This is a genomic window from Bradyrhizobium sp. USDA 241, assembly GCF_049739505.1.
GTDB lineage: Bacteria > Pseudomonadota > Alphaproteobacteria > Rhizobiales > Xanthobacteraceae > Bradyrhizobium > Bradyrhizobium liaoningense.
Map to the genome: position 1 here is coordinate 2,333,492 of NZ_JBMGPZ010000004.1, position 113,119 is coordinate 2,446,610.

General features: G+C 64.5%; 108 protein-coding genes and 2 pseudogenes (2 of these 110 cut by a window edge). 57 read left to right on the plus strand and 53 right to left on the minus strand.

Going from position 1 to position 113,119, the window contains the following annotated elements:
* From ABIF91_RS20810 to ABIF91_RS20845, 8 genes and pseudogenes are all read right to left on the minus strand, one after another.
* Positions 1-492, minus strand: a pseudogene (locus ABIF91_RS20810) (ABC transporter substrate-binding protein); it reaches 738 nt to the left of the window's first position.
* Positions 493-747: 255 nt separating this feature from the next.
* Positions 748-1,974 (minus strand): ABC transporter substrate-binding protein, encoded by a 1,227-nt coding sequence (locus ABIF91_RS20815; RefSeq protein WP_028179409.1) that lies wholly within the window; start codon positions 1,972-1,974, stop codon positions 748-750.
* Between the two features lie 117 nt (positions 1,975-2,091).
* Positions 2,092-3,327, minus strand: coding sequence for an ABC transporter substrate-binding protein (locus ABIF91_RS20820; RefSeq protein WP_028179410.1), 1,236 nt, complete (start codon positions 3,325-3,327; stop codon positions 2,092-2,094).
* Positions 3,328-3,365: 38 nt separating this feature from the next.
* Positions 3,366-4,385: a branched-chain amino acid ABC transporter permease gene (locus ABIF91_RS20825; RefSeq protein WP_028179411.1), complete on the minus strand. Its 1,020-nt coding sequence runs from the start codon at positions 4,383-4,385 to the stop codon at positions 3,366-3,368.
* Between the two features lie 2 nt (positions 4,386-4,387).
* Entirely contained in the window at positions 4,388-5,266 is an 879-nt protein-coding gene (locus ABIF91_RS20830; protein ID WP_028179412.1) for a branched-chain amino acid ABC transporter permease, read from the minus strand.
* 13 nt (positions 5,267-5,279) lie between these two features.
* A complete protein-coding gene (locus ABIF91_RS20835) occupies positions 5,280-5,993 on the minus strand; it encodes an ABC transporter ATP-binding protein (protein WP_025033919.1) in 714 nt (237 codons plus the stop codon).
* Positions 5,990-6,787 carry an ABC transporter ATP-binding protein gene (locus ABIF91_RS20840; protein WP_028179414.1) on the minus strand — a complete coding sequence of 266 codons (798 nt, stop codon included), beginning with the start codon at positions 6,785-6,787 and terminating at the stop codon, positions 5,990-5,992. Before ABIF91_RS20840 ends, ABIF91_RS20835 begins: the two co-directional genes overlap by 4 nt.
* Positions 6,788-6,853: 66 nt before the next feature.
* Positions 6,854-7,720: an IclR family transcriptional regulator gene (locus ABIF91_RS20845; RefSeq protein WP_028179415.1), complete on the minus strand. Its 867-nt coding sequence runs from the start codon at positions 7,718-7,720 to the stop codon at positions 6,854-6,856.
* Between the two features lie 130 nt (positions 7,721-7,850).
* Here ABIF91_RS20845 and ABIF91_RS20850 point away from each other — a divergent pair, with 130 nt between their 5' ends.
* The 7 genes from ABIF91_RS20850 (at position 7,851) to glpK (ending at position 18,435) form a co-directional block, all read left to right on the plus strand.
* Positions 7,851-9,947, plus strand: a complete 2,097-nt coding sequence (locus ABIF91_RS20850) for a 3-hydroxyacyl-CoA dehydrogenase NAD-binding domain-containing protein (protein ID WP_028179416.1) — start codon at positions 7,851-7,853, stop codon at positions 9,945-9,947.
* A gap of 158 nt (positions 9,948-10,105) precedes the next feature.
* The gene (pimA, locus tag ABIF91_RS20855; protein ID WP_424579340.1) at positions 10,106-11,788 is read left to right on the plus strand and encodes a dicarboxylate--CoA ligase PimA; all 1,683 of its coding nucleotides are present in this window, start codon (positions 10,106-10,108) and stop codon (positions 11,786-11,788) included.
* Positions 11,785-12,972: an acetyl-CoA C-acyltransferase gene (locus tag ABIF91_RS20860; RefSeq protein ID WP_028179418.1), complete on the plus strand. Its 1,188-nt coding sequence runs from the start codon at positions 11,785-11,787 to the stop codon at positions 12,970-12,972. Before pimA ends, ABIF91_RS20860 begins: the two co-directional genes overlap by 4 nt.
* 148 nt (positions 12,973-13,120) lie before the next feature.
* On the plus strand, positions 13,121-14,311 hold the full coding sequence (pimC, locus tag ABIF91_RS20865) for a pimeloyl-CoA dehydrogenase large subunit (protein ID WP_028179419.1): 1,191 nt from the start codon (positions 13,121-13,123) through the stop codon (positions 14,309-14,311).
* A 183-nt stretch (positions 14,312-14,494) separates the two neighbouring features.
* Positions 14,495-15,637: a pimeloyl-CoA dehydrogenase small subunit gene (gene pimD / locus ABIF91_RS20870; RefSeq protein WP_028179420.1), complete on the plus strand. Its 1,143-nt coding sequence runs from the start codon at positions 14,495-14,497 to the stop codon at positions 15,635-15,637.
* A gap of 130 nt (positions 15,638-15,767) precedes the next feature.
* Positions 15,768-16,541 (plus strand): SDR family NAD(P)-dependent oxidoreductase, encoded by a 774-nt coding sequence (locus tag ABIF91_RS20875; RefSeq protein ID WP_028179421.1) that lies wholly within the window; start codon positions 15,768-15,770, stop codon positions 16,539-16,541.
* A 388-nt stretch (positions 16,542-16,929) separates the two neighbouring features.
* On the plus strand, positions 16,930-18,435 hold the full coding sequence (gene glpK / locus ABIF91_RS20880; protein WP_028179422.1) for a glycerol kinase GlpK: 1,506 nt from the start codon (positions 16,930-16,932) through the stop codon (positions 18,433-18,435).
* 45 nt (positions 18,436-18,480) lie between these two features.
* Here glpK and ABIF91_RS20885 read toward each other — a convergent pair.
* Both ABIF91_RS20885 and ABIF91_RS20890 read right to left on the minus strand, forming a co-directional pair.
* Positions 18,481-19,423 (minus strand): IS630 family transposase gene (locus ABIF91_RS20885; protein ID WP_424579341.1). Its coding sequence is split into 2 segments (ribosomal slippage): positions 18,481-19,086 and positions 19,088-19,423, totalling 942 coding nucleotides; the frame shifts between segments, so codons are not numbered across the junction.
* Between the two features lie 100 nt (positions 19,424-19,523).
* Positions 19,524-20,588: an IS630-like element ISRj1 family transposase gene (locus ABIF91_RS20890; protein ID WP_026192128.1), complete on the minus strand. Its 1,065-nt coding sequence runs from the start codon at positions 20,586-20,588 to the stop codon at positions 19,524-19,526.
* A gap of 241 nt (positions 20,589-20,829) precedes the next feature.
* On the opposite strand from ABIF91_RS20890, the gene ABIF91_RS20895 reads away from it, so the two are divergent.
* Complete coding sequence (locus tag ABIF91_RS20895) at positions 20,830-21,423, plus strand: GNAT family N-acetyltransferase (protein ID WP_028177304.1); 594 nt, start codon at positions 20,830-20,832, stop codon at positions 21,421-21,423.
* Between the two features lie 21 nt (positions 21,424-21,444).
* Here ABIF91_RS20895 and ABIF91_RS20900 read toward each other — a convergent pair whose 3' ends face one another.
* Together ABIF91_RS20900 and ABIF91_RS20905 are read right to left on the minus strand one after the other, a co-directional pair.
* A complete protein-coding gene (locus ABIF91_RS20900) occupies positions 21,445-21,750 on the minus strand; it encodes a hypothetical protein (RefSeq protein WP_424579342.1) in 306 nt (101 codons plus the stop codon).
* A gap of 37 nt (positions 21,751-21,787) precedes the next feature.
* On the minus strand, positions 21,788-22,771 hold the full coding sequence (locus ABIF91_RS20905; RefSeq protein WP_080659878.1) for a threonine/serine dehydratase: 984 nt from the start codon (positions 22,769-22,771) through the stop codon (positions 21,788-21,790).
* A gap of 27 nt (positions 22,772-22,798) precedes the next feature.
* Here ABIF91_RS20905 and ABIF91_RS20910 point away from each other — a divergent pair, with 27 nt between their 5' ends.
* The 3 genes from ABIF91_RS20910 (at position 22,799) to ABIF91_RS20920 (ending at position 24,165) form a co-directional block, all read left to right on the plus strand.
* Positions 22,799-23,101 (plus strand): ArsR/SmtB family transcription factor, encoded by a 303-nt coding sequence (locus tag ABIF91_RS20910; protein WP_028177302.1) that lies wholly within the window; start codon positions 22,799-22,801, stop codon positions 23,099-23,101.
* Positions 23,102-23,242: 141 nt separating this feature from the next.
* Complete coding sequence (locus tag ABIF91_RS20915; RefSeq protein WP_424579343.1) at positions 23,243-23,872, plus strand: glutathione S-transferase family protein; 630 nt, start codon at positions 23,243-23,245, stop codon at positions 23,870-23,872.
* Complete coding sequence (locus ABIF91_RS20920) at positions 23,869-24,165, plus strand: hypothetical protein (protein ID WP_162131053.1); 297 nt, start codon at positions 23,869-23,871, stop codon at positions 24,163-24,165. Before ABIF91_RS20915 ends, ABIF91_RS20920 begins: the two co-directional genes overlap by 4 nt.
* On the opposite strand, the gene metH is transcribed toward ABIF91_RS20920, so the two are convergent.
* Both metH and metF read right to left on the minus strand, forming a co-directional pair.
* Positions 24,162-28,016: a methionine synthase gene (gene metH, locus ABIF91_RS20925; RefSeq protein ID WP_284280448.1), complete on the minus strand. Its 3,855-nt coding sequence runs from the start codon at positions 28,014-28,016 to the stop codon at positions 24,162-24,164. The two genes, ABIF91_RS20920 and metH, sit on opposite strands and share 4 nt — an antisense overlap.
* A 6-nt stretch (positions 28,017-28,022) precedes the next feature.
* Positions 28,023-28,934, minus strand: a complete 912-nt coding sequence (gene metF, locus ABIF91_RS20930; RefSeq protein ID WP_035671451.1) for a methylenetetrahydrofolate reductase [NAD(P)H] — start codon at positions 28,932-28,934, stop codon at positions 28,023-28,025.
* Between the two features lie 376 nt (positions 28,935-29,310).
* On the opposite strand from metF, the gene ABIF91_RS20935 reads away from it, so the two are divergent.
* Positions 29,311-30,327 (plus strand): LLM class flavin-dependent oxidoreductase, encoded by a 1,017-nt coding sequence (locus ABIF91_RS20935; protein ID WP_028177298.1) that lies wholly within the window; start codon positions 29,311-29,313, stop codon positions 30,325-30,327.
* 123 nt (positions 30,328-30,450) lie between these two features.
* Here ABIF91_RS20935 and ABIF91_RS20940 read toward each other — a convergent pair whose 3' ends face one another.
* Both ABIF91_RS20940 and ABIF91_RS20945 read right to left on the minus strand, forming a co-directional pair.
* A complete protein-coding gene (locus ABIF91_RS20940; RefSeq protein WP_028177297.1) occupies positions 30,451-31,308 on the minus strand; it encodes a prephenate dehydratase in 858 nt (285 codons plus the stop codon).
* Positions 31,309-31,345: 37 nt separating this feature from the next.
* A complete protein-coding gene (locus ABIF91_RS20945) occupies positions 31,346-32,086 on the minus strand; it encodes a 3-deoxy-manno-octulosonate cytidylyltransferase (protein ID WP_028177296.1) in 741 nt (246 codons plus the stop codon).
* A 219-nt stretch (positions 32,087-32,305) separates the two neighbouring features.
* On the opposite strand from ABIF91_RS20945, the gene ABIF91_RS20950 reads away from it, so the two are divergent.
* The 6 genes from ABIF91_RS20950 to ABIF91_RS20975 all read left to right on the plus strand — a co-directional run bounded on the left by ABIF91_RS20950 (position 32,306) and on the right by ABIF91_RS20975 (position 40,806).
* Complete coding sequence (locus ABIF91_RS20950; RefSeq protein WP_028177295.1) at positions 32,306-32,860, plus strand: c-type cytochrome; 555 nt, start codon at positions 32,306-32,308, stop codon at positions 32,858-32,860.
* A gap of 211 nt (positions 32,861-33,071) precedes the next feature.
* Positions 33,072-34,973, plus strand: a complete 1,902-nt coding sequence (locus tag ABIF91_RS20955; RefSeq protein ID WP_028177294.1) for an extracellular solute-binding protein — start codon at positions 33,072-33,074, stop codon at positions 34,971-34,973.
* A gap of 14 nt (positions 34,974-34,987) precedes the next feature.
* Positions 34,988-36,871, plus strand: a complete 1,884-nt coding sequence (locus tag ABIF91_RS20960; RefSeq protein WP_028177293.1) for an extracellular solute-binding protein — start codon at positions 34,988-34,990, stop codon at positions 36,869-36,871.
* A 2-nt stretch (positions 36,872-36,873) separates the two neighbouring features.
* A complete protein-coding gene (locus tag ABIF91_RS20965) occupies positions 36,874-37,983 on the plus strand; it encodes a microcin C ABC transporter permease YejB (protein ID WP_028177292.1) in 1,110 nt (369 codons plus the stop codon).
* Positions 37,983-39,164: an ABC transporter permease gene (locus tag ABIF91_RS20970; RefSeq protein WP_028177291.1), complete on the plus strand. Its 1,182-nt coding sequence runs from the start codon at positions 37,983-37,985 to the stop codon at positions 39,162-39,164. The genes ABIF91_RS20965 and ABIF91_RS20970 overlap by 1 nt, the downstream gene beginning before the upstream one ends.
* A 4-nt stretch (positions 39,165-39,168) precedes the next feature.
* Positions 39,169-40,806: an ABC transporter ATP-binding protein gene (locus ABIF91_RS20975; RefSeq protein ID WP_028177290.1), complete on the plus strand. Its 1,638-nt coding sequence runs from the start codon at positions 39,169-39,171 to the stop codon at positions 40,804-40,806.
* 125 nt (positions 40,807-40,931) lie between these two features.
* Here ABIF91_RS20975 and ABIF91_RS20980 read toward each other — a convergent pair whose 3' ends face one another.
* The 3 genes from ABIF91_RS20980 to ABIF91_RS20990 form a co-directional block, all read right to left on the minus strand.
* A complete protein-coding gene (locus tag ABIF91_RS20980; RefSeq protein ID WP_035671463.1) occupies positions 40,932-41,258 on the minus strand; it encodes a BA14K family protein in 327 nt (108 codons plus the stop codon).
* Positions 41,259-41,438: 180 nt separating this feature from the next.
* On the minus strand, positions 41,439-42,293 hold the full coding sequence (locus ABIF91_RS20985; protein ID WP_028177289.1) for an NlpC/P60 family protein: 855 nt from the start codon (positions 42,291-42,293) through the stop codon (positions 41,439-41,441).
* Positions 42,286-43,659: a leucyl aminopeptidase family protein gene (locus ABIF91_RS20990; protein ID WP_028177288.1), complete on the minus strand. Its 1,374-nt coding sequence runs from the start codon at positions 43,657-43,659 to the stop codon at positions 42,286-42,288. Before ABIF91_RS20990 ends, ABIF91_RS20985 begins: the two co-directional genes overlap by 8 nt.
* Before the next feature lie 198 nt (positions 43,660-43,857).
* On the opposite strand from ABIF91_RS20990, the gene ABIF91_RS20995 reads away from it, so the two are divergent.
* Together ABIF91_RS20995 and ABIF91_RS21000 are read left to right on the plus strand one after the other, a co-directional pair.
* Positions 43,858-44,061, plus strand: a complete 204-nt coding sequence (locus ABIF91_RS20995; protein WP_028177287.1) for a hypothetical protein — start codon at positions 43,858-43,860, stop codon at positions 44,059-44,061.
* 206 nt (positions 44,062-44,267) lie between these two features.
* Positions 44,268-45,089, plus strand: a complete 822-nt coding sequence (locus ABIF91_RS21000) for a tetratricopeptide repeat protein (RefSeq protein WP_028177286.1) — start codon at positions 44,268-44,270, stop codon at positions 45,087-45,089.
* A gap of 56 nt (positions 45,090-45,145) precedes the next feature.
* Here ABIF91_RS21000 and ABIF91_RS21005 read toward each other — a convergent pair whose 3' ends face one another.
* The 10 genes from ABIF91_RS21005 to ABIF91_RS21050 all read right to left on the minus strand — a co-directional run bounded on the left by ABIF91_RS21005 (position 45,146) and on the right by ABIF91_RS21050 (position 54,061).
* A complete protein-coding gene (locus ABIF91_RS21005) occupies positions 45,146-46,120 on the minus strand; it encodes a type II secretion system F family protein (RefSeq protein ID WP_028177285.1) in 975 nt (324 codons plus the stop codon).
* A gap of 9 nt (positions 46,121-46,129) precedes the next feature.
* On the minus strand, positions 46,130-47,107 hold the full coding sequence (locus ABIF91_RS21010) for a type II secretion system F family protein (RefSeq protein WP_028177284.1): 978 nt from the start codon (positions 47,105-47,107) through the stop codon (positions 46,130-46,132).
* A gap of 16 nt (positions 47,108-47,123) precedes the next feature.
* Positions 47,124-48,593, minus strand: coding sequence for a CpaF family protein (locus ABIF91_RS21015; protein ID WP_028177283.1), 1,470 nt, complete (start codon positions 48,591-48,593; stop codon positions 47,124-47,126).
* A 21-nt stretch (positions 48,594-48,614) separates the two neighbouring features.
* Positions 48,615-49,883 carry an AAA family ATPase gene (locus tag ABIF91_RS21020; RefSeq protein ID WP_028177282.1) on the minus strand — a complete coding sequence of 423 codons (1,269 nt, stop codon included), beginning with the start codon at positions 49,881-49,883 and terminating at the stop codon, positions 48,615-48,617.
* On the minus strand, positions 49,880-50,614 hold the full coding sequence (locus ABIF91_RS21025) for a CpaD family pilus assembly protein (protein WP_028177281.1): 735 nt from the start codon (positions 50,612-50,614) through the stop codon (positions 49,880-49,882). The genes ABIF91_RS21020 and ABIF91_RS21025 overlap by 4 nt, the downstream gene beginning before the upstream one ends.
* Before the next feature lie 20 nt (positions 50,615-50,634).
* Complete coding sequence (locus tag ABIF91_RS21030) at positions 50,635-52,098, minus strand: type II and III secretion system protein family protein (RefSeq protein WP_028177280.1); 1,464 nt, start codon at positions 52,096-52,098, stop codon at positions 50,635-50,637.
* A gap of 11 nt (positions 52,099-52,109) precedes the next feature.
* On the minus strand, positions 52,110-52,907 hold the full coding sequence (gene cpaB, locus ABIF91_RS21035; protein WP_028177279.1) for a Flp pilus assembly protein CpaB: 798 nt from the start codon (positions 52,905-52,907) through the stop codon (positions 52,110-52,112).
* Positions 52,908-53,034: 127 nt separating this feature from the next.
* The gene (locus tag ABIF91_RS21040; RefSeq protein ID WP_028177278.1) at positions 53,035-53,559 is read right to left on the minus strand and encodes an A24 family peptidase; all 525 of its coding nucleotides are present in this window, start codon (positions 53,557-53,559) and stop codon (positions 53,035-53,037) included.
* A 120-nt stretch (positions 53,560-53,679) separates the two neighbouring features.
* A complete protein-coding gene (locus ABIF91_RS21045; protein WP_162131595.1) occupies positions 53,680-53,820 on the minus strand; it encodes a hypothetical protein in 141 nt (46 codons plus the stop codon).
* Positions 53,821-53,896: 76 nt separating this feature from the next.
* Positions 53,897-54,061, minus strand: coding sequence for a Flp family type IVb pilin (locus ABIF91_RS21050; RefSeq protein ID WP_028177277.1), 165 nt, complete (start codon positions 54,059-54,061; stop codon positions 53,897-53,899).
* Between the two features lie 266 nt (positions 54,062-54,327).
* Here ABIF91_RS21050 and ABIF91_RS21055 point away from each other — a divergent pair, with 266 nt between their 5' ends.
* Both ABIF91_RS21055 and ABIF91_RS21060 read left to right on the plus strand, forming a co-directional pair.
* On the plus strand, positions 54,328-55,155 hold the full coding sequence (locus ABIF91_RS21055) for a sterol desaturase family protein (protein ID WP_028177276.1): 828 nt from the start codon (positions 54,328-54,330) through the stop codon (positions 55,153-55,155).
* 110 nt (positions 55,156-55,265) lie between these two features.
* Complete coding sequence (locus ABIF91_RS21060) at positions 55,266-55,751, plus strand: pilus assembly protein N-terminal domain-containing protein (protein WP_028177275.1); 486 nt, start codon at positions 55,266-55,268, stop codon at positions 55,749-55,751.
* An 83-nt stretch (positions 55,752-55,834) separates the two neighbouring features.
* Here the strand turns inward: ABIF91_RS21060 and ABIF91_RS21065 are convergent, their stop codons facing one another.
* The 3 genes from ABIF91_RS21065 to ABIF91_RS21075 all read right to left on the minus strand — a co-directional run bounded on the left by ABIF91_RS21065 (position 55,835) and on the right by ABIF91_RS21075 (position 58,207).
* On the minus strand, positions 55,835-56,047 hold the full coding sequence (locus ABIF91_RS21065) for a cold-shock protein (protein WP_014439634.1): 213 nt from the start codon (positions 56,045-56,047) through the stop codon (positions 55,835-55,837).
* A 265-nt stretch (positions 56,048-56,312) separates the two neighbouring features.
* Complete coding sequence (gene infA / locus ABIF91_RS21070) at positions 56,313-56,600, minus strand: translation initiation factor IF-1 (protein ID WP_024340539.1); 288 nt, start codon at positions 56,598-56,600, stop codon at positions 56,313-56,315.
* A gap of 23 nt (positions 56,601-56,623) precedes the next feature.
* Complete coding sequence (locus tag ABIF91_RS21075; protein ID WP_051393878.1) at positions 56,624-58,207, minus strand: DEAD/DEAH box helicase; 1,584 nt, start codon at positions 58,205-58,207, stop codon at positions 56,624-56,626.
* Between the two features lie 480 nt (positions 58,208-58,687).
* Between ABIF91_RS21075 and urtA the strand changes: the two genes are divergently transcribed.
* From urtA to ABIF91_RS21155, 16 genes are all read left to right on the plus strand, one after another.
* Complete coding sequence (gene urtA / locus ABIF91_RS21080) at positions 58,688-60,016, plus strand: urea ABC transporter substrate-binding protein (RefSeq protein ID WP_028177273.1); 1,329 nt, start codon at positions 58,688-58,690, stop codon at positions 60,014-60,016.
* 83 nt (positions 60,017-60,099) lie between these two features.
* Positions 60,100-61,707, plus strand: a complete 1,608-nt coding sequence (gene urtB, locus ABIF91_RS21085) for an urea ABC transporter permease subunit UrtB (RefSeq protein ID WP_028177272.1) — start codon at positions 60,100-60,102, stop codon at positions 61,705-61,707.
* Complete coding sequence (gene urtC / locus ABIF91_RS21090) at positions 61,704-62,873, plus strand: urea ABC transporter permease subunit UrtC (protein WP_028177271.1); 1,170 nt, start codon at positions 61,704-61,706, stop codon at positions 62,871-62,873. Before urtB ends, urtC begins: the two co-directional genes overlap by 4 nt.
* A 5-nt stretch (positions 62,874-62,878) precedes the next feature.
* Positions 62,879-63,640 carry an urea ABC transporter ATP-binding protein UrtD gene (gene urtD / locus ABIF91_RS21095; RefSeq protein WP_028177270.1) on the plus strand — a complete coding sequence of 254 codons (762 nt, stop codon included), beginning with the start codon at positions 62,879-62,881 and terminating at the stop codon, positions 63,638-63,640.
* Between the two features lie 2 nt (positions 63,641-63,642).
* Positions 63,643-64,338, plus strand: a complete 696-nt coding sequence (gene urtE / locus ABIF91_RS21100) for an urea ABC transporter ATP-binding subunit UrtE (RefSeq protein ID WP_028177269.1) — start codon at positions 63,643-63,645, stop codon at positions 64,336-64,338.
* Between the two features lie 50 nt (positions 64,339-64,388).
* Complete coding sequence (locus ABIF91_RS21105) at positions 64,389-65,219, plus strand: urease accessory protein UreD (RefSeq protein WP_028177268.1); 831 nt, start codon at positions 64,389-64,391, stop codon at positions 65,217-65,219.
* A 37-nt stretch (positions 65,220-65,256) separates the two neighbouring features.
* Positions 65,257-65,559 (plus strand): urease subunit gamma, encoded by a 303-nt coding sequence (locus tag ABIF91_RS21110; protein WP_028177267.1) that lies wholly within the window; start codon positions 65,257-65,259, stop codon positions 65,557-65,559.
* 131 nt (positions 65,560-65,690) lie between these two features.
* Positions 65,691-65,996, plus strand: coding sequence for an urease subunit beta (locus ABIF91_RS21115; protein WP_028177266.1), 306 nt, complete (start codon positions 65,691-65,693; stop codon positions 65,994-65,996).
* A gap of 4 nt (positions 65,997-66,000) precedes the next feature.
* Entirely contained in the window at positions 66,001-66,597 is a 597-nt protein-coding gene (locus tag ABIF91_RS21120; RefSeq protein WP_155251783.1) for a hypothetical protein, read from the plus strand.
* Positions 66,598-66,661: 64 nt separating this feature from the next.
* Positions 66,662-67,201: an HD domain-containing protein gene (locus tag ABIF91_RS21125; RefSeq protein ID WP_028177264.1), complete on the plus strand. Its 540-nt coding sequence runs from the start codon at positions 66,662-66,664 to the stop codon at positions 67,199-67,201.
* Positions 67,202-67,235: 34 nt separating this feature from the next.
* Positions 67,236-68,951 (plus strand): urease subunit alpha, encoded by a 1,716-nt coding sequence (gene ureC / locus ABIF91_RS21130; RefSeq protein WP_028177263.1) that lies wholly within the window; start codon positions 67,236-67,238, stop codon positions 68,949-68,951.
* A gap of 143 nt (positions 68,952-69,094) precedes the next feature.
* Positions 69,095-69,394 carry a putative quinol monooxygenase gene (locus tag ABIF91_RS21135; protein ID WP_028177262.1) on the plus strand — a complete coding sequence of 100 codons (300 nt, stop codon included), beginning with the start codon at positions 69,095-69,097 and terminating at the stop codon, positions 69,392-69,394.
* A gap of 13 nt (positions 69,395-69,407) precedes the next feature.
* Complete coding sequence (locus ABIF91_RS21140; RefSeq protein WP_028177261.1) at positions 69,408-70,025, plus strand: urease accessory protein UreE; 618 nt, start codon at positions 69,408-69,410, stop codon at positions 70,023-70,025.
* A complete protein-coding gene (locus ABIF91_RS21145; RefSeq protein WP_063709755.1) occupies positions 70,006-70,734 on the plus strand; it encodes an urease accessory protein UreF in 729 nt (242 codons plus the stop codon). The genes ABIF91_RS21140 and ABIF91_RS21145 overlap by 20 nt, the downstream gene beginning before the upstream one ends.
* Positions 70,735-70,776: 42 nt before the next feature.
* A complete protein-coding gene (ureG, locus tag ABIF91_RS21150; RefSeq protein WP_028177259.1) occupies positions 70,777-71,400 on the plus strand; it encodes an urease accessory protein UreG in 624 nt (207 codons plus the stop codon).
* Between the two features lie 299 nt (positions 71,401-71,699).
* The gene (locus ABIF91_RS21155; protein WP_028177258.1) at positions 71,700-73,361 is read left to right on the plus strand and encodes a CHASE domain-containing protein; all 1,662 of its coding nucleotides are present in this window, start codon (positions 71,700-71,702) and stop codon (positions 73,359-73,361) included.
* Here the strand turns inward: ABIF91_RS21155 and ABIF91_RS21160 are convergent.
* From ABIF91_RS21160 to ABIF91_RS21180, 5 genes are all read right to left on the minus strand, one after another.
* Complete coding sequence (locus tag ABIF91_RS21160; RefSeq protein ID WP_050995146.1) at positions 73,358-74,002, minus strand: TetR/AcrR family transcriptional regulator; 645 nt, start codon at positions 74,000-74,002, stop codon at positions 73,358-73,360. The genes ABIF91_RS21155 and ABIF91_RS21160 overlap by 4 nt on opposite strands.
* A gap of 146 nt (positions 74,003-74,148) precedes the next feature.
* Positions 74,149-75,291 (minus strand): OpgC domain-containing protein, encoded by a 1,143-nt coding sequence (locus ABIF91_RS21165; protein ID WP_028177256.1) that lies wholly within the window; start codon positions 75,289-75,291, stop codon positions 74,149-74,151.
* Positions 75,292-75,475: 184 nt separating this feature from the next.
* Positions 75,476-75,931, minus strand: coding sequence for a hypothetical protein (locus tag ABIF91_RS21170; protein ID WP_028177255.1), 456 nt, complete (start codon positions 75,929-75,931; stop codon positions 75,476-75,478).
* Between the two features lie 92 nt (positions 75,932-76,023).
* Positions 76,024-76,395 (minus strand): DUF883 family protein, encoded by a 372-nt coding sequence (locus ABIF91_RS21175; RefSeq protein ID WP_028177254.1) that lies wholly within the window; start codon positions 76,393-76,395, stop codon positions 76,024-76,026.
* Between the two features lie 77 nt (positions 76,396-76,472).
* On the minus strand, positions 76,473-77,585 hold the full coding sequence (locus tag ABIF91_RS21180; protein ID WP_035669932.1) for an AI-2E family transporter: 1,113 nt from the start codon (positions 77,583-77,585) through the stop codon (positions 76,473-76,475).
* A 207-nt stretch (positions 77,586-77,792) separates the two neighbouring features.
* Here ABIF91_RS21180 and ABIF91_RS21185 point away from each other — a divergent pair, with 207 nt between their 5' ends.
* Both ABIF91_RS21185 and ABIF91_RS21190 read left to right on the plus strand, forming a co-directional pair.
* Positions 77,793-78,578 carry a L,D-transpeptidase gene (locus tag ABIF91_RS21185; RefSeq protein ID WP_028177252.1) on the plus strand — a complete coding sequence of 262 codons (786 nt, stop codon included), beginning with the start codon at positions 77,793-77,795 and terminating at the stop codon, positions 78,576-78,578.
* A 16-nt stretch (positions 78,579-78,594) separates the two neighbouring features.
* Entirely contained in the window at positions 78,595-79,242 is a 648-nt protein-coding gene (locus tag ABIF91_RS21190) for a DUF2865 domain-containing protein (protein ID WP_028177251.1), read from the plus strand.
* 281 nt (positions 79,243-79,523) lie between these two features.
* Here the strand turns inward: ABIF91_RS21190 and ABIF91_RS21195 are convergent.
* A pseudogene (locus ABIF91_RS21195) lies at positions 79,524-80,465 on the minus strand (IS630 family transposase).
* A 52-nt stretch (positions 80,466-80,517) separates the two neighbouring features.
* On the opposite strand from ABIF91_RS21195, the gene ABIF91_RS21200 reads away from it, so the two are divergent.
* Positions 80,518-80,664 carry a Thivi_2564 family membrane protein gene (locus tag ABIF91_RS21200; RefSeq protein ID WP_424579379.1) on the plus strand — a complete coding sequence of 49 codons (147 nt, stop codon included), beginning with the start codon at positions 80,518-80,520 and terminating at the stop codon, positions 80,662-80,664.
* 63 nt (positions 80,665-80,727) lie between these two features.
* Here the strand turns inward: ABIF91_RS21200 and ABIF91_RS21205 are convergent, their stop codons facing one another.
* The 4 genes from ABIF91_RS21205 to cysD all read right to left on the minus strand — a co-directional run bounded on the left by ABIF91_RS21205 (position 80,728) and on the right by cysD (position 86,314).
* On the minus strand, positions 80,728-80,928 hold the full coding sequence (locus ABIF91_RS21205) for a CsbD family protein (RefSeq protein ID WP_028178419.1): 201 nt from the start codon (positions 80,926-80,928) through the stop codon (positions 80,728-80,730).
* Positions 80,929-81,057: 129 nt separating this feature from the next.
* Complete coding sequence (locus ABIF91_RS21210) at positions 81,058-83,223, minus strand: malate synthase G (RefSeq protein ID WP_028178418.1); 2,166 nt, start codon at positions 83,221-83,223, stop codon at positions 81,058-81,060.
* A 357-nt stretch (positions 83,224-83,580) separates the two neighbouring features.
* Positions 83,581-85,497 (minus strand): adenylyl-sulfate kinase, encoded by a 1,917-nt coding sequence (cysC, locus tag ABIF91_RS21215; RefSeq protein WP_028178417.1) that lies wholly within the window; start codon positions 85,495-85,497, stop codon positions 83,581-83,583.
* Between the two features lie 22 nt (positions 85,498-85,519).
* A complete protein-coding gene (gene cysD / locus ABIF91_RS21220) occupies positions 85,520-86,314 on the minus strand; it encodes a sulfate adenylyltransferase subunit CysD (RefSeq protein WP_028178416.1) in 795 nt (264 codons plus the stop codon).
* Between the two features lie 244 nt (positions 86,315-86,558).
* Here cysD and cysG point away from each other — a divergent pair, with 244 nt between their 5' ends.
* From cysG to ABIF91_RS21280, 12 genes are all read left to right on the plus strand, one after another.
* Complete coding sequence (cysG, locus tag ABIF91_RS21225) at positions 86,559-87,995, plus strand: siroheme synthase CysG (RefSeq protein WP_424579344.1); 1,437 nt, start codon at positions 86,559-86,561, stop codon at positions 87,993-87,995.
* Complete coding sequence (locus ABIF91_RS21230) at positions 87,992-88,309, plus strand: DUF2849 domain-containing protein (RefSeq protein WP_424579345.1); 318 nt, start codon at positions 87,992-87,994, stop codon at positions 88,307-88,309. Before cysG ends, ABIF91_RS21230 begins: the two co-directional genes overlap by 4 nt.
* A gap of 11 nt (positions 88,310-88,320) precedes the next feature.
* Entirely contained in the window at positions 88,321-89,976 is a 1,656-nt protein-coding gene (locus ABIF91_RS21235; RefSeq protein WP_028178413.1) for a nitrite/sulfite reductase, read from the plus strand.
* Positions 89,963-90,478: a DUF934 domain-containing protein gene (locus ABIF91_RS21240; protein ID WP_028178412.1), complete on the plus strand. Its 516-nt coding sequence runs from the start codon at positions 89,963-89,965 to the stop codon at positions 90,476-90,478. Before ABIF91_RS21235 ends, ABIF91_RS21240 begins: the two co-directional genes overlap by 14 nt.
* Complete coding sequence (locus ABIF91_RS21245; RefSeq protein ID WP_028178411.1) at positions 90,475-91,200, plus strand: phosphoadenylyl-sulfate reductase; 726 nt, start codon at positions 90,475-90,477, stop codon at positions 91,198-91,200. The genes ABIF91_RS21240 and ABIF91_RS21245 overlap by 4 nt, the downstream gene beginning before the upstream one ends.
* Before the next feature lie 109 nt (positions 91,201-91,309).
* Positions 91,310-92,311, plus strand: a complete 1,002-nt coding sequence (locus tag ABIF91_RS21250) for a sulfate ABC transporter substrate-binding protein (RefSeq protein WP_085966132.1) — start codon at positions 91,310-91,312, stop codon at positions 92,309-92,311.
* A gap of 37 nt (positions 92,312-92,348) precedes the next feature.
* A complete protein-coding gene (cysT, locus tag ABIF91_RS21255) occupies positions 92,349-93,185 on the plus strand; it encodes a sulfate ABC transporter permease subunit CysT (protein ID WP_080659901.1) in 837 nt (278 codons plus the stop codon).
* Positions 93,186-93,194: 9 nt separating this feature from the next.
* Entirely contained in the window at positions 93,195-94,106 is a 912-nt protein-coding gene (gene cysW, locus ABIF91_RS21260; RefSeq protein ID WP_028178408.1) for a sulfate ABC transporter permease subunit CysW, read from the plus strand.
* Positions 94,096-95,130 (plus strand): sulfate/molybdate ABC transporter ATP-binding protein, encoded by a 1,035-nt coding sequence (locus tag ABIF91_RS21265; protein WP_028178407.1) that lies wholly within the window; start codon positions 94,096-94,098, stop codon positions 95,128-95,130. Before cysW ends, ABIF91_RS21265 begins: the two co-directional genes overlap by 11 nt.
* 185 nt (positions 95,131-95,315) lie before the next feature.
* Entirely contained in the window at positions 95,316-95,819 is a 504-nt protein-coding gene (locus tag ABIF91_RS21270; RefSeq protein WP_028178406.1) for a CAP domain-containing protein, read from the plus strand.
* Positions 95,820-95,896: 77 nt separating this feature from the next.
* A complete protein-coding gene (locus ABIF91_RS21275; protein WP_035669956.1) occupies positions 95,897-97,072 on the plus strand; it encodes a DUF3734 domain-containing protein in 1,176 nt (391 codons plus the stop codon).
* 1 nt (position 97,073) lies between these two features.
* Positions 97,074-97,862, plus strand: coding sequence for a 3-hydroxybutyrate dehydrogenase (locus ABIF91_RS21280; RefSeq protein WP_028178404.1), 789 nt, complete (start codon positions 97,074-97,076; stop codon positions 97,860-97,862).
* 132 nt (positions 97,863-97,994) lie between these two features.
* Here ABIF91_RS21280 and ABIF91_RS21285 read toward each other — a convergent pair whose 3' ends face one another.
* The 6 genes from ABIF91_RS21285 to ABIF91_RS21310 all read right to left on the minus strand — a co-directional run bounded on the left by ABIF91_RS21285 (position 97,995) and on the right by ABIF91_RS21310 (position 104,840).
* On the minus strand, positions 97,995-98,819 hold the full coding sequence (locus ABIF91_RS21285; protein ID WP_028178403.1) for a sulfite exporter TauE/SafE family protein: 825 nt from the start codon (positions 98,817-98,819) through the stop codon (positions 97,995-97,997).
* A 168-nt stretch (positions 98,820-98,987) separates the two neighbouring features.
* On the minus strand, positions 98,988-99,692 hold the full coding sequence (locus ABIF91_RS21290; RefSeq protein ID WP_028178402.1) for an ABC transporter ATP-binding protein: 705 nt from the start codon (positions 99,690-99,692) through the stop codon (positions 98,988-98,990).
* Positions 99,679-101,550 carry an ABC transporter permease subunit gene (locus ABIF91_RS21295; protein WP_028178401.1) on the minus strand — a complete coding sequence of 624 codons (1,872 nt, stop codon included), beginning with the start codon at positions 101,548-101,550 and terminating at the stop codon, positions 99,679-99,681. Before ABIF91_RS21295 ends, ABIF91_RS21290 begins: the two co-directional genes overlap by 14 nt.
* Positions 101,547-102,422: a branched-chain amino acid ABC transporter permease gene (locus ABIF91_RS21300; RefSeq protein ID WP_014439677.1), complete on the minus strand. Its 876-nt coding sequence runs from the start codon at positions 102,420-102,422 to the stop codon at positions 101,547-101,549. Before ABIF91_RS21300 ends, ABIF91_RS21295 begins: the two co-directional genes overlap by 4 nt.
* A 9-nt stretch (positions 102,423-102,431) precedes the next feature.
* Complete coding sequence (locus tag ABIF91_RS21305) at positions 102,432-103,751, minus strand: substrate-binding protein (protein ID WP_424579346.1); 1,320 nt, start codon at positions 103,749-103,751, stop codon at positions 102,432-102,434.
* A 66-nt stretch (positions 103,752-103,817) separates the two neighbouring features.
* Positions 103,818-104,840, minus strand: coding sequence for a carbon-nitrogen hydrolase family protein (locus tag ABIF91_RS21310; protein WP_035669962.1), 1,023 nt, complete (start codon positions 104,838-104,840; stop codon positions 103,818-103,820).
* Positions 104,841-104,976: 136 nt separating this feature from the next.
* Here ABIF91_RS21310 and ABIF91_RS21315 point away from each other — a divergent pair, with 136 nt between their 5' ends.
* Positions 104,977-105,951: a LysR family transcriptional regulator gene (locus tag ABIF91_RS21315; protein ID WP_028178398.1), complete on the plus strand. Its 975-nt coding sequence runs from the start codon at positions 104,977-104,979 to the stop codon at positions 105,949-105,951.
* Between the two features lie 11 nt (positions 105,952-105,962).
* On the opposite strand, the gene ABIF91_RS21320 is transcribed toward ABIF91_RS21315, so the two are convergent.
* Together ABIF91_RS21320 and ABIF91_RS21325 are read right to left on the minus strand one after the other, a co-directional pair.
* Positions 105,963-107,339, minus strand: coding sequence for a flippase (locus tag ABIF91_RS21320; RefSeq protein ID WP_028178397.1), 1,377 nt, complete (start codon positions 107,337-107,339; stop codon positions 105,963-105,965).
* 83 nt (positions 107,340-107,422) lie between these two features.
* Positions 107,423-108,262, minus strand: a complete 840-nt coding sequence (locus ABIF91_RS21325) for a protein-disulfide reductase DsbD domain-containing protein (RefSeq protein ID WP_028178396.1) — start codon at positions 108,260-108,262, stop codon at positions 107,423-107,425.
* 141 nt (positions 108,263-108,403) lie between these two features.
* Here ABIF91_RS21325 and ABIF91_RS21330 point away from each other — a divergent pair, with 141 nt between their 5' ends.
* The gene (locus tag ABIF91_RS21330) at positions 108,404-109,048 is read left to right on the plus strand and encodes a YqgE/AlgH family protein (protein WP_028178395.1); all 645 of its coding nucleotides are present in this window, start codon (positions 108,404-108,406) and stop codon (positions 109,046-109,048) included.
* 167 nt (positions 109,049-109,215) lie between these two features.
* On the opposite strand, the gene ABIF91_RS21335 is transcribed toward ABIF91_RS21330, so the two are convergent.
* Both ABIF91_RS21335 and ABIF91_RS21340 read right to left on the minus strand, forming a co-directional pair.
* The gene (locus ABIF91_RS21335; RefSeq protein WP_028178394.1) at positions 109,216-110,103 is read right to left on the minus strand and encodes a TauD/TfdA dioxygenase family protein; all 888 of its coding nucleotides are present in this window, start codon (positions 110,101-110,103) and stop codon (positions 109,216-109,218) included.
* A gap of 98 nt (positions 110,104-110,201) precedes the next feature.
* Entirely contained in the window at positions 110,202-110,981 is a 780-nt protein-coding gene (locus tag ABIF91_RS21340; protein WP_028178393.1) for an SDR family NAD(P)-dependent oxidoreductase, read from the minus strand.
* Positions 110,982-111,077: 96 nt separating this feature from the next.
* Here ABIF91_RS21340 and ABIF91_RS21345 point away from each other — a divergent pair, with 96 nt between their 5' ends.
* Together ABIF91_RS21345 and ABIF91_RS21350 are read left to right on the plus strand one after the other, a co-directional pair.
* Positions 111,078-111,815 carry an SDR family NAD(P)-dependent oxidoreductase gene (locus ABIF91_RS21345; RefSeq protein ID WP_028178392.1) on the plus strand — a complete coding sequence of 246 codons (738 nt, stop codon included), beginning with the start codon at positions 111,078-111,080 and terminating at the stop codon, positions 111,813-111,815.
* Between the two features lie 60 nt (positions 111,816-111,875).
* Complete coding sequence (locus ABIF91_RS21350) at positions 111,876-112,244, plus strand: CsbD family protein (RefSeq protein ID WP_028178391.1); 369 nt, start codon at positions 111,876-111,878, stop codon at positions 112,242-112,244.
* A gap of 165 nt (positions 112,245-112,409) precedes the next feature.
* Here ABIF91_RS21350 and ABIF91_RS21355 read toward each other — a convergent pair whose 3' ends face one another.
* Positions 112,410-113,119: the 3' end of a DUF459 domain-containing protein gene (locus ABIF91_RS21355; protein ID WP_424579347.1), read on the minus strand. It continues 1,006 nt past the right edge of the window; 710 of the gene's 1,716 nt are visible here — the last part of the coding sequence; the start codon falls outside the window, past its right edge — the gene reads right to left on this strand; its stop codon occupies positions 112,410-112,412.

The window sequence follows — 113,119 nt, forward strand, 5'->3', positions numbered from 1 at the left end:
GATCGACTCGATCTGGTAGTTGGGCTGCCAGCCCATGGTCCAGGGGAAGTTCTGCGGATCGTTCCACTTGGTGGCGCCGGTGGCGACGAACAGCTGCGGCACCTTCTTCGAGTTCATGTATTTCTGGATCGCCGTGTTGGGCGGCGTGCCCAGCGAGTTGAAGATCAACAGCACCTCGTCGCTTTCGACGAGCTTGCGCGCCTGTTCCACCGTTTTGGGCGGCGAGTAGGTGTCGTCATAGGTGACGAAATTGATCTTGCGGCCGTTGATGCCGCCTTCGGCGTTGATCTTGCGGAAGTAGGCCTCCTCGGTCTTGCCGATCACGCCGTAGGCGGAGGCGGGTCCGCTGTAGGGCATGATGTTGCCGATCTTGATTTAGGTGTCGGATGCGCCGGTATCGTATTTCTTCTGCGCGGATGCTGCCGTGGAAAGAGCGGCAGCCAGCACGAGGGCAGCCGAGAAGGCCCCCAATCGCACATGCATTGCAGGCATCTTGATCTCCCTGGGAAGGTTTGAATGTGTCGATTGTTCTTGTTGGGGGCGATGGTTGCTCCTCGCTCCATCGCACATTCAATACCTATCCACGGCCCTCAGCAAGAAGAACGCCCCGCATAAGCGTCGCGGCGTGGGCGATTCTCGTCGAAGACGATGCTGGAATATTCCGGCGCGTGAGATTTCGTGCAGCCAATCCGCCGCTGGGGTTGCTTTCAGAAGAAGGGGCTATCTTGAATTGCGCCGTGACGGCGGTCAGTGGCCGACGTGGCTCGAGATGACGTCGCCGAAAAGCTCCCATTTCCGGCCCTTGAACCGCATCATCTGGAGCTGTTCGATCGGAGCGAAATCGTCCGGCGCGGTATTGATCTTGATGCCGGGCAAGAGCGTATCGGGTTCGAAGTCCTTCATGCTGGCGGCCTGCTTCATGACGTTCTCGCGGGTGAGATCGTCGCCGCACATCTGCAACACCTTCACCATGGTCTGCGCGGCGGCATAGCCGAACACGACGCCGGCATCGAGCTTGTTGGCCTTGGGGTCATACTGGGCGAGGAAATTGTAGAATTTCTTCATGCCGTCATCGGCATTCCACTGCGGATCGGAGCCGTCCTTGGTGTAGCTCGCCGACAGGATGCCTTGCGAGATCTCGAGCCCGGCCGGTTCGAGCACGCCGCCGACCGAGGCCGAGACGTTCGAGATGATGTGGACCGGATGCCAGTTGATCTCCGCCGCCTTCTTGATGCCCTGCGCCGCGAATTTCGGTGTGGTGATGCTGATGAAGACGTCAGCGCCGGAGGCTTTCAGTTTGACCACGTGCTCGTCGATCGCCGGCTCCGAGGTGCTGTAGGGCTCTTCGAGCACGATCATCGACGCCTTGGCGCCGAGGCCCTCTTTCAGCCCGTTCAGATAGTCCTTGCCGAAATCGTCGTTCTGGTAGAGCACACCGACCTTTCCGTCCGGCTTCTCCTTCATGACGTATCTGGCGTAGATGCGGGCCTCGCTCGCGTAGTTCGGCTGCCAGCCCATGGTCCAGGGATATTGCCTGGGATCGTTCCATTTCGACGCGCCACTCGCCACGAACAATTGCGGCACCTTCTTCTCGTTCATGTATTTGCGGATGGCGCTATTGGTGGAGGTGCCGAGCGAGCCGAAAATCAGCAGCACCCCGTCGCTCTCGACCAGCTTGCGCGCCTGCTCCACCGTCCTCGGCGGCGAATAGGCGTCGTCATAGGAGATGAACTTGATCTTGCGGCCATTGATGCCGCCCTCGGCGTTGATCTTGTTGAAGTAGGCTTCCTCGGCCTTGCCGATCACGGCATAGGCGGAGGCCGGCCCGCTATAGGGCATGATGTTACCGATCTTGATCTCGGTATCGGAAGCGCCGTTGTCGTATTTCTTCTGCGCCCGCACTTCGCTGCTCGTTGCAGTGCACAAGGCGAGCGCGACCCAGAGGGACGCAACCTGGAAACGAACGGCGACCATTGTTCTCCTTCCTCGGGGCGGATCGGGCGCATTGAACAAGATTGACGCCGGCCGTCAACAGAAAGCCCCCGCGGTCGCCCGCGGGGGCCGTTTACGTTGGATGATCGCGTCAGCGTGTCACTCGGAGGCGATATCGCCGCTGATGATCTCGCCGAACAGTTCCCACTTCTCGCCCTTGAAGCGCATCATCTGAAGCTGCGCAATCGGGGCGAAGTCGGTGGCGCTGGTGTTGATCTTGACGCCGGGCAGCAGGGTATCCGGTGCGAAGTCCTTCAGGCTCGCGGCCTGCTTCATGAGGTTGGCACGGGTGAGATCGTCACCGCACATTTCCAGCACCTTGGCCAGGGTCGACGCGGCGCCGTAGCCATAGACCATGCTGGTATCGGACTTGTCGGCACCCGGCATGTACTTGTCGACGAACTCGTTCCACCTCTTCATGCCGGGATCGTTGGCCCATTGCGGGTCGGTGGAGTCCTTGGCATAGGCTGCCGACAACACGCCCTGCGCGTTCTCGAAGCCGGCCGGCTTCATCACGCTGCCAACCGAGATCGACACGTTGGTGAGGATCTGGAGCGGCTTCCAGCTGAGCTCGGCGGTCTTCTTGATGGTCTGGGCCGCGAACTTCGGCGTGGTGTAGATCAGGAGCACGTCGGGATTGGCCGCCTTGATCTTGACGATGTGACCGTCGATCGACGGCTCGGAGACCTCGTAGCTCTCTTCCATGATGATCATGGACGAGGCCTTCGCGCCGAGACCGTCCTTGGTGCCCTTGAGGTAGTCTTTGCCGAAATCGTCGTTCTGATAGAGGATCGCGATCTTGGCGTCGGGCTTCTCCTTCATCAGCCATTTGGCGTAGATGTGCGCTTCGCTCTGGTAGGAGGGCTGCCAGCCCATGGTCCAGGGGAAGTTTTTCGGATCGTTCCACTTGGTCGCGCCGGTGGCGACGAACAGCTGCGGGATCTTCTTGGCGTTGAGGTATTTCTGGATCGCGGTGTTCGAGGGCGTGCCGAGCGGGTTGAAGACGGCCAGCACCTCGTCGCTCTCGACCAGCTTGCGGACCTGCTCGACGGCCTTCGGCGGCGAATAGCCGTCGTCATAGGTTACGAAGTTGATCTTGCGACCGTTGATGCCGCCCTTGTCGTTGACCATCCTGAAATAGGCCTCTTCGGTCTTGCCGATGATGCCATAGGCCGAGGCCGGACCGCTGTACGGCATGATATTGCCGATCTTGATCTCGGTATCGGACGCGCCGGTGTCGTATTTCTTTTGGGCGAGTGCAGCGCCGGAGGTGAGGGTGACGGCCGCCGTTGCCGTGACCAGCGCGGCGGCTCGCAGTGTTCTTCCGAAAAGCAATTGGGTCTCCTTGGTTAAACCACATTCCTTGAGAGTTTTCAGTTCTTCCTGAGCTTGCCGACGAGTTGCTGGCCCAGGACCGCGATCTGCCTCGCGCCATGCGGCACGAGGTAGATGACGAGGAACAACAGCACGCCGAACACCGCGCCGGAGAGGCCCTTGGAGATGCTTTCCGCCATGTTCGGCACGAAGATGATGAAGGCCGCACCGACGAACGAGCCGGGCAGCCAGCCGACGCCGCCGACCACCATGCCGAGGAACAGCGAGATCGCGAGCGTGATGGTGTAGCTGTCGGGCGCGACGAATTGCACGGCGATGGCGCCAAGCGAGCCGGCAACGCCGGTGATGCCGGCGGACACCCCGAAAGCCAGCGTCTTGTAGAGCGCGACGTTGACACCCATCGAGGAGGCCGCGATCTCGTTGTCGCGGATCGCCATGAAGGCGCGGCCCGAGCGGGAGCGCAGCAGGTTCACCGAGAAGATGTAGATCGCGATCGTCACGGCGAGCGTGAAGTAGTACAGCCACATGTCCTGCGACATCGGCAGGCCGAACGGCGCGTCCGGCTTGGTGACGACGAGGCCCTGCACGCCGCCGGTCCAGTGCTCGAGGAAGTTCAGCTTCAACAGTTGCGGCATCGCGGTGGCGAGCGCGAAGGTCGCGAGCGCCAGATAGACGCCGGACAGCCGCAGCGCCGGCTTGCCGAACAGGTAGCCGAATCCGAAGCAGATCGCGGCGGAAATCGGAATTGTCAGCGCGTAGTTGACGTTGGCGTGCTCCATCAGCACCGCCGAGGTATAGGCGCCGACGGCGTAGAACGCGCTCTGGCCGAGCGAGAACTGGCCGGAGCCGCCGGTCAGGATGTTCAGCGCCAGCACGGCGAGCCCGTAGATCAGGAGCATCGTCATCTGGAAGATGATGAAGTTCTTGACGAACATCGGCACGACCAACAGCGCCGCCAGCACCACCAGCGAGGTGCCGGTGCCCAGCGTCATGGCCCGCTTCGGAACGGCCTCGACCGCCTGGTGGCCTTCGGCGACGACTTCTTCTGCAGCGCTCATGATCAAACTCGCTTGACGATGTGCCGGCCGAACAGGCCAGCGGGTTTGACGACCAGGACGGAGATGATCAGCGCGAGCGCGATCGGGAGCTTCAGTTCGTTGCCGACGCCGGGGATGTAGGTGCCGGCGAGGTTCTCGAAGACGCCGACCAGGAAGCCGCCGACCACGGCGCCGAACGGGCTGCTCAATCCGCCGAGCACGGCCGCGGCGAAGCCGTAGATCAGGACGCCGCCCATCATGTTGGGCTCGAGGAACACGACCGGGGCGATCAGCATGCCGGCGATCGAACCGATCGCGGTTGCCATGCCCCAGCCGAGCGCGATCATCCAGCTCGTGTTGATGCCGACGAGGCGGGCCGATTCAGGCACCGAGGCGGCGGCGCGCATTGCAAGGCCGATTCGGGTGTACTGGAAGAAGAAGTAGAGGCCGAGCAAGAGCAGCACGGTGACGCCGATCATGCCGGCCTGGTGGGTCGAGATCAGCTGGCTGCCCAGGAACGGCGAGGAGCCGAACGGGGTCGGGTACTGCTTGATGGTGAAGTCCCAGATCAGGCCGGCCGAGGAATTGATGATCGCAAACAGCGCGATGAAGCCGGCGACGTTGGTCAGCACCGGCGCCTTCGCGAGCGGCTTGAACAGGATGCGCTCGATCGCGATGCCGGCGACGAAGGAGAATGCCAGCGTCATCAGGAAGGCCGCCCAATAGGATAGGCCCCACTGCATCAGCTGCCAGGAGATGAAGGTCGAGAACATCGCCATCTCGCCTTGCGCGAAATTGAGATGATCGATGGCCTGGTAGATCATGACCACGGCGAGCGCCATGCAGGCGTAGATCGCACCCGTGGCGATGCCGGCCAGGACCTGGTTGGTGAACAGTTCCATTGTCCCGGCTCCCTCAGTAACCCAGATAGGATTTGCGGATTTCTTCGTTGTTCGCGATGTCCTTGGCTTTGCCCGACATCACGATCCGACCGGTCTCGATCACATAGGCCTGGTCGGCGAGCTCGAGCGCCAGCTGGGCATTCTGTTCGACCACCAGGATCGACACCTTGTCCTCGCGGTTGATCTTGCCGAGGATGCCGAACAGATCGCGCACCACCAGCGGCGCGAGGCCGAAGGACGGCTCGTCGAGCAGCATCAGCCGCGGCCGCAGCATCAGGGCGCGGGCGACCGCGAGCATCTGCTGCTCGCCGCCGGACAGCGTGCCGGCCACCTGGGTGTGCCGCTGCTTCAGCACGGGGAAGTGGGCGTACATGCGCTCGATGTCGGAGACGATGCCGGCGCTGTCCTTGCGGGTGATGGCGCCGAGCTGGAGGTTCTCCTCCACCGTCATGGTGGTGAAGGTGCCGCGGCCCTGCGGCACGTGGGCGATGCCGAACCGCACGATGCTTTCGGTCGAGCGGTTGTTCAGGGGCTTGCCTTCGAACTCGATCGCTCCGGTCGAGCGCACCATGTTGCAGATCGCGCGCAGTGTCGTGGTCTTGCCGGCGCCGTTGGCACCGAGCAGCGTCACCAGGGAACCCTCGTTGAGCGAGAAGGACAGGCCATGGAGTGCCTGGACCTGGCCGTAATAGGCGCGCAGGTCCTTGACGTTGAGCAGTGTCGTCATTGGTCCTTGCTCCCGAGATACGCCTTGATGACGTCGGGGTCGGCCTGCACCTGGGCGGGCGTCCCCTCCGCGAGCTTCTTGCCGAAATTCAGCGCGACGACGTGGTCGGCGATCGACATCACGAGGCCCATGTGGTGCTCGACCAGCAGCACGGTCATGTGGCGCTCGTCGCGAATGCGGCGGATGAGAGCTCCGAGCACGTAGACTTCCTCGTGGTTGAGGCCGCCGGCAGGCTCGTCGAGCAGAAGGATCTTCGGATCGGCCGCGAGCGCGCGCGCCAGCTCGACCCGCTTCTGCGTACCGAAGGGCAGGCCGGAGACGATGGTGTGGGCGACGTCCTCGAGGTCGAGATAGGCGAGGATCTCGTGCACCTTCTTGTTGACGCTGGTCTCGCTGCGCCGGACCCAGGCAAGCCTCAGGGAGTCGCTGATGATGTCGCTCGAGGTCTTCGAATGCGCGCCGACGCGGACGTTGTCCATCACCGACAAGTTCGGGAACAGCGCCACGTTCTGGAAGGTTCGGCCGATGCCGATCTCGGCGATCCGGTGCGGCGGCCGCGACAGGATGCTGACGCCGTCCATCAGGATGTCGCCGGACGACGGCTGATACAGCCGCGAAAGGCAATTGAAGAGCGTGGTCTTGCCGGCGCCGTTGGGGCCGATCAAGCCGAGGATCTGGCCCTTGTGCATGTCGAAGGACACGCCGTTGAGCGCGATGATGCCGCCGAACACGACGCTGACGTCGCGAACCGCGAGCAGGGGCGATGTCCCCCGCGCGAGCTGTGCCTGCGTCATCTCGTCTCGCTCACATCGTTCAGTGAGCGATGGGGCGATGCAAACCGCTCCCGATGATGACAAAGGCTATCTGAACCCCTCGGCCACACGCGCAACTTTCCCTCCTGATTTCAGCTTTTTGCTGTTGTCTTTTTTTGAATGCGGCATCAGACCCCCGAGCGCCGCTTCGATGTTCCTTACCATCGCTAAGAGACGCGGTCCAATGTCGTTGATCAGACGCTCTTCCGTGAAACGGAATGCCGGCGCGCCGCAATTGAATGCGTAAGGTCCGGTTCCGTCGTTGAGCTTGAGCGCGACGCCGGCCGCGCCGATGTCGTCGTGCCAGTCGCCGACCGAGATCGCAAAGCCGTATTTCGCGACCGTTTCGCCGGAACGTTCCAATCCTTCGCGCATCTTCGGCCAGCGGCTGCCGTAATGTTCGCGCAGAATGCGCGACACTTCAGCGCGACTCTCGTCGTCGAGCGCCCAGAAATAGGCGCGGCCCATCGCACTGGTTGCAATCGGCACGCGCGAGCCGACGTCAAGTTGAACGCCGACCGTCTCGCTGCCGCGGCTCTGCCCGAAATAGATCATGCTGTGACGGTCGCGGCCGCCGACGGCGACGGCACCGCCGGTCGCGCGCATCACTTCCTCGCGGAACGGCTCCGACAGATGCCGAACGCCCAGATTGGCCAACGCCGCGTAACCGAGCGACATCGCTGCGGGTGCGAGCTGGTACTTCTCGAAGCGGGGAACCGGTGTCAAATAGCCGAGCCTGGTCAACGTGTAGGTCAGCCGCGACACGGTCGGTTTGGGCAGATTGGTGCGCGCCGCAATCTCCTGATTGCCGAGCAGGCCGTCATTGGGTTGGAACGCGCGCAATACATCCAGTCCGCGGGAAAGCGCGACGACGAAATTCCGATCGGTCGCAGTCTTCTTTCCTGTACGCTTCATCCCTGATCTGCTTCTTGCGCGGAGTCGTTGACAACGTCCGTGCTTCAAAATAACCCTGCCGTCAAGATGCGGAATTAAATTCCGCACCGCGAAATCGAACAAAAGTAAATCCCCACCAAGGAGGGACACCGTGAGCGAAGTGGTCAAGCTTGAGCGTCATGATGAGGTCGGCATCGTCACGGTCAACAGCCCGCCGGTCAATGCGCTGAGTGCCGCGGTCCGCGGCGGCATTCTGGAATGCATCAAGGCCGCGATCGCCGATCCCGCCATCAAGGGCATCGTGCTGACCTGCGCCGGCCGCACCTTCATTGCGGGCGCCGACATCACCGAATTCGGCAAGCCGCCGAAGCCGCCGGCCCTCAACGACGTGCTGTCCGAGATCGAGAATTCGCCGAAGCCCGTCGTTGCCGCGATCCACGGCACCGCCCTCGGCGGCGGCCTCGAGGTCGCGCTCGCCTGTCATTTCCGTGTCGCGGTGAAGGAGGCCAAGCTCGGCCTGCCCGAGGTGAAGCTGGGCCTGTTGCCGGGCGCCGGCGGAACCCAGCGCCTGCCCCGCGCGGTCGGGCCTGAGCTCGCAGTCAAGATGATCGTCGGCGGCGACCCGATCGGCGCCGCGGAAGCACTGAAGAACGGCCTGATCGAGGAGATCGTCGAGGGGCCGGCCTCGGGCGGCGAAGCCTTCGTGCGCAAGCTGCTGGCCGAGAAGCGCCCGCTGCGCCGCCTGCGCGACGACGATTCCAAGATCGCGGCCGCCAAGGCCGACCGCTCGATCTTCACCAATGCCGTCGCCGCCATGACCAAGAAGTCACGCGGCCTGGAAGCGCCGTTCGCGGCGGCCGACGCCGTCGGCTATGCCATCGACCTTCCGTTCGACGAAGGGTTGAAGAAGGAGCGCGAGGGCTTCCTGAAGCTCGTCGCCAGCGACCAGTCCAAGGCGCAGCGCTATGCGTTCTTCGCCGAGCGCGAAGCCGCCAAGATCGCGGGTGTCCCCGAAGGCACCAAGTCGCGCCCCGTGAACCGTGTCGCCATTCTCGGCGCCGGCACCATGGGCGGCGGCATCGCGATGTCGTTCGCCAATGCCGGCATCCCAGTCACGCTGATCGAGACCGCCGAGGAGCAGCTCAAGCGCGGCATGGGCGTCATGCAGAAGAACTGGGAAGCGACGGCGGCGCGCGGCGGCATCCCGGCGGACGCGCCCGCCAAGCGCATGGCGCTGATCGACGGCAAGGTCGGCATCGAGAACGTCGGCGACGCCGACCTCGTCATCGAGGCCGTATTCGAGACCATGGCGGTGAAGAAGGAAGTGTTCGGCAAGCTCGACCAGTACGCCAAGCCGGGCGCGGTACTCGCCTCCAACACCTCGTACCTGAACATCGACGAGATCGCGAAGTCGACCAAGCGTCCGCAGGACGTGCTCGGCATGCACTTCTTCTCGCCGGCCAACGTCATGAAGCTGTGCGAGATCGTGCGTGCCGACAAGACCGCGCCGGACGCGCTCGTGACCGCCGTCACGATCGCGCGCAAGATCGCAAAAGTGCCGGCCGTGGTCGGCGTCTGCGACGGCTTCGTCGGCAACCGCATGCTGGCCCAGCGTGGCAAGCAGTCCGAGAAGCTGCTGTTCGAAGGCGCCCTGCCGCAGCAGGTCGATGCCGTCGTCACCAAGTTCGGCATGCCGATGGGCCCGTTCGCGATGGGCGACCTCGCCGGCCTCGACATCGGCTGGCGCTCGCGCAAGGACCGCGGCATCAAGTCGGAGATCGCGGACGCGCTGTGCGAGGCCGGCCGCTTCGGTCAGAAGACCGGCAAGGGCTACTACAAGTATGAAGCAGGCAGCCGCGCGCCGCTGCCCGATCCTGAGGTCGAGAAGCTGATCGACGAGACGCTGCTGCGCCTCGGCCGCAAGAAGCGTGTCGTCAGCGACGAGGAGATCCTCGAGCGCATGATGTATCCGATGATCAACGAGGGCGCGAAGATCCTGGAAGAGGGCATCGCGGCGCGTCCCTCCGACATCGACGTGGTCTGGCTCTACGGCTATGGCTGGCCGATCTACCGCGGCGGCCCGATGTACTGGGCCGACAGCGTCGGCCTCAAGCACATCGCCGATCGCCTGTCGTTCTACGCCAAGGAGACCAACGACCCGAGCCTCGAGCCCGCACCGCTGCTGAAGAAGCTCGCCGCCGAAGGCAAGACGTTCGCCTCGCTGGCTGCGGCGTCGAAGGCGGCGTGATGGCCGCTTTGTCTCAACCCTCGTCATTCCGGGATGCGCCGCAAGGCGCAGGCCCGGAATCCATAACCCCAGCTGGTGGTTATGGATTCCGGGCTCGCGACTTCGTCGCGCCCCGGAATGACGATCTGTGTTAGTTGCTCGCTCAAGCAATCAAGAAAATGACCCATCCCGGCGAACAGTTTTACCCCGAGGGCGTGCGGTGGGACGACACCATCGTCCAGGGCACGCTACCCGACCTGCTGTCGAAAGCCGCCGCTGAGTACGGCCCGCGCACCGCGTTGGAGTTCCGGGACCGTCCGATCAGCTACACCGAGCTCGCAGCTCAGGCCGAGCGCGCGGCAGCGGGGTTCCTGCGCGCCGGCATCGGCAGGAGCTCTTCCGTCGCGCTGTTCCTCGGCAACACGCCGGACCATCCCGTCAATTTCTTCGGCGCGCTCAAGGCCGGCGCCCGGGTCGCGCACCTCTCGCCGCTCGACGGCGAGATCGCGCTGACGCACAAGGTCTCCGATTCCGGCTCGCGCCTGCTCGTCACCTCGAACCTCCAGGCCTTGCTGCCGACCGCGCTGAAATTCCTGGAGAAGGGGCTGATCGACCGCCTGGTCGTCTGCGAGGACGATCATTGGGGCAAGATCGGCACGCCGCAGGCGGCGATCCCCGATGATCCCCGCATCGTGACCTTCAAGACCTTCGTCGAGGGCGCCATCGCGCCGGCGCAATGGCCGGCAGTGATCGCCGCCGACGTCGCGCTGCTGCAATACACCGGCGGCACCACCGGCCTGCCCAAGGGCGCGATGCTCACGCACGGCAACCTCACCGCGGCGGTGTCGATCTACGACGTCTGGGGCAAGCCGTCGCGTGCGGCGCGTGGCGATGCCATCGAGCGCGTGATCTGCGTGCTGCCGCTGTTCCACGTCTACGCGCTCACCGTCGTGCTCCTGTCCTCGCTCAGCCGCGGCAATCTGATCTCGCTACACCAGCGCTTCGACGTCGAAGCGGTGATGCGCGACATCGAGCTCAAGCGCGCGACTTACTTTCCGGGCGTGCCGACGATGTGGATCGCGATCGCCGCGCTCCCGGACCTCGACAAGCGTGACTTCTCCTCGCTCGCGACCATCGGCTCGGGCGGTGCGCCGCTGCCGGTCGAGATCGCGAATTTCTTCGAGCGCAAGGTCGGCAAGAAGCTGCGCAGCGGCTGGGGGATGACCGAGACCTGCTCGCCCGGCACCGGCCACCCGCCTGACGGTCCCGAGAAGCCGGGCTCGATCGGGCTGATGCTGCCCGGCATCGAGCTCGACGTCGTCGCGCTCGACGATCCCCGGCGCGTGCTGCCGCCGGGCGAAGTCGGCGAGATCCGCATCAAGGGCCCGAACGTCACTGGAGGCTACTGGAACAGGCCGGAAGGATCCACGGATGCCTTCGTCGACGGCCGCTTCCTCACCGGCGACATCGGCTATGTCGACACTGACGGCTATTTCTTCCTGGTCGACCGCAAGAAGGACATGATCATCTCCGGCGGCTTCAACGTCTATCCGCAGATGATCGAGCAGGCGATCTACACCATATCAGGCGTGCACGAGGTGATCGTGCTCGGCATCCCCGACCAGTACCGCGGCGAGGCCGCAAAGGCCTTCATCAAGCTGAAGCCCGGCGCAAAGCCGTTCTCGCTCGACGAGTTGCGCACGCAGCTCACCGGCAAGCTCGGCAAGCACGAGCTGCCGGCCGAAGTCGAGTTCGTCGACGACCTGCCGCGCACGCCGGTCGGAAAATTGTCGCGCCACGAATTGCGCCAGCAGCAGAAACCGTCACAATCCACCAGAACCGCATCAGGAGTCCGTTCTTGACCGACGCCGTCATCGTTTCCACCGCCCGCACCCCGATCGGCAAGGCCTATCGCGGCGCGCTCAACGCCACCGAGGGCGCAACCCTGCTCGGCCACGCCATCGGCGAGGCCGTCGCGCGCGCCAAGGTCGATCCGAAGGAGGTCGAGGACGTGGTGATGGGCGCGGCCCTCCAGCAGGGCGCGACCGGCGGCAACATCGCGCGCAAGGCGCTGCTGCGCGCCGGCCTTCCCGTCACCGTCGCCGGCACCACCATCGACCGGCAATGCGCCTCCGGTCTTCAGGCCATCGCGCTGGCCGCGCGTTCGGTGCTCTTCGACGGCGTCGAGATCGCGGTCGGCGGCGGCGGCGAGTCGATTTCGCTGGTGCAGAACGACAAGATGAACGGCTTCCACGCCCAGGACCCCGCGCTGCTCAAGATCAAGGGCGAGGTCTACATGCCCATGATCGACACCGCGGAAGTCGTCGCCAAGCGCTACGGCATCTCGCGCGAACGCCAGGACGAATATTCGCTTGAGAGCCAGCGCCGCACCGCGGCCGCACAACAGGGCGGCAGGTTCAAGGACGAGATCGCCCCGATCACCACGCAGATGGCGGTCACCGACAAGGCGACCGGCGCGGTCTCGACGAAGGAGGTCACGCTGTCGCAGGACGAAGGGCCGCGCCCCGAGACCACCGCTGAAGGTCTCGCGGGCCTCAAGCCCGTGCGCGGCGACGGCTTCACCATCACCGCCGGCAACGCCAGCCAGCTTTCCGACGGCGCCAGCGCCTGCGTGATCATGAGCGACAAGGAAGCCGCCAGGCGCGGCCTCGCGCCGCTCGGCATCTTCCGCGGCTTCGTCTCCGCCGGCTGCGAGCCGGACGAGATGGGCATCGGCCCGGTCTTCGCCGTGCCGCGCCTGCTCAAGCGCCACGGCCTCAGCGTCGACGACATCGGCCTGTGGGAGCTCAACGAAGCCTTCGCGGTGCAGGTGCTGTATTGCCGCGACAAGCTCGGCATCGACCCCGGCAAGATCAATGTCGACGGCGGCGCGATCTCGGTCGGCCATCCCTACGGCATGTCGGGCGCGCGCCTCACCGGCCACGCCCTGATCGAAGGCCGCCGCCGCAAGGCGAAATACGCGGTCGTCACCATGTGCGTCGGCGGCGGCATGGGCGCGGCGGGGCTGTTCGAGGTGCTGCAGTAGATGTTTCTGTCATTCCGGGGCGCCGCGAAGCGGCGAGCCCGGAATCCATAACCACCAGTCGGGGATATGGATTCCGGGCCTGCGCCTTACGGCGCATCGCGGAATGACGATGGGTTTGGTAAGAACAAATCGCTCACAGGAGGATCCGATGGATCTCGCATTCACTAGGGAAGAGCAGGCGTTTCGCGAGGAAGTGCGGCAGTTCTTCCGCGACAACGTGCCGCCGGATACGCGGCGCAAGCTGGTCGAGGGCCGCCACCTCTCGAAGGACGAGATGGTGACGTGGTGGCGCATCCTCAACAAGAAGGGCTGGGGCGTCAGCCACTGGCCGAAGGAATATGGCGGCACGGGATGGACCGCCGTGCAGCACTACATCTTCAACGAGGAACTTCAGGCTCACCCGGCGCCGCAGCCGCTCGCCTTCGGCGTCAGCATGGTCGGTCCGGTCATCTACACCTTCGGCAACGAGGAGCAGAAGAAGAAGTACCTGCCGCGCATCGCCAATGTCGACGATTGGTGGTGCCAGGGCTTCTCCGAGCCCGGCTCCGGCTCCGACCTCGCCTCGCTCAAGACCAAGGCCGAGCGCAAGGGTGACAAGTGGATCATCAACGGCCAGAAGACCTGGACCACGCTCGCCCAGCACGCCGACATGATCTTCTGCCTCTGCCGCACCGACAACAACGCCAAGAAGCAGATGGGCATCTCCTTCATCGTGTTCTCGATGAAGTCGAAGGGCGTCACCGTGCGCCCGATCCAGACCATCGACGGCGGCCATGAGGTCAACGAGGTGTTCTTCGACGACGTCGAAGTGCCCATCGAGAACCTGATCGGCGAGGAGAACAAGGGCTGGGATTACGCGAAATTCCTGCTCGGCAACGAGCGCACCGGCATCGCCCGCGTCGGCGTTTCCAAGGAGCGCATCCGCCGCATCAAGGAGCTCGCCTCCAAGGTCGAATCCGGCGGCAAGCCGATCATCCAGGACGCGGCGTTCCGCGAGAAGCTCACCGCCTGTGAGATCGAGCTGAAAGCGCTCGAGCTCACCCAGCTCCGCGTCGTCGCCGACGAAGGCAAGCACGGCAAGGGCAAGCCCAACCCGGCGTCCTCGGTGCTGAAGATCAAGGGCTCCGAGATCCAGCAGACCACCACAGAGCTGCTGATGGAAGTGATCGGCCCGTTCGCTGCACCCTACGACGAGCACGGCGACGACGGCTCCAACGAAGCCATGGACTGGACCGCCCAGATCGCGCCGAGCTACTTCAACAACCGCAAGGTCTCGATCTACGGCGGCTCCAACGAGATCCAGCGCAACATCATCGCCAAGGCGGTGCTGGGGCTGTGATCTGCCCCCTCTCCGCGACGGCGGGGAGGGCAATATTCCACCGTCATTCCGGGGCGCGACGAAGTCGCGAACCCGGAATCCATCGGGCCGCATACGCTGAGGCGAAATGGATTCCGGGCCTGGCCCTTCGGGCCATCCCGGAATGACGAAGTCAAATAAGTCCGGGTACGAGGAACCAAAGAAATGGATTTTGATCTGTCCGAGGAGCAGCGGCTTCTCAAGGAAAGCATCGACGGCCTGCTGACCGATTCCTACGATTTCGAGCAGCGCAAGAAGTACATGAAGGAGAAGGGCGGCTGGAGCAAAACGGTCTGGCTCAAGCTCGCCGAGCAGGGCCTGCTTGGCCTGCCCTTCAGCGAGGCCGATGGCGGCTTCGGCGGCGGCGGCGTCGAGACCATGATCGTGATGGAAGCGCTCGGCAAGGCGCTGGTGCTCGAGCCCTATCTCGCAACGGTCGTGATCGGCGGCGGCTTCCTGCGCCATGCCGGCACCGATGCGCAGAAGGCCGCGCACGTGCCTTCGATTATCGACGGCAGCAAGACGCTCGCCTTCGCCCAGCTCGAGAAGAACTCGCGCTACGATCTGTTCGACGTCTCGACGACCGCGAAGAAGAAGGGCGATGCCTGGATCATCGACGGCGAGAAGTTCGTCGTGCTCAACGGCGAGACCGCCGACACGTTGATCGTCACCGCACGCACCAAAGGCGATCGCCGTGACAAAACCGGCATCGGCGTGTTCCTGGTTCCGGCGAATGCCAAGGGCGTTGCCAGGAAGGGCTATCCGACCCAGGACGGCCTGCACGCCGCCGACGTCACCTTCACCGGTGTTGAGGTCGGTGCCGATGCCGTGCTCGGCAACCCCGAGGATTCGCTCGCGCTGATCGAGCGCGTGGTGGACGAAGCCCGCGTTGCGCTCTGCGCCGAGGCGGTCGGCCTGATGGACGAGTCGCTCAAGACCACGGTCGAGTACATCAAGACGCGCAAGCAGTTCGGCGTCGCCATCGGCTCGTTCCAGTCGCTGCAGCACCGTGCCTCCGACATGTTCGTCGCCGCCGAGCAGGCGCGCTCGATGTCGATGTTCGCGACCATGGCGGGTGATTTCGAGAACGCCAGGGAGCGCACGAATGCGATCGCGGCGGCCAAGGTGCAGATCGGCAAGTCGCTGAAATTCGTCGGCCAGCAGTCGATCCAGCTCCACGGCGGCATCGGCATGACCATGGAGGCCAGAATCGGCCACTACTTCAAGCGCCTCACCATGATCGAGAACACGTTCGGTGACACCGACTACCACCAGCGCCGTGTCGCCGATGCGGGCGGGTTGATCTGAGTCACTCCGCCGCTGTCATCCCGGGGCGCGCGTAGCGCGAACCCGGGATCCATCAGGCGGCATCACGCGCGGTGAAATGGATTCCGGGCTCGCGCTTCGCGCGCCCCGGAATGACCAGAAGAGGGACACAATGAAAAACACCCCGTTCGATCTCACCGGCAAGGTCGCCGTGGTCACCGGCTCCAGCCGCGGCATCGGCCGCTCCTCCGCCGAACTTCTGGCCAGGCTCGGCGCCAAGGTCGTGGTTTCCTCGCGCAAGGCGGACGCCTGCAAGGAAGTCGCCGACGGCATCAACGCCGCCGGCGGTGACGCCATCGTGATCCCCTGCAACATCGCGCGCAAGAACGAGGTCGAGGCGCTGATCACGGGGGCCACGAAGCATTACGGCAAGATCGACATCCTCGTCTGCAACGCCGCCGTGAACCCGTATTACGGTCCGCTGCTCGACATCACCGATGAAGCCTTCGACAAGATCATGGGCTCGAACGTCAAGAGCAACATCTGGCTCTCCGCGCTGGCGATTCCGCAGATGGCGGAGCGCGGCAAAGGCTCTGTGATCATCATTTCGTCCATCGGGGGCTTGCGCGGCTCCACCGTGATCGGCGCCTACCGCATCTCGAAAGCCGCCGACTTCGCGCTGTGCCGTTCGCTCGCCGGCGAATGGGGCCCGAAAGGCGTCCGCGTCAACTGCATCGCGCCCGGCCTCGTCAAAACCGATTTCGCCCGCGCGCTGTGGGAAGACGAAGCCAACCTCAAGCGCCGCACAGCCACCACCCCGCTCCGCCGCATTGGCGAGCCCGACGAAATCGCCGGCGCGGTCGCCTACCTCGCCTCCGATGCGTCGAGCTTCATGACCGGCCAGACCATCGTCATCGACGGCGGCGTGACGACGGCGGCGGTGTAGCCCTCTCACGACTTGCAGTTGCACCGACGCTGCGCTTCCCTTGCCCTCCCCTGGGGGGCAGGGCAATCGCCTGTGAGGAAACGCGGCGGGAAATTCGCCTGCGGCCATCCTTCGAGACGCCCGCCTCCGGCGGGCCCTCAGGATGAGGGCGGAGTGTCCAGTAGCAGTTTCAAAGGACACCGCTTTGGCGGAGCCTCATCCTGAGGAGACCGCAAAGCGGTCGTCTCGAAGGACGAGGCGCTTGCTCAGGCCCGTCCGGAAAGTCATATGCGATAGCCCTCCCCCTCCAGGGGAGGGTAGGACGGCCACCTTGACCTCTTGCTGGCAATCCCGTTTCTTTGGCGCGACACAATGATCCTCCGCAGGGAAAACGCCAAGGTAAGCCGCCATGTCTTTCGTCCTCGCCATCGACCAGGGCACCACCTCCTCGCGCGCGATCGTGTTTCGCGGCGATATTTCCATCGCGGCCAAAGCGCAGCAGGAATTCCCGCAGCATTTTCCGGCCTCGGGCTGGGTCGAGCACGAGCCGGAGGACATCTGGACCTCGACCGTGATGGTGTGCCGGGAGGCGATCGAGCACGCCGGCATCTCCGCCAAGAACATCGCCGCGATCGGCATCACCAACCAGCGCGAGACCACCGTGGTATGGGACCGCGCCACCGGCCAGGCCGTGCACCGCGCCATCGTCTGGCAGGACCGCCGCACTGCCGACATCTGCGCGAAACTCAAGGCAGAAGGCCGCGAGGGCGTGATCTCGCAGAAGACCGGCCTGATCATCGACCCCTATTTCTCCGGCACCAAGGTCGCCTGGATCCTCGACCACGTTCCCGGCGCCCGTGCCCGCGCCGCGCGCGGCGAATTGATGTTCGGCACCGTCGACTGCTATCTGCTCTGGCGGCTCACCGGCGGCAAGGTGCATGCCACCGACGCCACCAACGCCTCGCGCACGCTGCTGTTCAACATCCACACCGGCCAGTGGGACGACGAGCTGCTGGAGATCATCGGCGTACCGCGCTCGATGCTGCCCGAGGTGAAGGATTCCTCCGCCCGCTTCGGCGAGAGCACGCCCGACCTGTTCGGCGGCGCCATCGCCATTTCCGGTATCGCCGGCGACCAGCAGGCCGCCACCATCGGCCAGGCCTGCTTCCGCCCGGGCATGATGAAATCCACCTACGGCACCGGCTGCTTCGCGCTGCTCAACACCGGCACCACGCCTGTCGTCTCCAAGAACAAGCTGCTCACCACCGTCGCCTATCAGCTCGATGGCAAGCGCACCTACGCGCTCGAAGGCTCGATCTTCGTCGCAGGCTCCGCCGTGCAATGGCTGCGCGACGGCCTCGGCATCATCAAGCATGCCGCCGAGACGGGCCCGCTCGCCGACCAGTCCGACTCCATGCAGAGCGTCTATCTCGTCCCCGCCTTCGTCGGCATGGGCGCACCCTATTGGAATCCCAGGGTACGCGGCGCGCTGTTCGGCCTCACCCGCAACACCGGGCCTGCCGAGCTCGTCCACGCCGCGCTGGAGAGCGTCTGCTACCAGACTTACGACCTCTGGGCCGCGATGCGCGCGGACTGGCCGAGTTCGGAAACCGCCAGCGTCGTGCTCCGCGTCGACGGCGGCATGACCGCATCCGACTGGACCATGCAACGCCTCGCCGATCTCCTGGATGCCCCGGTCGATCGCCCCGTGATCCAGGAGACCACGGCCCTGGGCGCCGCCTACCTCGCCGGCCTCAACGCCGGCGTCTATCCCGAGCCGACCAAGTTTGCCGACAATTGGCGCCTCGAGCACCGCTTCAAGCCGAACATGAGCCAGGCCACGCGCGAGCGAAAGCTGGCGGGTTGGGCAAGGGCGGTGAAGGGCGTGCTGGCGAGCGACGAGGGGGAGGGGTAGGCACGGCTCTCTCGCCGCGTCGTCCCTGCCTAGAGCATGATGTATTTACACGGAACCATAGCCTGAGTTTTTGAAGTAGTTGGTGCACTCCTCCTGGGAGAAGAGATCGAGGAGTTCACCAACCTTCCGCCAGGTTGCCTCCACGTCACGAGGTTCTGCGGATCGCATGAGGTGTTTGAGTTTGGCGAAGACCTGCTCGATCGGGTTGAGGTCAGGGCTGTAGGGCGGCAAGAAGATAAAGTGGGCTCCTCTGGCGCGGATAGCTTGGCGAGCCGCTTTGCCCTTGTGGCTGCCAAGATTGTCGAGAACGACGATCTCGCCCGGTGCGAGGGTGGGTGCCAACACCTTCTCGACGTACAGCGTGAAGAGTTCACCATTGATGGGACCATCAATCACCCAAGGCGCACTGATCCGATCATGACGCAGCGCCGCGATGAAGGTCATGGTCTTCCAATGGCCGAAAGGTGCAGATGCTTGGAGGCGCTGCCCACAAGGCCCCCAGCCGCGTAGCGGCGCCATATTGGTCTTGATCCACGTCTCGTCGATGAAAACCAACCGCGTGACGTCAATCCTGCCTTGATGCGCTTTCCATCGGGTCCGCTTACGGGCGACGTCTGGGCGATCCTGCTCGGCTGGTAGAAGCGTTTTTTTTGAAGCTGAGCCCCTCGGCGTGAACAAAAGTCCACACCGCCCGCACGTCTGTCTTGATCCCCCGTGCAGCCAGCTCCTGCGTCAGCTTGCGCAAGGTGAATGGCCCCGAGCGAATGCGTTTGCGCAGCCAGTCGGCGTTGGCATCCGACAGAACCCGCTTCTTGTGGCCGCCGATCTGGCCGGGCGCCAGGCCTCCGGTATCACGCCTTAGGTTCTTCCACTTCGTCACGCACGAGGGGCTGATCTGTAGCGCCTCTGCGATCGAACGAACCGTCTCGCCCGCGTCAGCGCGAGCCAAGGCGCGTTCACGGATGTCTTCCGAATAGGGGCGCGTCATCCATGCTGGCCTCCGCACTCCAGCATGGAGCTTGAATCAGAAATCGCCCGCTCTGGGAACCCCGATTCCAGTCAAAAACATCACGCTCTAGTACCCGGAATCAGAGCTGAGTGATACGGCGGCCTTTGAAACGGCGTTGACGGACCTTTTTCTTGGTCCAGACGAAGGGCTCGGCTCTGTCGTTGTATGCGTTGACGTAGGCATCGATGTGTTCCTGAAGCTGCTTGAGGCTCGTGAAGGAGGTGCCGCTGAGCGACTGCCCCTGCAAGATGGAAAACCATACTTCGACCTGATTGAGCCATGACGCACTTGTCGGCGTGAAATGAAATTGCACGTTGGGGTGGGCCTTGAGCCAGTCCTCGTTCTTTTTATGGGTGTTGAGGTTGTCGAGGATGACGTGAAGCTTGCGGTTCGGAAAAGCCGCGGTGACGCTGTTCATGAAATCGAGAAACTCGACGCGGCGCCGGCGTTTTGAATGGGTCGCGATGATCTTTCCGGTGGCGACTTCGAGCGCCGCAAACAATGTTGTGGTGCCATGCCGCTTGTAATCGTGGCTTTGGCCGGTCAAGGCGCGGCCATTGGGCAACTTCAGATAACCCTGCGCTCGCTCCAAAGCCTGGATCGAGGGCTTCTCGTCCACGCACAGCACAATGGCCTTCGCCGGCGGCGCGACATAGAGGCCGACAACATCGGCGGCTTTGGCCGTAAAGTTCGGGTCGTTGCTCTCGCACCAGGACTTGCGAGCCACCAGGTCAATCTTGTGGCTGCGCAGGAACCGCCAGACATATTGGACATCGACATCGCCCAGCGCCTCGGCCAGCAGGGGGCCGGTCCAGCGCGCAAACCCTTGCGGTGGCGGCTTATCCAGCAGCTTCAGAATCCGCTTGTCGGTCGTCTTCGTATAGATCGGCTGCTTGCCAGGCCGCGGCTTGTCTTGCAGCCCTTCAAGGCCATGGTCGGCATAGCGATGCCGCCAAAGGCTGACAATCCGCGGCTGGACCCCAACTTCCTTGGCGATCGACCGGGTGCTGCGCCCATCCGCCGCCAACAGAACTATCCGCGCCCGCTTCAAATCGCGCTGCAACGTCACCGGTGAGCGACAGCACGCCTCAAGCACCTTGCGATCTTTCCTCGAAAGGTGGACTTCTCTTGCTTCGGGTATCATCCCGACCTTGAATCACGACTCACGTTCCAAGAAAAGTGGGTACTAGTGCGCAATTGCGCACGAACGCAGGGACCCATACCGCGAGGTCTGTCGATAACAGGCAGAGCCAATCCCGAACGACCAGTCTTCGCCAAACCACTCCCTGTGGCTATGGTCAACGCTCGCTATGCTCGCTTGTCCGGGACGACAACGGAGCGTGTAGCGACAGTTCTCGCATTTCTCGAGATGAAGTGGAGCAAGCATGATCCTCCCCGACGGCTATTCCGACGTCCCCGCCGGCAAGATCGCCGCCGTCGTCACCCATCTGGAGATGACCGCGCCGCCGGCACGCCGCGACGATCCGCCCGGCGCCTGGACCCTGCGCAAGGTCGATACCCCCGCGCTTCCCTGGTACCGCGACATCTTCCGCCGCGTCGGCGAGGACTGGCTGTGGTTCTCGCGAGCCCGCATGAATGACACCGAGCTCGCCGCGGTCATCCGCGCACCAGGCATCGAGGTCTACGCACTGGTCGCGGATGGCCGCGATGAAGGCCTGCTCGAGCTCGACTTCCGTGAGCCCGGCCAGTGCGAGCTGACCTATTTCGGCGTCACCGCACCCTTGATCGGCACCGGCGCCGCCCGCTTCCTGATGAACCGCGCGCTGGAGCGCGCCTGGTCACGCGATGTCCGCCGCGTCTGGGTCCACACCTGCACCTTCGATCATCCCTCCGCCGTCGCGTTCTACCAGCGCTCCGGCTTCCGCCCCTTCCGCCGCCAGATCGAGATCGCCGACGACCCGCGGCTGGATGGCACGGCGCCGCGCGATGCGGCGAAGCATGTGCCGATTATTGAATAGTGCACGGCTGCCTCCCCACCGTCATTCCGGGGTGCGCCACTTGGCGCGAGCCCGGAATCCATTTGTCAGCAGGAGACGATGCATGATGGATTCCCAGATGTGCAATTGCGCATCATAGCTCGCGCTTCGCGCGCCCCGGTCGCAATTGGCGGGCCGGCCCGGGCGTGCGTCCATGTTCATGATGTCGCAACGGAGCGCGCCCTGACCGTTATCGGTGAAGAACTGGCAGGCGATGTTCTTCGACGGCGTCAGAAAGCCGATCGCGCGGTCGTCGATCGGGCGGTCCTGGGCTTGGGCGGCGCCGATCATCGGCAACAGGATCGCCATCAGGATCAGTCCGCGCGATCCCACATGCCATTCCCAATCAGCTGTCGAAATTCACCGCTGTGGTGTTGGCGCCGCAGACCAGAACCGCGACGCGCTCGGTGGGTGAGGGACGATAGCGGCCGGACAGCAGCGCGGCAAAGGCGGCCGCGCCGCCGGGCTCGGCCACGAGGCGCAAGTGCGACCACAGGGCGGCCTGCGCCTGCCGGATCGCATCGTCGCTGACCAGGACGACGCGCTCGACATGGGCCCGCGCGACTGGAAACATCAATTCGCCGACGCGCCGCGGCGCAAGGCTGTCGGCGGCGATGCCGCCGGCAGGCGCATCGACCGGTGCGCCTGCTTCGAACGCGGCATGCAGGGTCGGCGATTGCTCCGGCTCGACCGCGACGATGCGCGTCCTGCCGGCGTACCACGCCGCAATGCCGCCGATCAGCCCGCCGCCGCCGACCGCCACCAGCAGCGTGTCGATGTCTGGCGCGTCCTGCTCCAGCTCCAGTCCGACGCTGCCCTGGCCGAGCAGGGTTTCGGCCTGATCGTAGGCATGGACGGCAAGCGCCCGGGTCTGCGCGACATGCGCCTCGCTCGCGGCGAGCGCATCGGCGTAGCGGCTGCCCGCGATCACAAGCTTTGCGCCATATCCCCGGATCCTCTCGGCCTTGGCCGGCGAGGTGATGTCAGGCACGAAGATCGTGGCGGGAATGCCGAGCCGCTGCGCCGCATAGGCCACGGCCGCGCCGTGATTGCCGCCGGACGCGGCGACGACACCGGCCTCCGGCACCTGCCGCAGCAGCAGGTTGGCGAAGGCGCCGCGCGCCTTGAACGATCCGGAATGCTGCAGCATCTCGAGCTTGAACCTGAGGGGCGCGGACGGCAGGCCGAAATCGGAAAGATCGGCGTGAAGGAGCGGCGTGCGCCTGACATGCGGACGGATGACCGCCTCGGTCGCCGCAATCCGCTCCCGCGTAATGTCCCTTGTCGCTGTCATGATGCTGTCCTTGATAGCGTATCGGAGAGTTGACATCAATTAGGTAATTAGCAAAATGACTAAATGAAATTTGCCGTCGCCTTGCGCGCGCTCGCCAACGAACGCCGCCTGCAGATCCTGGAATGGCTGCGGGATCCACGGCGGCATTTTCGCGAGCAGGCCGATGGCGACCTCGTCGAGGACGGCGTCTGCGGATTGCTGATCGCCGAAAAGCTCGGCGTCAGCGCCCCGACGGTGAGCGAGCACATGCGGGTGCTGACCGCCGCAAAGCTGGTGCGCGCCAAGCGGATCAAGCAGTGGACGATGTACAAGCGGAACGAGACGGCGATCGCCGCGATCAAGCGCTCGATCCAGGACGGACTTTGAGCGTGGTGCGCGTCATGCTGTCGCGGGTGCCGTTGCAGCCGGCGCAATGCTCCGTTTCCGAGATTTTTGTTGCGCCGCGCCGATCTGGTCGTGGAAACTAAACGGCCCTGCCTTGTCCAACGATCGAGAAGAGCGAGAACCATGTTCCTGATCGGCCAATATGATTCCCCCTTCGTCCGCCGCGTGGCGATTGCGCTCCGGCTTTACGGGCTCGCCTTCGAGCACAAGCCGTGGTCGACCTTCGGCGATGCCGACAAGATCGCGCCGTACAATCCGCTGCGCCGTGTGCCGACCCTGGTGCTCGACGATGGCGAGGCGCTGATCGAGAGCATGATCATTCTCAACTATCTCGACGAACTCGTCGGTGAGGCGAAGGCGATGCTGCCGCGCGGCGGCGCCGAGCGGCGCAGGCATCTGCGCATCTGCGCGCTCGCCTCGGGCCTCGGCGACAAGGCGGTGAGCCTGCTCTACGAGCGCGTGCTGCGGAAGGAGCAGCTCGCGCTGTGGGTCGAGCGCTGCCAGGCGCAGATCGGCGACGTTCTGAAGGTGCTCGAGGCCGAGCGCGCCAAGGTGACGACGCCGTACTGGCTAGGCGACCGCATCGGCCATGCCGACGTCGCGGTCGCCTGCGTCGTCCGCTTCACCCGCGAGGCGCACCCGCAGCTGTTCGACGCGTCACGCTATCCGGCGCTCGCGGCGCATGCCGAACGTTGTGAGGCACTGGCGCCGTTCCAAGAGATCGTGCAGCCGCTGGAGCCGCCGAAGGGGTGATTCATCCCGATGTCATTCCGGGGCGCGCGAAGCGCGAGCCCGGAATCTATCGTGCGGCGGATGATGCGGAGAAATGGATTCCGGGCTCGCGCCAAAAGGCGCGCCCCGGAATGACGGCGGGTACCGAAGCCGAAAGCTTAAGACCGGCGCAGCAGCCGATGATGGAATACTACTGCTGTTTTGCCCGACGCCGCAACTCGTTTTCGGTAAGACCGAAATTGCTCAAGCTTTTCAACCCCATCGCTACTGTGCATGGGGTTGTTTTCGCAGTTTTTGTTTGGAGACGCGGCTAACCCGCCCCCACGCGCTTCTTCTGCCAGACCAGATGCACCGCGCAGGTGCAGCCCGGCGGGTGCGAGGCGAGGTCCTTGGGGGCCTCGTCATTCGCGGGCGTCGCCGCAAAGGTCTTGTCGCTCGCGCTCTGCTGCGAGGGAATGTAGTTCAGCACCGGCGCGAGCCAGCGCTCGGCTTCCGCGATGGTCATGCCCTTGCGTGCCGCGTAGTCCTCGACCTGGTCGCGCTCGATCTTGCCGACGCCGAAATAATAGCTCTCGGGGTTCGCGAAATAGAGCCCCGATACGGAAGAGCCCGGCCACATCGCAAAGCTCTCGGTCAGCTTCACGCCCGCCGTCGCCTCGGCGTCGAGCAGCTCGAACAGCGTCGCCTTCTCGGTGTGATCGGGCTGGGCGGGATAGCCCGGAGCGGGACGAATCCCAGAGTACTTCTCCAGGATCAGCTCCTCGCTGGTGAGCGCCTCGTCCGGTGCATAGGCCCAGAACTCGCGGCGCACACGGGCATGCATGCGTTCGGCGAACGCTTCGGCGAGGCGGTCGGCCAGCGCCTTGCACAGGATCGAGGAATAGTCGTCGTTGGCGCTTCTGAAGCGGTCGGCGACCGCATCCTCGCCGATCCCTGCGGTGACGACGAAGCCGCCGATATAGTCGGGCACGCCGGCGGGCGCGATGAAGTCGGCGAGCGCCGCGTTGAAGCGGCCCTCGCGCTTCTCGAGCTGCTGGCGCAGCGTGTGCAGCGTCGCGACTTTCTTCGTGCGGCTCTCGTCGGCATAGAGCACGATGTCGTCGCCCTGCGCATTCGCCGGCCAGAAGCCGATCGTTGCGCGGGCCCGGAACCACTTCTCCTTCACGATGGTGTCGAGCATCTTGCGCGCGTCGTCATAGAGCGAGCGCGCGACCTCGCCGACCTTGGCGTCGTCGAGGATGGCGGGGAAGCGCCCGGCGAGCTCCCAGGTCTGGAAGAACGGCGTCCAGTCGATGTAGGGCACGAGCTCGGCGAGATCGTATTCGTCGAAGCTGCGGATGCCGAGGAAGGTCGGCTTCACCGGCTTGCTCTTGGCGAAGTCGACCGGCACGCGGTTGGCGCGGGCGGCCTCGAGCTTCAGGCGCTTCTTGTCCGCCTGCGCGCGCAGATGCGCCTCCGAGATCCTGGCGTATTCGGCCCGCACCTCGGCGGCGTAGGCCTCGCGCTTCTCGGGCGAGAGCAGCGAGGACGCGACGCCGACGGCGCGGCTGGCGTCGTTGACGTGCACGACGGGACCGGCGCGATAGCTCGGATCGATCTTCACGGCGGTATGCACGCGGCTCGTGGTGGCGCCGCCGATCAGCAGCGGCAGCTTGAGGCCTTCGCGCTGCAGTTCGCCGGCGAAGAACGCCATCTCGTCGAGCGAGGGCGTGATCAGGCCCGACAGCCCGACGATGTCGGCCTTCTCGGCTTTCACGGTCTCGACGATCTTGGCGGCCGGCACCATCACGCCGAGATCGATGACCTCGAAATTGTTGCACTGGAGCACGATGCCGACGATGTTCTTGCCGATGTCGTGCACGTCGCCCTTGACCGTCGCAAGCACGATCTTGCCGGCGGACGAGGAGCCCTCCGTGCCGATCCCGTTTGCGAGGTTGCGCGCCTTCTCTTCCTCCATGAAGGGCATGAGGTAAGCGACGGCCTGCTTCATGACGCGCGCGGACTTCACGACCTGCGGCAAGAACATCTTGCCGTCGCCGAAGAGGTCGCCGACCACGTTCATGCCGGCCATCAGCGGCCCCTCGATCACGTCGAGCGGACGCGAGGACTTCTTGCGGGCCTCCTCGGTATCCTGCTCGATGAATTCGGTGATGCCATGCACCAGCGAATGCGACAGCCGCTTCTCCACCGGCCATTCGCGCCAGGCGAGATCGGCTTCCTTGCCTTCGGTCTTCTTGCCGCGGAATTTCTCCGCCAGCGCCAGCAGGCGCTCGGAGGCGCCGGGATCGCGGTTGAGGACGACGTCCTCGCAGGTCTGGCGCAGCTCAGGGTCGATGTCGTCATAGACGATCATCTGACCTGCATTGACGATGCCCATGTCCATGCCGGCCTTGATGGCGTGATACAGGAACACCGAGTGCATGGCCTCGCGCACCGGCTCGTTGCCGCGGAACGAGAACGACAGGTTGGAGACGCCGCCGGAGACATGGGCGCCCGGCAGGTTCTGCCGGATCCAGCGCGTCGCCTCGATGAAGTCGACGCCGTAATTGTTGTGCTCCTCGATGCCGGTCGCGATCGCGAAGATGTTCGGATCGAAGATGATGTCCTCCGGCGGAAAGCCGACCCTGTTCACCAGGATGTCGTAGGCGCGCTTGCAGATCTCGGTCTTGCGCGCGAACGTGTCGGCCTGGCCGGCCTCGTCGAACGCCATCACCACGACGGCCGCGCCGTGGCGGCGGGCGATCCGCGCTTCGTGGATGAACTTCTCCTCGCCTTCCTTCATCGAGATCGAGTTGACGACCGGCTTGCCCTGCACGCATTTCAGGCCGGCCTCGATCACCGAGAATTTCGAGGAGTCGACCATGACAGGAACGCGGGCGATATCGGGCTCGGCGGCGACGAGGTTGAGGAAGGTCACCATCGCAGCTTCGGAGTCGAGCAAGCCCTCGTCCATGTTGACGTCGATGATCTGCGCGCCGTTCTCGACCTGGTCGCGCGCGACCTGGAGCGCAGCGGTGTAGTCGCCGGCGGTGATCAGCTTGCGGAAGCGGGCCGAGCCCGTGACGTTGGTGCGCTCGCCGACGTTCACGAACGGGATCGCGTCCGTCAGCACGAACGGCTCGAGGCCGGAGAGCCTTAAGCGAGGCTCGATCACCGGCACGGTGCGCGGCTTGTGCGGAGCGACGGCAGCGGCGATGGCCGCGATATGGTCCGGCGTGGTGCCGCAGCAGCCGCCGACGATGTTGACGAGGCCGTCGCGGGCGAACTCGCCGATCAGGCGCGCCATGTATTCGGGGGTCTCGTCATACTGGCCGAACTCGTTGGGCAAGCCTGCGTTGGGGTAGGCGCAGACGAGCGTATCGGCGACGCGGCCGATGTCGGCAATATGGGCGCGCAGATCTTCGGCGCCGAGCGCGCAGTTGAAGCCGATGGTGATGGGCTTTGCGTGCCGCACCGAATTCCAGAACGCTTCCGGCATCTGGCCCGAGAGCAGGCGGCCGGACTTGTCGGTGATGGTGCCTGATACCATCACGGGCACGTCGATGCCGAGCTCTTCGGTGATCTCGGCGATCGCATACAGCGCCGCCTTGGCGTTGAGCGTGTCGAAGATGGTCTCGACCAGCAGAAGATCGACACCGCCGTCGAGCAAGCCGCGGATCTGCTCGCCGTAGGATTTGCGCAGGTCGTCGAAGGTGACGGCGCGGTAGCCGGGGTTGGAAACGTCGGGCGAGATCGAGGCGGTGCGGTTGGTGGGGCCGATGGCGCCGGCGACGAAGCGCGGTTTGCCGTCTTCGGCGGCGACACGCCGTGCGGCGTTGCCGGCGAGGCGGGCGCCCTCGCGCGCCATCTCGTTGACGATGTCAGCGAGGTCGTAGTCGGCCTGCGCGATCGAGGTCGTGGAGAAGGTGTTGGTCGCGACGATGTCGGCGCCGGCGCGCAAATAGGCGGCGTGGATGTCCTCGATGGCCTGCGGCTGGGTCAGGATCAGGAGATCGTTGTTGCCGCGCAGGTCGCGATGAAAGTTCTTGAAGCGCTCGCCGCGGAAGGCGGCCTCGTCGAGCTGGAGGTTCTGGATCATCGTGCCCATGGCGCCGTCGAGCACCAGAATGCGTTCGCGCGCGGCGTCGAGGAGGGCGGTTCGCTTGGCGGATACGGGTACGGTCATCTGATCTTACGCAGCCTTCTGGGCGGTCTTGGCGCGAATGCCGAGCAAATGGCTGATCGCGAATACGAGATCGGCGCGGTTCATGGTGTAGAAGTGGAAGGTGTCGACGCCGTGCTTGGCGAGCTTCTGCACCTGGCCGGCCGCGACGGTCGCGGCCACCAGCTTGCGCGTCTCGGCATCGTCGTCGAGGCCGTCGAATTTCGCGGCGAACCAGTCCGGCACGGTGGTGCCGGCGCGGGTGACGAAATTGCGTGCCTGCTTGAAATTGTGCATGGGCATGATGCCCGGCACGATCGGGATGTCGATGCCGCGGGCGCGGACGCGGTCGCGATAGCGGAAGTAGAGGTCGTTGTCGAAGAACACCTGCGTGATCGCGCGCGTCGCACCCGCATCGACCTTGGCCTTGAGCGTGTCGATGTCGGCGTCGAAATCGCGCGCCTCGGGGTGCTTCTCGGGATAGGCCGACACGCTCACTTCGATGTCGCCGTGCCGCTTCTTGATTCCGGCGACGAGGTCGGCCGAACTCTGGTAGCCGTCGGGATGGCTCGAATAGGGCGTGCCGATGCCGCCGACGGGATCGCCGCGCAAGGCCACGATGTGGCGGACGCCGACCTCGTGATAGCGGTCGACGATCTCGTCGATCTCGCCGCGCGAGGCGCCGACGCAGGTCAGATGCGCGGCCGGCAGCAGCGCGGTCTCCTTGAGGATGCGGGCGATGGTGGAATGGGTGCGCTCGCGGGTCGAGCCGCCGGCGCCATAGGTCACCGAGACGAATTTCGGCTCGAGCGGGGCGAGCCGCTTGATGGTGTCCCAGAGATTGCGCTCCATCTCCTCGGTCTTGGGCGGAAAGAACTCGAAGGAGATCGCAGGCCGCTTCAGGTGCCCGTGGGCCGTCGCAGGCGTCGTCACGTCAGTCATGGCACCACTCGCTCCAATTTCCGCCGGCCGTGGGGTCTAGCTTGGGAGGGCCTAAGATAAGGCAAAGGCAGTTTGGCCGACAGCCCATCGATGATGGGAAGTGGCCCACTAATGCTGGATATTGTGAAGTTTGATGCTGAATGGCCTTTATCGTGGGAAGGTAGGCCAGGTGGATGTAATGCATTGTTTTATAACAAATTTATCTGATTCAGGCGCCTTCAAAATGTCAATTTTGTTGGTGGGCACGATGAAGTTGTCGTGTTACGTAGGTAATCTGTCCCAACCGGCATCGTCCGCGACGACCCGCCCCTCCGTACCCTCTGACCTGCGCAGCCTGCCATTGCCGCCGCACGGCCCTTCGTTAGGTTAATGCGCCATGATCCCGCTCTCAGTCGTCGACCTCTCCGTCGTTACGACGGGCACCAAGCCAGCCGCGGCGCTGCGCAACAGCATCGATCTGGCGCGCCATGTCGATGGGCTCGGCTATCTCCGCTACTGGCTCGCCGAGCATCACAACCTCGCTTCCGTCGCGAGTCCCGCGCCCGACGTCATGATCGGGCAGATCGCAGCGGTGACGAAGCACATCCGCGTCGGGTCAGGCGGCGTGATGCTGCCCAACCACGCCCCGCTGGTGGTGGCCGAGCGCTTCAAGATGCTGGAGGCGCTGTTTCCCGGCCGAATCGATCTCGGCCTCGGCCGTGCGCCGGGCACCGATGGTGCGACGGCCTACGCGCTGCGCAGCCGGCTCGACCGGCGCGAGGGCGACGATTTCCTGGAGCGCCTGCACGAGCTGATTCTGTGGGAGACCCGCGAATTCCCTGCGGGCCACCCCTACAACAACGTCGTCGCGATGCCCGACGACACCAGGTTGCCGCCGATCTGGCTGCTCGGCTCCAGCGATTATTCCTCGGAACTGGCCGCACAAGTCGGCATGGGCTTCGCCTTCGCCCATCATTTCGCCACCCACGACGCGATCGATGCGATGATCCATTACCGCAATCGTTTTCAGCCCTCAGCTTGGCGTGCGAGCCCACATGCCATTCTCGCAGTCGCGGTCATTACGGCTGATACCGACGAGGAGGCGGAGAGGCTCGCCTCCTCCTTCGATCTCAACCGGCTGCGCCGTGACCGCGGTCAATATCTGCCATTGCCGAGCGTCGAGGAGGCGATCGCCTATCCGTACACGGACGCCGAGCGCACCTCGATCCTGCGCAACCGCTCGCGCCTGTTCGTCGGCAGTCCCGCGACGGTGCAGAAGAAGCTTCAGCCGCTGATCTACACCAGCAAGCCGGACGAGCTGATGGTGATCACCGCCGTGTACGACCACGAGGCGCGCAAAAAATCGTATTCGCTGCTGGCGGAGGCGTTCGGACTGGTCAAAAACGCAGCTTAAGCAACTCGTGCCCCGGACGCAGCGCAGCACGCAGCGGTGCGTTGCGGAGCCGGGGCCCCATCGCAGCTCTTGTCTCGCGACCCCTGGGTCCCGGCTCGCGCTTCGCGCGTCCGGGACACGCATTCAATCCTGCGTCTCGCTGAACGTCGCCCGGAACGGATGTCCCGGATACACGCCGACGATGCGGAATTCGCGCGAGAAGAATTTCAGCTCCTCGATCGCGAAGGCGAGACCCTTGTCATCGGGGTGGCCATCGACGTCGGCGTAGAACTGCGTGGCGAAGAAGTTGCCGTCGACCATGTAGCTCTCGAGCTTGGTCATGTTGACGCCGTTGGTCGCAAAGCCGCCGAGCGCCTTGTAGAGCGCGGCCGGCAAATTGCGCACCCGGAACACAAAAGTGGTGACCAGCGGGCCCGCGCCTTGGGGCGCCCATTTCGGCTCGCGTGCCAGCACCACGAAGCGGGTGGTGTTGTGCGCCTCGTCCTCGATATCCTCGGCGAGAATGTCGAGGCCGTAAATCTTTGCGGCGAGACGCGAGGCGATCGCGGCCACGGTCTCGTCCTTGCGCTCGGAGATGTCGCGGGCGCTGCCGGCGGTGTCGGCGTGCACGATCGGCTTGATGCCGAGCTTGCGGATGATGCGCCGGCACTGGCCGAGCGCATGCACATGGCTCTCGACGCTCTTGATGTCTTCGAGCCTGGTCCCCTTCACCGCCATCAGCTGGTGCCGGACCGGCAAGAACCATTCGCCGATGATGAAGAGGCCCGACGCCGGCAGCAAATGATGGATGTCGGCGACGCGGCCGGCGACCGAGTTCTCGATCGGGATCATGCCGAGCTCGGCTTCGCCCGACGAGATCGCCGACAGCGCATCCTCGAAGGTGGCGCAGGGCATCGGTTCGGCCTCGGGATAGGCCTCGGCGATGGCGATATGGGAATTGGCTCCAGGCTCGCCCTGGAATGCGATTTTCAGCTTGCTCATGTCTTGAAGTGCTCCTGCCCGGCCTTGTAGCAGCGGCTCAGGATTTGGAAAGGATGCTGCGGGCGGTTTCGAGGTCGGGCGGCGTGTCGACGCCGCGCGGTACGCTGTCGACGATCATGATATCGATGCGCATGCCGGCCTCCACCGCCCGCAACTGTTCAAGGCTCTCCTGGCGTTCGAGGGGCGAAGGCGGCAGCGACACGAACCGCTCCAGCGCCGCGCGGCGATAGGCATAAAGCCCGATGTGGTGGTATCGCGGTCCGTCGCCGTAGGGGGCTGTGGCGCGGGTGAAATAAAGTGCCCGCAGCCGCCTCGGCCCGATCGGCGAACCGATGGCCTTGACCACGCTCGGCGCGAGGTCCTCCTCCTTGGTGTGGATCTGCGAGGCCAATGTGACGATGTCGACCGCGGGGTCGTCGAAGGGCGGCAGCACCTCGCGGATCGTTGCCGGCGTGATGGTGGGAAAATCGCCCTGGAGATTGATCACGATCTCAGCCTTGCCCTCGGGATCGAGCTTCTGCATGGCCTCGTGGATGCGGTCGGAGCCCGACGGGTGGTCGGAGCGGGTCATCACGGCCTCGCCGCCATGGGCGGTGACGACCGAGGCGATCTCCGGCGTGTCGGTGGCCACCGCGACCCGGCCGATTGCAGCGGCTTCGGCCCGGCGCAGCACATGCACGATCATCGGCAATCCCGCGATGTCGGCGAGCGGCTTGCCGGGCAGGCGGGTGGCGGCCATGCGGGCCGGGATCAGCACCAGGATGCGGGGATCGATCATCGGGTCAAGAGCCTGGAAACGGGGCGTTTTCCGCGCCGAGAAATGGGGTGGGGACGGGCTGAAAGCCGGCTCGCTTATACGGGTTGCCAGACCCCGGGCAAACCGATATCTCAATGGCAAAACTCGGGGAAACAATAAGGAACGTTTTGATTCTCCCGAGGCTCGTCCTGGCGGCCGCTTGGGCCGCTGTTTCCTTCTTGCGGTGGGGCCTGGCCGGAAATGGACTCTTTCGAACTCAACAAGATTCTCGGTGCCGTGCTCGGCACCTGTCTCTTTCTGCTGGTGACGAGCTTCACCGCGAGCGCGCTGTTCTCCCCCAAGATGCCGGAAAAGCCGGGCTTTGAAATCGCTGTGAAGGAAGATGCCGGCCACGGCAAGGAAGGCGCCGCTGCGGCCGCACCGTCCGAGCCGATCGAGAAGCTGCTCCAGACCGCCTCCGTCGAGAAGGGCGCCGCGGCCGCCAAGAAGTGCGGCGCCTGCCACACGTTCGAGAAGGGCGGCCCGAATCGGGTCGGTCCGAATCTCTATGGTGTCGTCGGCGAGCCAAAGGGCCAGGGCCGTGGTGGCTTCAACTTCTCGGCCGCCATGAAGGCCAAGGGCGGCGACTGGACGTTCGATGACCTCAACAAGTTCATCGCCAATCCGAAGGGCTTCATTCCCGGCACCGCGATGGGCTTCGCCGGCATCCAGAAGGATTCCGAGCGCGCCGACGTCATCGCCTATCTGAACACGCTGTCGGAGCATCCGCAGCCGCTGCCGACAGCCTCGAAGTAAGGCCTCAAGCCCCGATTTTGGAAGATGCGGCCAGGCTGAAGAGCTTGGCCGTTTGCTTATCCAGGCCTCGCGGCCAGTTTATCGGGGCGTTTGGCCGCATCCGATCGGTCTCCGGCCTTCAAGATGAGGAAAAAGCAACACATATTCGGTCGAAACCTCGTCTATATTAGGAACTTAAAGGAGTAGTCTCCTTCAAGACAGGGATGTTGATTTGGCCATCACCCGACGCGATCTTCTGCTCACCGGCGCTGCGGCCGCAGCGCTCCCCGCTCTCGGTTCCGTGGCGGGCGTTCCCGTCGTCGTCGCGGCCGAAGCGCAGTCTTCCAATGAACTGCCTTGGCGCCATGCGCTGTCCCTGTTCGGAAAGGTCAAGTACCCCGCCGACTTCAAGCGCTTCGACTACGTCAATCCGGACGCGCCCAAAGGCGGCGTCGCGCGCCAGATCGCCGTCGGCACATTCGACAATTTCAACATCGTCGTATCAGGTGTGAAGGGGCAGGTCGCCGGTGCCGTCGCGCTGATCTACGAATCGTTGCTGACGGAATCCCTGGACGAGGTGTCGACCGAATACGGAGCTCTTGCAGAGTCGGTGAGCCATCCGGACGACTTCTCCTTTGTGATCTACCGGCTGCGGTCCGAAGCCAAATGGCACGATGGAAAGCCAGTCACGCCGGAGGACGTGATCTTCTCGCTCGATTCCTTCAAGAAGCATCACCCGATGTATTCGGCCTATTACAGCCATGTGGTGAAGGCCGAGAAGGTCGGCGAGCGCGAGGTGAAGTTCGTCTTCGATGCGCCGGGCAACCGCGAACTGCCGCAGATCGTGGGCCAGCTTAGAGTGCTGCCGAAGCATTGGTGGGAGGGGACTGACGCCCAGGGCCGTAAGCGCGATGTTTCCACCACCACGCTCGAAATTCCTCTCGGCTCGGGTCCCTACAGGATTAAGGAATTCGTCGCCGGACGGTCGATCGCGCTGGAGCGCGTCAAGGATCATTGGGGTCGCGATCTCGCCACCAATGTCGGCCGCAACAATTTCGACGAACTGCGCTATGAGTACTTTCGCGACGCTACCGTCGCGATCGAGGCGTTCAAGGCCGACCAGGTCGACTGGCGCACCGAGAACAGCGCGAAGAACTGGGCGACGGCTTATGATTTCCCGGCCGTAACCGAGAAGCGCGTGCTGCTCGAAAAGTTTCCGACTCGAAGCTCCGGCATGATGCAGGCTTTCGTGCCGAACCTGCGCCGTGCGAAGTTCAGTGACCCCCGCTTGCGTCGTGCGCTCAACTACGCGTTCGATTTCGAGGAAATGAACAAGCAGCTCTTCTATGGTGAGTATTTCCGTGTCCGCAGCTACTTCGATGGTCTAGAGGAACTGATGGCGACCGGATTGCCGCAGGGCAGGGAGCTCGAGATTCTCGAAACTGTCCGCGCCGAAGTTCCACCAGAGGTGTTCACGACTGCTTATTCCAATCCGGTCGGAGGTAACCCGGAGGCAGTCCGCGAAAATCTTCGCGAGGCGATCCGCCTGCTGAAGGAGGCCGGCTACGAGGTGCGCGATCGCAAGCTGATCGACACCAAAACGGGATCGCAGCTCGCTTTCGAGCTGTTGACCGCAGAACCTGCCTTTGAAAGGGTGATGCTGTTCTACAAGCCTTCGCTGGAGCGGCTTGGCATTGCCGTCAGCATACGGACGATCGATCCCACCCAGTACGAGAACAGAATGCGGGAATGGGACTTCGATATCGTCACAAAGTCCTGGGGCGAGTCATTGTCTCCGGGCAATGAGCAGCGCGAACATTGGGGCTCCAAGGCCGCCGATATGGCCGGTTCGGACAACATCGCCGGTATCAAGAATCCGGCCATCGACAAATTGATCGATTACGTGATCTTCGCCAAGGACCGAGAGCAACTCGTCGCTGCGACCAAGGCTCTGGACCGCGTGTTGCTGTGGAATCACTACGTGATTCCACAATGGAACTATCCTTTCCAGCGCACTGCGCGCTGGGACCGTTTTGGACGGCCGGCCGAGTTGCCGAAATACGGTGCGTCCGGCTTCCCGTTCGTCTGGTGGTACGACGCAGACAAGGCGGCGCGGATCGCAAAGAAGTCGTGAAGGACATTCCCCGCATGACGCAGATGTCACGCCGCCATGTGCTGGCCTTGGGTGTTGGCGGCGCCCTCGGGGCGTCCATTGGTGCGCCGTTGCGCAGTGCGTGTGCATCGGAAGCGGGGACCGACGCGCACGGCATCTCTGCGTTCGGCGATCTCAAATATCCCGCCGATTTCCACCATTTCGACTACGTCAATCCGTCTGCGCCGAAGGGCGGCACGTTCTCGCTCATCCCATCGACGAGGTCGTATAACCAGTCCTACCAGACCTTCAACTCGCTCAACGCCTACATCCTCAAGGGCGATGGCGCGCAAGGCATGGACATGACGTTTTCGCCGCTGATGGTGCGCGGCAGCGACGAGCCGGACGCGATGTACGGACTTGCCGCAAAATCCGTGCAGATATCGCCGGACAGGCTGGTCTATCGCTTCACGATGCGGCCGGAGGCGAAATTCCACGACGGCACCAGGCTCACCGCCCACGACGCGGCGTTTTCGCTGACAACGCTGAAGGCCAAGGGCCACCCGCTGATCATCGTGCAGATGCGTGACTTCGTGAACGCGGAAGCCATCGACGACGCGACGCTCGTCGTCACCTTCGCCAAGGGACGCGCCCGCGACGTGCCGCTCTATGTCGCCGGACTGCCGATCTTCTCGAAAGCCTATTATGCGTCCCGGCCGTTCGATGAATCGACGCTGGATATTCCGCTCGGCTCCGGTCCGTACAAGGTCGGCAGGTTCGAGGTCAATCGCTACATCGAATTCGAGCGGGTCAAGGACTGGTGGGCCGCCGATCTGCCGGTTTGCCGCGGCAGCTACAATTTCGATGTCGTGCGCTACGAGTTCTATCGCGACCGCGACGTCGCCTTCGAAGGTTTCACCGGCAAGAGCTATCTCTATCGGGAAGAATTCACCTCGCGCATATGGGCAACGCGCTATGACTTTCCGGCCGTGAAGGATGGCCGGGTCAAGATGGAGGTCGTGCCCGATGACACGCCCTCCGGAGCGCAAGGCTGGTTCATCAACACGCGACGCGACAAATTCAGGGATCCGCGCGTGCGCGAGGCCCTGATCAACGCTTTCGATTTTGAATGGACCAACAAGACCATCATGTACGGCGCCTATGCCCGTACGGTGTCGCCATTCCAGAACTCGGACCTCATGGCAGGCAATACGCCGCCTTCGCCGGAAGAGCTGAAATCGCTGGAGCCGTTTCGCGGCCAGGTTCCGGACGACGTTTTCACCGCACCGTTCACGCCTCCGGTCACGGACGGCTCCGGGCAGGACCGCAGCCTCTTGCGCAAGGCGCAGCAACTGCTGAGTGAGGCGGGTGTGCCGATCAAGGACGGCAAGCGGATGCTGCCGAATGGCGAGGTCTTCAAGATCGAGTTCCTGTTGGATGAGCCTTCCTTCCAGCCGCATCATGCGCCCTACATCAAGAATCTCGCGACGCTCGGTATCGAAGCGAACGTGCGCCTCGTCGATGCGGTGCAATACAGGGCGCGTCAGGATGACTTCGATTTCGACATGACGATCCAGCGCTTCAGCATGTCCGCGACGCCGGGCGACGCCATGCGCTCGTTCTTCTCCTCGCAGGTCGCGAACACCAAGGGCTCGTACAATCTCGCGGGCATCGCCAGCCCGGCCATCGACGCCATGATCGAAAAAATCATGGCGGCTGACAGCCGCGAAGAGCTGACCGTCGCCTGCCGCGCTTTTGATCGCCTGTTCCGCGCCGGCCGCTACTGGGTACCGCAATGGTACAACAAGACGCACCGGCTGGCCTATTGGGACCAGTTCGGCCATCCGCAGAAGCTGCCGCGTTATGCCAACGGCGTCGGCGCGCCCGACATCTGGTGGCATGAACCCGCCAAGGCGGCCAAGCTCGAGCAGGCAAAATAGCCATGAGTGCCTATATCGCCCGCCGCATCCTCCTGATGATCCCGACGCTGCTCGGGATCCTCTTCGTGTCCTTCATCGTCGTGCAGTTCGCGCCGGGCGGCCCGGTCGAGCGTGTGATCGCGCAGCTCTCGGGCGCCGACACCGGCGGTACCTCGCGCATCTCTGGCGGCAGCGATTTTGCGCAGCGCGCTCCCGGGCAGGTCGGTGCCGGCGCCGATGCCATCAACTCCAAATACCGCGGCGCGCAGGGGCTCGACCCCGATTTCATCAAGAAGCTGGAGGTGCAGTTCGGATTCGACAAGCCGGCACCGGAACGCTTCGCGCTGATGGTTTGGAATTTCGCCCGTTTCGATTTCGGCAAGAGCTATTTTCGCGACGTCAGCGTGATCCAGCTGATCAAGGAGAAGCTGCCGGTCTCGATCTCGCTGGGGATCTGGCTGACACTGATCACCTATCTGATCTCGATCCCGCTCGGCATCCGCAAGGCGATGAAGGACGGTACGCGCCTCGACACCTGGACATCGACCGTCCTCGTGCTCGGCTATGCCATTCCCGGATTCCTGTTCGCCATTCTTCTGATCATCCTGTTCGCCGGCGGCTCCTTCTTCAACTGGTTTCCGCTGCGCGGGTTGACGTCAGACGGGTGGTCGGAGTTTCCCTGGTATTGGAAGATCATCGACTATTTCTGGCATCTGACGCTGCCGCTGATCGCCATGGGCCTCGGCGCGTTCACCACCATGACGTTCCTGACCAAGAACTCGTTCCTTGACGAGATCCGCAAGCAATACGTCATGACCGCGCGCGCCAAGGGGTGCAGCGAGAACCGGGTGCTGTACGGCCATGTCTTCCGCAATGCGATGTTGATCGTGATCGCCGGCTTCCCCGGGACCTTCATCCACGCCTTCTTTTCAGGCTCGCTTCTGATCGAGACCATCTTCTCGCTGGACGGGCTGGGGCTGCTCAGCTTCGAGAGCGTGCTCAACCGCGACTATCCCGTGGTGTTCGGCACGCTTTACATCTTTTCGCTGGTCGGTCTCGTGATCAACCTGATCTCCGACCTGACCTATATGTGGATCGACCCCCGGATCGATTTCGAGGCGCGGGAGGTCTGATGACGCTGGCCGCCCCAACGACGCCGATCGAAACCACGGCGAAATCGCCGCTCGGCGATTCGGTGCCGATCACGCGCAAGCCGTTCGTGCCTTCGCCGCTCAACAGGCGCCGGTGGCAGAACTTCAAGGCCAACCGCCGTGGCTACTGGTCGTTCTGGCTCTTCATCGGCCTGTTCGTGGTGTCGCTGTTCGCCGAGCTGATTGCCAACGATCGGCCCTTCCTGATCAAGTTCGACGGCCGGCTCTATTGGCCCGCCTTCGTGACCTATTCGGAAACGACCTTCGGCGGCGATTTCGAGACGGCGGCCGACTATCGCGATCCGTACTTGCAGAAGCTCATCAAGGACAAGAACGGCACAATCGTCTGGCCCCTGATCCGCTATTCCTACGATACTCACAATCTCGATTTGCCGACGCCGGCGCCGTCGCCGCCGACCTGGATGTTGACGGAGAAGCAGTGTCAGCCGGTGGTGGAGAAGAAGGGGCTGAAGAGCTGCCGCGACCTCGAATATAACTGGCTCGGCACCGACGATCAGGGTCGCGACGTGGTGGCACGACTGATCTATGGCTTCCGCATCTCGGTGCTGTTCGGACTTTGTCTCACGATCGTCTCGTCCGTCATCGGCATCGCGGCGGGGGCGGTGCAGGGCTATTTCGGCGGCCGGGTCGACCTCATCTTCCAGCGCTTCATCGAGATCTGGACGGCAATTCCCTCGCTCTACCTTCTCCTGATCCTGTCCTCGGTCCTCGTGCCCGGCTTCTTCGTGCTGCTCGGCATCCTGCTGCTGTTCTCCTGGGTCTCGCTGGTCGGTCTGGTGCGGGCCGAGTTCCTGCGCGGGCGCAACTTCGAATACATCCAGGCGGCGCGGGCGCTCGGCGTCTCCAACCCGGTCATCATGTTCCGCCACCTGCTGCCGAACGCGATGGTCGCGACCATGACGTTCCTGCCTTTCATCGTGTCGAGTTCGGTGATGACATTGACGGCGCTCGATTTCCTGGGCTTCGGCCTGCCGCCGGGATCGCCTTCGCTGGGCGAATTGCTGTCGCAGGCCAAATCCAACGTGCAGGCACCCTGGCTCGGTTTCTCCGGCTTCTTCTCGGTCGCGATTATGCTGTCGCTACTGATCTTCATCGGCGAAGCCGTGCGCGATGCCTTCGATCCGCGCAAGACGTTCAGGTAGGCCGATGGACGCAATCAACCAGCCCCTGCTCAGCGTGCGCGACCTTTCGGTGGCCTTCCACCAGGGCGGCGCCACCACGCTCGCGGTCGACAAGGTCTCGTTCCAGATCAAGCGCGGCGAATGCGTGGCGCTGGTCGGCGAATCCGGTTCCGGCAAGTCGGTCAGCGCGCTCTCGATCCTGAAGCTGTTGCCCTATCCGAACGCGTCGCATCCCTCGGGCAGCATCCGCTTCAAGGGACAGGAGCTGATCGACCGGTCCGAGCAGAAGATGCGCGAGATTCGCGGCAGCGACATCTCCATCATCTTCCAGGAGCCGATGACCTCGCTCAATCCGCTGCACACGATCGAGGCGCAGATCGGCGAGATCATCCAGCTGCACAATCCCACCAGCAATGCCGAGGCGCGCAGGCGGACGCTGGAATTGCTGACGCAGGTCGGCATTCCCGAGCCCGAGACGCGGCTGAAGAGCTATCCGCACCAGCTCTCCGGCGGCCAGCGTCAGCGCGTGATGATCGCGATGGCGCTCGCCAACGAGCCGGACCTTCTGATCGCGGACGAGCCGACGACGGCGCTCGACGTCACCGTGCAAGCGCAGATCCTGGCGCTGCTTGCCGAGATCCGTTCGCGGCTCGGCATGAGCCTGCTGTTCATCACCCACGATCTCGGCATCGTTCGCCGCATCGCCGACACCGTCTGCGTCATGAAGGGTGGCGTGGTCGTCGAGCAGGGACCGGTCGAGCAGGTCTTCAAGACCCCGAAGCATCCCTATACGCGCGACCTGCTCGCGGCGGAGCCGAAGCCCGATCCGGCGCCGCCGCAGCCGGATGCGCCGGTGGTGATGTCGGCCAATGATCTCAAAGTCTGGTTTCCGATCAAGCGCGGTTTGATGCGCAAGACGGTCGGCCACATCAAGGCCGTCGATGGCGTCAGCGTCGCCGTGCGCAAGGGCGAGACGCTCGGGGTCGTCGGCGAATCAGGCTCGGGCAAGACCACGCTGGGTCTCGCCCTGCTGCGGCTGATCTCCTCGGACGGGCGCATCGTGTTCCTGGGCAAGGACATCCAGGGCCTGCGCTTCAAGGAGATGCGGCCGTTCCGGCGCGACATGCAGATCGTGTTCCAGGACCCGTTCGGCTCGCTCAGCCCCCGCATGTCGGTGGCCGACATCATCGCCGAAGGCCTGTCCGTGCATCAGCCGAAGCTGTCGCGCGAAGAGCGCGAGGGGCGCGTCGTCAAGGCGCTGGAGGATGTCGGGCTCAATCCGGATACGCGCTTCCGCTATCCGCATGAATTCTCCGGCGGCCAGCGCCAGCGCATCAGCATCGCGCGCGCGGTGGTGCTGGAGCCGGATTTCGTCGTGCTGGACGAGCCGACCAGCGCGCTCGACATGCTGTTCCAGGCGCAGATGGTCGACCTCTTGCGCGAGCTCCAGCGCAAGCGCGATCTCACCTACATGTTCATCTCGCACGATCTGCGCGTCGTCGCTTCGCTCGCCAGCCATCTCATCGTGATGCGCGGCGGCAAGGTGGTCGAGGAAGGCCAGGCCGCCGAGCTGTTCAAGAATCCGAAGACGGATTACACGCGCGCGCTGTTCGCGGCCGCGTTCCGGCTGGAGACGGCCGGGAATGGCTCGGTCGCGACGTAGCTGTCGTCATTGCTGGGACTGCGACCAGTCCGTCGAGGGGCGGAGGCGAAATGCTCGGAGGCGTTGAGGCGCCGCCTCGGCGTCGCCTCAAATCCTGCCGCGGATGCAGGTCCGCAATCGCGGCGTCATCTGCAGTGATAGCGGCGACCGTCTCGACCGATGTAGGTGCTCGTTGCTGGATCGTAGGATCGGTAGCGCTCCGCGCAGGAACGTGAGGCGGCGCCGTCCACGCGAGCCAGGGCGTTGTCCACTCCCTGCGCAGGAGCCGCGCCATCGGGCAACTCGAGGCCTATCCGACCTGCCGGCGTCAGTGTGCCATTCAGGTTGCGATTGGGGTACTCGGCCTCGTACGTATCCGGATGGCTGCTTGCAAAGCCAGACTGCGCGTAAGCGGTGCTCAAGGTCAGGCCCGACAGCAAGGCCGCGGCAGCGAGAATCTTCAGTCCAGTCATAGTCGATCTCCATCACCAGCCGGTGCATCGTGCTGCCGGCGCGGTTGAGATGTGGATCGACATGGTGCGGTCAACAAGCTCGCTGTGACCCCATACTTGCTGCCCGGCCCAATGCTGTCGTTCAAACACAGAAAGCGTCGTGTGTTTGTGGAACGAGAGGCAGTGGTCGAGGGAGGCCCGCTAGAGTCGCTTGATCGCGGTGACCTCGCTGCCGGCCTGCCTGATCCGCGCAATCGCGGGCTCGATCGGCTCGACCACGGTCGCCATGTGATATGCATTGGCGTGAACCATGGTGCTGGCATCTCGGACGATGGCGACATGGCCCTTCCAGAAGATCAGATCGCCGCGCCGCAAGCTGCCTCGCTCATGAGGTTCCAGCGTGCGGCCGAGTCCGGCCAGCTGCATGTCGCTATCGCGCGGGCAGCCGATGCCTGCGGCGGTCAGCGAGATCTGCACGAGGCCCGAGCAGTCGATGCCGAGGCTGCTCTTGCCGCCCCACAGGTAGGGCGTGCCGACGAAGCGCTCGGCCACCGACACGAAATCTGCCTCGCGATGATCGAGCGGGACGAGATGCGTCCCCGGTAGAAATCTCCCGTCGCGTGTCACGGCGAAAGAGCCGTCCTCGCGCGCCACGGCAATCTTCGAGCCCATCACGAGCGTGTCGGCCGGCGGCAGTTTGATCGAGGGACCGGGGAACGCGAACGTTCGCAGCGCGCCCACCTTGTGCGTGGGCGCAGCCGTCGGTTTCACGAGCGCCGCGTCGGGAAGCCAGCCGACATAGCCGTCGCCATTGAGCTGACCCCAGGCCCACCCCTCGCCGTTGCGGTCGTAGACCGTGACGCGCTCGCCGCGCAGCGCTTCCGTCATCAGCATGGCGTTCGAGGACGGCTGCTCGCGCACCGGTGCGATCGCCTCGACCACCTCGAATTCCTCGCCGGTGACGAAGCGATCCGCCTCGACCTTGCCTTCGAGATATTTCGCGGCGAGGTCGCCCCGCGCCGGCGTCAGACGTGGATCATGTTTGGGATCATGCATAGCGCTCGCTCAGCAATGTGTAGAGGGCGCGAGCGGCCTGGCACTCGCCGCCTTCGGGCCGCGCCGGCTTCGCCGACGGCGTCCAACCATAGATGTCGACATGCAGCCAGCTTCCGGCGTGCTCGACGAAGCGTTGCAGGAACAGCGCGCAAGTGATCGAGCCGGCGAAGCCGCCGGACGGCGCATTGGTGATGGTGGCCGTCTTGGAGTCCAGCCAGGCGTCGTAAGGCGGCCACAGCGGCATGCGCCACAACGGATCGTTCTCCTTCGCCGCGCAGCGCGCGACGTCGGCGGCCAGCGTCTCATCATTGGTGTAAAAGGGCGGTAAATCCGGCCCCAGTGCGACGCGCGCCGCGCCCGTCAGCGTGCCCAGATCGATCAGCAGCTCGGGCTTCTCCTCGTCTGCCAGCGCCAGCGCGTCGGCGAGGACGAGCCGGCCTTCCGCGTCGGTATTGCCGATCTCGACCGTGACGCCCTTGCGCGAGGTGAAGATGTCGAGGGGGCGGAAGGCGTTGCCGGCGACGGCGTTCTCCACGGCCGGGATCAGCACGCGCAGCCGCACCTTCAGCTTCGCGTCCATCACCATGCGCGCGAGCGCCAGCACGTTGGCGGCGCCGCCCATGTCTTTCTTCATGATCAGCATGCCGCTCGACGGCTTCAGGTCGAGTCCGCCGGTGTCGAAACACACGCCCTTGCCGACCAGCGTCACCTTGGGATGATCGGGATCGCCCCAGCCGATGTCGATCAGCCGCGGCGCACGGCTGGAGGCCATGCCGACGGCGTGGATCAGCGGGAAATTCGTCTTCAGATCGTCGCCGACGGTGCAGGCGAAGCTCGCGCCGAACTCGGTTGCGAGCGCCTGCGCGGCTGCGGCGAGTTCCGCCGGGCCCATGTCGTTGGACGGCGTGTTGATGAGGTCGCGCGCCAGCATTGCGGCATCGGCGATCCGCTCGATCTCGGCTGCGTCGACACCGTCAGGCGGTACCAGCCGGACCTCCGGGCGATCGGCCTTGCGATAGCGGGCGAAGCGGTAGCACCCCAGTGCGAAGGCGAGCGCCGTCAGCCGCGGATCGTGCGGCGCGTTGGCAAAGCGATAGGTTCCCGGCGGCAACAGGCCGGGCAGGGCCCCGGGTCGGAACAGGTCGCGCGATCTTGCACCTTCATCCTCGAGGCCGAACAGCACCTGAGCAATCGTCCCGTCCGGCGCGGGAAGTGCCAGATAGCCGCCCGGCTTGGCGGCAAAGGCGCTTGCGGCGGCGAACTGGCGCTGCGCCGGGGGCAGCGTCTCGGCAATCTGATCCCAGCTCGACTTGGTGACGAAAGTGATCGGGATGGCGGTGGGCGACGTCTCGAAGACAGAGGGCATTGGCGGGTCCGGATCGTCAGATCAAGCGGGGTCATGCGAACCGACGAGACTTCGCAGAGTTTCGGCGCCGCTGCAATCGGCATTGCCGCCACCGTTCAGCGAACTGCGCCGCGCCGCGAGGCCATGCTAGGTTCGGGGGGCGGCCGCCAGATGTGGAGATCGGAGGCGACCGACCAGGAAGCGCCGGGAGGAAATGCGATGGAATTTGTGTGGAGCGTGGTCACATTCGTCGGCCAGGCCGTCGAGGCGATTTTTGGCTATATCGAACATCACCATTGGATCTTCGCGTTCCTTGCCGGCGGCTACGTCTTCTATCTCCACGACCGCTCCGTCCACGCGCGGTTCGATGCGCTCGACAAGCGCATCGACGAAATCCGCAGGCGGCTCGCCATCGAATATTGACCGGGCGAGAGGACGCCGTCCTCGGGCGGATCTCGTATCCCGCGCCGAGAGCTACGGCTTTGGAAGGGGACGGCCTCACGCCTTTACGAGCGTTGCGATCGTGATGCCGCCGCGGAGGCCAGAGGGTGTCGTTAACCGGCCGTTAGGGTTAACATTCTATTGCTGGCGCGTTCGGCTCGATCAAGCGGCTCCAGAATCAAGGCTTCATGCGTCAACGGATCAGTCCTGCCCGGCTTCTTGCCTCGACGTCGCTGATCGCAGCGGTGGCCATGGGCCTCGGCGGCTGCACGGCCATGTCGAAACTCTCCGACGTGACGGGCTCGGTCGGCCCCCGGGCGGAGGCGGCTCCCGCCGACCGCGCGTCCACCGATCCGGCGCGGGCCGTCGACGCCTATGGCCAGCGCTACCGCGCCAATCCCAAGGACGCCGCACTCGCCTACGGACAGGCCTTGCGCGCCAACGGCCAGCGCGCCCAGGCCGCCGCCGTGCTCGAGCAGGCGACCATCGCCAATCCCGGCAACAAGGCGCTGCTCGCCCAGTACGGCCGCGCACTCGCCGACAACGGCAATTTCCAGCAGGCTTACGACGTCCTGTCGAAGGCGCACTCGCCCGACAATCCGGACTGGCGCCTGCTTTCGGTGCAGGGCACGGCGCTGGACCAGATGGGCCGTCATGAGGAGGCGCGGTCCTACTACGCGAGCGCGCTCAAGATCGCACCGGGTGATCCCGGCGTGCTCTCCAATCTCGGCCTGTCCTACATGTTGTCGAGAGAGCTGCCGAAAGCCGAAGAGGCGCTGCGGCAGGCCTATGCCTCCCCGCGTGCGAGCGCGCGGGTGCGGCAGAACCTCGCCCTGGTCGTCGGTCTCCAGGGCCGCTTCGCGGAAGCGGAGACCATCGTGAAAGCGGACCTGCCACCGGACCAGGCCGCGGCCAATGTCGCTTATCTCAAGGACATGCTCAGCCGCAGCGAGGCCCCGCACGGTGCACCGAAGCGGACGCCGGTTGCTTCGCTCAGCCAGCCCGACTGATCAGATCTGATCGCCCGATCTCAGCCTGAGTGGCGAACCGCGCGGTCCGCTCTCGCTCAGTGCAACTCCGTGACCTTGATGGCGGTCGGCCCGAGAATGACCACGAACAGAACCGGCAGGAAGAACAGGATCATCGGCACCGTCAGCTTCGGCGGCAGGGCGGCGGCCTTCTTCTCGGCCTCGTTCATGCGCATGTCGCGGTTCTCCTGCGCCATGACGCGCAGGGAGTGGCCGAGCGGGGTGCCGTAGCGCTCCGCCTGCTGAAGCGCGAGACACACCGACTTGACACCCTCGAGCCCGGTGCGCCGTGCGAGGTTCTCATAGGCGACCTTGCGATCCTGCAGATAGGACAGTTCGGCCGTGGTCAGGGTGAACTCCTCCGAGAGCGCGATCGACTGACCCACGATTTCGGTCGCGACCTTCCGGAACGCCATCTCGACCGACATGCCGGATTCGATGCAGATCAGGAGCAGGTCGAGCGCGTCGGGAAATGCACGCTTGATCGAGAGCTGGCGCTTGGCGATCGCATTCCTGAGGAACAGCATCGGCGCCTGAAGGCCGAGATAGGCAGCGCCGATGCAGATGCCGATCTTGACCGGCAGCGCCTGTTCCATGCGCGCGATCACGAAGACATAGAGGGCCGAGCCGATGAAGAGCGCGATCGGGGCGACCATGCGGGCAAACAGGAAGGTGATGTAGGGCGCCTGGCCGCGGTAACCTGCCATGATGAGCTTGTCCCGCGCAGCTTCCTGCGCGAGCCATTTGGTGAGGTTGAAGTCCTCGACCACCTTGGAAACGAGCTGCTTCGGGGTCTGGCGCAGCGAGACTTTTTCGCTCTTGTGAAGACGCTCACGCTCGCGCTGCCGGATGCGCTCACGCTCGCTCGCCACCGCCTTCATGCGCTTGGAGAGGCCCTCGCCGGCGAACAACGGCATCACCAGCGTATACACGGTTGCGCTGGCGGCGACGGCCGCGAGCAGCATGGTCATGAAACGGACGTCGTGCAGTTTCGAGACGAGGAATTCGACCATACGGCACCGTCAGAAATCGAAGTTGATCATCTTCTTCATCACCATGATGCCGATCGACATCCAGACGACGCAGCCGACCAGCATCAGCTGGCCGGTAGGATGAGTCCAAAGCACCGAGATGTATTGAGGCGTCGTGAGATAAACGAGGAACATCACGATCGGCGGCAGCGAGCCGATGATGCCGGCCGAGGCCTTGGCTTCCATCGACATCGCCTGGATCTTCTCCCGCATCTTCTTGCGGTCGCGCAGCACCTTGGAGAGGTTGCCGAGCGCTTCGGAGAGGTTGCCGCCCGACTTCTGTTGGATCGACACCACGATGCCGAAGAAATTGGCCTCCGGCAGCGGCATGCGCTCGTAGAGCCGCGCGCAGGCCTCGCCCAGGGGCATGCCGATCGCCTGTGTCTCGATGATAGCCAGGAATTCGCTGCGCAGCGGCTCGGGAGAATCGGCGGCGACGACCTTGATCGATTCGAACAGCGGCAGGCCCGCCTTGATGCCGCGAACGATCACGTCGACCGCGTCGGGCAGCGCAGCCAAGAACTTGGCCTCGCGACGCTTCTTCAGGAAGCCGAGCGCCCAGCGCGGCAGGCCGAAGCCGCCGGCAAAGGCAAGCCCGGCGGCACCGATCATGCCGCCGCCGCCGATCAGCGCGACCGCGAAGAACACGCCCGCCACGACGGCGGACGCGATCCAGAATTTCTGCGGCGTCCAGTCAAGCCCCGCCTGCGACAGGCGGACGCTGAGCGGAGCGCTCTTCTCCTGGGCGCGCCGCGCCTCGAGGTCCTTGAGCGTGGTCTCGACCTGCTCGCGGCGCGAGCGCTGGGTCTTCTCGGCCTGGCGGGCCGTCGGCGCCTCGGCGCGCGCGACCGATGCGCGCCGGCTTTCCGCCTTTCGCTCCCCGGACAGCAAGGGATAGAGGAAGACCCAGGCGATGCCGCCGACGGCTGCGGTGGCGAGGAAGGCGAGGGCGAGGACCTGCATGTTCATGGCGGCGCTGACCTGCTCACGTCTTCGGAGCGACTTCCGCTGCGTCGAGCGCAGCGGCGAGGCGCTTCTCCTCGCCGTAATAGCGGGCGCGTTCCCAGAACTTCGGACGGCCGATGCCGGTCGAGCGGTGCCGGCCGATGATCTTGCCGTTGGCGTCCTCTCCGACCATGTCGTAGAGGAAGATGTCCTGGGTGATGATGGTGTCACCTTCCATGCCCATCACCTCGGTGATGTGGGTGATGCGGCGTGAACCGTCGCGCAGGCGCGCGGCCTGGATGATGACGTCGATCGAGGCGCAGATCATCTCGCGGATGGTCCGCGAGGGCAGGGAGAAGCCGCCCATCGTGATCATGGATTCGCAGCGCGACAGCGCCTCGCGCGGGTTGTTGGCGTGCAGCGTGCCCATCGAGCCGTCATGGCCGGTGTTCATGGCCTGGAGCAGGTCGAAGGCTTCGGGGCCGCGGACCTCGCCGACGATGATGCGTTCGGGCCGCATGCGCAGGCAGTTGCGCACCAGTTCGCGCATGGTGACCTGGCCCTCGCCCTCGATATTGGGGGGGCGGGTTTCCAGCCGCACCACGTGGGGCTGCTGGAGCTGGAGCTCGGCGGCGTCCTCGCAGGTGATGACGCGCTCGTCGTGCTCGATGTAATTGGTGAGGCAGTTCAGCAGCGTGGTCTTGCCTGAGCCGGTACCGCCGGAGATCAGCACGTTGCACCGGACGCGGCCGATGATCTGGAGGATCTCGGCGCCCTCCGGCGTGATCGCGCCGAACTTGACGAGCTGATCCAGCGTCAGCTTGTCCTTCCTGAATTTGCGGATGGTGAGCGTGGGGCCGTCGATGGACAGCGGCGGCACGATGGCGTTGACGCGGGAGCCGTCGGCGAGGCGCGCGTCGCAGATCGGCGAGGATTCGTCGACGCGCCGGCCGACCTGGCTGACGATGCGCTGGCAGATGTTGAGAAGCTGTTGGTTGTCGCGAAAGCGGATCCCGGTGCGCTGGATCTTGCCGCCGACCTCGATGTAGACGGTATTGGCACCATTGACCATGATGTCGGCGATGTCGTCGCGCGACAGCAGCGGTTCGAGCGGGCCGTAGCCGAGGACGTCGTTGCAGATGTCGTCGAGCAGCTCTTCCTGCTCGGCGATCGACATCACGATGTTCTTGATCGCGATGATCTCGTTGACGATGTCGCGGATTTCCTCGCGCGCGGACTCCGAATCGAGCTTGGCGAGCTGGGCGAGGTCGATCGCCTCGATCAGTGCGCCGAAGATGGTCGCCTTGACCTCGTAGTAATTGTCCGAGCGCCGGCTCTCCATGGCCGGAGGCGGCACGGCCTTGGCAGGGGCAAGCGGCGGCGAGGCGACGGCCGGCGGAGTTGGGGCGCGCGACATCGTCGGCGCCGGAGCCGGGGCAGGCTCGTGCGATACGGCGCCGGGCTTGGGCGCCCGAAGGTCGGTGTCTGTTCCGCTACGCTTACCGAACACTTAACAGCTCCATGCGGCGGCTTATCTTCCCCGCAACTTCTCAATCAGAGGTGAAAACAGGGACGACTTTTGCTTCTTGGTCTCGCTGCGGCCGGTCAGGCGTTGGGCGATCTGCAGGAACATCTCGATCGACTTGTGGTTGGCGGAGATCTCCGCGATCATCTGGCCGTTGTTGGCTGCCGAGCCGAAGATCTGCGGCTCGAACGGGATCGAGACGACCGGCTGGCTCTCGATCGCCTTGGCGAACTCCGTGGCGGCGATTTCGGGCCGTTTCGGCACGCCGACCTGGTTGAGGCAGTAGAGCGGCGGCCGGTCGTTGGGGCGTGCGGCCTTCAACAGATCGAACAGGTTCTTGGTATTGCGCAGGTTGGCGAGGTCAGGCGCGGCCACGATCAGGATGTCGTCCGCTCCGATCAAGGCGCGCTTGGTCCAGCCCGCCCATTGATGCGGAACGTCGAGCACGATGCAGGGCATGGTGGAGCGCAGCGTGTCGAACACGGCGTCGAAAGCGTCGGTGCCGAAATCATAGACCCGGTCGAGCGTCGCAGGCGCCGCCAGCAGGCTGAGATGGTCGGTGCATTTCGACAGCAGGCGGTCGATGAAGGCAGTGTCGACGCGGTCGGGGGAGAACACGGCGTCGGCAATGCCCTGCGGCGGATCCTGGTTGTAGTCGAGCCCGGCGGTGCCGAAGGCGAGGTCGAGATCGGCGACGACGGCGTCCATCGCGAGGTCGCGCGCGATCGCCCAGGCGACATTGTGGGAAATGGTGGAAGCCCCGACGCCACCCTTGGCGCCGACCACGGCGATGATGCGGCCGACCGCCTTGGCTTCCGGCGCCGAGAACAGGTTGCAGATCGAGCGCACGACGTCGATCGCGCCGACCGGCGCGAGCACGTAGTCGCTGACGCCGCGGCGAACCAGCTCGCGATAGAGCGTGACGTCGTTGATGCGGCCGATCACGACCACACGGGTGCCGGCGTCGCAGACCGTGGCGAGCTGGTCGAGCCCGCTCAGCAGATCGCTGCGGCCGTCGCTCTCGAGCACGATCACGTTGGGCGTGGGAGCCGAGCGATAGGCTTCGATCGCGGCCGCCATGCCGCCCATCTGGATCTTCAGGTGGGCCTTGCCGAGACGACGATCCTCGCCGGCCGCCTGTACCGCGGCGGCGGTCTCCACGGTTTCGCAGAAGGCCTGGACCGAGACGCGCGGCGCAGGCGCAATATGCTCCTCCATCGGCGGAGGAGCGGCTTGCGACTGCTCGTCTTGTGTCTGGCGCGCGTAGCTGATCATCTGCCGGTTTCGCTGAGTTTGGCCTTGTCGGCCTCGGGATAGGTCGTCGCCGTCGAGAGCCCTTTGCGATATTTCTCAAGACCGGTGATGCGCCGCGGCGTGTATGACGGAGTTTCGGGCCGCGGCTGCTCAAGATCCGATGGATTGTCGACCATGGCCGCGAGGTTGCGCTGATAGGCGCAGCCGTAATTGTAGTAGTCCTTGTTCTCGAACCAGCGCTTGTTCTTCATCGAGGGGCCGATGTCCTCAGGCCACAGGCCGCAGGGACCGGCGACCGCGGCGATCTTGGAATAGCTGAGCCGGATCGGCGGCAGGAAACGCTTGTCCTCCGGCCGGTAGGGGTGAACGCTGACTCCGCGCGGCGGAACGCCTGCCGCCGCCAGCATCGCCTGGATCTCTCGCATCGTGTCCGCGATCGGACGAGCGTTGGGCGTCTGGGACGGTACGTCGATGCGAATGGCGCCAGTGCCTTCGTGCAACCATGCCGATGCGACCCCCATCACGTCGGCGCGCTGGGCGGCGGTCAGTCCACCACGGGCATGGCCGACGAAGACGACGATCGAGCGGTTTTGCTCCTCGATCGCGATCGGATGGCGCTGCTTGTAATCGTCGGGAATGGAGGCCGTGACGACCTCGTCGTGCTGGCAGCCGCCGAGCGCGAGCGCCATGCCGACGAGCGCGCCACCGAGGCGGATGGCGCGTCTGCGAAGCTGGGGTGGTCTCGTGATCATCGTGAAGTCCCCGTTCCGCCTCAGTCGGTGATGAAGCCGTAGGTGCCGCGGTAGCTCTTGGCCGGCTCGGCCCGTCCAGGCACGCCGTAGAGCCGGTTGACATTGCCGATCAGCTGGGCCTGCGGATCCGCAGGCGGAGCGAAACCGTCATCCGGCCGCGACAGGTCCTTCGGCGCCACCGCGCGAACGACGTAGGGCGTCACGATCACGACCAGTTCGGTCGCGTTGTTGACGAAGTCGCGGCTGCGGAACAGCGTGCCCAGGATCGGGAGTTGCATCAGTCCCGGCAATCCGCTGATCGCCTGCTTGGTCTGCTGCTGGATCAGGCCGGCCATCGCCATCGCGCCGCCGGAGGGAATTTCCAGCGAGGTCTCCGCGCGGCGGGTCCTGATCGAGGGCACCGTCAGCGAGTTCACCGTGGTCGAGGTCACCGCCTGCGACAGCGTGATCGAATTCTCGTTCGACAGCTCCGAGACTTCCGTCATCACCCGCAGGCTGATTTTGCCTTCACTCAGCACCACGGGCGTGAAGTTCAGCGAGATGCCGAACTTCTTGAAGTTGATCTGGGTTGTACAGACATGGGTGACGGGATCGCACGCATAGCCTGACGGCACCGGGAATTCACCGCCGGCGATGAACGTCGCCGATTCACCGGAGATCGCGGTCAGGTTCGGTTCGGCCAGCGTGCGGATCACGCCAGCGGTCTCCATCGCTCGCAGGGTGGCCTGCACCGACGGCGCCGCGCCGAACTTGGTGGTCAGGCTGTTGCCGTCCACGAGGTTCTTGCCGAGAGCCGTAAACGGATTGGAGTTGGAGAAGCTCACTACCGACGTGCCGTAGTTGAGATTGGCGGTCAGGTCGATGCCCAGCTGCTTGATGATGCTGCGCTGGACTTCGGCCACTGTCACCTTGAGCGTGATCTGGTCGCGACCGCGCACCACGATCGAGTTCACGACCTTGTCGGCGCCGCCGGCCAGGCGGGCAGCGAGTTCGTTGGCCTGTTGCGCCTCCATCGGATTGGCAGCCGTGCCGGTCAATACGATGCCGTCGCCGAGGCCGTCGATCTGGATGTCCGAATTGGGCAGGATCTGCTTCAGAGCGGCCCTTACGCCGTTGAGATCGCGCTTCACCGCGATGTCATAGGCCGCAATCTGCTGACCGGCCGAATCGAAGAACACGATGTTGGTCTGGCCGACTGCGGCGCCGATGATATAGGCGCGCTGCGCCGAGCGGACTACCGCATTGGCGATCTTGGGATCGGCGACCAGCACGTCCTTGATGTCGCGCGGCAGGTCGATCACGATGGACTTGCCGATGCCGAGCGAGAGGAAGCGGGCGTTGATCTGGCCGTCCGCCGCGGCCGGCGCCACGGGGCGGTAGTCGGCAGCGATTGCCGGGTTGAACGCCAACGCGAAGGCGGCCGAAAACGACAGGGCGCGGACCAGTGAGGTTCGTATCGTCGCCGAGTCTGCCCTGCATTTCATATCGACTGTCTTCATCGTGCCTTAGCCGTCTGACTTGGAATGCCGTAGCGAATGATCGAAACGCCGTCTCGCTTCTGCGCGGAGTCGTCGAGCGTGATTTCGCTCAGCTTGACGTCGGCGATACTGCGCAGCGCCAGCGACAGCGTGCCGCTCTGCCGCGCCGCGGAGAGCGTTGCGGTCTGCGCTGGATTGAGCTCGAGGGTGACGGTCTTGCCGACCACCGCGTTCTGGCCGTCCTTCTCCTTGGGCGCCTGGTCGATGGCCAGGACGCGGATATTGGCCAGGATGATCTCGGACGTGACGACATCGGGGGCGCCGCTGCTCTCGTCCGGGTTCTTCAACCGGCGCGTGAGAAGCACGTCGACGCGATCGTTGGGCAGGATGAAGCCGCCCGCGCCGGTCTCCGGCGAGATCTCGGTCGAGATCGCCCGCATGCCGGTGGGCAGGATCGCCGCCATGAAGCCGGAGCCTTCCGCCTTGACCAGCTTCTGGTCGCGGATCGGCTCACCCTGAATGAACGGTGCGCGCGCGATCGAGCCGCTTACCTGGGTCGCAGCATCGGGACGCTCGTTGCGGCGGATGAAGGTGGTGCTTGCGGTCGCGGCCGGCCAGGTCTGCCATTGCACGTCTTCCGGTTTCACGGTCTGGCCCAGGCCGATGTCGTTCTTGGCGACGAGGACGTCAACGGTCGGCAGTTGCGCGACCGGAAGCGGAGGCGGCGCAGAATTGTCGGTGCCGCTCGCCAGGTACGCGGCGACGCCGCCGGCGCAGATGGCGACCGCCAGGACGACAATGCGTGCCCTATTCATACGCTTCACTTTCCAACAATACGCCGCGACGCTGCCGCCGCCGTGATCGGCAGTTGACCAGCTATTCGTCAAAGCATGGTTAATGAGGCGTATCTAAATCGCCTTAACGCCGGGTTACCCAGTGCGTTCAGCGCAGTGCGAGGTGAGTGAGGTCGATCGCCTTCACCCATTCGGTCTCCGGGTAGACCATCAACGCGCTCAGGGCGAGCGCGATGCCGTAGGGAATGCCGCTCTCCTTGGCGTGCAGCCGTGCGAGCCAGGCCTGGCCCGCCAGCCCGTAGGGCAGCGGCCATTGCCGGAACTGGAGCAGGAGCAGCGTCAGCGCGCCGCCGAACAGCGAGGCGTAGAGCAGGAAGTTCATCAGCTGCGCGAAGCCGAACCAGAGCGCGACGGAAGCCGCGACCTTGGCGTCGCCGCCGCCCACCCAGCCCATCGCGAAGCAGGTGAAGGCCACGACCAGGACGAGCGCGCCGGCGCCGACATGACTCATGATTTCGTAAGGTGCCATGCCACCGGCAAGGGCGAGCACGAAGAAGCCTGCGACCAGCGCCAGCGATACGCGGTTCGAGATCGTCATCGTGAAGAGATCGCTCGCGGCGGCGAATGCCATCAGGGCCGGGAAGAGCAGAAGGCGCGCAAGGTCGAGGATCATGGGCTGCGTCTTGAGGCCTGGGTTGGCCGCGGGAGCTGGCGTCGCCGGATGCTAGCGCGTAGTGCTAAACAAACCGACAACGGCGACAGGGACGTGCGGCCAAGGCCGCTGAATGCGTTTTCACCAGAAGCTGGCAATGCGTGCGGCGAGCGCGACCGTCGCAAGCAGCAGCGCAAGGCAGATCCAATAGGCCGGCGAGCCGGCTTGAGCCGCCCCCACCTCTTTCGCCGCGACCGCGGCATCGGTTCTGAACTTGTACAACGCCACTGGAACTTGCCGTCTTCAGAAAAGCAAAGGCCCCGGAGGCCCGGGACGTTTGTCGTCGGTCGTCGGTTGCCTACTTCAGCGACGTGCTGATCGAGGTGAACTTGCCGTTCAGCGCGGTGCCGAGATTGTTGACGACGGTGATGATGGCCAACGCGATGCCGGCGGCGATCAGACCGTATTCGATGGCGGTGGCGCCGGATTCATCCTTCGCGAAACGCGCGATCAAGTTCTTCATGAACAAAACTCCGTCTGGGTGAAATCGCCTCGTTCGGCGCTGTCTGCGGCGAAGACCATGAGAGCCGAGCTCTTTCGGTAAAGTTAACTCGATCGGGTAAACCAAGGCCCGGCGCGCAGCTTTCGCGCAGAGTGAATTTCGCCTTAAGACGGCAGCTGCGATACATTCCGGTTCCGGATGCATCGTCAGCACGTTGCCTGCTTCACGCTCCCTTAAATTTCGCGGAGTACGCCTAGGCAGGACTGGAATTCGCAAGAGAGGCGACGATGTCGAGCCTGCCCATGCAAGTCGCCCTGATGCTCGGCGAGACCATCGTCAAGGTGATCCCCGTCACCTTCGTGCTCGCGGCCGTCTTCACCGTGCTGGAGCATTTCTGGGCCTGCAATCCCGGCGCGCCGTGGTGGCGCAAGCGGGAGATCATCACCGACATCTGCTACTGGTTCTTCGTCCCGGTGTTCGCCCGCACCATGCGGATCGGTCTTCTGATCGTCGGCGCCAGCGTCGTCTTCAACATCCACGACGCCGACGAGCTCATTGCCTTCTACGACAATGGCCATGGTCCGCTGTCGCAGCTGCCGCTGTGGATCCAGGCCCTGCTGTTCCTGGTGCTGTCCGATTTCATGCTGTACTGGCTGCACCGGCTTTTCCACGACGGCGGCTTCTGGAAGTACCACGCCGTCCATCATTCGTCGGAGGAAATCGGCTGGATCTCCGCGGCCCGCTTCCATCCCGTCAATCTCTTGCTCGGGACGATCAGCGTCGACGTCGTGCTGCTGATGGCCGGTATCTCCCCCAACGTCATGATCTGGGTCGGCCCGTTCACCACCTTCCATTCGGCCTTCGTGCACGCCAACCTGAACTGGACCTTCGGACCGTTCAAATACGTGCTGGCGACGCCGGTATTCCACCGTTGGCACCACACCTCGCTCGAAGAGGGCGGCGACACCAATTTCGCGGGGACGTTTCCGATCTGGGACGTGCTGTTCGGCACCTTCCGCATGCCGGAGGGGAAGCTGCCGCAGGATTACGGCAAGGACGAAGCGACCATGCCGAAGGAGATCTGGGGCCAACTCTCCTATCCGTTCAAACAATAGCCGGCGAGTTTGCGGAACGTTCATGAATTAAAGGCAGGTTGACCGGGTCGGGCGCCGGCTCCGCTGCTATCTGGTCTTCTGCCGGTTTGTGACGTCCCGGGGGTAAGAGTATGCGTAAGGAATTGCTGCGCCGTCATGCGCGCGTGTGTCTTCTGGTTGCCGCTGCGGTGCTGGCATGGCCGACCGCCGGCCTTGCCGAGTCCACCGCCGACACGATCGCGGTCAATGTCGATCAGGCCAAGCTGGTACGGCTGCCCGGCAAGGTCGCAACCATCGTGGTCGGCAATCCCCTGATCGCCGACGTCACGCTCCAGCCGGGCGGCATGATCGTCGTGACCGGAAAGGGCTATGGCGCCACCAACTTCATCGCGCTCGACCGGGGCGGCGAGATCCTGGTCGACCGCCAGATCCAGGTTGAAGGTCCGAGCGACCGGCTCGTCACCGTCTATCGTGGGATCGAGCGCGAGTCCTACAGCTGCGTTCCGCTTTGCCAGCGTCGCGTGACGCTCGGCGACAGCGACGCCTACTTCAACAACACGATGAGCCAGGCTGGTTCGCTGAGCAGCAGTGCCAGCGGCAGCGCCAAACCCAACTAAGGCGCGATGCGAAAAAGGCCGTGCGCGACGCACGGCCTTCTTGTTTCCTCGCTCGAGCCGGTCGGGCCAAGAGCCCGGTGGGCTCAGCCCGCGGCGCGGAGGTTGTCCGCCGCCGACTTGCCGGAGCGGCGGTCGGCAACGATCTCGTAGGAGATCTTCTGGCCTTCGCGCAGCGAGCCGAGACCGGCGCGCTCCACGGCGCTGATGTGAACGAAAACGTCCTGGCCGCCGTCGTCGGGCTGGATGAAGCCGAAGCCCTTGGTCGCGTTAAACCACTTCACGGTTCCCATGCTCATGGGTAGTTCCTTCTCAGATACACAATGTCGGAGCCCGCTCGCGCGGGCAGGTTTAGATCGAATTTCTGGAAGGGTCGTCAGGGTGTCTGAACCGGCTGTACCGGTGGATGCCAATGTCGTCCGGCCGAAAATCGATTAATTCATTTTATCAGAAACTGGGATTCGAGACAATCGGGACGCGCACGATTTTTTGATCCGCCGTGATGTCAACGGCGGATCAAGATCCAAGTCGGGTTTTTGTCTCGCGCGTGCGCGCCGCAGCCGATCAGCGGCGGCGGAACTGGCCGCCGCGCTGTCCGGGACGGGGCGGTCCGCCCGCCGTGCTGGGACGTTCGTCCTTGTGGCGGAAAATCAGCCGGCCCTTTTCCAGGTCGTACGGCGACATCTCCACCGTCACGCGGTCGCCCGCGAGCGTCTTGATGCGGTTCTTCTTCATCTTGCCGGCGGTATAGGCAACGATCTCGTGTCCGGCGTCGAGCTGCACGCGGTAACGGGCGTCGGGGAGGATTTCGGTGACCAGTCCTTCGAACTGGATCAGCTCTTCCTTAGCCATGAATTTCTCCAGGTCGTGGACGGCTAGTGCGAATAGGGTTTGCGATTCGGTTGGCTGTTTGGCCGACTCCCGCGGCGCAAAAAGGCAACGCCTTGTATCCCATCAGGCGTCCCGGCGCTATGCGCGGAACGTTGTTCCGGACGGTCGACAGGCGATGAATGCATCTTACCACCGGAGCGGCGGCGCCGAGAACCCTTCGAAGCGTTCGGGCCATTGCCGGGTCGTCCGTCGGCCTGCCTCACCTCGGCGTGCCGTCCCTCACCGTGCCTTCCGTCACTTGGTTTGCCGGCACCATGGTGACGCCCGTCGGCATGTCTTTCGTCAGCGCGCCGCCCATCACCGTGCCGCGTCCCTTGCGGGCGTTGGCCCGGGCGGCCGCCCGGCCGGCCTTGCCGTTGCTGCGACGGGGCGGGGCCGGCATCGCGGCGCCCGGCGTCGGTGCGGTGGTCCTCGCGCGGCAGCGCGACGCGGATCAGCCGTTCGATGTCGCGGAGATAGCTGAGCTCCTCGCCGCCTGCGACCAGCGAGATCGCGGTGCCGTCGGCGCCGGCACGGGCGGTGCGACCGATGCGGTGGACGTAGGTCTCGGGGACGTTGGGCAGATCGAAATTGATGACGTGGGTGATGCCGTCGACGTCGATGCCGCGGGCGGCGATGTCGGTCGCCACCAGGGTGCGGATCTCGCCGGAGCGGAACTGGGCGAGCGTCCGCTCGCGATGGTTCTGGGACTTGTTCCCGTGGATGGCGCTCGCGGCAATGCCGGCCTTTTCAAGGGTCTTCACGACCTTGTCGGCGCCGTGCTTGGTGCGGGTGAAAACCAGTGCGCGGTTGATCGGCTCGTCCTTCAGGAGCTTGGTCAGGAAGGCGGGCTTGGAAGAGAAGTCGACCTGGATGATGCGCTGGTTGATCCGCTCGGCGGTCGAGGAGACCGGGGTCACCGCGACGCGGGCCGGATCGCGCAGCATGGCGTCGGCGAGTTCAGCGATGTCCTTGGGCATGGTGGCCGAGAAGAACAGCGTCTGCCGCTTGATCGGCAGCTTGGCGACGATTTTGCGGATATCGTTGATGAAGCCCATGTCGAGCATGCGGTCGGCTTCGTCGAGCACAAGGAACTCCACGCTTCCAAGCTTCAGCCCGTTGCTCTGCACGAGGTCGAGCAGGCGGCCTGGGGTGGCGACCAGAACGTCGACGCCCTGCATCAAGGCGCGGACCTGCCGGCCCATCGGCACGCCGCCGATGGCGAGGGTGGACGCCAGCCGGAGGTGACGGCCGTAGGCGTTGAAGCTGTCGAGGATCTGACCGGACAGCTCGCGGGTCGGAGAGAGCACGAGTACGCGGCAGGTCTTGGGCTGCGGCTTGATGCGGTTCTCGAGCAGCCGGTGCAGGATCGGCAGCGCGAAAGACGCGGTCTTGCCGGTTCCGGTCTGCGCAATGCCGACGACGTCGCGGCCGGTCAGCGCGGTCGGAATGGTCTGGGCCTGGATCGGGGTGGGGGTGACGTAGTTCTCTTCGCGAAGAGCGCGCGCGATGGGCTCGGCAAGGCCGAAATCCTGAAACGAAGTCAAAAGAGGGGTTCTTTCCATGTCAAATGCGGGCGCCCGGCGCATTCGGCGCGGCGCGCGCAAAAGGGTGTCGAGAAGACACCTGCGTGTTTGGGGTGTCGGATGGGCTTGGGAGAATGGGGCAAGCCAGAGGCCCGTAGGGGGCTTAAGAACACGCGGCTCGCTATGACCCCTTGATTCGCAAGAGGCCTCGGCTGCTCATATGGAACATCGAGGGGGCGCTTTCAAGGCAGGCGCGGCCGAAATAGCGATTGCGGTACAAAAATAGTGATGCCGGAAATTTAGCCAGAGTTAGCGATTTGCTTAGAAATTAACCCGCCTGCCGCTTTCGCATACATTTCGACCGCCTAGAATTTAGTCAAACTGACTGCGGCGAAACTTCGATTCTGGCCGATTTTATAAGTAGTATCAATGTGTTGATGGGTGCTCAGCCCGTGGCATGGTTCTTGCGATTCCGTTAATCGCAGGCGGCCGTGGGGCCGTTTCGCAGCATTTTCACGTCTGCGTCAGGGAGATGAGACACTCATGTTTAGCAAATCCACTCACGATATAGCGGCTTCATTTAGCCGCCGCGGCGTGCTCGCCGCGACCGCCGGACTGGTGCTGGGTCTGGCTTCATTGACTGGCGCGAAGGCCGCGGACGACACCATCAAGGTCGGCGTGCTCCACTCCCTGTCCGGCACCATGGCGATCAGCGAAACCACGCTGAAGGATACCATCCTCTTCCTGATCGATGAGCAGAACAAGAAGGGCGGCGTGCTCGGCAAGAAGCTGGAAGCCGTCGTCGTCGACCCCGCTTCGAACTGGCCGCTGTTCGCCGAGAAGGCGCGCGAGCTGATCACCAAGGACAAGGTCTCGGTCGTGTTCGGCTGCTGGACCTCGGTGTCGCGCAAGTCGGTGCTTCCGGTCTTCAAGGAGCTGAACAACATTCTGTTCTACCCCGTGCAGTACGAGGGTGAGGAGAGCGAGCGCAACGTGTTCTACACGGGTGCGGCGCCGAACCAGCAGGCGATCCCGGCCGTCGACTATCTGATGAAGGAAGAGAAGGTGAAGCGCTGGGTGCTCGCGGGCACCGACTACGTCTATCCGCGCACGACCAACAAGATCCTGGAAGCCTATCTGAAGTCGAAGGGTGTCGCCCAGGAAGACATCATGATCAACTACACGCCGTTCGGTCACTCCGACTGGCAGACGATCGTGGCCGACATCAAGAAGTTCGGCTCGGCCGGCAAGAAAACCGCGGTGGTCTCGACCATCAATGGCGACGCCAACGTTCCCTTCTACAAGGAGCTCGGCAACCAGGGCATCAAGGCAAAGGACATCCCGGTCGTTGCGTTCTCCGTGGGTGAGGAAGAGCTCGCCGGCATCGACACCAAGCCGCTGGTCGGCCATCTCGCCGCCTGGAACTACTTCGAGTCGATCAAGACCAAGGACGGGTCGAACGAGAAGTTCATCAAGGACTGGCAGGCCTACACCAAGAACCCCAAGCGCGTGACCAACGACCCGATGGAAGCGCACGTGATCGGCTTCAACATGTGGGTGAAGGCGGTCGAGAAGGTGAAGTCGACCGATCCGGACAAGGTGATCGACGCGCTTCCCGGCATCGAGGCGCCGAACCTGACCGGCGGCGTGTCGAAGATGCTGCCGAACCACCACATCACCAAGCCGGTGTTCATCGGCGAGATCAAGGCGAATGGCCAGTTCGACGTCGTGTGGAAGACGCCGGGCCTCGTCGCGGGCGACGCCTGGTCGAAGGAGCTGGAAGGCTCCAAGGACCTGATCGGCGACTGGGTCGGCAAGAAGTGCGGCAACTTCAACACCAAGACCAACAAGTGCCTCGGTTCGGGCTCCTGATCCGGATCTGACGTCCGTTGCACGATCGGAGAGGGCGGCTATCCCGCCGCCTTCTCCACTCATTTCTGCCGGGGTCATTCACAGTGCCAGCCCATTTGTCCGCCCGTCTCTGCTCGCTTGCACTCTCGTTGTTTCTGATCGCGTTCGCGCTGCCGGCCCTCGCCGGTCCGTTCGAGGATGCGGTCGCCAAATTCGCCAATGACGATTTCTCCGACACGGAAGAGGCGATCGGCGTGGTCGCGGGCAGCGGCAACCCGTTGGCTTTCCCCATCATCAGCGCGCTCCAGGACGGCCGTCTCATGGCCGATCCCGACAGCAAGAAGGTTTACGTCACTGGGGCCGACGGCAAGTCGATCGACGCCGCGACGGGCGAGGCCGTCGCCAGCGTTCCCGACAGTGCAAGCGCGGTCCGCCTGAACAACCGCCTGCGCCGCAGCGTCGACGCCGCGCTCGGTGGCCTGACGCTTCAGTCGCCGGATGTGGGAACGCGCCTGCAGGCCGCGCAGTCGGTCTTCAAGTCGCATGAGGAGACCGCGCTCGAGCCGGTCGATGCGGCGTTTGCCAAGGAAACCAACAGATCCGTCAAGACCGCACTCGGCGAGGCCCGCGCCGCGATCCTGCTGTTCAAGTCCGACGCCACCGAGGTCGAGAAGCTCGAGGCCGTCGCGACCCTCAAGGCGCGCGGCGACCAGGACGCCCTGGCGCTGCTGACCGGCATGGGCGACCAGCCGGCGTCGGTAACGAAGGCCGCCGCGAGCGCGATCGGCTCGATCCAGAGCTCGCTGGCGGTCTGGTCCATGGTGCAGAACGCCTGGTACGGCCTCTCGCTCGGCTCGGTGCTGCTGCTCGCGGCGATCGGACTCGCCATCACCTTCGGCGTGATGGGCGTCATCAACATGGCGCATGGCGAGATGGTGATGATCGGGGCCTACACCACCTTCGTGGTGCAGGAGGTGATCCGCACCCGCTATCCCGGCCTGTTCGACTATTCGCTGCTGATCGCCGTGCCGCTCGCCTTCCTAGTTGCCGGCGCCATCGGCGTGCTGATCGAGCGCAGCATCATCCGCTTCCTCTACGGCCGGCCGCTGGAGACACTGCTGGCAACCTGGGGCCTGTCGCTCGTGTTGCAGCAGGCGGTGCGAACCATGTTCGGTCCGACCAACCGCGAGGTCGGCAACCCCTCCTGGATGAGCGGCGCGTTCGAGCTCGGCCAGATCACCATCACCTATAACCGGCTCTGGATCCTCGTCTTCACGCTCGCCGTGTTCATGATCCTGCTCGCGATGCTGCGCTACACGGCGCTCGGCCTCGAGATGCGCGCGGTGACGCAGAACCGCCGCATGGCGGCCTCGATGGGCATTGCCACCTCGCGCGTCGATGCGCTGACCTTCGGTCTCGGCTCGGGCATTGCCGGCATCGCCGGTGTGGCGCTGTCGCAGATCGACAATGTCAGCCCCAATCTTGGCCAGAGCTACATCATCGACAGCTTCATGGTCGTGGTGTTCGGTGGCGTCGGCAATCTCTGGGGCACGCTGGTCGGCGCCTTCACGCTCGGCATCGCCAACAAGTTCCTGGAGCCGGTCGCCGGCGCCGTCCTCGGCAAGATCGCGATCCTGGTCCTCATCATCCTGTTCATTCAAAAACGGCCGCGCGGCCTGTTCGCGCTCAAGGGCCGCGCGGTGGAAGCATGACCCCTCACATGCTGACGCGATCGCTGGACCGCAGCGCGACGATCTTCCTCGCCGTCGTCGCGGCCTGCGGCATCCTCATCCCGCTCTCCAACCTGTTGCTGCCCGCGGGCTCGTTCCTGCAAGTGCCGACCTATCTCGTCGCGCTCTGGGGCAAATATGTCTGCTACGCCATCCTGGCGCTCTCGATCGATCTGATCTGGGGCTATTGCGGCATCCTTTCGCTCGGCCACGGCGCCTTCTTCGCGCTCGGTGGCTACGCCATGGGCATGTACCTGATGCGGCAGATCGGCACCCGCGGCGTTTACGGCAATCCGGTCCTGCCCGATTTCATGGTGTTCCTGAACTGGGAGAAGCTGCCGTGGTACTGGTACGGCTTCGATATGTTCTGGTTCGCCGCGCTGATGGTGCTGGTCGTGCCCGGCCTGCTCGCCTTCTGTTTCGGTTGGCTCGCGTTCCGCTCCCGCGTTACCGGCGTGTACCTGTCGATCATCACGCAGGCGATGACCTATGCGCTGCTGCTTGCCTTCTTCCGCAACGACTTCGGCTTTGGCGGCAATAACGGGCTCACCGATTTCAAGGACATTCTGGGCTTCAACGTGCAGGCGGAGGGCACCCGTGCCGCGCTGTTCGCGCTGAGCTGCCTGGCGCTGATTGTGGGCTTCCTGATCTGCCGCGCCATCGTCTCGTCCAAGCTCGGCAAGGTGCTGATCGCGGTGCGTGACGCGGAATCGCGGACGCGCTTCCTGGGCTACCGCGTCGAATCCTACAAGCTGTTCGTGTTCACGGTTTCGGCCTGCATGGCCGGCGTCGCCGGCGCGCTCTACGTGCCGCAGGTCGGCATCATCAATCCGAGCGAGTTCGCTCCGGGCAACTCGATCGAGGCGGTGATCTGGGTCGCGGTCGGCGGCCGCGGCACGCTGGTCGGTGCCGCGCTCGGCGCCGTCGTCGTCAACTATGCAAAAACGTTCTTCACCTCCGGCGTGCTGGCGCCGTACTGGCTGTTCATGCTGGGCGCGCTGTTCATCCTGGTGACCCTGCTGCTGCCGAAGGGCATCGTCGGCACCTTCAACGCCTGGTGGGACTCGTCGAAGGAAAAACGCACCGCCGCGACCTCCGTGAGCGCGGCGGCCGAGGACGGTGTCACCGAACCCAAGATGGCGGAGTAGGTGCAATGAACGTCATGGATACCCGCGCGACTTCCGCGATGCTCTATCTGGACGGGGTGCACGTCTCGTTCGACGGCTTCCACGCCATCAACAATCTTTCGCTGACGCTCGAGCCCGGCGAGATGCGCGCCATCATCGGCCCGAACGGCGCCGGCAAGACCACGATGATGGACATCATCACCGGCAAGACCAAGCCCGACGAGGGCACCGTGCTGTTCGATGGCGTCACCGACCTGACCCGGCTCGACGAGACCCGCATCGCCGAGCTCGGCATCGGCCGGAAATTCCAGAAGCCGACCGTGTTCGAGAGCCAGACCGTGCAGGACAACCTGCTGCTCGCGCTCAATGTCGACCACAGCGTCAAGGCCACGCTGTTCTGGCGCGGCAGCAAGGCGGAAGCCGAGCGCATCGACAAGGTGCTTGAGACGATCCGCCTCACCGAGGCCCGCAACCGCCTTGCCGGCAGCCTCAGCCACGGCCAGAAGCAGTGGCTCGAGATCGGCATGCTGCTCGCGCAGGATCCCAAGCTGCTCCTCGTCGACGAGCCTGTCGCCGGCATGACCGACGTCGAGACGCATCTCACGGCCGAGTTGCTGAAGGAGATCAACAAGACTCACACGGTCATGGTGGTCGAGCACGACATGACCTTCGTGCGCGAGCTCGGGGTCAAGGTCACGTGCCTGCACGAAGGCACCGTGCTCGCGGAAGGAACCATCGACCAGGTCTCGTCCAACGAGCGGGTCATCGAAGTCTATCTGGGACGCTGAGCATGCTTGAGGTCAAGGACATCAACCTGTTCTACGGCGCGGCGCAGGCGCTGCGCGGCGTCTCGATCTCGGCCGAGCCGGGCAAGGTGACTTGCGTGCTCGGGCGCAACGGCGTCGGCAAAACGTCTCTCTTGCGTGCCATGGTCGGGCAGTATCCGATCTCCTCGGGGGCGATCGTGTTCGATGGCAGCGACATCACGGGCCTGAAGCCCTATGAGCGGGCGCGCAAGGGCATCGGTTTCGTGCCGCAGGGCCGCGAGATCTTTCCGCTGCTGACGGTCGAGGAAAATCTCAAGACCGGCTTCGGGCCGCTCAAGCGCGAGGACAGGCATATTCCGGACGACGTGTTCTCGCTGTTTCCGGTGCTGCAATCCATGCTCGGCCGGCGCGGCGGCGACCTCTCCGGCGGCCAGCAGCAGCAGCTCGCGATCGGCCGCGCACTGGTGATGCGGCCGAAGCTGCTCCTGCTGGATGAGCCGACCGAGGGCATCCAGCCCTCGATCATCAAGGACATCGGCCGGGCCATCTCCTACCTGCGCAACCTCGGCAACATCGCCATCGTGCTGGTCGAACAATATCTCGACTTTGCCTGCGAACTCGGCGACAGTTTCGCGGTGATGGATCGCGGCGCGGTGAAGTTCACCTGCGATCGCGCCAATCTCGATCCCGGCGAGATCAGCCGCCAGATGGCGCTGTAAGTCGGAGACTGTAAGCCAAGAAATCCTGCCGCGACCGGCTGGGGAGACGGATGCGCAGCGACGCTTTAGCGACAACTTCGGTGTTCGAGGCCAACCGCGCCCGTGGCGCTGTCAGGTTCGACGTGCACGCTCGTGACGGTGTGACACGGCGCGGGGCCTTGCACGAATCCGGTTCGCTCCGCGTGCGCTTTCCCTCGCCCGAAGACGAGGGCCTCTCCGGTGTGTTCGTCAACACCGCCGGCGGCGTTGCCGGCGGTGATCGCTTCGACATCGAGATATCGGCGGCGGATGGCTCGCGGCTGACGCTGACCACCGCGGCGGCCGAAAAGATCTATCGCGCGCCGGGCTCGGCGGCGCAGCTCAACATCGCCCTGAAGGCCGGCGCGGGTGCGCGTCTTGCCTGGCTGCCTCAGGAGACGATCCTGTTCGATCGCGCCCGGGTTCACCGCCGCTTCGACATCGTGCTCGACGAGAACGCCTCGCTCCTGCTTTGCGAGATCGTCGTGTTCGGCCGCACCGCCATGGGCGAGCGGATGGAGCAGGGCGAATTCGTCGACCGCTGGCGGATGCGCCGCGGCGGCAGGCTGGTCTTCGCCGAAACAGTCAGGCTCGGCGGCGATATCGGCGCCAAGCTCGTGCGATCCGCGGTCGCCAAGGGCGGCGCGGCGATCGGCACGGCCCTGATCGTGCCTGGCGATGAGGCACTGGTCGAGCGCATCCGTGAGGCGTCGGAGTCGTTCTCCGGCGAGGTCGGGATATCCGCCTGGAATGGCTTTGCAATGGCGCGGTTCTGTGCCCAAGATGCGGCGCGTTTGCGCGCCGATATGATGGCGGTGCTGGCGCGCACCGGCGTCGCCCTGCCGCGGCTCTGGCTGAATTGAGTGGCTGAATAGACGTGTTGAACGGAAGAGATTTCGCATGAACCTGTCTCCCCGCGAAAAGGACAAGCTTCTGATCTCGATGGCGGCGATCGTGGCGCGCCGCAGGCTGGATCGCGGCGTCAAGCTCAACCATCCCGAGGCGATCGCGATCATCTCCGATTTCATCCTCGAAGGCGCGCGCGACGGCCGCACCGTCGCCGAGCTGATGCAATCCGGCGCGCAGGTCCTGACCCGCGACCAGGTGATGCCGGGGATTCCCGAGATGATCCACGATATCCAGGTCGAGGCGACATTCGCTGACGGAACGAAGCTGGTCACCGTGCACGAGCCGATCAGGTGAGACACGGCGCTATATCAACACCGTCATGCCCGGGCTTGTCCCGGGCATCCACGACCTTCGAACCAGGTGACGCCACGTGGATGGCCGGGACAAGCCCGGCCATGACGCAGCAGAGCAAGACGAGGTAGCACATGATTCCCGGCGAACTCTTCATCCAGGACGGCGAGGTCGAGCTGAATGCCGGCCGCAAGACCGTGACGCTGACGGTTGCCAACACCGGCGACCGCCCGATTCAGGTCGGCTCGCACTACCATTTCTTCGAGACCAACCCGGCGCTGAAGTTCGACCGCAAGAAGGCTCGCGGCATGCGCCTCGACATTGCCGCCGGCACCGCCGTCCGCTTCGAGCCTGGGCAGACCCGTGACGTGCAGCTCGTCGCCATGGCGGGGAAGAAGACCATCTACGGCTTCCGCGGCGACGTCATGGGGAAGCTTTGAAGCGATGTTTTCGACGCCTTCGGAGCTCCGAGGACGAGTTACGCCAACAGCAGTGAGCCGGGCGTCTGCTTGGCCCCTTCGTCAAGGCTTCGCTGCCATCGTCCTCGCGTTCGCTTGCTCGTCGACCAGCTACGGCGAAGACGGCTGGCAGTGGCGCGTAAGCAAGATAAGCGACGGACGACTGCTGCTTGCTTTCACCGAGACCGAGGCGACCGACGAATTGGGAACGGTGTGGTTCTATTGTCAGCCGGCGTCCGGCTTAATCGACGTTTTTAGCGCTGCCAATGACAGGGAGCGCAAGGTCCTTGCCGACTTCATCCGATCGAACACCTACCCGAAAGTGCAACTCGAAGCTGAAGCATCGATCGCCGAACCGTCGTTTTCGGAGGCCGGCGGTTGGGAGTATCGTTTCCAGATCAGCGCCGACAGTGCATGGTTCAACAAGTTCAAGCAAACTGGTCGGATCGGATTCAAGTTTGGATCCTTTGTAGCGGACTATGGAAGGGATCCGATCGCAAGGTCCGGCCTGAAGAAGGTGGCTGAGTTTCAGGCACAATGCCTAAAACCCGGGACCTCAGAGGGGACAAAAGCTCAACGATGACTTTAGAAGACCATCGTGCTCGCGTAGCGGCCAATGCATTCAACTGTAGTAGGGAGGACTGAATATGCTGCCTGCTGTCCGCCTGATCTCCGAAGCCGCCGAGCTCGCCGCGCAGCGCCACAACGGCATGGCGCGCAAGGGGCGCGGTAACGAGCCTTACATCAATCATCTCGCCGAGGTCGCGAACCTGCTCGCAACTGCGACTGACGGTGCCGACGCAGAGATTGTCGCTGCCGGCTGGCTGCACGACGCAATCGAGGACACCGACACAGCGCCCGAGGAGCTGGCACAGAGATTTTCCGCGCGTGTTGCTTCCCTCGTCGTTGAATGCACGGACGACATGAGCTTGCCGAAGGCCGAGCGGCGGCGCCGGCAGGTGATGGACGCACCGAATAAATCCGCTGGCGCGAAGCTGATCAAGATCGCGGACAAGATCAGCAATACAGGGGCACGCATTCAAACCGATCCCAGTGCCGAGGAACGCGACGATCTCGCCGACTATGTCGAGTGGGCCACGCAGGTCGTCGCGGGCTGCCGCGGCGGCAATGCGTGGCTCGACGAGAAATTCGACGATGCCGTGAAAGCAGCGAGGGCGCTGCTGTGACCCACCAAATATTCAAACGCAAGCGGGGCTCGTGATGTCCGTCAAGATAAAGCGTTCCGTCTATGCCGACATGTTCGGCCCGACCACCGGCGACAAGGTGCGGCTGGCCGACACCGATCTCATCATCGAGGTCGAGAAGGATTTCACCACCTACGGCGAGGAGGTGAAGTTCGGCGGCGGCAAGGTGATCCGCGACGGCATGGGGCAGTCGCAAGTCACCAACAGGCAGGGCGCGGCCGACACCGTCATCACCAATGCGCTGATCGTCGATCACTGGGGCATCGTGAAGGCCGACGTCGCGATCAAGGACGGCATGATCTCCGGGATCGGCAAGGCCGGCAACCCAGACATCCAGCCCGGCGTGACCATCATCATCGGCCCCGGCACCGATGTCATCGCGGGTGAAGGAAAAATCCTCACCGCCGGCGGCTTCGACAGTCACATCCATTTCATCTGCCCGCAGCAGATCGAGCACGCGCTGATGAGTGGCGTCACTTCGATGTTGGGCGGCGGCACCGGCCCGTCGCACGGCACCTTCGCCACCACCTGCACGCCGGGGCCGTGGCACATCGGGCGGATGATCCAGTCGTTCGATGCCTTCCCGGTCAATCTCGGCATCTCCGGCAAGGGCAACGCCTCGCGCCCTGCCGCGCTGGTCGAGATGATCAAGGCAGGCGCCTGCGCGCTGAAGCTGCACGAGGACTGGGGCACCACGCCGGCCGCAATCGACAATTGCCTGGCGGTCGCCGACGATCACGACATCCAGGTGATGATCCACACCGACACGCTGAATGAGTCCGGCTTCGTCGAGGACACGGTCAAGGCGTTCAAGGGCCGCACCATTCATGCCTTCCACACCGAAGGCGCCGGCGGCGGTCACGCCCCTGACATCATCAAGATCGCCGGCCTGAAGAACGTGCTGCCGTCCTCGACCAACCCGACGCGGCCTTTCACTCGCAACACCATCGACGAGCATCTGGACATGCTGATGGTGTGCCACCACCTCGATCCCTCGATCGCGGAAGATCTGGCGTTCGCCGAAAGCCGCATCCGCAAGGAGACGATTGCGGCCGAAGACATCCTGCACGACCTCGGCGCGCTCTCGATGATGTCCTCGGACTCGCAGGCCATGGGCCGCCTCGGCGAGGTCATCATCCGGACCTGGCAGACCGCCGACAAGATGAAGAAGCAGCGCGGCTCGCTGCCGCAGGACAAGGGCAAGGACAATGACAATTTCCGCGTCAAGCGCTACATCGCCAAATACACGATCAATCCCGCGATCGCGCACGGCGTGTCGAAGCTGATCGGCTCGGTCGAGAAGGGCAAGCTGGCCGATCTCGTGCTGTGGTCGCCGGCGTTCTTCGGCGTCAAGCCGGACTGCATCGTCAAGGGAGGCACGATCGTCGCCGCGCCCATGGGCGATCCCAACGCCTCGATCCCGACGCCGCAACCGGTGCACTACCAGCCGATGTTCGGCGCCTTCGGCAAGGCGCGCACGGCATCGTCCGTGGTGTTCACCTCCAAGGCGGCCGTCACGGGCGGTCTCGCGCGAAAACTCGGCATCGAGAAGAAGTTCTATGCGGTCCAGAACACCCGCGGCAGGATCTCGAAGAAGAGCATGATCCACAACGACGCCACGCCCAACATCGAGGTCGATCCGGAGACCTACGAGGTGCGCGCCGACGGCGAGCTGCTGACCTGCCCGCCTGCGGAGGTGCTGCCGATGGCGCAGCGGTATTTCATGTACTGAAATAGCGCCTCAACGCATGTCCAGGGAGGGAGGTCTGGCCGCGTGTCCGGGGACGGCTTTTTGCGGTTTTGCGTTCGGTCCCGCCTGGTCTAATGTCCCGCCCGGTATCTTAACCTTCAGAAGAAAAGCCGGGAGGATTTCTCGTGATCTACGTCGTTGCTACTTTGACCATCAAGCCCGAAACGCGCGCCGAATTCATTGCAGCGGCCACCGCCTGCATCAAGGAGACGCGGAAGGAGCCCGGCAATATCGCCTATGATCTGCATGAAAGCGTCACCGATCCCAGCAAGATGGTGTTCGTCGAGCAGTGGGAAAACGCCGAGGCGCTGGTGCCGCATCGGGGCATGGAGCACATGAAGACGTTCGGCCGCGTCGCGGTGAAGTGCTTCACGGCACCGCCGAGGATCGAAGTGATCACACCCGAGAAGGTCGAGACACGGTAAAGAGGTAGGACGCATGATCCGGGCGACGCAGGTCAGGGGACAGCACCGCTTCACGGAAGCGCCGGCGGATACGGTCGTGCTCGATTTCGACGATCGGCACCGCCGCCGTATGGTGATGACGGGCACGCGGGGGCTCGAATTCCTGCTCGACCTGGAGCATGCCGTCGCGCTGCGCGGCGGCGACGCGCTGGTGCTGGAGGACGGGCGGCTGATCGAAGTGGTCGCGGCGCCCGAGCCGCTGCTGGAGATCCGCGGCCGCGATCCGCACCATCTCATCCGGGTCGGCTGGCATCTCGGCAATCGCCATCTGCCGACGCAGATCATGGCCAAGGCCCTGCGCATCCGCCGCGACCACGTCATCGAGGCCATGGTGAAGGGCCTCGGCGCGCGCGTGATCGAGATCGAGGCGCCGTTCGATCCCGAAGGCGGGGCCTATGCCGATGCCGGCCACGCGCATGGGCACGATGACCAGGCGCATCACGACCACGGCCATCATCACCATGATCACGGCCACCACGATCATGATCATGCCGCGCATGATCATGGCCACGGTCACCACCATCACCACGATGAGCATTGCGACCACCCCGACCATCACCACGGCCACAAGCATGCTCATGACCACAAATGAGCCGGTCGGCGCCGGCGCCCTTGCAGAGGGCGAGGCGGCGGCGCTGTACCGGCTGATGACCTGGCTGTCGCCGGCGTTCCCGGTCGGCGGTTTCTCTTACTCCAGCGGCCTCGAATGGGCCGTCGAGGCGGGCGACGTCACCGACACCGCCTCGCTGGCGGATTGGCTCGATGCGATGCTCGGCGACGGCTCCGGCTTTTGTGACGCGACGTTTCTGGTCCACGCTTATCGCGCCGCGGAAGCGGGCGAGACCACCGCTTTGAACGAAGTCGCCGAGCTCGCCGCCGCCTTCGTGCCGTCGCGCGAGCGGCAGCTGGAGACGGCCTCGCAGGGCCGCGCCTTCATCGACATCGCTCGCGCCGCGTGGAATGCCGACGGACTGGATGCCGTGATTGCGGCATGCAGCACGCCACCGGTCTATCCGGTCGCCGTCGGTGTCGTCGCCGCGATGCACGCCGTGCCGCTGGCGCCGACGTTGCACGCCTTTCTGCATGCGCTGGTCTCGAACTGGATCTCGGCGGCCAGCCGGCTCATTCCGCTCGGCCAGACCGATAGCCAGCGTGTGCTGGTAAGGCTGGAAGCCGCCGTCGCCGCGACCGCCAATCGTGCGTTGAACGCGGCATTGGACGATCTCGGCAGCGCGACGTTCCGGGCCGATCTCGCCAGCTTGCGGCACGAGACGCAATATACGCGGCTGTTTCGCTCGTGACCGGCGCTGCTTTAATCAATCGAGAGAGAGAGAGCGAATCACATGTCGAAATCCCACGGCCCCTTGCGTGTCGGCGTCGGCGGCCCGGTCGGGTCGGGCAAGACCGCGTTGATGGACCTGCTCTGCAAGACCATGCGCGAGCGCTATGACATTGCGGCGATCACCAACGACATCTACACCAAATGGGATGCGGAATTCCTCGTGCGTTCGGGGTCGCTGACGCCGGATCGCATCGCCGGCGTCGAGACCGGCGGTTGCCCGCACACCGCGATCCGCGAGGACGCCTCGATGAACCTCGCCGCAGTCGCGGACATGCGCGCCAAGTTTCCCGGACTTGATCTCGTGTTGATCGAGTCCGGCGGTGACAATCTCGCCGCCACGTTTTCCCCGGAGCTGGCCGACCTCACCATTTACGTCATCGACGTCGCCGCTGGCGACAAGATCCCGTCCAAGGGAGGTCCCGGCATCACCCGGTCCGACCTCCTGGTCATCAACAAGACCGACCTCGCGCCCCATGTGGGCGCCTCCCTGGAGAAGATGGAGACGGACGCCAGGCGCATGCGCGGCGAGCGTCCCTTCGTCATGACCAACTTGAAGAAGAGCGAGGGGCTCGACCGAATCGTCGACTTCATCGAAGCCAAGGGCGGCCTGAAACGGCCGGGCTGACGGGACGCGACCACTTGGCGCAGGCGTTTCTCGCCGTTAACGTTTGGGCAGCGCGGTAACCGCGGAACAAATTTCCGACACGGCGATTAACTACCTCCGGCGCCCCGGGGCAGATCCATCCCTGCCAGCCCATCGGCCGGGCCGATTAAGCTTGTCAGGCGACCCAAGTTGCGTACTGATGCCTCCTCCTCCATTATCTCCGCCACTGGGGTCCACCCTGTTTCGGCAGATGGCCGTTCGAGCGGCGTTCATATGCTCCGTGTTTGTTGCCGACCTCCTGCTTTCGCCTGAGTAATCGCGTGGTCAGGCTGGGTTTCATCATCGGCTTCATCGCTTTGCTCGGGGTCTTGCTCTCCGGGCTTGCAGCCTATCGCGTCCATGACCAGGAGCTGGCGCTGGATCGGATTGCGCTCGCGCGCGCGATCGACGTTCATGCGAGCCTGGTTCAGGACCGCCTCACCGAGCGGGAGCTGCTCGCGCGTGTCGCCTCAGGCCTGTTCCGCGCGCCATCCGTGATCAAGCCGAACATGCTGGAGCCGCTGCGCTCGGCGATCTACGCCTTCAAGACCGATTTCGTGGTGGCCGGCTGGATCGCCCGGCTGAAGCCGAACGAGCTCGCGGCGGCGCAGGCCGCCATCGCCGGCGCCGGCTTCCCAAATCCGCAGATTCGGTCCTATGACGACAAGCCGATCAATCCGGCCGAGATCACTCAGCCGATCGACGTGCTGATGGACCTCGAGCCACGCAGCAACGAGACCAAGACGCTGCCCGGCCGCAGCTACGATCAGGATCCCGTTCGCAGTGCCATGCTGACGCGTGCGCGCACCGAGAAGAGGTCGGTTGCCTCGGACCCGGTGCCGCTGATCCGCGGGAACGGCGCGGTCGGCATCATCGTGGCTGCGCCCGTCATTCCCGAGGGAGCAACGGAGCCGGCCGGGTTCGTCACATTCTCCTACGAGCTCGCCACGCTGATGCTGACCAACGACGACATGTCGTTGTTCGCGGTCGCGCTCAGGGATCCGCGCAAGGAAGGCGGCGAGCTGATCGCCAACGACCAGGGCGTGGTCTCGACGCGCAGGGTTGCGGCGGACGGGCCGGCGCCGTCGGCGACGCGCACGGTGAGCTTCGGTGGCCGTGACTGGCAGCTCAGCTATTATGCGAAAACCAACTCGGCGCGTCGCGCCGAGCAGACCGCCATCATCGTCGCGGTGATCGGCTTTGCGATCACGGCAATGGTGTGCGGCCTGTTCGGCTATGTCGCCTACAACAATCTGCGGCTCAGCCGGGAGATCCAGGTCAGGATCGGGTTCGAGCGCCGGCTGACTGCGGTCATCGACGAGCTCAATCACCGCGTCAAGAACATCCTGGCGGTGATCCAGTCGATCGTGACGCGTACCTTGCGCCACGGCTCGGACATCGACAACGCGCGCGAGCTGCTGATCGGGCGCATCCACGCCATGTCCAACGTGGTCTCGCTGCTGAGCGAGAGCCAGTGGCAGGGCGTCAAGCTGAAGGGACTGTTCGAGGCGCGCGCCATCCCGCATGCCGACCGCATCGCCGTCACCGGTCCTGATATCGCGGTCAGCGCACGCGCGGCGCAGAGCCTGTCGCTGCTTTTCTTCGAGCTTGCCTCGCATTCCGACGAGGGCCTGTCGCTGGTTGGAAAGCATCCGCACATCACCGCCAACTGGACGGTGACGGGAGAGGACGGCAACGAGGTCTTCCATTTCCGCTGGGAGGAGTTCAACACCAGCGAGGCGACGCGCCGGCCCGATTCCGATTTCGGCCTGATCCTGCTCGACCGCGTCGCGCCCGAGGCGCTAGGGGGCACCGCCAAGCGCTTCTTCACCGACGTCTCCTACGTCTATGAATTGACCGCCCCGATGGAGACGGTGGTCGACATGACCGAGCGCGACCGCACGGACAAGATCTCGGCGCCGGTCAGGCCCGTGCGCAGCTAACCCTTCGGCCGCAACACGAGATCGACGAGGCTACGCGCGTAAGCCGGAGTGACCGGCGTGATGCCGAAGACGTAGCGATAGAACAGGCTGCCATAGATCGCATCGTAGAGATCCTCAGGAAGCCCTTCAGCCAGAATGCTGCCATCCTGCTGGCCCGCGGCGATCATCTCGACGAGCGCGTCGCGGCGGAATTGCAGGTAGCGCGCGTAGAACAGCTCCGCCGAGCCGGTCTTCGAGATGCATTCGGAGATGACGGCGAGCTGGACCTTGCCGAACTCACCCTGGAGCGCTTCGGCATAGGCCGCCGCATGGCGGCGCGCGCGCGCCGCGGGGCTGCCGGAACTCGCCGGCGGCAGCGGCAGCATCTGCGCGGCGTGGTGGAGAAAGGCGTCGATCAAAAGCGCCTCGCGGGATGGCCACCATTTGTAGATCGTCATCTTGGAGACGCTGGAATGGCGCGCGACCGCGTCGATGGTGGTGGCGGCAAGGCCGGTGGAGGCCATCAGCGCATAGGCGCTCTCGAGAATGGCGTTGCTGCTCTCGATTGACCTCGGCCGGCCGCGCCGGGGCGCGCTGTCAGCCTCGTCACCCCCGCCTTTCCCCCTCGCCACGCCCGGTCTCCTCACGCAGACTTTCGGCATAGCGCAGCCATGGCCTTCGGCCTAGCAGAATCGCACGATTTTGCGACCAAGCGCGATGCGATCAGGATGAATCGTCATCGCGCTTCAGGTTGTCGTTCAAGCATGGTCCTTTCGGAAAACCGCTGCGCACTTTTCCGGATCATGCTTTAGGCCTGCTGCCGCAGGGCGGCAGGCATGTCCTGCCGCTTCGACCAGGCGACGTAGTAGGCGACGGCGGTCATCGCGGTGAAGCCGACGATGCTTACCGCGATCTGCATCGCCACCAGATTGGGGCCGGTGATCAGGATGAGATGGCCGGCAAAGGACAGGAACACGCCAACGCAGAACACGGCGAGCCATTCCTCGCCGCATCGTATGACCGCCTGAAGCGGCTTCAATCGCAGGCCGGGGTGATCGGCCGGAATCAGATGGGTCGCGAGCAAGGCGAGCGCGAGGAAGTGAACCACGCGATAAGGTGCGAGGTTTTCCTTGTCGGTTGGCGCGATGCTCTCGAGGAGCAGGCCTGGCAGATAGGCGGACAGTTGCGGCGAATGGCGCAACAGGGTCATCGCCATCGCGAAAACGAGATAGCTCCCTGCGAGTATCCGCAGCCAGGGAAGGTCGCGCAGCGCCCGTCCCGATGCGCCTGTGACGGCGAACCACCCGCCCAGCACCATCAGCATCTGCCAGCAGAGCGGATTGAAGGTCCACTCCTGGTCGGGAGAGACCCGAAAATTCCACTCGAACCAGCGTGCGGCAAGATACAGCGCGACCGATGCCGCAAGCGTCAGGTTCGGCCGTCGCAGCAGACCCCACAGCGCGAACGGAAAGAAGGCCATCAGAGGAATCATCAGCTGCAGAAGGTCGAGGTTCAGCGGCTCCTCCTGGAGCACGAGACCGCGAATCAGGATGCGCAGCGGGTGCTCGAGAATCCCCGAGATGTTGTATTCATGGATGATCTCCGGCGCCATCGATTGCGAGGCGACATAGGCGATGGCGTCGATATAGATCACGAACAGCACGACATAGGCGGCGTAGAGCCGCCAGACGCGGCGAAAGATCCGCGTTGCCGCGACCAGGTAGCCGCGCTCCAGCGTCATCCTGCCGTGGATGATCGCGACGCCATAACCCACCACGAACACGAACAAATCCGCCGCGCCGCTGAAGCCGAAGTTGCGCAGCGTCAGCAGGTTGACGACGTTGTTCGGAATGTGGTCGACGAAGACCGACCAGTTGGCGATGCCGAGCGTCAAATACAGCCTGGCGTCGTGATGGAATGCAGCGAGGTTCGCCTTGACGGACGTTTTCATTGAGTAAAATAGCTTTGGGAATCAGGATGATGCTTTTACCGGCAACTGACTGCCCATCCGAGTAGCATTTGCGTGAGTGGGACCGGTTTGCACCGGTTGGCGCAAAATTGCGCCGCGTCGCGTCGATCGCAGCGGATAGACGCGCTCGCAGGATTTACGACGAAATTTCCTAACCGGCTGACCGCTACTCGGCAGGTTCAGCCGACACCTCGTCGGACACACCGGCGCGGCTCGCCAGGATGCCGAGGGCGACGCCCCCGATCGCCAGGATCGGCAACAGCCGCTTCATCCCGATGGCGCGAACGATCTGGAGCCCGGTAGCGAGGAGCATCGGATCCGCGAGCATGCTCTGCGCGGCCGACTTCGCGGCGCGCTCGGCCGCGATCTGGGCCCGCTTCTGCACCTCGCGCTTGTAGCCCCAATAGGAGCCTGCCGCCGCCAGGGTCAGCAGGAAGAAGATGCCCGCGCCCGCCAGGCAGGCCTGCACCGGGCCATATGCCTCCAGGACCGAGATGAAGGCGGCGGCACAAAGGAAGCCTGTCGTCACCAACAGCGCAAAGGCCGCGCCTGCGGCAAGGGAGGTCAGCCGAATTGTCGTGCCGGTGGATGCACTGATCCCGTCGATGATGCGCTGAAACATGGCCTTGCTCCTCAAATCCCCCACAAGCCGAAACGTCACAGGCTGAGACGGCGGCGCGGCAGCGCCGCCGTCTCAGCATCCGTTCCGCAGCCTTACCGGCGCCAGGCGATGCCGATCAGGAAGCCGATGCCGAGCGCCAGTCCGACGGTCGCGAGCGGTCGCTGCGTGATCGCCTCTTCCAGCGTCTCCTCGATCGAGCCGTAGGCGTCTTGCGCAGCTTCCATCATCGCGCTGCCGCGCTCGGACATGTCGTCCATCGCGGAATCCACGTTCTCGCGCGCCTGGCGATAGCCGCGGCGAGCCTGCTTGCCGGTCGAGTTGGCGAAAGTATTGAGCGCGTCGGTGATCTGGTCGGTGAGGGCGGCGATATCGCTTTTCACGGCTGCTACATCCTTTTCGAGGCGTTCTCGGGTGGCTTTGTCGGTCCAGTCTTTCATCCCGGCTTCGGCATTGGGCGTGGACATCGGGAGCTCCAAACTGTTGACGGCTGAGATAGCCGGAGAACGTTTCGTCGTCGGGGAAGTTCCGTCACGGAAACCAGTCAGGCCTGCGGCAGATGCGGCGCGTCCGTCGGCAGCAGATGCTCCTTGAGAATCAGAGCCATGATCAGAAGCGGTGATGACAGGAACGCGCCCATGGGGCCCCACATCCAGGTCCAGAAGGCCAGCGCAAGCAGGACCGCAAGTGCATTCAGCGCCAGTCGCCGGCCGATAATGGTCGGCGTGATGAAGTGCCCTTCCAGGAAGGTGAGCCCGCCGAAGGCGAGCGCGGCCACGAGGCCGCCGCCGATGGTCGGGAAGGCAACCAGCCCTACCACGACCAGCACCACGAACATCGCGACCGGCCCGATGATAGGGATGAAATTGAGCGTTGCCGCCAGCGCGCCGAGCCCGGCCGGATTGGGCATGCCGGTGAGCGCGCAGATGAGGCCGGTGCCGACGCCGACGCCCACATTGATCAGGGTGACGGTCAGGAGGTAGTTGCCGAGATGGACCTCGATCTCGTTGAGAATCCGAAGCGTGCGCAGCCGCGCATCATGGTCGCTGAAGGTCATGATCATGGCCCGTCGCAGGTCGCGCCAGCTTGCGATGAACAGGATCAGCGTGACGAAGAACAGCAGGAATTCGGCAAAGGTCGGTGACAGGAACTCCAGCGTCGGCTGCACCCACTCGACCTTGGGCATATGGAAACTCGGCAACCCTTCCGATCCGCCGAGCATGACCTGCATTTCCCGCCACAGCGAAAGCGGCCGGTCGAACACGTTCAACTTGTCCTTAAGTTGCGCACCGAGCTCCGGCAGGCGCGTGCTCCACTCCATCACGGGCGAGGCGATCAGCGCGACGACAAAGGCAACCACTGTCGTCCCCGCGATCACGATCAGTACAGCACCGAGCGCCCGCGGCACCTTGTACCGCTCCAGGAAGTTCGCCGCCGGCGACAGCATGGTGCCGGTGACGAAGGCCATCACCACGGGGAGGAAGAACGCCCTTCCGACATAGAGCACGGTGACGACCGCAATCAGCAGCAGGCCCGCGAGTGCGACAGCGACGAACTCGGTGCGGCGGATCACCGGCGGCAGCTCGCCACGGCTCTCAGGGAGCGGCTCGCCTTCGCTGTTTCCGGAAATCAGGCGTTCGCTGGGAAGGACGCGCACAACATATCTCCCGCATGGAAGGCTAGCGATCCGCGCGCCCATTCCATAACGTTGCGGAGGGAGCGCGGGTTCCATTGCAGCTTCGTGAAGATGCGCTCTCTTGACTGTGACCAAGCTGCCGCAGCCTGCGGTGGAACTCGAATCGGCACCGCTGCGTTGCTTGAACCAGCTGCGTCACCCTGATGCAGACGTCCAACGGGGCAGCACATGACGAAGTTCTCTGTAGTCCGCCGCAGCTCTGCGCTGCGCTCTGTCGCCGCGTTCGCGCTCGCTACTGCCTTCCTCGCGGTAACCTGTGGTGGCGCGAGCGCGCAAACCTTCGGCTATGCTCCGATGCAGCCGCAGGCCTATCCGCAGGACCAGGGTTACTCCCAGGGATACTCCCAGGGCGACGTCAACGAGGCGCCGCAGCTCGCCGACGAGGACGCCCAGTTGTCCGACCGCCTGCGCAAGCAGATCGTCAGCTTCGACAGGGGCGAGCCGGCTGGTACCATCGTCATCGATACCAACAACACCTATCTCTATTACGTGCTCGGCAACGGCCGCGCGATCCGCTACGGCGTCGGCGTCGGCCGCGAGGGCTTCACCTGGTCGGGCGTGCAGAGCGTGAGCCGCAAGGCGGAATGGCCGGACTGGCACCCGCCGACCGCGATGATCGCGCGCCAGCCCTATCTGCCGCGCTTCGTCGCCGGCGGCCCCGGCAATCCGCTCGGCGCGCGTGCGATGTATCTCGGCTCCAGCGAATACCGCATCCACGGCACCAACGATCCTTCCACCATCGGCAAGTTCGTGTCGTCCGGCTGCATCCGCATGACCAACGAGGACGTCATCGACCTGTTCAACCGGGTGAATGTCGGCGCCAAGGTCGTGGTGCTGCCGAAGAATGCGCCGTTGATGGCCAAAGGCGCAGATCCCGCGCGAAAGCGCCCGGCCGTGAGCACGCTGCCCACCGGCCGCCAGGCGTTGAACATCACGACGTCGGCCGTGAACTGAGAGTGAGCGAGGTCGTATGAGCAGGCGCCTGGTTGGCAAATTGGCTGGCGGTACAGCGATGTTGATCGTTGTCTCCGCCGGTCTGGCGTCGGCACCGTCGGCGCATGCGGAGGATTTCTTCTCGGCATTGTTCGGCGGCTTCCGGATGCGGCCGCCGCCGGAGATCCGGATGCCGTTTCCGAACGACGACGTGCCGCGCTACGACGCGCCGCGGCGGTCCTCCTATGGCGCCGGCACGGCCTATTGCGTGCGCGGCTGCGACGGCCGCTACTTCCCGGCGCAAGGCACCGATGCCGCGAGCAAGGCGCAGTCCTGCAAGAGCTTCTGCCCGGCCTCAGAAACCTCGCTGGTCTACGGTAGCAATATCGACGACGCGACGACGGAGAACGGGAAGTCCTATTCCGACCTGCCGAACGCGTTCCGCTATCGTAACGAGATCGTGGCGGGGTGCACCTGCAACGGCAAGGACCCGGCTGGGCTCGCCCAAGTCAAGGTCGAGGATGATCCCACCCTCCGCAAGGGCGACATCGTCGCCGGCGCCAACGGCCTCGTGGTCGCCAGCCGCAACGCCAACGACCGCCGCGGCGTCGCGATGAATTTCTCGCCGCTGCCGGAATCGGTGCGCGCCAGATTCCGCCAGGTCCCCGTGGTGGCGAGGGAGTAGGGTTGCCGCAACGAAGCAGACTATCGCCCCATCGGCAGTGGTCTCCGGACCAGCTCGCCGAGAGCGCGCGCGGGTCCGCATCTGGGAGAACGAAATCGTGGGTGGCTCGGCCGATCGTAGGGATTTTGCGAGAGGTTTCAGCAGGTTGCAGAAGTGGAACCGACCAGAGTGCAGCGCGTTAAGAACAGTGGCACAATTTGCCTGAAGGGGGTCCTGCAATGCTGGTTGGCGTACTCGTTACCTTTCTCGTCGTCATTCTCGTGCTCTAGAGCATGATGTATTTACACGGAAACATAGCCTGAGTTTTTGAAGTAGTTGGTGCACTCCTCCTGGGAGAAGAGATCGAGGAGTTCACCAACCTTCCGCCAGGTTGCCTCCACGTCACGAGGTTCTGCGGATCGCATGAGGTGTTGAGTTTGGCGAAGACCTGCTCGATCGGGTTGAGGTCAGGGCTGTAGGGCGGCAAGAAGATAAGGTGGGCTCCTCTGGCGCGGATAGCTTGGCGAGCCGCTTTGCCCTTGTGGCTGCCAAGATTGTCGAGAACGACGATCTCGCCCGGTGCGAGGGTGGGTGCCAACACCTTCTCGACGTACAGCGTGAAGAGTTCACCATTGATGGGACCATCAATCACCCAAGGCGCACTGATCCGATCATGACGCAGCGCCGCGATGAAGGTCATGGTCTTCCAATGGCCGAAAGGTGCAGATGCTTGGAGGCGCTGCCCACAAGGCCCCCAGCCGCGTAGCGGCGCCATATTGGTCTTGATCCACGTCTCGTCGATGAAAACCAACCGCGTGACGTCAATCCTGCCTTGATGCGCTTTCCATCGGGTCCGCTTACGGGCGACGTCTGGGCGATCCTGCTCGGCTGGTAGAAGCGTTTTTTTTGAAGCTGAGCCCCTCGGCGTGAACAAAAGTCCACACCGCCCGCACGTCTGTCTTGATCCCCCGTGCAGCCAGCTCCTGCGTCAGCTTGCGCAAGGTGAATGGCCCCGAGCGAATGCGTTTGCGCAGCCAGTCGGCGTTGGCATCCGACAGAACCCGCTTCTTGTGGCCGCCGATCTGGCCGGGCGCCAGGCCTCCGGTATCACGCCTTAGGTTCTTCCACTTCGTCACGCACGAGGGGCTGATCTGTAGCGCCTCTGCGATCGAACGAACCGTCTCGCCCGCGTCAGCGCGAGCCAAGGCGCGTTCACGGATGTCTTCCGAATAGGGGCGCGTCATCCATGCTGGCCTCCGCACTCCAGCATGGAGCTTGAATCAGAAATCGCCCGCTCTGGGAACCCCGATTCCAGTCAAAAACATCACGCTCTATCTCATCAACATGCTGCCGATGGACGGCCGCGCCAAGCAGATCGCGCGCGTGGTTGTCATCATCATCATCGGCATCGTGTCGCTGCTGAAGTATCTGGCGGTATTCTAGCGGACTTACGGATATCCAATAAAAGAAGCCCCGGTCTGAGCCGGGGCTTCGTTGGTGCTGTGCTCAATGCAGCCCTTTGAGCCAGTCGTCGACGTCCTGACGAACCTGGTCCTTGGCCTTGCCGTAGCGTTCCTGGAGCCGGCCCTCGAGCTGCTCGCGGCGACCCTCGATCAGCGTGAGGTCGTCGTCGGTGAGCTTGGCCCATTTCTCCTTGGCCGAGCCCTTGAATTGCTTCCAGTTTCCTTCGATCCGATTCCAGTCCATGACCATCTCCCGTTGGTTGATGGCCGGACAACGCGGTCCCCGGCGCAGCCGTTCCGCGACCCGCCGCGGCGTTTCGCCCACAAAAAAGCCCCGGCGTGAGCCGGGGCTTTTGAAGTTCTCTGGCGGAGCTCAGCCCGTCGCCTTGGCCTCGCGGCGGCGGGCGGTGAGGATGTATTCGGTGTAGCCGTTCGGCTGCTCGCGCCCCTTGAAGATGAGATCGCAGGCCGCCTTGAAGGCGACGCCGTCGAAGGCGGGCGCCATCGGCTTGTAGATGGGATCGCCCGCGTTCTGCTTGTCGACGACGACCGCCATGCGCTTGAGCGATTCCATCACCTGCGCTTCGGTGATCACGCCCTGGTGCAGCCAGTTGGCGAGATGCTGGCTGGAGATGCGCAAGGTGGCGCGGTCTTCCATCAGGCCGACATCGTGGATGTCGGGCACCTTGGAGCAGCCGACGCCCTGGTCGATCCAGCGCACGACATAGCCGAGGATGCCCTGGCAATTGTTGTCGATCTCCTGCTTGACGTCATCAGGCGCCCAGTTCGACTTCGACACCGGAATGGTGAGGATGTCCGAGAGCTTCGCGCGCGGCCCACCCTTGGCCAGCTCCTGCTGGTGCGCGATGACGTTGACCTGGTGGTAGTGCAGCGCGTGCAGCGTCGCGGCCGTCGGCGACGGCACCCAGGCGGTGGTGGCACCGGCCTGCGGATGGCCGAGCTTCTGCGCCAGCATGTCAGCCATCTTGTCCGGCGCGGCCCACATGCCCTTGCCGATCTGGGCATGGCCGGGCAGGCCACAGGTCAGGCCCATGTCGACGTTCCAGTCCTCATAGGCCTTGATCCAGGCCTGCGCCTTCATCTCGTTCTTGCGGATCATCGGACCCGCTTCCATCGAGGTGTGGATCTCGTCGCCGGTGCGGTCGAGGAAGCCGGTGTTGATGAACATGATGCGCTTGGAGGCACGCTGGATGCAGGCCTTGAGGTTGACGGTGGTGCGCCGCTCCTCGTCCATGATGCCGACCTTGAGCGTGTTCTCGGGCAGGCCGAGCATCTTCTCGACGCGGTCGAAGATCTCGCAGGTCAGCGACACCTCGTCGGGGCCGTGCATCTTCGGCTTGACGATATAGGCCGAGCCGGTGCGGCTGTTCTTGACCTTGGAGTTGCCCTTGAGGTCGTGAATGGCGAGCAGGCCCGAGACGGCGGCATCGAGCAGGCCCTCGGGGACCTCCTCGCCCTTCTCGTCCAGCACCGCGTCGGTGAACATGTGGTGACCGCAATTGCGCATCAACAGCAGGCTACGGCCGTGCAGCTTGAGCTCGCCCTTGCCGTCCGGCGTCTTGTAGTTGCGGTCGGCGTTGAGCGAGCGCGTCAGCGTCTTGCCGCCCTTCTCGAAATCGGCCGAGAGCGTGCCGTTCATCAGGCCGAGCGTGTTGCGATAGACCAGCACCTTGTCCTCGGCATCGACCGCCGCGACCGAGTCTTCCATGTCGAGAATGGTGGAGACCGCCGCCTCCATGATCATGTCGGCGACGCCGGCTGGATCGTCCTTGCCGATCGCGCTGCTGCGGTCGATCTTGACCTCGATATGCAGGCCGTTGTTGACGAGCAGCACCGCGCTCGGCGCGGCTGCATCGCCCTGGAAACCCGCGAACTGCGCGGCGTTCTTCAGCGCGGTGGCGTTGCCGCTCTTCAGCTTCACCGCAAGCTGGCCCGCGACGACGCTGTAGGCGGTGACGTCGGTGTGGCTGCCGGTCGCGAGCGGGACGGCGGCGTCGAGGAACGCCTTGGCCTTGGCGATCACCTTGTCGCCGCGCGCCTTGTTGTAGCCCTTGCCGCTCTCGGCAGCGTCGTGCGGAATCGCGTCGGTGCCGTAGAACGCGTCATAGAGCGAGCCCCAGCGCGCGTTCGCCGCGTTCAGCGCGTAGCGCGCATTGGTGAGGGGGACGACCAGCTGCGGACCGCAGATCTTGCCGATCTCCTCGTCGACATTGGCGGTCTCGACCTTCTGCGTCGCCGGCTCCGGGACCAGATAGCCGATCTCCTTCAGGAAGGCGGTATAGGCGTCGAGGTCGAACGCCTTGCCCTTGTTGGCGCGGTGCCAGTCGTCGATCTTGGCCTGCAGCGTGTCGCGGAATGCGAGCAGCGACCGGTTCTTCGGCCCCAGTTCCTTGATGATGGCGGCAAGCCCGGCCCAGAACGCATCCGGCGCGATGCCCGTTTTCGGGGCCGCTTCCTTGGCGATGAAGTCAAACAGGACGGGAGCGATCTTCAATCCGTGGGCGTCGACGCGTTTCATGATGGGCTTTCTTGTTGGAAATGGCTGTTTTTGGCTGCTTTTGACCCGACAGCAGCAAAATGCGCCCACGCGGGGCGGCTTTCGGGGGTCTATTAGCCCCAAAATCGGGGCGGTGAGAAGACCCCAAGGGGGTTGTCAAAATGTCAAGGAAAGGTGCGGGCCCAGCGCACCCTGTCATTCCCCGCGAAAGCGGGGAATCCAGTACGCCGCGGCTTCTCCGTATCCCAACGCTGTCTCTGGAATACTGCGTCGCCCGGTCCCGGCTACGCCAAGGCTTCGCCGGGCTCTTTGGCGTTGGCCGGCGAAGCCTAGCGAAGACGGCAAGCCGGGCGACGACAGCGAGGGGTTAGGCTACGCTCAAATATTCGCCGCGAGGTCCATGACCTCGTCGAATAGCACGCCGGTCGTCTTCAGCATGCGCTCGATCTCGTCGGCGGCCTCAGCGACCGTCCGGGTCGACGTGTCGATAACGAGCTCCGCCGCCTCCGGCTTCTCGTAGTCGTTGCCGATGCCGGTGAACGAGGCCAGCGCCCCGGCGCGAGCCTTCTTGTAGTGGCCCTTGGGATCGCGCTCCTCGCAGATCTCGGCCGGCGTCGCGACATGGATCTCGCGGAACGCGGTGTCGGCGATGCGGCGTGCGGCAGCGCGGTCCTCGCGCGCGGGCGAGACCGCGGCGACGATCGCGATGTGGCCGTTGCGGGCGAGATGCGTCGCGACCTCGGCGAGCCGGCGGATGTTCTCGCTGCGATCGGCGGCGGAAAAGCCGAGATCGCTGTTGAGCCCGGCGCGCAGCGTGTCGCCGTCGAGCAGGACCGGCGAGCCGCCATTGGTGAACAGCCGCCGCTCCAGTGCCTTGGCGAGCGTGGACTTGCCGGACGCCGGCAGGCCGGTGAGCCAGACCACGGCGCCGTTGTGGCGGTAGCGCGCCGAGCGCTCGTCAGGGCGCAGCGCCGATTCCACCGGTACGATATCGACCGGCACGGCGCGCTGGCCGGCGTCGACGGACAGCACCAGGCCGCCGCCGGCGATGCGCCCCGCGACCTCGATCACGAGACGGCCGGTGCGCGGGTTCTCGGTGTAGGGATCGGTGGCGATCGGATTCGAAAGCGAAATGTCGATCTCGCCGACATGGTTGCGGGCGATCGCCTTGTTCTCGGTGCTCGAGAGCTCGCCGGGATCGACCGCCTTCTCGATGGCGACGACGGTGGCGCGGCTCTCCTTCGGTCCACTGCGCACCAGGATCTGGTCACCCTTGGCAAGCGGCTTGTCGTGCAGCCAGAAGATGCGCGCGCGCAGCCGGCGCGTTTCGCGCGGCGCGCTGCCTGCATGCGCGAGGATGTCGCCGCGCTCGATGAACAGCTCGCGGTCGAGCGTGATGCCGACCGAGCGGCCCGCGCCCTGTCGTCCCGCCAGCGGCGTCGCCGGCCAGCTCTCGACGGTCTTGATCCTGGCGATCTTGCCGGCCGGCATGATCACGATCTCGTCGCCGGCGATCAGGCTGCCGGATTCGATGCGGCCAGCGACAATGCGCCGGTCGTCGAACTTGTAGATCGCCTGCACCGGCAGCCGCAGAGCCAGCGTTTCCAGCGGCCGCGCCGGCTCGAGCCTGTCGAGCGCCTCGACCACGGTCGGTCCCTTGTACCAGCCGATCCGGCCCGTGCGCTCCGCGACGCCGTCGCCGTCGCGCGCCGAAATTGGGATCACCGCCGTCGGCGTCACGCCGAGGCCGCTCAGATGCGCGGAGATCTCATCGCTGATCGCGTTGAAACGCGCGGCAGAGAAATCGACGCGGTCCATCTTGTTGACGACGACAGCGACCTGCTTCACGCCGAGCAGGTGCAGGAGATAGCCGTGCCGCCTCGTCTGGTCGCGCACGCCTTCGAGCGCGTCGATGATCAGCACCGCGCCGTCGGCCTGCGAGGCGCCGGTGATCATGTTGCGCAGGAACTCGGCGTGGCCGGGCGCATCGATCAGGACGATGTCGCGCGAATTGGTACGGAAGCGGATCTGCGTGGTGTCGATGGTGATGCCCTGGTCGCGCTCGGTCTGCAGCGCGTCGAGCAGGAACGACCATTCGAACGGCATGCCGCGCCGCGCGCTGACCGCTTTCAGCATTTCGAGCTTGCCCTCGGGCAGGCTGCCGGTCTCGTGCAGGAGGCGGCCGACCAGCGTCGACTTGCCGTGGTCGACATGGCCAACGATGACGATGCGCACCTGGGGACGCGTGGTGCCGTTCGGAGTGGCTGACGAAGCCGGGGTGACGATCATGTTCATGCGGGCGCTCGCGTCCTCGAGGTCAGAGATAGCCGGCGACGCGCAGGCGCTCGAAAGCGTCCTCGGTCTCGTGGTCGAGCGCGCGCCCGGCGCGCTCCGGCACCTTGGTCTGTTCGAGCTCGATCAGGATTTCGTCGATGCTGGACGCTGTCGAGGCGACCGGGTTGGTGATGTCCTGATCACCCAGCGAGCGATAGCGCTTGCCGTTCCTGGCGAGATACAGCGGGATGATCGGAATGTTCTCGCGCTTGGTGTAGGCCCAGATGTCGGCCTCGGTCCAATGCAGGATCGGATGAATGCGCAAATGCGCGCCTTGCGGCGGCGACGCGTTGAAATGATCCCAGAATTCCGGCGGCTGGTCGCGCACGTCCCAATTGCCCTCCAGGCCGCGCGGCGAGAACACGCGCTCCTTGGCGCGCGTTGCCTCCTCGTCGCGGCGGATGCCGGCGATCAGGCCGTCGAAGCCGTATTTGGCGAGCGCCATCTTGAGGCCTTCGGTCTTGCGCGCAGCGGAGCGCGCGGCCGGTGGCAGCGTCGGGTCGACGGCATCGATCGGCGGGCAGGGCTCGACCCGCAAGTCGAGTTCCCACTCCTTGCCGTAATGATCGCGGAAGCGATACATCTCCGGAAACTTCTTGCCGGTATCGACGTGAAGGGCGGGAAACGGCATCTTGCCGAAGAAGGCCTTCCGCGCCAGCCAGATCATGACGTTGGAATCCTTGCCGAGCGACCACAGCAGGGCGATCTTCTTCAGCCGGGCGAAGGCCTCGCGGAAGATGTAGATGCTCTGCGCCTCGAGTTGGTCGAGATGGTCCATGCTCGGGGCGAGGTCGGCAGAAAATTCTTGCTGGCCCAAGCGCTCGATGAGGGCCGGGCTGCTCACTCCGACAGCAGCGGAATCGTCCTTGAGAAGATGCATCTCTGCCACTTTGCGTTTGGAGGCGAAAATTCTATAGTTGCAGCGCAGAAGAGAAGAAAAAATTTTCTCTTTGCGCGCTAGAAACGAGACATATATAGAAAATAATTCCAGTCAACCCCGTTTGTGGGGAAGCGAGTAGCGCATGCGGTTCTTGCCGGTGTTTCTCGATCTCAAGGCCGGCCCGGTGGTCCTCATCGGCGCGGGCGAGCTTCTGCGCGCCAAGATGCGCGTGCTCGCTGCTGCCGGCGCGCGCCTGCGCGTGCATGCGATCGACGGCAATCAGGATTTTGGCCTCAGCTCCGGGGACGCGGCGCGCGTCGAACTCGGGAGCGGCGATCCGCTCACTGCCGATCTCTCAGGTGTCATCGCCATTGTCTGCGCGGGTGCTGGCGACGTCGGCGTTGCGATGTCCGTGCGGGCGAAAGCGCTCGGTCTGCCCGTCAACGTCATGGACGATCTCGAGCACTCCAGCTTCATCTTCCCGGCGATCGTCGATCGCGGCGATGTCGTGGTTGCCGTCGGCACCGGCGGCACCTCGCCGGTGGTGGCGCGGCGCGTGCGCGAGAAGATCGAGGCCCTGCTGCCGCCCCGCATCGGCGAGCTTGCCGAGTTCATCGGCGGATTCCGCAAATCCATCAACGAGCGCATCGCCGAGTTTCCACTGCGCCGCCGCTTCTGGGAGCGCGTCATCGACGGTCCGATCGGCGCCGCCGTGCTCGCCGGCCGCAGGGGCGAAGCGGATGCATCGCTCAAGGCTATCTCCGATCCCTCCGAATTCGCGCGCGCCGACAAGCCGGAAGGCTCGGTCGCGCTGGTCGGCGCCGGCCCCGGCGATCCTGACCTTCTCACCATCAAGGCATTGCGCGCCTTGCAGGATGCCGACATCGTCTTCCATGACGAGCTGGTCTCGCCCGAGATTCTCGACCGCATCCGCCGCGACACCACGCGCGTGCCGGTCGGCCGCCGCGTCGGTAAGCCCGGCATCGGCCAGGACGCCATTAACAAGCGCATGATCGAAGCTGCGCAAGCCGGCCAGCGTGTGGTGCGGCTGAAGGGCGGCGATCCCTTCGTGTTTGGCCGCGGTGGTGAAGAGGTCGAAGCGCTGCGCGCCGCCGGCATCGCCTATTCGATCATCCCCGGCATCACCGCAGGGCTCGGCGGCGCCGCCGATTTCGAGGTGCCGCTTACCTACCGCCATGAGGCGACCCGCATCACCTTCCTGACCGCGCACAAGGCGCGCGATGCCGAGAACGTGGATTGGTCGACGCTGACCGACACCAGGATGACCGTCGTGGTCTACATGGGCATGACGGCGGCGCCGGCCATACGCGCCGGCCTGTTCGCGGCCGGCCGCTCGCCGGAAACGCCGGTCGGCGTGTTCGCCCGTGTCACGCGGCCCGATGCACAGGGCGCGATCGGCACGCTGCGCGACCTGCCCGAGCTCGTGCGGCGGATCCAAGGTGGTCCCGCCATCCTCATCATCGGCGACGTGGTCCGGCATGCCGGCTCGCTTGGCCGTCAAACCCCCAAGAAGACCCCGAGGCAAATCATCTCTGACCTCCTGGATGCAGCCGAATGACCTCCCCGCTTGAACAGAAGAAGATCAAAATCGCCGGCCCCTCGGTCGTGACCGCCAACCGCACCTGGGACGGCATCGTCGTCTACCGCACCGCCGCCAAGGGCTGGTCCGCGGAGCTGTCGGAAGCCGCGATCGTGCGCAACTCCGAAGAGGCCAGGGCGTTGCTTGCGGAGTCCATCGCCGATGATGTCGGTGCGATCGGCCCCTATATTGCGCCGGTGCAGATCGGCGAGGACGGCAAGATCCTGCCCGGCAATCTGCGCGAACAGATCCGCCGCACCGGCGTCACCATCGGACAGCCGGCCCAGGTTTAAGGCACGCACTTATGTATGCTTACGACGAAATCGACCGCACGCTCGTCAACGAGCGCGTCTCGGAGTTCCGCGACCAGGTGAAGCGGCGCCTCTCCGGCGAGCTCACCGAGGACGAGTTCAAGATCCTGCGGCTTCAGAACGGCGTCTATCTGCAATTGCACGCCTACATGTTCCGCGTCGCGATCCCCTACGGCACGCTGGCGACCAACCAGCTGCGCGCGCTCGCCCATGTCGCGCGTAAATACGACCGCGGCTACGGCCACTTTACCACGCGGCAGAACATCCAGTTCAACTGGATCAAGCTCGCCGAGCTGCCGGACGCGCTCGAAGATCTCGCCAAGGTCGGCATCCACGCGATGCAGACCTCCGGCAACAACATGCGCAACGTCACCTCGGACCAGTGGGCCGGCGTCGCGCCGGGCGAGATCGAGGACCCGCGCATCTGGTCGGAGCTGATCCGCCAGCACACCACGCTGCATCCGGAATTCTCGTTCCTTCCGCGCAAGTTCAAGATCGCGATCACCGCATCCGACCATGACCGTGCCGCGATCAAGATCCACGATATCGGCCTGCGGCTGATCAAGAACGAGAAGGGCGAGACCGGCTTCGAGGTTCTCGTCGGCGGCGGTCTCGGCCGCACGCCGTTCATCGCCAAGACCATCAAGCACTTCGTGCACGGCCGCGACATCCTCAGCTACATCGAAGCTATCTTGCGCGTCTACAACCAGTATGGCCGCCGCGACAACATCTACAAGGCGCGGATCAAGATCCTGGTGCACGAGCTCGGCATCGAGAAGTTCTCGCGCGAGGTCGAGGAGGAGTGGCAGCACATCCGCAACTCCTCGCTTGAGATCGACGACGAGGTGATCGAGGACATCCGCTCGCGCTTCACCTATCCCGCCTACGAGAAGCTGCCGCACATGCCGGACGAGCTGCGCCAGGCCGCGGCCGATCCGGATTTCGAGGCGTGGCGCAAGAACTCGGTGGCCCCGCACAAGGTGCAGGGCTATTCGATCGTCACGATCTCGCTGAAGCCGACCGGCGGGCCTCCGGGCGATGCCACGGCCGAGCAGATGGACGCGCTGGCCGATCTCGCCGACAAATATTCCTTCGGCGAGATCCGCGTCGGCCATGAGCAGAACCTGGCGCTGCCGCATGTCGCCAAGCGCGACCTGCCGGCGCTCTGGAAGGCGCTCGACAAGCTTGGCCTTGCGACGCCCAACGTCAACCTGATCACCGACATCATCGCCTGCCCCGGGCTCGATTATTGCTCGTTGGCGAATGCGCGCTCGATCCCGATCGCGCAGGAGCTGACGCGGCGCTTCGCCAATCACGAGCTCGCCAATCTGATCGGCCGGCTCCACATCAACATCTCCGGCTGCATCAATGCCTGCGGCCATCACCATGTCGGCCATATCGGCATTCTCGGCGTCGAGAAGAACGGCGAGGAAGTCTACCAGATCACCATCGGCGGCCGCGCCGACGAGAACGCGGCGCTCGGGACCCTGATCGGGCCGGGCGTCAAGTTCGACGAGGTCGCCGATGTCGTCGAGGACATCGTGGAAGCCTATCTGGCGCTGCGTGAGCGGCCCGAAGAGCTGTTCATGGACACGGTGAAGCGCCTCGGCGTCGAACCCTTCAAGGAGCGCGTCTATGCCACTCGTTAACGGCGGAAAGATCGTCGACGACGGCTTCGTCAAGCTCGCCGTCGATACGCCGCTGCCCGAGCGCGGCGACATTCTTGTGCCGGCCGAGCGTTTCCTCGGCGAGGCCGAGGGCTTGCTCCAGCGCGCCGGCAAGGTCGGCGTGATCTGGCCGAACAATCGCGACATCGCCGAGCTCGTGCCGTATCTCGGCAGGATCTCCGCCGTCGCGCTGGTGTTCCCGACCTTCCGCGACGGGCGTGCCTACAGCCAGGCACGGCTGCTGCGAGAACGCTACAATTACCGCGGCGAGTTGCGCGCCACCGGCCAGGTGCTGCGCGACCAGTTCGTGTTCATGCTGCGCGCCGGCTTCGACGCCTTCGAGGTCAAGAAGCAGGCGGACGCGGAAGCCTTCATGCAGACGGCCAGGCGCTATTCGGTATTCTACCAGCCGACCGGCGATGGCCGCATCACGGCGCTGCACCGGCGCATGCAGCTGCGCCATTCCGAAGGTGTCGGCACGTGACCGCGATCGCGCCTCAGGTTCCGACGGTCTCTGCGTTGCCCTCGGCGGAAGAGCTCGATCGCGCTTTGCGCGATGCCTCGCCCGCGGAGATCATCGCTGCGGCGCTGAAGACGGTCGGGCGCGACAAGCTCGCGCTGGTATCGTCCTTCGGTACGGAATCGGCGACGCTGCTGAAGGTCATGGCGGACGTCGATCCCGCGATTCCGGTGATCTTTCTCGACACCGGCTGGCTGTTCGAGGAGACGCTGGCCTATCGCGATACGCTGATCGCGAAGCTGGGCCTGAAGGACGTCCGGTCGATCAAGCCGGCCGAGGAGACACTCTCGCGCGACGATCCTGACCGCGACCTCTGGTTCTCCGATCCCGACGCCTGCTGCCGCATTCGAAAAGTTGAGCCGCTGGCGCGGGCGCTGAAGCCGTTCTCGGCCTGGCTCAACGGCCGCAAGCGCTTCCAGGGCAGTGCGCGCGCCGACATTCCCGTCGTCGAGGACGACGGCGCGCGGTTGAAGTTCAATCCCTTCGCCAACGTCTCGCGCGAGGAGATCGAGGCGATCTTCACCCTTGCCAAATTGCCGCGGCACCCTCTGGTTGCGTCAGGATTTCTGTCGGTTGGCTGTATGCCTTGTACCAGCAGAACGGCCGAGGGCGAGGATTCCCGCGCCGGCCGATGGCGGGGCCGCGCCAAGACAGAATGCGGCATTCACACGATGAAGGTTTCGTAGCACGGTTGCGCTGCCACGCTGCGAACAAGAAAATCCGGTTCCGTTGACTTGAGAGCCTTTCGCCCCGAGTTATGGCCTGCCGTCGATGACGCCGATGTCGTCGAGGTGAATGGAGATGGACATGATGCGTCGTATCGTTCCGCTCGCTGCAGGACTCCTCTGGGCAAGCTCGGCTCTCGCCGCCGATATCAACCTTTTGAACGTGTCGTACGATCCGACGCGTGAGCTCTATGGCGAGTTCAACAAGGCGTTCGCGAATGCCTATCAGAAGGAGACCGGCAAGAGCATCGAGATCAAGCAGTCGCATGGCGGCAGCGGTTCGCAGGCGCGCGCGGTGATCGACGGACTGCAGGCCGACGTGGTGACGCTCGCGCTCGCCTATGACATCGATGCCATCGCTGCCAAGGGCCTGGTGGCGGCGGATTGGCAAAAGCGCCTGCCGCAGAATTCATCCCCCTATACCTCGACCATCGTGTTCCTCGTGCGCAAGGGCAATCCCAAGGGCATCAAGGACTGGGACGATCTGATCAAGCCGGGCGTCGCCGTGATCACGCCGAACCCGAAGACATCGGGCGGGGCACGCTGGAATTATCTTGCGGCCTGGGGCTTTGCGCAGAAGAAGTTCGGCTCGGCCGACAAGGCCAAGGACTTCATCGGCAAGCTCTACCAGCAGGTCCCGGTGCTGGATACCGGCGCGCGCGGCGCCACCGTGACCTTCGTCGAGCGCGGTGTCGGCGACGTGCTGCTCGCCTGGGAGAACGAGGCGTTCCTTGCGCTGAAGGAGTTCGGTACGAACAAGTTCGAGATCGTGGCGCCGCCACAATCGATCCTCGCCGAGCCGCCGGTCGCGATCGTGGACAAGGTCGCCGACAGAAAGGGCAATCGCAACGTTGCCGATGCCTATCTGCAATATTGGTACACCAAGGAGGGGCAGGAGATCGCCGCGCGCAACTTCTACCGTCCGCGCGATGCCGAAATCGCCAAGAAATATGAAAACGCCTTCGCCAAGGTCGAGCTGTTCACGATAGACGACGTTTTCGGCGGCTGGACCAAGGCACAGAGGGAACATTTTGCCGACGGCGGCGTCTTTGATCAGATCTACAAGAACTGATCAGGCGCTGTCTTAAGAGGCTTTTGCAGGGGGCCTGGTGAGCGCAGTTGCAGCACGACGCCGGACATTGCCGGGCTTCGGTCTCACGATGGGACTGACGCTGACCTGGCTGTCCGTGATCATCCTGATTCCGCTCGCCGGCCTGTTCCTGAAATCGCTCGAGCTCAGCCCCGAGCAGTTCTGGAACATCCTTTCCAGCCGCCGCACCCTGAACGCGCTCCGCGTCTCGTTCGGCCTCGCCTTTGCGGCGGCCTGCGTCAATCTCGTCATGGGGAGCATCATCGTCTGGGCGCTGGTGCGCTATCGTTTCCCGGGCCGGCGGCTGTTCGACGCCATCGTGGATGTGCCCTTCGCGCTGCCGACCGCGGTGGCCGGCGTGGCGCTGACCGCGCTGTTCGCCGAGAAGGGCTGGCTGGGCGCGCCGCTTGCCGCGCTCGGCCTCAAGGTTGCGTTCACGCCGGTCGGCATCTTCGTCGCGATGATCTTCATCGGTATTCCCTTCGTGGTTCGGACGGTGCAGCCGGTGCTCCAGGATCTCGACCCCGAGATCGAGGAGGCCGCGGGAAGCCTTGGCGCCAGCCGCTGGCAGACCATCATCCGCGTGATCGTGCCGTCGCTCGCACCGGCGCTGCTTACCGGCCTCGCGCTCGCCTTCGCCCGGGCCGTCGGCGAATACGGCTCGGTGATCTTCATCGCCGGCAATCTGCCCAACGTCTCGGAGATCGCGCCGCTCCTGATCGTGATCCGGCTCTCCGAGTTCCGATATGCCGATGCGACTGCGATCGCGGTGGTCATGCTGGTCGTGTCGTTCGTGATCATCTTTGCTGTCAACCGGCTCCAGCGCTGGGCGCAGAGCCGGATTCCGGCGCGCTGAGGGCGGATCATGACGATGCAGATCGCAGATTCCGTACCGCTCTCGGCCTCCGACGCGAAGGCGCGTGCGCAGGCGGCGGCAGCGCGGGACAATTTGCGTACCGAACCGCGCGCGGTGCGTATCACCATCATCGCGCTGGCGATGATCTTTCTCACCGTCTTCGTCGTGCTCCCGCTCGTTGTGGTGTTTGCACAGGCGTTCTCGAGAGGCGTCTTGGCCTATCTCGCCGCGCTCGCCGAGCCGGAGGCGCTGGCTGCAATCAGGCTGACACTGCTGGTCGCCGCGATTTCGGTCGGCCTCAATCTGGTGTTCGGCCTCGTCGCCGCCTGGGCCATCGCCAAGTTCGATTTTCCGGGCAAGACGTTCCTGATCACGCTGATCGACCTGCCGTTCTCGGTCAGTCCGGTGATCTCGGGTCTCGTCTTCGTGCTGCTGTTCGGCGCACAGGGCTATTTCGGCAGCTGGCTGCGTGACCACGACATCCAGATCCTGTTCGCGGTGCCCGGCATTGCGCTCGCCACCACCTTCGTCACCTTTCCCTTCGTGGCCCGTGCGCTGATCCCCCTGATGCAGGAGCAGGGCACGCAGGAGGAGGAGGCCGCGATCTCGCTGGGCGCCTCGGGCCTCCAGACCTTCTTCCGCGTCACGCTGCCCAACATCAAGTGGGGGGTGCTCTACGGCGTCCTGCTCTGCAACGCCCGCGCCATGGGCGAGTTCGGCGCTGTCTCGGTCGTCTCCGGCCACATTCGCGGCGAGACCAACACCATGCCGCTCCTTGTCGAGATTCTCTACAACGAGTACCAGTTTGTCGCCGCCTTCGCGATCGCCTCGCTGCTGGCGATGCTGGCGCTGATCACGCTGATCGTGAAGACCGTTCTCGAACGCCATCTGGACGAAGGACAAGGGCCAAGTGACCATTGAAGTCAGAAATCTCGTCAAGTCGTTCGGCAGCTTCAAAGCCCTCGACGGCGTCGATCTCAAGGTCGACAGCGGCGAGTTGGTGGCACTGCTCGGTCCGTCCGGCTCGGGCAAGACCACGCTGCTGCGGATCGTCGCCGGGCTCGACTGGCCTGATTCCGGCGAGGTCTTCATCAATGGCGAGGACGCACTGGCGCAAGGCGCGCGAGAGCGTCACGTCGGCTTCGTGTTCCAGCACTATGCGCTGTTCCGCCACATGACGGTGTTCGAGAACGTCGCCTTCGGCCTGCGCGTGCAGCCGCGCACGGTTCGCAAGGACGAGGCGGCGATCCGCGCCCGGGTCAAGGAGCTGCTCGATCTCGTACAGCTTGATTGGCTCGCCGATCGTTACCCGAGCCAGCTTTCCGGCGGCCAGCGCCAGCGCATCGCGCTCGCCCGCGCGCTCGCGATCGAGCCGCGCATCCTGCTGCTCGACGAGCCGTTCGGCGCGCTTGATGCCAAGGTGAGGAAAGAGCTGCGCAAATGGCTGCGCTCGCTGCATCATGAGATCCACGTCACCTCGATCTTCGTCACCCATGACCAGGAGGAGGCGCTGGAAGTCGCCAACCGCGTCGTGGTGATGGACAAGGGCAGGATCGAGCAGATCGGCTCGCCCGATGACGTCTATGCAAGTCCCGCGACCGCCTTCGTTCACGGTTTCATCGGTGAATCGATTGAACTGCCGGTTGAAGTCGAGGGTGGTGCTGTCACGCTCGGCGGCCGGCCGCTTCGGCTCACAGCGGACGGGCTTGCGCCTGGCGCGTCAAAACTGTTCGTGCGGCGACATGACATGCTGGTTGGCCCGCCCGGCAGCGGCGCCTTCGAGGGCGCGGTCCGGCATGTCCGCAATTTCGGCCCCGTACAGCGCGCCGAGGTCGCGCTCTCGGGCGGCCAGACCATCGAGATCGATGCCCCCCGCGACAAGGAACTTCGCGCCGGCGACACCATCGGATTGGAGCCCCGCCGCTACCGGATATTTGCGGGCTAGTACAGGCTGGCACAGTCATTCCGGGGCGATGCGGAGCATCCAGCCCGGAATCCCGAGATTGAGGCGCGAGATTCCGGGTTCGCGCTGACGCGCGCCCCGGAATGACGGCTCAGATTTTCCTCAATATTCACCTTTCAGCCACGGTTGATATGCAACAACGGCCCCTCATTTGGGGGCCTCGATTCATGCGCGCTGCGGCCGCAATTCTCATCACTTTGCTGCTCGCCGGCTGTGCCGGCAACGAAGCACCGGTCCAGCAGCCATCCATGTACACCGACATGGCGGTTCCGGGCTCCAAGCTCGATGCGCAGGCGGCTGCGGTGATGATCTCGCAATACCGCCAGAACAACGGGCTGGGCACCGTCGTGATCGATCCCGATCTGATGCGGCTCGCCGAGTCCCAGTCGGGCGCGATGGCGGCGGCCAACAAGATGGACCACGACGTCCGCGCGCCGCTGGCCAAGCGTCTGGCCACCGGTGGTTATCCCGCGACCGTGGCGGTCGAGAACGTCTCGGCCGGCTATCATACGCTGGCGGAAGCGTTCTCCGGCTGGCGCGACTCGCCGCCTCACCGCGCCAACATGCTCAAGGGCGGTGTCACAAAATTAGGCATCGCGGCGAGCTATGCTCCCGGCACCAAATACAAGGTGTTCTGGACCATGATCCTGGCCTCGACGGAGTCCCGATAAGCCAGACTTGATCCGGGATGCATTGACGCCGCGGCGGAGTGTCGCCACGGTAGCTCGCCCTTTGCTATTGTTCCCTTATGACAGATCATAGTCCGGAAATCGCAACAGTCCCGACGAATGCGCAACGCGTCCTAGTTCTCCAGGGCGGCGGCGCGCTCGGCTCCTATCAGGCCGGGGCCTATCAGGCGCTGTGCGGCTACGGCTTCGAGCCGGAATGGGTGGCCGGCATCTCCATCGGCGCGGTCAACGCTGCCATCATCGCCGGCAATGAGGGCCAGACGCGCGTCAAGCGGCTCAAGGAATTCTGGGAGATGGTCTCGGCGCCGGTCCCGTGGAAGCCGATCGGCACGAGCGACCACAGCCGTGAGCTGTTCAATTCGACCAGCGCTGCGCTGATTGCGACCTTCGGCGTGCCCGGCTTCTTCACGCCGCGCATTCCGCCGGCGCCGCTCTGGCCGCCGGGGCATCCCGAAGCGGAAAGCTATTACGACACATCGCCGCTGAAGAAGACGCTGGAGCGTCTCGTCGATTTCGACCGCATCAACGATTTGAAGACGCGGCTGTCGGTCGGCGCGGTCGGCGTCACCTCGGGCAACTTCAAATATTTCGACAATTACGAGTTCAAGAAGCTCGGCAAGACCATCGGCCCCGAGCACATCATGGCCTCCGGCGCGCTGCCGCCGGGCTTTCCTTCCGTGAACATCGACGGCGAACATTACTGGGACGGCGGCATCGCTTCCAACACCCCGCTCGACTACGTGCTCGATACCGAGGTCGAACGCGACATGCTGATCTTCCAGGTCGATTTGTTCTCCGCGCGCGGGAACCTGCCGAACTCGCTGCTGGAAGCTGCCGAGCGCGAGAAGGACATCCGCTATTCCAGCCGCACGCGGATGAACACCGACAAGAACAAGCAGCTGCACAACGCGCGACGCGCCGTGCGTGACCTGATCAGCAAATTGCCGGACTATCTTAAGAACGATCCTTCCGTCGAATTCCTGGCGAAAGTGTCGCGCGAAAGCACCGTCACGGTGGTGCATCTGATCTATCGCAGCAAGAACTACGAATCTTCGTCCAAGGATTACGACTTCTCGCATGTCGCCATGGTCGAGCATTGGGAGGCAGGCGTGCGCGACGTGCATCTGTCGATGCGCCACAGGGACTGGCTCGAGCGGCCCCAGTCCAGCGAGACCATGGTGACCTACGATCTCACGGGGGACGTCACCGCGCCCCCGGTAAAAAGGAGCGAATAGAATGGGTAGTCTGTCAGGCAAGAACGCCGTCGTGACCGGATCAACCAGCGGCATCGGGCTCGCCTATGCGCGCGCCTTCGCCGCCGCCGGTGCCAATGTCGTCATCAACGGCTTCGGCTCGGCCGAGGACATCGAGAAGGAACGCGCCAAGATCGAGTCCGACTTCAAGGTCAAGGCGATCTACTCGCCGGCCGACATGACCAAGCCCGCCGAGATCGCCGGCATGATCGCGCTCGGTGAGAAGACGTTCGGCTCGGTCGACATCCTCGTCAACAATGCCGGCATCCAGTTCGTCTCGCCGATCGAGGAATTCCCGGTCGAGAAGTGGGATCAGATCATCGCGATCAACCTGTCCTCGGCCTTTCACGCCATCCGTGCCGCCGTCCCCGGCATGAAGAAGAAGGGCTGGGGTCGCATCATCAACACGGCGTCCGCGCATTCGCTGGTGGCCTCGCCCTTCAAGTCGGCCTACGTCTCGGCCAAGCACGGCATCGCCGGTCTCACCAAGACCGTGGCGCTGGAGGTTGCGACCCACAAGATCACCTGCAACTGCATTAGCCCCGGCTACGTCTGGACGCCGCTCGTCGAGAAGCAGATCCCCGACACGATGAAGGCACGCAACCTGACGCGCGAGCAGGTCATCAACGACGTGCTGCTGGATGCGCAGCCGACCAAGGAGTTCGTCACCTCCGAGCAGGTCGCCGCGCTCGCGCTGTTCCTGTGCAGCGACGACGCCGCGCAGATCACCGGCACCAACCTGTCGATCGACGGCGGCTGGACCGCGGAGTAAGAACGCGATGTCGTAGCGTGGGCAAAGGCGCGTCAGCGCCGTGCCCACCATTTTTCCGCGATTGAGAGAAGGGGTGGGCACGCTTGCGCTTTGCCCACCCTACGAGAGTGAGAGCGAGGCGGCAGTTGCCGCTCAATGGCTCCAGGCCAGCGCCGTGACGATGGCCGACGACAGGTTCAGTTCCGCGAAGACGATCCGGCCGGCGACCACGAACAGCACGCAGGCAAGCGTCAGCCGCAGCACCGTCTCGGGCACGCGCGTCGCGCTATAGCTGCCGACGATGATGCCGGGCAGAGAGCCCAGCAGCAGCACGCCCATGAGGGCCCAGTCGACGTCACCGAGCGCCCAATGTCCGATGCCGGCGACCAGTGTCAGCGGCACCGCGTGGGCGATGTCGGAGCCGACGATGGTCGCCATCGGCAGGCGCGGATAGAGCAGCAGCAGCACGGTCACGCCGACCGCGCCGGCGCCGACCGAGGAGATCGAGACCAGCACGCCCAGCACGACGCCGGTGATCACGGTCGCAATCAAAGTGGTGCGCGCGTCGACCTGCTCGAGACGCTTTCGATAGCGGTCCATGATCGACTTGCGAAAAATCAACGAGGTCGCAGTCAGCAGCAGCGCAAAGCACAGCACCAGATTGACCAGGCTGCGCTCGGCATCGCTCTTGAGGTCGAGCTTCCACAGCACCAGCAGCGTCACCGCGCTGGCCGGAATGCTGCCGCAGGCGAGCCGCAGCACCGCCGGCCAGTGCACGCTGCGCGACCAGCCATGCACCACGCTGCCGCCGGTCTTGGTGGCAGCGGCATAGAGCAGGTCGGTGCCGACCGCGGTGGAAGGGTGGACGCCGAACAACAGGATCAGCAGCGGCGTCATCAACGAGCCGCCGCCGACGCCGGTCATGCCGACAAGCAGGCCGACGGCGAATCCGGAGGCGACGTAAAGTGGATCAAGCATCTCGGGGAATGTTAGGTTGATCTCATCGGTTGGGCAATATGACGTAGAATAAACTTTCCCTGACGGGCAAGCCGTTGGACCAAATAAGAAATATCTTCCCGCGGGGCGGCGACAGACAGTCGTTTCGCCCACATCGGTGCCCTCTCGCGAAACAGCCGTTCGCGGTGCTCACGCGCCGACGCCGAGGAAATCCCGCGCCAGGTCAGGATTGGCGGTGAGCTCGGCGGAGGTGCCCTCGAACACCACGTGGCCGTTGTTGAGGCCGTAGACGCGGGTGGCGAAGCTCAGCGCTGCGGCGACGTTCTGCTCCACCACGATCATGGTGCGGCCTTCGCGCGCGAGGCTGGTGGCGACGTTGACGAGATCGCGCACGATCAGCGGCGCCAGTCCCTCGAACGGCTCGTCGAGCAGGATGATGCGGGCGTCGCGGATCAGCGCGCGGGCGATCGAGAGCATCTGCTGCTCGCCGCCCGACAGCGTTCGTCCGAGAGACTTGCGTCGTTCCTTTAGGCGCGGAAACACACCGTAGATGCGCTCGAACGACCACGCGTTAGGTGCGGTCAAGGCCGCGATGCGCAGATTCTCCTCTACTGTCAGGCCGCCGAAGATCGCGCGCTCCTCCGGGACCAGCTGCACGCCCATGTTGGCGATGGCGGATGGAGCGAGACCGCTGATCGTCTTGCCATCGAGCCGGATCTCGCCGCTCCTCGGGGCGAGCACCCCCATGATCGAACGCAGCGTCGTGGTCTTGCCGGCGCCGTTGCGACCGAGCAGCGCCACGACCTCGCCCTCCTCGACCCGGATCGAGAGGTCGAACAGGACATGGGAATCGCCGTAGAGCGTGTTGATGCGGTCGACTTCAAGCAGGCTCATGTGCGTGAAGCCCTCCGAGGTAAGCGTCCTGAACCTGCTGGTTGCCGCGGATTTCGTCCGCCGTGCCGTCGGCGAGCAGGCGGCCTTCGTAGAGCACGGTGATGCGCTCGGCGAGGCCGAAGATCGCGTCGAGGTCGTGCTCGACGATGACGATGGTGCAGGTCCGGGCGATGTCGCGGATCAGTGCGCAGGTCGCGGCGCGTTCCGACGGGCTCATGCCGGCGAGGGGCTCGTCGAGCAACAGCACCTTCGGGCTCGTCGCAAACGCCATGCCGATCTCGAGCCGCCGCTTCTCGCCGTAGGCAAGGATGTGCGCCGGCGTGTCGGCGCGCGCTGCAAGATCGAGCAGCGCCATGATAGCGTCGATCTGTGCCTCCACCTCCGGCAGACTGTCGGCCGTTCGCAGCAGGTCGATCCGCAGCGGTCCGCGGCAGCGCGCCAAGGCGGCGATGCGCAAATTCTTCCGCACCGAGAGATTCGGAAAGAGCTGGTTCAACTGGTTGGACTTGGCGATGCCGAACTGCGCCGTCCGGCTGACGCCGTGGCCGGTCACCTGCGATCCGAACAACAGCACATGACCCGAGGTCGGGCTGACCTCGTCCAGCAGCATCTTGAACAGCGTGCTCTTGCCGGCGCCGTTGGGGCCGATCACCGCATGAATGGAGCCGCAGCGCACCTTGAACGAGACGCCGTCGACGGCTTTCAGGCCGCCATAGTGCCGCGCCAGCGCGCAGGCTTCCAGGGCAACGTCGCTGTCGCCGGTGGCGGGCGGCGGCAATGGCAGGGCGGTGTCGCGCCCCTTGCTCGATGCGGCTTTCACCGCGCCGGCCTCGATCGCCTCGGTTGCGGCCTCGGCGGCCCGACGTGCGGACAGGGTCCGGCGCTCGGTCAACCAATGGATGATCTCGCCGCAGATGCCGCGGCGCAGGCCGACGACCAGGGCGATGAAGGCGATGCCGAGCACCAGCTTCCACAGCGTGGTGAGGCCGGGAATGAGCTGGAGATTGTCGCGCAGCCAGAGCCAGACCGCGGCACCGACCAGCGGTCCGATCAGGGTGTTGGCGCCGCCGACGATGGTCTGGACCACGAGCTGGCCGGACGTTTCCAGCGAGAACGCGTCCGGCGGCATGTAGCTCTGGAACGAGCCGAGCAGGCCGCCGGCGAGCCCGGCGTAGAGCGCGGCGATGACGAAGGCTGCGAGCTTGTAGGCCGGCACGTTGTGGCCGAGCATTGCGACGCGCGCGGTGTTCTCCTTGATCGCGAGCAGGATCGCGCCCACGGGAGAGCGGACGATGCGGCGTGCCAGTACGTAGCCACCAAAGAAAATCACCGCGAACAGCACGTACATCGGCAGGCCTGCGCCGATGCGGATGGCATGCTCGCCGAAGCCGAGCACGGGCACCGGCACTCCGGGAATGCCGTTCTCGCCACCGGTATAGTGCGACAGCGGCGAGTTCTCGATGAAATAGGCCATCTGGCCGAACGCCAGCGTGATCATCGTGAAGTAGATGCCGATGCGGCGCACCGCGAGCCAGCCGACGACGAGCCCGAATGCGCCGGCCGATATCGTGCCGGCGGCGAGCGCCAGCCACACGCTGCTCAGCGTGCCGGAAACCAGCAGATACGCCGTGACGAAGCCGCCGACGCCGTAGAACGCGGCCTGGCCGAATGACAGGAGGCCCGCGAGGCCAAACAGGATGTCGAAGCCGAGCCCGATCAGTCCCCAGTTCAGCACCCGCGTCAGCAGGTCGATGGAGAAGCCGAGATGCGGCAGCACCACCGGTGCCGCAATCAGCGTGGCTAGAATCGCGAGCTCCGGAATGTGGCTCCGCAGCCCGCCCGATCGCGACCTGTTCATACCCGTCCTTCCGAGCCGAACAGGCCTTGCGGGCGCAATACCAGGAGCAGCGCCATCAGCGCGTAGAGCATCACTTCCGAATAGGAGGAGTTGAACGCGCTGGTGAGGCTGACGATCTCGCCGGCGATCAGCCCGCCGACCACGGCGCCCGGGAACGAGCCGAGGCCGCCGAGCACGATCACGACGAAGGACTGCGCCATGAAATTCGCGCCCATGTCCGGGGTCACCGCGACGACCGGAGCATACAGCATTCCGGCGAGGCCGACTGCGACGACGCCGATCGCGAACACCAGCAGGAAGGTGCGCCGCAGATTGATGCCGAGGATGCCGACCATGCCGGGGTTCTCGATTCCGGCGCGAACCACGAGACCCATCGAAGTCCGGTAGAGCACGAGATAGAGGCCGACCAGCAGCGTTGCGATGATGGCGATGAGCTGGAGGCGGTAGGTCGGATAGATCAGGAAGCCGAGCTGCGTTGCGCCCTGTCCCCATGACGGCGTCGGCACGCGCTGCGCGTTGCCGCCGAAGACGGCGCGCACGCACTCCACGAGCACGATGCCGATGCCGTAGGTGACGAGGATCTGGTCTTCATGCGGCCGGCCGTAGAAGAAGCGGATGATCAGGCGCTCGAGCAGAAAGCCGAGCACCAGCATGAAGCCGCAGCCGACCGCGATCGCGAGCAGGAACGACTGGGTGTATTGCAGCATGACGAAGGCGGCATAGGCGCCCACGGCGAACAACGCGCCGTGGGCGAAGTTCAGGACACCGAGCGTGCCCAGGATGATGGTCAGGCCGCTGCTGACGAGCGCCAGCAGCGAACCGAGGGCGAGGCCGTTGAAGGCCTGCGAGGCGAGGGCGGGCCAGCTTGGCATCTGGGCGGCTCAGGTATAGGAGCCGAGCTTGCAGCCGAACAGGTCCGGCGGATTCATCACGCTCTCGCCTTCGGCGACGTCGACGATCTCGTAATAGTCCTCGGGCCCCTTCATTTCCGCCGGCGCCTTGCCGCGCAGGACCGGGATCGGACGCACCATCTGGTGATCCTCGGCGCGGAAATAGACCTTGCCGATCGTGGTCTCGTAGGGCTGCTCCTTTGAGGCCTCCATCGCCTTGATGACGTCGACCGGATTGAAGCTCTTCACCCGCTCGACCGTCAGCGACCAGAGATAGGTCTGCATGTAGCCGATATGGGCGCCCCAGCGCGGGTGATACTTGTTCTTCGCGACGAAGGCGTCGACGAAGCCCTTCGCGAGCGGATAGCGATCCGACAGCGTCCACCAGAAGTCGCAGCTGCCATAGACGCCCTGCATGATTTCGGCGCCGAGCTCCTTGTCCTGGAACGAGGACAGGTTCGGCACCACCAGCTTCATCTTCTTGAGCACGCCGAATTGCTCGGCCTGCTTGGTCGAGGCGACCGCGTCGGCGCCGAAGGCGATGTTGACGAACACGTCCGCGCCGCTGTTGGCGATGTTGAGAAGCGCCGAGGAATAGTCGGTGGTGCCGAGCGGAACCACTTCCTTGGCGACCTGTTGCCAGCCCTGTTCCTTCGAGAACTTCGCGAAGCTGTCATAGACCGTGTGGCCGTAGGTATAGTCGGGCACCAGGAAGGCGGTTTTCATGTTCTTGCCGAGCGCCTTGGCGACGACGGGCGCGAGCGCCTTGGCGGCCATGTAGGCGTTCTGCTGCGAGCGGAAGCCATAGCGCTGGCAGTTCTTGCCGGTAATGTCGTTGGAGCCGGCGATGCCCACCATGTAGAGCACCTTTTCGCGGGAGCCCAATTCCTCCAGCGCGATTGCGCTGGCGCTCGACACCGAGCCTGAAAGCATGATCGCCTTGTCGCGCTGGATGAACTGCGTGGCGCTCTGCACGTCGAGATTGGGTTTGCTCTCGGTGTCGGACACCTTGTGGCGGATCTGGCGGCCGAGTACGCCCTTGCCTTGCAGGCCCCATTTCTTCGCGGCATCGCCGCCCGCGTTGATCTCCGAGATCGCCAGTTCGTAACCAAGCTTGAGATCGCCGCCGTCGCCGGAGAAAACGCCGGTGAGCGGAATGGTCAGTCCGACGAAGACCGAGTCCGCGGTGACGCCGTCCGGGAAGGTGCCGATGCTGGCCGGCGTCTGCGCCCAGGCGGCGCTACCTGGAAGCACGAGACCGGCAGCGGCGCCGGCGCTTCCGAGCAGAATCTGACGACGATCGAGCTTCATGACTCACCTTCCATGTTTGATCACCGCCGGATCGGCCGGTGCATTGCGGTTGGGTACGAGCCGGGCTCACGACCCGGCATCGATATGATCGCTCTCCGCGTCCGGCTGGGACGCCGCGTTTCCGGTGAAGGACACGGGATTGAGCCGGCGGCGGTTGACGCTGAGGTCGAAAATGTCGAATCGGTTGTAGTAGCCGACCACGTCATGAAACTGCTTGGGCTCGACGCAGCGGTTGAGATCGATCTCGGCGTAGAGGATGCCTTCCTCGTCGCGCAGCGCCTCGCCGATCTGCTCGCCGGTCGGATCGAGGAAGAAGGTTTCCGCGCGCGGTGTCGCGTCGAGCACGGCGGCGGCGGAGGCGTCGCGCGCCACCAGCATGTCGCGCGCCGCCTTGTCGAGCACACCCGCGGTGACGAGGCCGAACACCTTTGCCTCGAAGCAATGCGCGCTTGCCCGGATCCGGGTGGCCGCTGCGATGTGGTAATTGCCGCCAACGGCCGGCCGGCGGGTCGGCCAAACCGGCGGCCAGCTCGAAATATGAAGCTGCTCACCCTGCGCCATCAGCGAATAGCGTGCCAACGGGTTGGTGTTCTCGCCGCAGATCAGTTGCCCGATCTTGCCGAACCTGGTGTCGACGACGCGCAGGCCCGCGCCGTCGCCGCCGCTCCAGATCAGCTTCTCGTAGAAGGTCGGCACCAGCTTGCGGTGGTGGTTGAGGATCTCGCCGTCCTCGCCGATCAGGAGGTTGCTATTCCAGATCGCACCGACGCTCGCCGGCGACTTCTCGCTGATGCCGATCGACACCACGACGCCGAGCGCGCGCGCTTCGTCGCGGATCGCCTTGATCTCGGGGCCGTCGACCAGCACGGACTGGTCAGCCATGCGGACGAACAGGTCGTGATTGTCGATCGGAGCCCACAGCGCAGCCCATACCGGGAATGCAGGAATGAACGTCTCGGAGAATGCCACGATCTCGGCGCCGGCGGCGGCTGCCTCACGGATGAGCGAGATTGCCTTCTTTGTGGTCGCCGAGCGGTCGAGAAACACTGGCGCGGCATGGACCGCGGCGGCCTTGAAGCGAGGAAGCATGGCTTTGTCCTTGGTTCAGGACAGGCTAGTGGCGTCCCCGGGGCCTCGATACAGACAATCCTGCAAGACGGCTTGCAGGGGGCGGCAATCCGTCTCACCGTACGTCGCTGGCACAACGCTTGCTGCCTGGTGGGGCATGCAGGAGTTCAACTCACTCGACTGGGACGACCTCAAGATATTCCTTCACGCGGCCCGCGGCGGCAGCCTGGGCAGCGCGGCGAAGCGTCTGCGGGTCGACCAATCCACCATCAGCCGGCGGATCGCGCATCTCGAATGCGCGCTGGGCGCGACGCTGTTCGAGCGTTCGCCGCAGGGGTTGCGTGTCAACGAAGCCGGCGAACGCCTGCTCTGTCACGCCGAGCGGATCGAGAGCGCCGTCATTGCGATGCATCAGGACGTGCAGCGCGGCGGCAGCCGGATGGCGGGCCGCGTCCGGCTCGCGACGATGGAAGGCATCGCCTCGCTCTATCTCGCATTCCGCTTCGCACCGCTGCGGCAACGTTATCCGGATCTCACCGTCGAGCTCCTGACCTCGCCGCAGGCGGTCTCGGTCAATCGCCGCGAGGCCGATATTTTCCTGAGCTTCTTCCGTCCGCCGGGGCAGGGCATGGCGTCCGAGCGGCTCGGCAGCTTTCAGCTCGCCCTCTACGGCTCCCGCGATTATCTCGCTCGCGAGGGCATGCCGGAACGGCCCGCGGACCTCGCGCGCCACAGCTTCGTCACCTACATCGACGATCTGATCCAGCTGGATTCGGTGCGCTGGCTCGACGACATCATCCGCAATCCGCCGGTCAGCTTTCACTCCAACAGCATGATCGCGCAGATGAACGCCGCGGCCGGCGGCATCGGCCTGGTGCTGCTGCCGAGCTTTGCGGTGGCTGGCCGCAGCGATCTGGTTCCGGTGTTGCACGAGAAGATGTCGACGACGCGCGACGTCTGGATCAACGTCCACAGCGACCTCCAGTTCGTGCCGCGCATCCGCGCCGTCTCGAGTTATCTCAAGGCGATGTTCAAGTCCGACCCGCTGATGCAGGCGGATACGTCGGGCCGCAAGATGCTCGACGCGCTGCTGGTAGCGGATGCCGCGGTCGTCGCATTTGAGAGCGGCTGAGGGCGCAACGGCTATGCCGTGCGGCGGCCGAACGCCAGCACGTGCAGGCCGAGCCGCTGCCGCACGATCCAGAACAACAGCACCGTCTCGAAGCTGAGCGAGATCGAGGTTGCGGCCGCGGCGCCGTGGCCGCCATAGCGCGGCACCAGCGCAATGCAGAGCACGAGGTTCATCACGAAGGCCAGTGCATAGGCCAGCGCGCAGATCTTCTGCTGCCCGAGCATGTTGAGCAGGCGCTCCACCGGCCCGATCGCGGAGCGCACCACGAGCCCGATCGCGGCGACGAACATGATGTCGTAGCCGACCACGAACTGCGGCCCGAACAGCCACAGCAGCGGCTTGCCGAGCGCCAGCAGCACGATGGTCGCGGCCAGCGACGGCCAGAACGTCCAGTTGATGGCATGCGCCACATAGGCCGAGAGGCGCGCCTTGTCGCCGAGCGCATTGTATTCCGCGAAACGATGCGCCGTCGTGGCCGACATCGCGTAGTGGATGAAGGAGACCAGCGCCAGCGTCTTCACCACGGCGAAATAGACGCCGACCTCGTCCGAGGGGCGGAATTGCTGCAGCACCAGCACGTCGGTGTAGGACAAGAGCATGTAGAAGCTCTCGACCAGCAGGATCGGTAGTGAGATAGCGAGCCAGCCCCTGATGTCGTAGGCCTTGGGGCCCGGCCCGATGTGATCGGCGAGCTTGCGATTCAGCACCAGCATCTGCCCGGTCATCGCGATCCAGACCGCACCTGCGCTCGCGACCATCGCGGCGACCGCGCCGAGATGATAGCCGAGCAGGAAGGCCGCGGCCGTGAGGCCGATGATCAGCGCCTGGCGGATGATGAATTGCGGCATCAGGCCGAGCTGCATCCAGTCATGCGAGCGCGCGATGCCGTCCTGGGTGTTGGCGACGACGAAAGCAGGGAGGGTCATGCAGCCGATATAGAGCGGCAGTTCCTCGGCCGGATCGATCCACGGCGACAGTAGCTTGACGATGCCGGCAAGGGCGAGCGAGACCAGCGTCGACACGGCAAAGGTCAGCCAGCGGCTACCGGAGAGAAAGCCCCGCAGCAGCGCCTGCTCGCCGCTGGTGCGGTACTCCGGGATGATCTTCTGCGCGGAGGCGGAGATGCCGAAATCCATCATGCTGCCGAGCAGCAGCACCCAGGTCCAGACATAGACATAGACGCCGTAGTCGGACGTGCCCATCCAGCGCGCAAGCAGAACCTGCGAGACATAGGCGAGCCCCGCGCTGATCACGCGGATGACGAAGATGGTGCCGGCGAGCCGCCGCGTCAGCGACGCCTCGCTCGATCCGCCCGTCAGCTTGGCCCGCAGCCGCGCGATCAGCCCGGCCGGTCCGGTCGTTCCGGGTTGTGCGTCCATCACGGCCACGTCGAACAGTCCCCAGGCATCCCGCATGCTGCGGCATGCCAGGGGACTAGCAACCATTCGTTAAGATTCGGTTGGGTGGGGCGCTAATTCAAATTCGTATTGAATTCGTACGCCTTGTCAGGCCCGACCAGCGTGAACTTCAGCGCCGCACCATCCGGCTTGGCGCCCGGCGGCAGTCCGTCGAGCTCGAAAGAGAACCGCATCACCCCAGGCGGGCTGTGCGGCACCGGCGCCGGAATCGGCAGCGCCCAATCGGGCGTCGGCCCTTCCACGAACAGATTGACGTTGCGGCTGTCCGGCGTCACCACGTCGACTACCACGTTCTTGGGCCCGTCACGCTTGACGTCGCGGATGGTGAGCGGATTGGGGTCGCCGATATTGGCGGGCTTGGGCACGGTGTCGAGCGCAGCACGCAAGTTCGCATCCTCGGTCGAGGCGACGCTGTTGAAGCCGAGCTCGGCGCTGGCCTCGACGGGAATGCAGAGCTTCTCGCAGACCGCGTAATTGATCTCGGCGCGCAAGGTCACGGGCTTGTCGGCGGCCTTGGCGACGATGCGCAAGGGCAGCACGATCTGGTTGTGGTAGCCGATCGAATGGCCGCCCGCGCCGTCGTTGAATTTCAGCGGCGCCGGCCACATGATCGTCACCGCCTCGACATTCTCGGACTTCGAGAAGTCGAACCGCGGTGGAACGCCGGAATCGCCGGGTGTGCGCCAGTAGGTCTTCCAGCCGGGCTCGAGCTGGAACGCAATACCGCCAAGCAGGACAGCGCCGCTGCGCGATCCCGCCAACAACCGCACCGCGGAATGTCCGTCGCGCTGCCACGGCGAAGCGTCATCGGCACGTGCTACGATGGCCAACGACGCGGCAAGCAAGGTTGTCGCGACGCCAATCGCCGCACGCAGGGGAACTCTTGTGAGCATGGCACGTCTTTACAGGGTGGCCCCCGACCAAACCATTGAATTGCTTGTGATGGTGCACTTGAATCAAGCCCGTGCAAGCCTTGATTTGACAGCGGACCAGCCCGACATCAGGATAGGAATTGAAACCGGAGTGCTTCACCGATGGCTCCCACAGGCAAGAGGACGGGCGAAAGCACCCGCAGCTCGGGCCCCGCACTGCCCAATTCGGCCGGTTACCTCGACGGCCGGCTCCTGATTGCGATGCCCGTGATGGGCGATTCCCGGTTCGAGCGGTCGGTCATCTATCTCTGCGCCCATTCGGCCGAGGGAGCGATGGGCATCATCGTGAACCACCCCGCCGGCAGCATCGACTTCCCCGAGCTGTTGCAGCAGCTCGGCATCATCAAGAAGGGCGAGCACATCAAGCTGCCGGAGAATGCCGAAAGCATGAAGGTGCTGCGGGGCGGACCGGTCGACACCGGCCGCGGCTTCGTGCTGCATTCCAGCGACTTCTACATCGAGAATGCGACGCTGCGGATCGATGACGGCGTCTGCCTCACCGCGACCGTCGATATCCTGCGCGCGATCGCCAACGGCTCCGGCCCCAAGCACGCCATCCTCGCGCTCGGCTACGCCGGCTGGGCGCCGGGACAGCTCGAGACGGAGATCCAGAGCAACGGCTGGCTGCATTGCGATGCCGATGCGGATCTGATCTTCGGCGACGACGTCGACGACAAGTACAACCGCGCCTTGCAAAAAATCGGCATCGATCCCGGCATGCTCTCGAACGAGGCCGGGCACGCGTAGCGTTAGTGCTTCGCTGTATTCGTCCCACCTATCTCTGTCGTCGCCCGGCTTGACCGGGCGACCCAGTACGCCGCAGCCTCTCGGTTCAATCGCGGCCGTCTCTGGAATACTGGATCGCCCGGTCAAGCCGGGCGATGACACCGGTTGCTGAAGAGCGCTGTGCCCCGCTACTCCGCCGCCTGCTGCTGCACCGTCGGCTCGGTTCCTGCCACCGTCGCGCGGCGCATGTCGCGGGGCTGGGACTGGTCGTAGCGGCGGACGCGGTGCATGGTCTGGCGGTTGTCCCACATCACGAGGTCATGCAGCTTCCATTTATGCACGTAGACGAATTCCGGCTGGGTCGCGTGCTCGTTCAGGTCGCGCAGCAGGAGCCGGCCCTCCGGCATGCTCATGCCGACGGCCTTGCCGGCATGCGATGAGAGATACAGCGACTTGCGGCGATGGACGGGATGGGTCCGCACCAGCCGTTGCAGCACCGGCTTGAACATCTCCTTCTCCTCGTCGGTGTATTCGGTGAAGCCGAGCGATCCCCGCGAATACATCAGCGAGTGCTCGCAGACGAGGTCCTCGATCTCCGCCTTGGTCTCGTCGTCGAGTGCGTCATAGGCCGCGCGCATATCGGCGAATTCGGTGTTGCCGCCCTTCGGGTTCACCACGCGCGCCGACAAAAGAGAGAATTTTGCCGGGATGGGACGGAACGAGCTGTCGGAGTGCCAGAGGCAGTTGCCGAGATTGAACAGATGCGCGCGGCTGTCCTTCGCCAGCGGCTTGCCGTCCTTGCCGAGATTGGAGACGTCGTTCAGCCCGGATTGCAGCCGGTAGTCCTTCTCCTTGGTCACGGTGCCGCCGCGCGCGTCCTCGCGCGGGCCGAAATTCAGCGCGAAAGCCATCTGCTGCTCGTCGGTGATGTCCTGGTCGTGGAAAACCAGAACCGCATATTTGTCCATGGCCGCCTCGACCTGGCGCGCTTCATCCGGTGTGAGCGGCTTGCGCAAGTCGAGGCCGGAAACCTCGCCGACAAAATGCTTCTGAAGCTGCCGGATGGCGATCGTCATGACGTTCTCTCCCGCGGGTCGCGAGCGGTTATTCCCGCTCTGTTGACGAAAAAGCTACTCCCGCGTCAGTCGTTGTCAACGCTTCGAGCGCATGGCTCTCACGCGTTACGCGCCATCAGCCCGCCATCGACCGGGATCACCGCGCCGGTGAGGAACGACGCTGCCGGCAGGCACAGGCTCAGCGTCATATGCGCGACCTCTTCAGGATCGCCGTAGCGGCCGAGTGCGGTGCGGCGCTTGGCGTAGATGGTCTTGTGCTCCTCGGAGATGCGGTCGGTGATGGCGGTGCGGATCGGTCCGGGGCAGATGCAGTTGACGGTGATGCCCTCGCGGCCGAGCTCCACCGCCAGCGAGCGGGTGAGGCTCGCAACGCCCCCCTTCGCTGCCGAATACGGGCTGTGCAATGCGGTGGCCCCGAGCGCTTCGGTCGAGGCGATGTTGACGATGCGCGGGCTCTTCGACTTGCGCAAGTGCGGCAGCGCAGCACGAATGATGCGCGGATGCGCCGTCAGCATCACGGCGATGCCCCGGGCCCAGGCGTCCTCATAGGCCTCGTCGTCGATCGCGACACGCACGGAGATGCCGGCATTGTTGACGACGATGTCGATTGCCCCGAAATGCGCGGCGACATCGCCGACCACGTGCTTGGTCTCGCCGCCGTCGGCGACGTCGAGCTTCCACGCCCTTGCTGAACCGCCGCTCGCCGCAATCTCCCTGGCGACAGCATGCGCGCCCTGCTCGTCGAAATCCGTGACGGCCACGTTGGCGCCCTCGGCTGCGAACACGCGCGCGGTCGCGCGTCCCATGCCGCTGGCCGCGCCGGTGACGAGAACGGTGAGGCCCTTCACGGACCGGCTGAGCTCCCTGAAGTCGGACATGCTGTTCCTCGCGCTGTGCTTGTTCTTGTTGTGATTGACAAGGCTGGCATCGATCCGCAGACAGGTCAAACAAGCAAGACAATAGGGGAGGCCGCGATGGCGAACGAACTCGATTTCTCGGGCAAGCAGGTGCTGGTGGTCGGCGGTTCCAGCGGCATCGGCAATGGCATCGCGCAGGCATTTCGCACCAGAGGCGCGCATGTCGCGGTGTGCGGCACGCGTGCTCGGCCTGCGGAATATTCCATCGAGGAAGGCTCCGATCTCACGGGGCTCGCCTATGCCCAGCTCGACGTCAGCAATGCCGGAGCGATCGAGGCGTTCAAGCCGTCCTTCGACAGGCTCGACATACTCGTGCTCGCGCAGGGTGCGGTGCTCTATCGCCGCGGCGAGTTCGAGATGGCCGGCTTTCGCAAGGTGGTCGAGGTCAACCTGATGAGCCTGATGGCCTGCGCGACGCGCTTTCATTCCATGTTGCGGGATGCGAAGGGCGCGCTGATCATCGTGTCCTCGACCGCGGCCTATCATTCCACGATGGGCAATCCCGCCTACAACGCGTCGAAGACCGGCGCGGTCGGATTGACGCGGACGCTGGGCGAGGCCTGGGCCGAGGACGGCATCCGCGTCAACGGCATCGCGCCGGGGCTCGTCGACACCAAGATGACGAAGGTGACGACCGACAATCCGAAGCGGCTCGAAGGCGCGCTCGCGCGCATCCCGCTGCGGCGATTGGGCACGCCGGCCGATATGGCCGGCGCGGCGCTGTTCCTGGCCTCGCCGCTGTCGTCCTACATTATTGGCCAGACGCTGGTCGTCGATGGCGGTCTCATTCTCTGATCCCTTGGAACTGCACTGCTCCTGATCGGTTACTTGGGTTGACCCCCGAGGAGGAGCAACATGGATACGGATCGGATTGTCGGATCGGCCAAGGAATATGCCGGCCGCGCGGAAGGCGCGATCGGAGACGTCGCAGGCGATGCGAAGACGCAGGCGTCGGGCAAGGCACGGGAGGCTGCAGGCACGGTGCAGAACCTCTACGGCCAGGCCAAGGATGCGGTGCGTGATGCCACGGACACCGCTGCGGGCTATGCCAAGGACGCCTACGAGAACAGCGGCGAGACCTTCCGCGACGGCTCGAAGGCGATCGCGCAGAAGGTGCAGGACAACCCGCTCGGCGCGCTGCTGGTCGCCGGCGGCATCGGCTTCGCGCTGGCGCTTCTGATGTCGCGACCCGCCCGCCGCCCGCCGCCGCGTTGGCGCTACTAAAGCATGATCCGGAAAAGTGCGAAGCGGTTTTCCGGAAAGATCATGCGTAAACAACAATCTAACGCGCGATGACGATTCATCCAAATCTCATCGCGCTTTAGGGCCGAGCCAATACCACGTCGTTCCGGGGCTCGCGCCGCGTGCGCCCCGGAATGACGTCTCAAATCAACGGAATATCTCCGCCGAGCGCCCGACATTGGCAGGCGGGCGCGGAATCCCTGGATTGGAATTCGGATTGCGCGGCCCCGGGGCCGGCGTCCATTGGCGCGGCTGCGGAGAGCCGAAGCCGAACCCGAAGAAATCCCGGCCTGCGGGCGTCGCCTGGGCCGGCTGCTGCGGCGGGACCTGCGGCTTCTTCGGCGCGAGCTTCGGCGGCGCGATCACCGCGGCCGCTCCGGGCGTCCCCTGAGCCGTGCCGCCGTCTGGCGTCGTTGTGGCCATCGGCGTATCGCCCTTTGCCTGCTCACGGCCGACTTCCCGGCGCGGCCAGGCATAATCGTCGGCGCGGCCGGCCGGTGCCGCCAGCGGTTCGCCCTTCACCATGGCCTTGGCTGCGAGCGCATCGACGGCGGCGGGACGCGTGCCGGGCCCGCCCAGCAATTGATCGGTCGAAATCGAGGCTGCAACCAGCGGCAAGATCGGCCCCGCCAGCGGCCGCGGCGCGGGCTTGCCCGGCTCGGCGCTGGTATCGGGGGTGGCAGGCTCGCTCGGCAGCGCGATCGGGCCGGAGCGTCCCGCAAGCAGGCGCGTGATCTCGCGCTCGACATAATGCGCGAGCTTGCGCGCGCCGGCCTTGGTGAAATAGACGCCGTCGGAGCTGCGGAGCTGACGGATCTGGCCTTCGAAGTCCGGGCCCTTCTGGAGGAAGCGGCCGG

Excerpts from the sequence above, each read along its gene's own strand:
- ABIF91_RS20815 (WP_028179409.1), bottom strand. The coding sequence starts at position 1,974 with ATGGTCGCCGTTCGTTTCCAGGTTGCGTCCCTCTGGGTCGCGCTCGCC.
- ABIF91_RS20825 (WP_028179411.1), bottom strand. The coding sequence starts at position 4,385 with ATGAGCGCTGCAGAAGAAGTCGTCGCCGAAGGCCACCAGGCGGTCGAG.
- ABIF91_RS20830 (WP_028179412.1), bottom strand. The coding sequence starts at position 5,266 with ATGGAACTGTTCACCAACCAGGTCCTGGCCGGCATCGCCACGGGTGCG.
- ABIF91_RS20835 (WP_025033919.1), bottom strand. The coding sequence starts at position 5,993 with ATGACGACACTGCTCAACGTCAAGGACCTGCGCGCCTATTACGGCCAG.
- ABIF91_RS20840 (WP_028179414.1), bottom strand. The coding sequence starts at position 6,787 with ATGACGCAGGCACAGCTCGCGCGGGGGACATCGCCCCTGCTCGCGGTT.
- ABIF91_RS20845 (WP_028179415.1), bottom strand. The coding sequence starts at position 7,720 with ATGAAGCGTACAGGAAAGAAGACTGCGACCGATCGGAATTTCGTCGTC.
- pimA (WP_424579340.1), top strand. The coding sequence starts at position 10,106 with ATGACCCATCCCGGCGAACAGTTTTACCCCGAGGGCGTGCGGTGGGAC.
- pimC (WP_028179419.1), top strand. The coding sequence starts at position 13,121 with ATGGATCTCGCATTCACTAGGGAAGAGCAGGCGTTTCGCGAGGAAGTG.
- pimD (WP_028179420.1), top strand. The coding sequence starts at position 14,495 with ATGGATTTTGATCTGTCCGAGGAGCAGCGGCTTCTCAAGGAAAGCATC.
- ABIF91_RS20875 (WP_028179421.1), top strand. The coding sequence starts at position 15,768 with ATGAAAAACACCCCGTTCGATCTCACCGGCAAGGTCGCCGTGGTCACC.
- glpK (WP_028179422.1), top strand. The coding sequence starts at position 16,930 with ATGTCTTTCGTCCTCGCCATCGACCAGGGCACCACCTCCTCGCGCGCG.
- ABIF91_RS20890 (WP_026192128.1), bottom strand. The coding sequence starts at position 20,588 with ATGATACCCGAAGCAAGAGAAGTCCACCTTTCGAGGAAAGATCGCAAG.
- ABIF91_RS20895 (WP_028177304.1), top strand. The coding sequence starts at position 20,830 with ATGATCCTCCCCGACGGCTATTCCGACGTCCCCGCCGGCAAGATCGCC.
- ABIF91_RS20900 (WP_424579342.1), bottom strand. The coding sequence starts at position 21,750 with ATGGCGATCCTGTTGCCGATGATCGGCGCCGCCCAAGCCCAGGACCGC.
- ABIF91_RS20905 (WP_080659878.1), bottom strand. The coding sequence starts at position 22,771 with ATGTCAACTCTCCGATACGCTATCAAGGACAGCATCATGACAGCGACA.
- ABIF91_RS20910 (WP_028177302.1), top strand. The coding sequence starts at position 22,799 with ATGAAATTTGCCGTCGCCTTGCGCGCGCTCGCCAACGAACGCCGCCTG.
- ABIF91_RS20915 (WP_424579343.1), top strand. The coding sequence starts at position 23,243 with ATGTTCCTGATCGGCCAATATGATTCCCCCTTCGTCCGCCGCGTGGCG.
- metH (WP_284280448.1), bottom strand. The coding sequence starts at position 28,016 with ATGACCGTACCCGTATCCGCCAAGCGAACCGCCCTCCTCGACGCCGCG.
- metF (WP_035671451.1), bottom strand. The coding sequence starts at position 28,934 with ATGACTGACGTGACGACGCCTGCGACGGCCCACGGGCACCTGAAGCGG.
- ABIF91_RS20935 (WP_028177298.1), top strand. The coding sequence starts at position 29,311 with ATGATCCCGCTCTCAGTCGTCGACCTCTCCGTCGTTACGACGGGCACC.
- ABIF91_RS20940 (WP_028177297.1), bottom strand. The coding sequence starts at position 31,308 with ATGAGCAAGCTGAAAATCGCATTCCAGGGCGAGCCTGGAGCCAATTCC.
- ABIF91_RS20945 (WP_028177296.1), bottom strand. The coding sequence starts at position 32,086 with ATGATCGATCCCCGCATCCTGGTGCTGATCCCGGCCCGCATGGCCGCC.
- ABIF91_RS20950 (WP_028177295.1), top strand. The coding sequence starts at position 32,306 with ATGGACTCTTTCGAACTCAACAAGATTCTCGGTGCCGTGCTCGGCACC.
- ABIF91_RS20960 (WP_028177293.1), top strand. The coding sequence starts at position 34,988 with ATGACGCAGATGTCACGCCGCCATGTGCTGGCCTTGGGTGTTGGCGGC.
- ABIF91_RS20965 (WP_028177292.1), top strand. The coding sequence starts at position 36,874 with ATGAGTGCCTATATCGCCCGCCGCATCCTCCTGATGATCCCGACGCTG.
- ABIF91_RS20970 (WP_028177291.1), top strand. The coding sequence starts at position 37,983 with ATGACGCTGGCCGCCCCAACGACGCCGATCGAAACCACGGCGAAATCG.
- ABIF91_RS20975 (WP_028177290.1), top strand. The coding sequence starts at position 39,169 with ATGGACGCAATCAACCAGCCCCTGCTCAGCGTGCGCGACCTTTCGGTG.
- ABIF91_RS20980 (WP_035671463.1), bottom strand. The coding sequence starts at position 41,258 with ATGACTGGACTGAAGATTCTCGCTGCCGCGGCCTTGCTGTCGGGCCTG.
- ABIF91_RS20985 (WP_028177289.1), bottom strand. The coding sequence starts at position 42,293 with ATGCATGATCCCAAACATGATCCACGTCTGACGCCGGCGCGGGGCGAC.
- ABIF91_RS20990 (WP_028177288.1), bottom strand. The coding sequence starts at position 43,659 with ATGCCCTCTGTCTTCGAGACGTCGCCCACCGCCATCCCGATCACTTTC.
- ABIF91_RS20995 (WP_028177287.1), top strand. The coding sequence starts at position 43,858 with ATGGAATTTGTGTGGAGCGTGGTCACATTCGTCGGCCAGGCCGTCGAG.
- ABIF91_RS21000 (WP_028177286.1), top strand. The coding sequence starts at position 44,268 with ATGCGTCAACGGATCAGTCCTGCCCGGCTTCTTGCCTCGACGTCGCTG.
- ABIF91_RS21005 (WP_028177285.1), bottom strand. The coding sequence starts at position 46,120 with ATGGTCGAATTCCTCGTCTCGAAACTGCACGACGTCCGTTTCATGACC.
- ABIF91_RS21010 (WP_028177284.1), bottom strand. The coding sequence starts at position 47,107 with ATGAACATGCAGGTCCTCGCCCTCGCCTTCCTCGCCACCGCAGCCGTC.
- ABIF91_RS21020 (WP_028177282.1), bottom strand. The coding sequence starts at position 49,883 with ATGATCAGCTACGCGCGCCAGACACAAGACGAGCAGTCGCAAGCCGCT.
- ABIF91_RS21025 (WP_028177281.1), bottom strand. The coding sequence starts at position 50,614 with ATGATCACGAGACCACCCCAGCTTCGCAGACGCGCCATCCGCCTCGGT.
- ABIF91_RS21030 (WP_028177280.1), bottom strand. The coding sequence starts at position 52,098 with ATGAAATGCAGGGCAGACTCGGCGACGATACGAACCTCACTGGTCCGC.
- cpaB (WP_028177279.1), bottom strand. The coding sequence starts at position 52,907 with ATGAATAGGGCACGCATTGTCGTCCTGGCGGTCGCCATCTGCGCCGGC.
- ABIF91_RS21040 (WP_028177278.1), bottom strand. The coding sequence starts at position 53,559 with ATGATCCTCGACCTTGCGCGCCTTCTGCTCTTCCCGGCCCTGATGGCA.
- ABIF91_RS21050 (WP_028177277.1), bottom strand. The coding sequence starts at position 54,061 with ATGAAGAACTTGATCGCGCGTTTCGCGAAGGATGAATCCGGCGCCACC.
- ABIF91_RS21055 (WP_028177276.1), top strand. The coding sequence starts at position 54,328 with ATGTCGAGCCTGCCCATGCAAGTCGCCCTGATGCTCGGCGAGACCATC.
- ABIF91_RS21060 (WP_028177275.1), top strand. The coding sequence starts at position 55,266 with ATGCGTAAGGAATTGCTGCGCCGTCATGCGCGCGTGTGTCTTCTGGTT.
- ABIF91_RS21065 (WP_014439634.1), bottom strand. The coding sequence starts at position 56,047 with ATGAGCATGGGAACCGTGAAGTGGTTTAACGCGACCAAGGGCTTCGGC.
- infA (WP_024340539.1), bottom strand. The coding sequence starts at position 56,600 with ATGGCTAAGGAAGAGCTGATCCAGTTCGAAGGACTGGTCACCGAAATC.
- ABIF91_RS21075 (WP_051393878.1), bottom strand. The coding sequence starts at position 58,207 with ATGCGCCGGGCGCCCGCATTTGACATGGAAAGAACCCCTCTTTTGACT.
- urtA (WP_028177273.1), top strand. The coding sequence starts at position 58,688 with ATGTTTAGCAAATCCACTCACGATATAGCGGCTTCATTTAGCCGCCGC.
- urtC (WP_028177271.1), top strand. The coding sequence starts at position 61,704 with ATGACCCCTCACATGCTGACGCGATCGCTGGACCGCAGCGCGACGATC.
- urtD (WP_028177270.1), top strand. The coding sequence starts at position 62,879 with ATGAACGTCATGGATACCCGCGCGACTTCCGCGATGCTCTATCTGGAC.
- urtE (WP_028177269.1), top strand. The coding sequence starts at position 63,643 with ATGCTTGAGGTCAAGGACATCAACCTGTTCTACGGCGCGGCGCAGGCG.
- ABIF91_RS21105 (WP_028177268.1), top strand. The coding sequence starts at position 64,389 with ATGCGCAGCGACGCTTTAGCGACAACTTCGGTGTTCGAGGCCAACCGC.
- ABIF91_RS21110 (WP_028177267.1), top strand. The coding sequence starts at position 65,257 with ATGAACCTGTCTCCCCGCGAAAAGGACAAGCTTCTGATCTCGATGGCG.
- ABIF91_RS21115 (WP_028177266.1), top strand. The coding sequence starts at position 65,691 with ATGATTCCCGGCGAACTCTTCATCCAGGACGGCGAGGTCGAGCTGAAT.
- ABIF91_RS21120 (WP_155251783.1), top strand. The coding sequence starts at position 66,001 with ATGTTTTCGACGCCTTCGGAGCTCCGAGGACGAGTTACGCCAACAGCA.
- ABIF91_RS21125 (WP_028177264.1), top strand. The coding sequence starts at position 66,662 with ATGCTGCCTGCTGTCCGCCTGATCTCCGAAGCCGCCGAGCTCGCCGCG.
- ureC (WP_028177263.1), top strand. The coding sequence starts at position 67,236 with ATGTCCGTCAAGATAAAGCGTTCCGTCTATGCCGACATGTTCGGCCCG.
- ABIF91_RS21140 (WP_028177261.1), top strand. The coding sequence starts at position 69,408 with ATGATCCGGGCGACGCAGGTCAGGGGACAGCACCGCTTCACGGAAGCG.
- ABIF91_RS21145 (WP_063709755.1), top strand. The coding sequence starts at position 70,006 with ATGCTCATGACCACAAATGAGCCGGTCGGCGCCGGCGCCCTTGCAGAG.
- ureG (WP_028177259.1), top strand. The coding sequence starts at position 70,777 with ATGTCGAAATCCCACGGCCCCTTGCGTGTCGGCGTCGGCGGCCCGGTC.
- ABIF91_RS21160 (WP_050995146.1), bottom strand. The coding sequence starts at position 74,002 with ATGCCGAAAGTCTGCGTGAGGAGACCGGGCGTGGCGAGGGGGAAAGGC.
- ABIF91_RS21165 (WP_028177256.1), bottom strand. The coding sequence starts at position 75,291 with ATGAAAACGTCCGTCAAGGCGAACCTCGCTGCATTCCATCACGACGCC.
- ABIF91_RS21170 (WP_028177255.1), bottom strand. The coding sequence starts at position 75,931 with ATGTTTCAGCGCATCATCGACGGGATCAGTGCATCCACCGGCACGACA.
- ABIF91_RS21175 (WP_028177254.1), bottom strand. The coding sequence starts at position 76,395 with ATGTCCACGCCCAATGCCGAAGCCGGGATGAAAGACTGGACCGACAAA.
- ABIF91_RS21185 (WP_028177252.1), top strand. The coding sequence starts at position 77,793 with ATGACGAAGTTCTCTGTAGTCCGCCGCAGCTCTGCGCTGCGCTCTGTC.
- ABIF91_RS21190 (WP_028177251.1), top strand. The coding sequence starts at position 78,595 with ATGAGCAGGCGCCTGGTTGGCAAATTGGCTGGCGGTACAGCGATGTTG.
- ABIF91_RS21205 (WP_028178419.1), bottom strand. The coding sequence starts at position 80,928 with ATGGACTGGAATCGGATCGAAGGAAACTGGAAGCAATTCAAGGGCTCG.
- ABIF91_RS21210 (WP_028178418.1), bottom strand. The coding sequence starts at position 83,223 with ATGAAACGCGTCGACGCCCACGGATTGAAGATCGCTCCCGTCCTGTTT.
- cysC (WP_028178417.1), bottom strand. The coding sequence starts at position 85,497 with ATGAACATGATCGTCACCCCGGCTTCGTCAGCCACTCCGAACGGCACC.
- cysD (WP_028178416.1), bottom strand. The coding sequence starts at position 86,314 with ATGGACCATCTCGACCAACTCGAGGCGCAGAGCATCTACATCTTCCGC.
- cysG (WP_424579344.1), top strand. The coding sequence starts at position 86,559 with ATGCGGTTCTTGCCGGTGTTTCTCGATCTCAAGGCCGGCCCGGTGGTC.
- ABIF91_RS21230 (WP_424579345.1), top strand. The coding sequence starts at position 87,992 with ATGACCTCCCCGCTTGAACAGAAGAAGATCAAAATCGCCGGCCCCTCG.
- ABIF91_RS21235 (WP_028178413.1), top strand. The coding sequence starts at position 88,321 with ATGTATGCTTACGACGAAATCGACCGCACGCTCGTCAACGAGCGCGTC.
- ABIF91_RS21240 (WP_028178412.1), top strand. The coding sequence starts at position 89,963 with ATGCCACTCGTTAACGGCGGAAAGATCGTCGACGACGGCTTCGTCAAG.
- ABIF91_RS21250 (WP_085966132.1), top strand. The coding sequence starts at position 91,310 with ATGGAGATGGACATGATGCGTCGTATCGTTCCGCTCGCTGCAGGACTC.
- cysW (WP_028178408.1), top strand. The coding sequence starts at position 93,195 with ATGACGATGCAGATCGCAGATTCCGTACCGCTCTCGGCCTCCGACGCG.
- ABIF91_RS21270 (WP_028178406.1), top strand. The coding sequence starts at position 95,316 with ATGCGCGCTGCGGCCGCAATTCTCATCACTTTGCTGCTCGCCGGCTGT.
- ABIF91_RS21275 (WP_035669956.1), top strand. The coding sequence starts at position 95,897 with ATGACAGATCATAGTCCGGAAATCGCAACAGTCCCGACGAATGCGCAA.
- ABIF91_RS21280 (WP_028178404.1), top strand. The coding sequence starts at position 97,074 with ATGGGTAGTCTGTCAGGCAAGAACGCCGTCGTGACCGGATCAACCAGC.
- ABIF91_RS21285 (WP_028178403.1), bottom strand. The coding sequence starts at position 98,819 with ATGCTTGATCCACTTTACGTCGCCTCCGGATTCGCCGTCGGCCTGCTT.
- ABIF91_RS21290 (WP_028178402.1), bottom strand. The coding sequence starts at position 99,692 with ATGAGCCTGCTTGAAGTCGACCGCATCAACACGCTCTACGGCGATTCC.
- ABIF91_RS21295 (WP_028178401.1), bottom strand. The coding sequence starts at position 101,550 with ATGAACAGGTCGCGATCGGGCGGGCTGCGGAGCCACATTCCGGAGCTC.
- ABIF91_RS21300 (WP_014439677.1), bottom strand. The coding sequence starts at position 102,422 with ATGCCAAGCTGGCCCGCCCTCGCCTCGCAGGCCTTCAACGGCCTCGCC.
- ABIF91_RS21305 (WP_424579346.1), bottom strand. The coding sequence starts at position 103,751 with ATGAAGCTCGATCGTCGTCAGATTCTGCTCGGAAGCGCCGGCGCCGCT.
- ABIF91_RS21310 (WP_035669962.1), bottom strand. The coding sequence starts at position 104,840 with ATGCTTCCTCGCTTCAAGGCCGCCGCGGTCCATGCCGCGCCAGTGTTT.
- ABIF91_RS21315 (WP_028178398.1), top strand. The coding sequence starts at position 104,977 with ATGCAGGAGTTCAACTCACTCGACTGGGACGACCTCAAGATATTCCTT.
- ABIF91_RS21325 (WP_028178396.1), bottom strand. The coding sequence starts at position 108,262 with ATGCTCACAAGAGTTCCCCTGCGTGCGGCGATTGGCGTCGCGACAACC.
- ABIF91_RS21330 (WP_028178395.1), top strand. The coding sequence starts at position 108,404 with ATGGCTCCCACAGGCAAGAGGACGGGCGAAAGCACCCGCAGCTCGGGC.
- ABIF91_RS21335 (WP_028178394.1), bottom strand. The coding sequence starts at position 110,103 with ATGACGATCGCCATCCGGCAGCTTCAGAAGCATTTTGTCGGCGAGGTT.
- ABIF91_RS21340 (WP_028178393.1), bottom strand. The coding sequence starts at position 110,981 with ATGTCCGACTTCAGGGAGCTCAGCCGGTCCGTGAAGGGCCTCACCGTT.
- ABIF91_RS21345 (WP_028178392.1), top strand. The coding sequence starts at position 111,078 with ATGGCGAACGAACTCGATTTCTCGGGCAAGCAGGTGCTGGTGGTCGGC.
- ABIF91_RS21350 (WP_028178391.1), top strand. The coding sequence starts at position 111,876 with ATGGATACGGATCGGATTGTCGGATCGGCCAAGGAATATGCCGGCCGC.